We start from the raw sequence: 113847 nt of genomic DNA on the forward strand, positions 1-113847 counted from the left end.
CAACGTTGGTGACGAAGTCGAGATCGTCGGCATCCGCCCGACCTCGAAATCGACCTGCACCGGCGTGGAAATGTTCCGCAAACTGCTCGATCGCGGTGAAGCCGGCGACAACATCGGCGCCCTGCTGCGCGGCGTTGACCGTGACGGTGTTGAGCGTGGTCAGGTTCTGTGCAAACCGAAATCGGTTAACCCGCACACCCACTTCGAAGCTGAGGCCTACATCCTCACCAAAGAAGAGGGCGGCCGTCACACCCCGTTCTTCGCGAACTACCGTCCGCAGTTCTACTTCCGCACCACCGACGTCACCGGCATGGTCAAACTGCCGGAAGGCACCGAAATGGTGATGCCGGGCGACAACCTGAAGTTCGAAGTCGAACTGATTGCTCCGATCGCTATGGAAGAGAAGCTGCGCTTCGCAATCCGTGAAGGCGGCCGTACCGTTGGTGCAGGCGTCGTCGCTAAGATCATCAAGTAATCAGGCCCGGGTCTTCCCGGACTGACCGGAAAGGCCGCTCCCCGGAGCGGCCTTTTTCATTACCCCCGTCCCTCACAGGAGCCCCCATGGCCCGCCTTGTCCACTCCATGATCCGCGTCCTCGATGAGGCCCGCAGCCTCGCCTTTTATGAAACCGCCTTCGGCCTCAAAATCGCCGACCGCCTCGATTTCAAGGATTTCACTCTCGTCTATCTGAAAAATGAGACCGGCGATTTTGAGCTGGAACTCACCATCAACAAAGACCGGACCGAGCCCTATACCCACGGCGACGGCTACGGCCATCTCGCCGTCGTGGTCGATGATGTCGCGGCCGAACACGCCCGCCTCGAGGCCGCAGGGCTTGCTCCGCGCAAACTGGTGGACTTCCGCAACGGCGACACCCCGGTTGCGCATTTCTTCTTCATCGCCGATCCCGATGGCTATCAGATCGAAGTCATCGGCAAAGGCGGCCGCTTCCGCTGACGCCGCGACCCGGCTTTGGCTTTTCCCAAATACTCCCGGGCGGGGTCCGGGGAGGGCAGGCAGCCCTCCCCGGCCTCACCACGAAAAAAGCCGGCACCCATCGGGCACCGGCTTTTTCACACTCTGACACGCTCCGGCGTCAGTTGAACTTATTGTCCTGCGGGAAGCCCCGCGGTGCCATCCGCCCCGCGGTCGAGCGTTTGGCCAGCCATTCGCCCAGATCCGGCTCGTGCCGCGTCCGCCCGGCGGGATCTTTCCACTTCAGACCTTCGGAATAGGTCAGCGTCACCGCATCCGAAAGACCGCCGTCCTTATACTTCTGCAGCTTCACACCCTTGCCCCGGGCCATCTCCGGCAGCTCCGAGACCGGGAATACCAGAAGCTTGCGGTTCTCGCCCACGACCGCCAGGTGATCCCCGGTGATCGGGCGCACGAGGGCCGCTTTCACCCCGTCGCCCACCGTCAGCACAGCCTTCCCCGCCCGGGTCTGCGGCAGAGCATCCTCAGCGGTGACGACAAAGCCATCCCCCGCCGTTGAAGCCACAAGCAGCTTTTCTCCCGCCCGCCAGATCCGCACATCGACGATCTCGCAGTCATTGGGCAGATCGACCATCAGACGCAGCGGCTCACCCATGCCGCGCCCGCCGGGAAGATTGGCCCCGAGAAGCGAATAGAACCGGCCATTGTCGCCGAAAATCATAATCTTATCGGTGGTCTCAGCGTGGAAGGCAAAGCGCGGACCATCGCCGTCCTTGAACTTCTGCTCGGCCTCAAGGTTCACATGGCCCTTCAGCGCGCGCACCCAGCCCATCCGCGACAGGATCACGGTGATCGGCTCGCGGTCGATCATCGCCTCCATCGGCAGGGCCACAACCTCACCGGCCTCCGCCAACAGCGTGCGCCGCTTGCCTGCCGGGGTCTCAGAGCCAAAGAACATCGCCACCTTGCGCAGTTCCTCGGCAATCTTACGCCACTGCTTTCGCTCAGACTCCAGCATCGCCTCAAGACCGGCGCGCTCTTTCATCAGCTCATCGCGCTCGCGGCGCAGCTCCATCTCTTCGAGACGACGCAGGCTGCGCAGACGCATATTCAGGATCGCTTCGGCCTGAACTTCCGTGAGCTCGCCCTCCCCTTTCGGCGGGGGCACATAATCCTTCTCAGTCAGCGCGCGCGGATAGGTCCGGGCCCATTCCTCACGCATCAGCGCGGCGCGCGGCTCGTTGTCATAGCGGATGATATCGATCACCCGGTCGAGGTTCAGGAAGGCGATGATAAAGCCCTCAAGCACCTCAAGACGGTGATCGATCTTTTCCATCCGGTGACGCGAGCGGCGCAGCAGCACTTCGCGGCGGTGATCGAGGAAGGCGCGCAGCACCTCTTTGAGCGAGCAGACCTTAGGCGTGCGCCCGTCGATCAGCACGTTCATGTTAAGCGAGATCCGCACTTCCAGATCGGAGTTGCGGAACAGTTGCCCCATCAGCACTTCGGGATCAACTGTCCGCGCCCGAGGCTCCAGAACGATACGAACATCCTCGGTGGATTCGTCGCGCACATCGGCCAGCAACGGCACTTTCTTCAGCTGGATGACTTCGGCCAGCTTCTCGATCAGCTTCGATTTGGCGACCTGATAGGGAATTTCCGTGACCACGATCTGCCAGTTGCCCCGGCCCAAGTCTTCCTTTTCCCACTTCGCGCGCAGACGAAAACCGCCGCGCCCCGTGCGATAAGCCTCACGGATGGTCGCCGCATCTTCCACCAGAACCCCGCCCGTGGGGAAATCCGGCCCGGGAATATGCTCCACCAGCGCATCGTCGCTGAGATCCGGGTCCTGAATCATGGCCAGCGAACCCGCGATCAGCTCACCGATGTTATGGGGCGGAATATTGGTCGCCATGCCGACCGCAATTCCGCTTGCGCCATTGGCCAGCAGGTTCGGGAAGGCGGCAGGCAGCACCACCGGCTCACGCAAAGTGCCGTCATAGTTCGGGCGGAAGTCGACCGAATCTTCATCAAGCCCTTCCAGCAGCGCCTCAGCCGTCGCCGCCATCCGCGCCTCGGTGTAGCGTGCTGCTGCCGGGTTATCGCCGTCGATATTGCCGAAGTTTCCCTGGCCATCCACCAGCGGATAGCGCATGGCGAAATCCTGGGCGAGACGCGCCATGGCATCATAGATCGCGGCATCGCCATGCGGGTGATAGTTGCCCATCACATCGCCGGTGATTTTCGCCGACTTCCGGTAGCCCCCGTTTGAGCCAAGGCGCAGTTCGCGCATCGCATAAAGGATGCGGCGGTGCACCGGCTTCAGACCGTCACGCGCATCGGGCAGCGCCCGGTGCATGATGGTCGAAAGCGCATAGGTCAGATAACGCCCGCCGATGGCGCGGGTGAGGGACTCGGAGGTCAGTCCGGTTTCTTCTTCGGGTGTGCTGCTCATACCTAAGGGATGTAATCTGCCCCCCGCCTTCGGTCCAGAAGGAATTGCGCCGCAGCCGGCGGGCTACCGCTGTTAACCCGCGGTTGAAAAGTGATCCGCTTCGGAACCCTGGCCCTCAGCAGGCGGTTATCTGCCTGTTCCCCGTAAAGGGTCTTGCCATGTTACGTCTTGTTAGTCTTCTCACACTTCTCGGTGGCGGATTTGTCGCCGCAACCGCCTTTCTGGGCGACCAGCCGCCTGCGCCTGTGGCCCCGGCAACAGGCATCAGCCGCGCGGCTGAAGCCACGGTCGCATCAGCACCGGCAGAGCTGCCGCCTGCCGTTCAGCGGATCGCCGATTCGCCTGTGGATCTGCCCGGCGTCAGCTTCGCGGCAGGCCCGGTCATCCTCGACAATGTGGCCCCCAGCGAAGCCATGGTGCAGCTGGCGGCCGCGGAAACCGCGCGCCCTGCCCGCGCCGGCCTGAGCGATGGTGCCGCTTCCGGATTTCGCCAGGTGACCGCACGCAGCGCCAATGTGCGCGGCGGCCCTTCAACCCGGAACCCCGTTCTGGGCCGTCTGTCGCAGGGCGATGAGGTCACGGTGGTCGAGGATGGCGGCAATGGCTGGTTTCTGATCCGCGTCGAAGGCGATGGCCTTGAGGGCTGGATTTCAGGCAGCCTTCTTTCAAGGTAAGCCATCCCGTGAAACCAGACGGCCGGAGCGGTGATCCCGCCCCGGCCGTTCATTTTTCTTCCGCTGCCTCAGAGGTTGTCGCGCCAGCCGTTCACAATCGGATAGCGCCGGTCAAGCCAGAAGGCCCGTCCGGTCAGCCGGGTGCCGGGGGCTGACTGAAAGCGCTTCCATTCGCTGATGGCGATCAGATGCTCAATGCGTTTGACGGTCTCGCGCTCATATCCGGCGGCAACCAGTTCGGCGACCGACAACTCCCGGTCCACCAGCCCCTCAAGGATGGCGTCCAGCACCGGATAGGGCGGCAGGCTGTCTTCATCCTTCTGGTCGGCCCGCAGTTCGGCTGACGGCGGCTTGTCGATGACGCGCACAGGGATCACCTCACCCGCCGGGGCCTTCATCCAGGGGCGGTGGTTGGCATTGCGCCAGCGGCAGGTCTCAAAAACGCGGGTCTTATAAAGGTCTTTAATGGGGTTATAGCCCCCAGCCATATCGCCGTAGATGGTGCAATAGCCGACCGCCACTTCCGATTTATTCCCCGTGGTCAGCAGCATGGCGCCGAATTTATTCGACAGCCCCATGAGCAGCAGCCCCCGGATGCGGCTTTGGATGTTTTCCTCGGTCAGATCGGCCTTAGTGCCGGCAAAGAGCGGCGCAAGCGCCGCTTCAATGGCCGCACGCGGGCCGTCGATTGCCACGGTATCAAGCCGCGTGCCCAGCGCGCGGGCGACGCCTTCGGCATCCTCCAGCGAATGGGCCGAGGTATATTCCGAGGGCAGCATCACACAATCCACATTCTCAGGGCCCAGCGCATCCGCGGCAATCGCCGCGACCAGCGCCGAATCGATGCCGCCCGAAAGCCCCAGGATCGCCCGCGAAAAGCCCGACTTGCGGAAGTAATCCCCCAGACCAATGACCATGGCGCGGTAATCCGCCTCCCAGGCATCGGGCTGCGGCGCAAGGGGCCCGGGCACCGCTTCCCAGCCGTCATCGGTGCGGCGAAAATCGACGAAGCGCATCTCATCGTCAAAGGCCGCCATCTGCACCGCCAGACGCCCGCCGGGGTTCAGCACGAAAGAGCCGCCGTCATAGACCTGATCGTCCTGCCCGCCGGTCATATTCAGATAGACCAGCGGCAGACCGGATTCGACCACCCGCGAAACCATGACGATCTGCCGGACCTCCAGCTTGCCGCGCTGATAGGGCGAGCCGTTGGGGACCAGAATGATCTCTGCGCCGGTCTCGGCCAGGGTCTCGATCACATCCGGGTGCCAGGCGTCTTCGCAGATCGGCGTGCCCAGGCGGATGCCCTTGCAGACCCAGGGACCCGAGACCATGCCTGAGCGGAAAAGGCGGCGCTCATCAAAGACTTCGTCATTGGGCAGGTGATGCTTGCGGATCACCGTCTCAATACGGCCGCCCGAAAGCACATGCCAGGCGTTGTAGATCCCGCCCTCACCATCGGCCTCCGGAGCGCCGATCCCCAGCGCCGGACCATCGGCGCAATCCGCAGCCAGCTTTTGCAAAGTGGCGGCCACATCGCGCAGAAAGGCCGGGCGGCGGATCAGGTCCTGGGTCTGATAGCCGGTCAGAAACATCTCGGGCAGCATGACCAGATCGGCCCCGCCCTCACGCCCCGCAGCCCAGGCCTCACGGGCCTTCGCGGCATTGGCGGCCAGATCACCAACCCTGGGGTTGGCCTGAACCATGAGCAGGCGAAACGTATCAGCCATCGCGGGGTCCTTTATCTCAACATTCAGGGTTTTAGACGCCCCTGCTGCGCGAGGGAAGCACCAAAGGGGGGACGCTTGCGTCACCCCCTCCGCGCCATTACGCTGGCGGGTGATCTTCCGGCCTTTTGGCTCCCCTGAAGGAGAGACGTCATGCCCATCCGCGGCCTGCGCAAAGTCTTTGCCGCAAGTCTCACCCTGTCGCTGGCCGTTCTGGTCTCGGGGACCATCGGCACGGCGCAGGAAAGCGGGCTGAAGCGCTATTCTGACGGCTCTGTCTATGACGGTGAATTTGTGAACGGCCGCCCCCATGGTCAGGGAACCTACCGCCTGCCCGATGGCTATGAATATATCGGTTCCTGGGTTGAAGGGGAGATCCGCGGCGAAGGCCGGGCACGCTTTGCCAGTGGCGCGGTCTATGAGGGACAGTTTGTCGCCGGAAAGCCTGAAGGTCAGGGCCGTATCACCTTTCCCGACGGGGCCAGCTATGAGGGCAGCTTCAAAGACGGCCGCATGACCGGAGAGGGCGTGTCGCGCTATCCCGGCGGGGCTGTCTATACCGGCCCGATGGTCGCGGGTCTGGCAGAGGGGCGCGGCATCATGGAAGAGCCCTCGGGCTACCGCTATGAGGGCGACTGGCGCGAGGGGCGCCGCGAGGGTCAGGGCCGGATCACCTATCCCGATGGCTCCACCTATGAAGGTGAGGTCAAAGACGGTCGCCGCGAGGGTCAGGGCCGTCTGACCATGCCGGGCGGTCTCACCTATGAGGGCGGCTGGCGCGACGGTCAGATGGACGGCGAGGGCCGCCTGAAGCTGGCCGATGGCACCCTTTATGAGGGCCGGTTTGAAAAGGGTCGCCGCGCCGGAAAGGGCGTGCTGACGGGGCCGGACGGCACCCGCTATGAAGGCGCTTTCGCCGGCGATCTGCGCGAGGGTGAGGGCCGCGCGGAACTGGCCGGGGGCCTCGTCTATGAGGGCAGCTGGCAGGGCGGCGCGATGACCGGCAGGGGCCGTCTCACATGGCCCGATGGCACCCATTATCAGGGCGATGTGGTCAATGGGCAGCCGCAGGGCCAGGGGAAGATGGAATGGAAGAACGGCGCCAGCTATGAGGGGGACTGGCAGGCCGGGGCCATGACCGGAGAGGGCGTCTCGCTGCTGGCCGATGGCAGCCGCTATGAAGGCAGCTTCATGCAGGGACGCCGTCACGGCAAAGGCATTCTGACCGAGCCGTCGGGCTACCGTTATGAGGGCGACTGGGCCGACGGACGCCGCCACGGCACCGGCACCGCCGAATATCCCGACGGCTCTCATTACACCGGCCCGTTCCGCGAAGACCTGCGCGAGGGGCACGGCGTTCTGGGCCAGAGCGACGGCTACCGCTATGAGGGTGAGTTTACCGCCGGAGCCGCCACCGGTCGCGGCACGGCACGCTGGGCCGATGGGGCGGTCTATGAAGGCAGCTTCCGCGAGGGCCGCCCCCATGGCGAAGGCACCGCCACCTATCCCACCGGAGATCAGGTCAGCGGCACCTGGACCAACGGGCTTCTCACAGCGCCCGCCCCCTCTACCCCCGCCGAAGAGGCTCCGCCCGCCCATGCGACCGGAGAGAGCGGAGAGGCGGCGGATGCCGCAGCCCTCGCGGCAGCAGCGGCCGCGGCTGCAGGTGCGGCTTCTCTTGCGGCCAGTCCTGCGGCACCTGCGGATGCGGCCGCAGAGTGAGTCTCGACTGGCAGGGCGAAGGGATTGTCCTTGCAACCCGCCCCCACGGCGAGGGATCCGCGATCCTGACGGTGCTGACGCCGGATCTGGGGCGGCTCTCGGGGTTGATCCGCGGGGGCAGCGGCAGGCGGCTGACACCGGTGCTGCAACCGGGCAACCGGCTGCGACTGACCTGGAAGGCGCGGCTTGAGACCCAGCTTGGCACCTTCACCGCTGATCCCGTCCGCGCCCGCGCCGGCCTGATCATGGCCGACCGTCAGGCGCTGGCGGCGCTGAGCTCGGTCTGCGCACTGTTGATGGCCTGCCTGCCGGAGCGCGAACCGCACCCCGCGCTTTTTGAGGCCAGCGATGCGCTGCTGGAGGCGCTGGTCGGGGTGAAAGACTGGCCGCTGCTCTATCTGAAATGGGAGCTGGGACTGCTGGAGGAACTGGGTTTTGGCCTTGACCTCAGCCGCTGTGCGGTGACCGGGGCAAGCCAGGGTCTGGCCTTCGTCAGCCCGAAATCCGGTCGCGCCGTGACCTGGGAAGGGGCTGAGGGCTGGGCCGCAAAACTGCTGCCCCTGCCCGCCTGCCTGACCCGCAGCACCGGCATGGCCGCGAGCCCCCAGGAGATGCAGGAGGGGCTGCGCCTGACCGGCCATTTCCTCGCCCGCGCGCTTGCCCCGGATGCCGCGCATCACCGCGAGATCCCCGCTGCAAGGCAGCGCCTGCCGGAGATCTGCAGCCGACAGACCTGAGCCACCCGGCGCCAGGACGCCCCTGCGGCAGGCTTTCGGCCTTAAAAAGCAAGGAAAACGGCAGAAAAACCCTCACAGATTGTTGACTTGCCCCGCTGCATTCTTCAGGGGGGAGTTTCTCTATTCTCTAAGGACTTACTCCGCCATGCGCATTCTGACCGTTCTCGCTGCCTGTGCCGCACTCACCGCCTGCAGCGCTGTCGATAAGACCGCTGACACCGTCAACACCGGTGCTAAAACGGCCGGCACCATCGCGATCATCGGTGCAGTGGCCGCAGGCGCTGCAACCGTTGCGACCGCGGCCGTCGGCGGCTGATCGGGCCGGATCTGACACAGGGAAAGGGGCACCGGATCTCTCCGGCGCCCCTTTCTTTTACTCTGCCGGGATCGCTTCGCGTTCATCCGAGAGCGGATAGGGCAGATGGACCAGCATCTCTTTCGGGCAGACCTGCAGGAAATTCCCGCGCTCCGACGCCCAGTTCTGCAGGATCTCACCGGCCTTGCGGCTGCCGGTTTCGGCGAAGTGACGCTCAATCAGCCCCTTCAGCTGCGCTTCCCAGTGGCTGTGACCAAGGCCACAGGTCAGCAGCGTCTCTCCATTGACGTGATCTTCCGCCGTGCCTTCCGGGTCATAGAGATAGGCCATACCACCCGTCATCCCTGCCCCGAAGTTCGCCCCGATCGAGCCGAGGATCACGGCCACACCGCCGGTCATATATTCACAGCCGTTGGAGCCGCAGCCCTCAATCACCACGCTTGCCCCCGAGTTGCGCACGGCAAAACGCTCCCCCGCGCGGCCCGAGGCAAAGAGGAAGCCATCGGTTGCGCCGTAAAGCACGGTATTGCCGATGATGGTGTTCTTTGAGGCATCGAGCGGCGAGCCCATCGGCGGACGCACGGTGATGATGCCGCCCGAAAGACCCTTGCCGACGTAATCATTGGCATCGCCCTGCACTTCGATCTTCAGACCGCGCACCGCAAAGGCACCCAGCGACTGACCGGCGGAACCTGCGAGTTTCACCGTCAGGTGATCGGGTTGCAGCGAGTTGCGCATGCCGAACTTGCGCACGATATGGCTTGAGGCGCGGGTGCCGATGGTGCGCAGAGTGTTCTGCACCGCATAGGACAGCTGCATCTTCTCGCCGTCTTCGAAGAAACGCGCGCCATCGCGGATGATTTCCGCATCCAGCGTATCCGGCACCGCATTGCGCGGTTTCGAGCGGTCATAGACCACCTGACGCGAACCATCGACCGAGATCAGCAGCGGGTTCAGGTCCAGGTCATCGAGGTTCGCAGCCCCACGGCTCACCTGCATCAGGCAGTCGGCACGGCCGATCACCTCATCCAGCGAGCGTGCGCCCAGCGAGGCCAGCAGTTCACGCACTTCCTGCGCATAGAAGGTGATCAGGTTCACCACCTTATCGGCATTGCCGGTGAACTTGTTGCGCAGCTCCGGGTTCTGCGTGCAGACGCCCACCGGGCAGGTGTTCGACTGGCACTGACGCACCATGATGCAGCCCATGGCGATCAGCGCAGCGGTGCCGATGCCGAACTCTTCCGCACCCATCATCGCCGCGATGATGATGTCACGACCGGTTCGCAGCCCCCCATCCGTGCGCAGCGTCACACGCTCCCGCAGGTTGTTCATGGTCAGAACCTGATGCGCCTCGGTCAGACCCATCTCCCACGGAAGGCCCGCGTATTTGATCGAGGTGCCCGGGGATGCGCCGGTGCCACCGTTGTGACCCGACACCAGGATGACGTCAGCCTTCGCCTTGGCCACACCGGCCGCAATCGTGCCGACGCCCGAGGAGGACACCAGCTTCACCGTCACTTTGCAGCGCGGGTTGATCTGCTTCAGATCGTAGATCAGCTGGGCCAGATCTTCGATCGAGTAGATGTCGTGGTGCGGCGGCGGCGAGATCAGCGTCACGCCCTTGGTCGAGTGACGCAGACGCGCAATCAGCTCGGTCACTTTCATGCCCGGAAGCTGGCCGCCTTCACCCGGTTTCGCGCCCTGGGCGACTTTGATCTCAAGCTCTTCGCAGGCGTTGAGATATTCCGCCGTCACACCAAAACGACCTGAAGCCACCTGCTTGATCTTGGCGCAGGGGTTGTCGCCATTCGGGAAAGGATGCTGGTGCGCCGGATCTTCACCGCCCTCACCACTGTCCGATTTCGCGCCGATGCGGTTCATCGCGATGTTCAGCGTCATATGCGCTTCGGGCGACAGCGCCCCCAGCGACATGCCCGGCGTCACAAAGCGCTTGCGGATCGAGGTGATCGATTCAACCTCTTCAATCGGAACCGGCTTGCCCAGCGGCTTGATGTCGAGAAGATCGCGCAGGTGGATCGGCGGGTTCGAGCGCATGCGGGCCGAATACTGCTTCCACAGATCATAGCTCGCGCGGTCACAGGCCGCCTGCAGCATATGCATGGTCTGCGCTTCCCAGGCGTGTTTCTCGCCCGAGCGGCGGGCTTTGTAGAAGCCACCAATCGGCAGAACATTGCTGTCAGCTTTCCAGCCTTTGGCGTGGATTTCCGCCGCCTTATCCTGGATGCCGTGCAGGCCGATGCCCGAGATGCGCGAGTGCATGCCGGGGAAATATTCGGCCACCATGGCGCGCGACAGACCCACGGCCTCAAAGTTCAGACCACCGCGATAAGACGAGATCACCGAGATCCCCATCTTGGCCATGATTTTCAGAAGGCCCGCGTCAATCGCCGCGCGATAGTTGCGCATCGCCTCAACGAGCGTGCCTTCCATCAGGCCGCGCGCAATGCGGTCGCCGATGCTGTCCTGCGCCAGATAGGGGTTCACCGTGGTCGCACCACAGCCGATCAGCACCGCGAAGTAATGCGGATCGATGCATTCCGCAGACCGCACGTTGATCGAGCAGAAGGTCCGCAGGCCCTTGCGGGTCAGCCACGAATGCACGGCCGAGGTGGCGAGGATCATCGGGATGCCCGCACGATCCTCATTCTGATGCTCATCGCTCAGCACCAGCTGACCGGCACCGGAATGCACGGCGTCTTCGGCCTCATGACGGATGCGCTCAAGTGCCAGGCGCAGGCCGTCCTGATCGGCATCAGCCGGGAAGGTGCAGTCGATGTAAGCCACCTGCTCACCGAACTGCTTCACCATGGCGTCGAATTCCGCATTCGCCAGGAAGGGGCTTTCGAGCACCAGGATCTCGGTCTGCGCCGAGCTTTCATCGAGCACGTTCTTCAGGTTGCCAAAGCGCGTCTTCAGCGACATCACCCGGCCTTCCCGCAGAGAGTCGATCGGCGGGTTGGTGACCTGAGAAAAGTTCTGGCGGAAGTAATGCGAGAGCGGACGATAGACTTTTGAGAGAACCGCAGGCGGCGTGTCATCGCCCATCGAGGCAATCATCTCTTTGCCGTCTTCGGCCATCGGTGCCAGAACCTGCTCCAGCTCTTCGATGGTGTAACCGGCTGCGATCTGGCGCTTTTTCAGTTCTTCGCCTTCAAAGCGGACCGGCTCTGGCAGCGCATCAAGACCGGGCGAGAGTTCGACAATCTTGCCGACCCATTCGCCATAGGGCTGGGCTGCGGCGAGTTTGTTCTTCATCTCGGTGTCGTGGTAAAGTTTGCCCTCAGCCATATCGACGGCAATCATCTGCCCCGGGCCAAGCGCACCTTTCTCGACGACCGTGAATTCATCCACCGGCACCATGCCCGCTTCTGAGCCCGCGATCAGCAGGTTGTCCCCGGTCACCACATAGCGCATCGGGCGCAGGCCGTTGCGGTCCAGACCGCCGCAGACCCAGCGGCCATCGGTCATCGCCAGAGCGGCCGGGCCATCCCAGGGCTCAATGACCGAGTTGCAATAGGAATACATATCCGCCCAGGCCTTGGGCATATTGTCGGTCTGTTTCGACCAGGCTTCCGGCACCAGCATGGTTTTTGCCATCGGCGCCGAGCGGCCCGAGCGCACCATGGCTTCAAAGACCGCATCGAGCGCACCCGAGTCCGAGGTGCCGCCCGGAATGATCGGCTTGATGTCTTCCGCCATGTCACCGAAGGCCGAGGAGGCCATGCGGATCTCATGGCTCTTCATCCAGTTGACGTTGCCCTTCAGCGTGTTGATCTCGCCGTTATGGGCCAGCATGCGGAAGGGCTGCGCCAGCCACCACTGCGGGAAGGTGTTGGTGGAATAGCGCTGGTGATAGATCGCGAAGGCCGATTCAAAGCGCGGGTCTTCGAGGTCGGGGTAGAAGACCGCGACCTGCTCTGCCAGCATCATGCCTTTGTAGATGATCGAGCGGCACGACAGAGAGCAGAGGTAGCAGCCATAGATCCCGGCAGCGGTCACGGCTTTCTCAATCCGGCGGCGGATAATGTAAAGCTCGCGCTCAAACTGCTCCTGGTCGATGTCTTTTTCGCAGCGGATCAGGATCTGCTCGATCTCCGGGCGGGTCGCATTGGCCTTTTCGCCCAGAACCGAGACATCCACCGGCACGTGACGCCAGCCGTAGATATAATGGCCCATCCGCAGAACTTCGGTTTCCACGATGGTCCGGCAGCGCTCCTGGGCGCCGAAATCGGTGCGCGGCAGGAAGACCTGGCCCACGGCGATCAGCTTGGAGGCATCGGGCTCATGGCCGGTGCGGCGGATCACATCGTTGAAGAAGGGAACCGGGATCTGCACGTGGATGCCCGCGCCGTCGCCGGTTTTGCCATCCGCATCCACCGCGCCACGGTGCCAGATGGCCTTCAGCGCATCGATGCCCGACTGCACCACTTTGCGCGAGGGTTTGCCATCGATGGCGACCACAAGGCCCACACCGCAGGAGGAATGCTCATCATCCTCACGGTAGAGGCTGTGCTCACTCATAAAGCGGCGCTTGGCTTCCTCGGCGGCAACCCATGCCTCATCATACCTGGTCATAGCTCACTCCTCAGGGCTGGCGGCGAGCGAAGCGCGGCGGCTTCGGTCACTGGTCTTGGCGGTGCCGGGGCGACCCGGCGAAAATCTGGTTCAAAACAGCGGGCGGCGGGGCGTTACGGCAGGGCCGCCAGCTGGGCAGTGCAGTCATATTCCGGTGTGACCGAGCGAAAGCCCGCATCCCCCGGCTCATCAAAACGCACCGGCGACCGGTCGATGCGCTCGCGGCCCTCGTCGCCTTCCCAGGTGCTCGGACCCGAGAAAAACAGCCGCCAGCCGCGGTGGATAAATTCCTGACCCGATGCGGTGCCGATCAGCCGGCCCGATGGGGTCTCTTCACGAAACTCAAAGGCGGTCTCTTCCAGCTCGACACCGTCGATCACCGTCTTTTTGCCCGTCAGCCGGTCAGACCCGATATAGCGGATGGCCCCGCCCCCCGCGGCGTTTTGCGTGAAGTCATAGCTGTCCGCCCCGGTCGTGGTCAGGCCGGTGAAAGAGGCGGGGTCCGCAGGTCCGGGCACCAGACGGATATCCTCGCCGCTGGTCAGGTCGATCGACTGCAGCCATTCGGTTTCCGCATTGATCCGGCTGAGGAAGTAAGGCCCCTTCAGATCGAAATCGACGCGCCACTGATCTCCGGCCGGATCGGCTTTGCAGATATAGTGGTGCGAGACTCTGCAACCCTTGGCCTGAACGGTGAGATAGACCTCACAGCCATCGGGCGGGGTGAAAAGCCCCGAGGCCTGTGCGGGAAGTGCAACTGCAACGAGACCAAAGGAAAAGGCTGCAACAGCCCGCCAAACCCTTCTCAAACCTGCAACACCACCGCACATTTCCATCCCTCCGGTGGACCCGGTCCCGCCGGGCCGCTGGTTACTCAGCCGCGATCTGACGACCCGCGCCGAGGTAATTGACGATCGAGGCGGCCGCTTCACGTCCATCACGGATCGCCCAGACCACCAGCGAGGCCCCGCGCACGATGTCACCCACCGCAAAAACGCCCGGCAGGCTGGTCGAATGGGTGGCGAAATCCGCCTTGATGGTCCCCCAGCGGGTCACGGCCAGTTCCGGCACATTCCAGAGGGTCGGGATCTCTTCAGGCTCAAAACCAAGCGCCTGGATCACCAGATCGGCGGGCTCAATGTAGTCAGCGCCCTCGATCACTTCCGGTGCCTGACGGCCCGAAACATCCGGCGCGCCAAGGCGCATTTTCTGCACGATCACGCCTTCGACATGTTCGCCGCCGGTGAAACCCTTCGGCGCGGTCAGCCAGACGAAATCCACGCCTTCTTCTTCGGCGTTCTGCGTCTCACGCTGCGAGCCCGGCATATTGGCTTTATCGCGGCGATAGAGGCATTTCACCGAAGTCGCGCCCTGACGGATCGCGGTGCGCAGGCAGTCCATTGCGGTGTCGCCACCGCCGATGACCACAACGCGCTTGCCGGCGGCGTTCAGCTCGCCCGAGTCGAATTCCGGCACTTCGTCCCCGAAGCTCTTGCGGTTCGAGGCGGTCAGATAGTCGAGCGCTTTCACCACACCTTTGGCGCCCGAGCCCGGCGCGGTGACTTCGCGCACCTTATAGACGCCGGTGGCGATCAGAACCGCATCATGCTGGCCGCGGATCGCATCAAAAGAGATATCCTCGCCGACTTTACAGTTCAGAACAAAGGTAACGCCGCTCTGCTCAAGCTGCTCGATGCGGCGCAGAACGACCGGCTTTTCCAGCTTGAAACCCGGAATACCATACATCATCAGACCACCCGCGCGGTCATAGCGGTCGTAAACCGTGACCTGCACACCGGCGCGGCGCAGCATATCGGCGGCAGCCAGCCCCCCGGGGCCCGCGCCGATGATGCCCACGCTTTCCGCGCGCTCCACCGAAGGCCGCACCGGCTGCACCCAGCCGTTTTCCCAGGCGGTATCGGTGATATATTTCTCAACCGAGCCGATCGTCACGGTGCCATGCCCCGACTGCTCAATGACGCAGTTGCCTTCGCACAACCGGTCCTGCGGGCAGATACGGCCGCAGATCTCGGGGAAGGAGTTGGTGGCCTGGCTGACTTCATAGGCCTCCTGCAGGCGGCCCGTGGCGGTCAGGCGCAGCCAGTCGGGGATATTGTTCGACAGCGGGCAGTGCGCCTGGCAGTAGGGCACGCCGCACTGGCTGCAGCGGCTGGCCTGTTCGGTGGCTTTGGCGTCGGCATATTCACGGTAGATCTCGTAAAAATCCTGCGAGCGAGTTTCAGCTGCGCGCTTCTCGGGCATTTCTTTGCCCAGCGACACGAACTTCAGCATTTTCTCAGCAGCCATACCGGGGCCTCCTACCTAGCGCAAAAGCTGTGTAAATCAGCACATTCTTCAGTAAAAGTCAGCATGACTGACCTATTTGTACGATTTTTCAGCCTCAATGCCAGAGTGAGGCAAAATTATTTAAAAATCAGGTAACATAAACTGACCTATATTCTCTCTTCCCTCCCGAAGCCCCCAGGGGGCAGGGTGCCGGCAGCGAATCACGAGTAACCCGAGGCCCGCGCATGCCACTGATGATCCTCTGTCTGCTTGCCATTGTGCAGGGCATCACAGAATTCCTACCGATTTCTTCATCGGCCCATCTGATCCTGCTGCATGAGATCAGCGGCCAGACCCCCAACGCGCTTGCGCTTGATGTCGCGGTGCATATGGGCTCAATCGTGGCGGTGCTGATCTATCTGCGCACGGAAGTCATGCAGGTGCTGCGGGGCTGCCTGCAGTGGCTGAGCGGCAACCGTGACACCACCGACGCCCGCCTTGCCCTTTGCCTTGTGCTGGTGACGATCCCCACACTCATCATCGGCGCGATCCTGGCCGTCACCGGCCTCGTCGATCAGCTGCGCAATCCGACCGTGATCGGCGTCACGATGATCGTCTTCGGGATCTGGCTCTGGTGGGCGCATAAAACCTCGCCCGAAGAGCGCGGGATGGACGACTGGCGCCTGAGCGATGTGGCGAAAATGGGTCTGTGGCAGGCCGTGGCGCTGATCCCGGGCACCTCACGTTCGGGGATCACCATGACCACCGCACGGCTTTTGCGCTTCAAGCGCCATGCGGCGGCGAAAATCTCAATGCTGATGTCGATCCCGGTCACGCTCTCGACCGGTGGATATCTCGGCATCAAGGTGGCCAAAGACGGTATGCCCGACGGCCTCTGGGCCGATGTCGGTCTGGCCGCCCTGCTGAGCTTTATCGCGGCCTATATCTCGCTCGTGCTGATGATGAAGTTCCTGCACAGAGTCAGCTTCACGCCCTATGTGATCTACCGGATTATCCTCGGGGTGATCCTGCTCGTGGTCACGATCTGACAAAAGCCCGCCTCACGGCGGGCTTTTTCATCAGCTGAAATGCTCCAGCGTTTGCGCAAGCAGGCTGCGCCAGTCCTCAGCCGCAAAAGCATCCGCCTTGCTATGGGGCGCAAAAGAGCTGACGTAGCCGCACAGAATATGCTCCGTCACAGGCTTAACCGTGGCAGCCAGGCCCTCCTGCCCCGCTGGTTTCACCCACAAGAGACGCACCGGGCGACCAGCCTTCCCGCTCAGCAGTTGCCAAAGCGCCATTATGGCCTGCGGGTCGGGATTACGGCTCTCTTTCAAAACAAAGATCGTGCGCTCGTCACTCAGGCTCTCGTGAAAGCGCTTGTAGAAATACTTTATCTTTCCCGCTTCTGCCTCATAAAGCGGCCGGCGTTCCTCTTCAGGCAAAACGAAGGTGAGGTTTTCCCCGGCTCGGGCGGAGTGCATCCGACTGTGAAACGCAATGTCATAGACGACATCACGGACCATATCCGGCGCATGCGGAACAAGGTTTTCAAAGGCAAAAAACCCCTCAAAATCGCGCCGGATCGCGACCGTTGTGGCCTCAAGCGAGGTTGAGAGCCAGCGAAACATACCAGAGTTCCCGTTCCCGGCCGCCTCGAGAACAAAGCCCACCTCACAATTGTGACCCAGGCTTTCAAAACGCTCACTTCCTGCCAAAGGAAGAACCTTTACCACCATGTACCGCTCCCTGCCGTAGAGGCTTCGAAAACTACTAAACCAAGAACTCCGGCAGCCTGATGCTGCGACTCACCTTATGGTTGTGTAGCTGTCTATCACGGGGGGCGTTCTGTGTCAGGTTTCGCTTCGGATCAGGATGGCGCGAAAATCATTCACGTTGGTTCCGGTCGGCCCCGGCGAGAAAAGATCACCCAGCGCATCAAAGGCGCCCCAGGCATCATTGCGGCTCAGATAACTGCGGGCAGGCTGCGCCCGGGCGCGCAGCCGCGCGGCAGTCTCCCCATCTGCAAAAGCCCCGGCATTGGCCTCTGAGCCGTCGATCCCATCAGTATCGGCCGCCAGAGCTGCCAGCGGCAGCCCCTCAGACGCCGCCGCGAAGGCCAGCAGAAATTCAGTATTGCGTCCGCCGCGTCCCGCTCCGCGCAGCGTGACGGTGGTTTCCCCACCCGAGAGCAGCACCACCGGCGGCACGAAGGGCCGGTCGCGCAGGGCCACCTCCCGCGCAAGGGCGGCATGGACCTGCCCCACATCCCGCGCCTCGCCCTCCATGGCGTCTGACAGGATAACCGCCGGAACACCCAGAGCTTCCGCCTCGCGGGCCGCGGCTTCCAGAGACAGGCGTGCGGAAGCGATCACCCGCACCTCATGACGGGCAAAAACCGGATCAGACGGCTGAGGCGCGGGGTCCCCCCCGCCCCGCAGCCAGTTCGCCACGCGCGGCGGCAGATCGATCCGCCAGTCAGCCGCCAGCTGCAACGCCTCGGAGAGGCTGCCCGGATCCGGCACCGTTGGCCCCGAAGCCACCTGCGCCGGGTCATCACCGGGGACGTCAGAGACCACCAGCGAGACCACCCGGGCGGGATGCGCGGCCATGGCCAGCCGTCCGCCTTTGATGCGTGAGACCTGACGGCGCAGAGCGTTCATCACCGAAATCGGTGCACCCGAGGCCAGCAGGGCGCGGTTGAGATCTGCCTCATCCTGCAGGGTCAGCCCCTCCGGTGGCGCAGGCAGCAGCGCCGAGCCGCCGCCACAGATCAGCGCCACCACCAGATCGTCGGGCCCCAGCCCCTGCACCGCCTGCAAAAGCGCCTCTGAAGCCAGAAGACCTGCCTCATCCGGCACGGGATGCGCCGCCTCCATCACGCGGATGCGCGAGGTGGCGCAGCCATAGCCGTAGCGCGTGACCACGACGCCGCTCAGTTCCGCAGGCCAGAGCGCCTCAAAGGCCGCTGCCAGCTGCGCGGCCCCCTTACCTGCCCCGATGACCACGGTCCGTCCCTTTGGCACCTCCGGCAGATGCCCCGGAAGCACCTTTACAGGATCTGCCGCAGCAACTGCGGCGTGATAGAGACGGGCGAGAAAGTTTTTATCTTCAGACTGCATGACGGGCACCTTCCCTGCCAGGATGCGTTTTGCCAATGACTTTTCGATCGGGAGACCCTTTTTGCTCAATCGCTGGACGACGGATAGCGCAAAACTCATCCCGCTGAGTGAGGCCGCACCCCACAGCGCAGCGCTTTGGATCGATCTGTGCCGCCCCGGCCCGATCGAAGAGCAGGAGATGCAAGCTCTTCTGCCGAAGATCCCCGATCAGGGCGAGATGCGCGATCTCGAACTCTCTCACCGTTATTACCGGCTGGGTGAAGCGCTCTATATGACCCTGGTTCTGCCGGGCACCGATCACGCCGGTCAGTCCGGACAGCTGAGCCGTCCCGTCAGCTTTATCCTGACACCGGAGCGGCTGATCACCCTGCGCCATCACGATCCCGCCGCGATCCTGAACCTGCCGCTGCGCACGGACCTGCGGCTGCTGCCGGACCGGCCTGATCTGCTCTTTCTGACCTTTTGCGAAGAGATCATCGGTCAGATGGCGGATCTTCTCGAGCAGACCGGAGACGATCTGGCCATGGCCGCGCAGCAGATCTACGCTCAGGACAGCCGCACCATTCCGGCCCATCTGCATGAAGCGCTGCGCCGCATCGGACGCAAGAATGAAACCCTTGCTCAGGTGCGTGCCGCCCTGATGACACTGACCCGGGCGCTGCGGTTTTTCATGAGCGATCTTGAGGATCAGGGCGTGGTCCCGCCCGAGACCGGGCGCAGCCATGAGGCCCTGCTGCGCGATATTGATGCGCTCGATCTGCACACCGACAGCCTTGATGCCCGGCTGGGGGTGCTGACTGAGATGACCATCGGGCTGATTGGCCTTGGCGACAATAAAGTCGCCAAGGCGCAGTCTATGGTGGCCGCACTCTTCCTGCCGCCAACGCTCATCGCCTCGATCTATGGGATGAACTTTGAGCATCTGCCGGGGCTGTCGCATCCCCATGGCTTCTGGCTCTCGATCGGGGCGATGTTTCTCGCCTCGATCGGAACCTGGATCTTCTTTCGCTGGCGCGGCTGGTTCTAGACCGTGTCGAGATAAAGCTCCGTCTGCTCATCCTCGGTCAGCTCAGCCATATAATGCAGCTCCTGGCGCTTGGTCTGCACATAGTTGCGGATGAGCTCCGCCGGGAAAATCCGCGCCATCTGCGGCGAGTGCTCAAAGGCATCGATAGCTTCGGCCCAGGTGGCGGGCAGACGGCGCAGCCCTTCGATGGCATAGGCATTGCCGGTGACATGAGGGGGCGGCTCGACCCCGTCGATGATGCCATTGAGCGCACCGCCGAGGATCGCCGCCAGCATCAGATAGGGGTTCACATCCCCCCCCGCGACCCGATGCTCAATCCGCCGCGCCGCATGAGAGCCCGAGGGCACCCGCAGCGCCACGGTGCGGTTCTCATAGCCCCAGCAGATCGTCGTGGGCGCATGAGCATCAGGCACGAGGCGCGCATAGCTGTTGGCATGGGGCGCAAAGACGAGGGCCGCGTCATGCATGGCATCCAGCGAGCCTGCGATGGCGTGGCGCATCAGCGCCGTGCCTTCAGGACCGCCATTGTCAAAGACATTGCGGCCCTGCTCATCAATCAGGCTGAAATGGGTGTGCAGACCAGAGCCGGAATATTCCGCATAGGGCTTGGCCATGAAGCTGGCCGCAAAACCGTGACGCCGCGCCAGCCCCTTGACCAGAAGCTTGAAAAGCCAGGCATCATCGGCGGCGCGCAGCGCATCCTCCTGGTGCATCATATTGATTTCAAACTGCCCCAGACCGGTTTCCGAGATCGCCGTATCGGCGGGAATATCCATCGCCTCGCAGGCGTCATAGAGGTCCGTGAAGAAGGTATCAAAAGCGTCGAGCGCGCGGATCGACATGGTTTCCGCCGCCTTGCGCCTTTTGCCCGAGCGTGGTGAGGGCGGCACCTGCAGCTTGCGGCCGCTGTCGTCGATCAGGAAAAACTCAAGCTCGGTGGCAACCACCGGGGTCAGGCCGCGGGCCTTAAATCCTTCAATGACCCGGCGCAAAGCGTGGCGCGGATCGCCCTCATAGGGGCTGCCGTCTTCGCGAAACATCCAGATCGGCAGCAGGGCGGAGGGGTTTTCGAGCCAGGGCATCGGCATGAAGCCCCGCTCGGTGGGACGCAGGATCCCGTCTTCATCGCCCTGGTCGAAAACCAGCGGGCTGTCGTCGATGTCTTCGCCCCAGATGTCGAGGTTCATCACCGACATCGGAAAGCGCGTGCCGTTGCGGATCACATTTTCCGCGAAGCGCGCCGGGATGCGTTTGCCGCGGGCCTGACCGTTCAGGTCTGCCGCGGCGACGCGGATTGTCCTTACGGACGGGTGTTTACGCAGCCAATTCTCTAACTCTTTCATCGAACAATTTGCGGCCGAATGCGGAGTTTCGGCCGCACCTCCCCTGGCAAATGCCTGTTAAGCCGCCGGTTCACCGCCCCGAAAAGAGCGATGATCCCCAGAGTCGCCAGCACAAAATAGGCGGCAATAATCGGATAGGCGACAAAGGGGTTAAACGTCTGCTCCGCAAAGTAGCGGGCATAATAAAGCGCGTCACCGGACTGCTGCCAGGCCGGAAAGCCTGAGAAAAACACCAGCGCGGTGGCGTGGAACAGAAAGATGGCCTCATTGGTATAGCTCGGCCAGGCCAGCCGCAGCATGATGGGCCAGGTGATGCGCTTAAAGCGCTTCCAGCCGTGCATGCCGTAGGCATCCGCCGCCTCGACATCCCCCTTGGGAACCGAGCGCAGCGCGCCGTAGAAAATCTCAGCCGAATAGGCGGTGGTGTTCAGGATCAGCACCAGCAGCGCACCAAGCCAGGCCCGCGTCAGCCAGCGCGTCTCAACCGTCAGCTCCATAAAGCCAAGGTTCAGCGTACCGGTGAGCTTGGGCAGAAGCTGGAACAGCTCATAGGCGAAGAAGAACTGAATAAAGAGCGGCGAGCCGCGGAAGACGAAGATAAAGCCCTTCGCCAGCCCCGCCAGCCAGCCGGTTTCGCGCGACCGCGCCACAGCGACCAGAGTGGCCAGCACGAAGCCGAAGGCCACGGCCATGGCCGCGAAATAGATGTTCCACAGCATGCCCGAGCCGATCAGAACCACCTGATCGCACAGGCTGATATCTGCCCCCTTCGGCAGAAGCTGCGCCCCGAAATCCCGGCCAAGCGCGCGCAGGCCGTAATCGGTCAGGCTTTCCCAACAGCTGCGCATCAGGCACCTGCCCGGCGAAGTGCTTCGCCCGAAGCCGTGGCCTGGCCCGTCGACAGACGGCGCTGCAGACGCGAGAAGACCTTTTCACTGATTGCCGTGAGCACGAGATAGAACACCAGAAGTCCGAGGAAATACCACACGCGCCAGTCCGGATGCGCATAGGCGTAAACAGAGGTCTTTGAGCCGCCAAGCTCGCGGGCCCAATAGACGATGTCCTTAATGCCCAGCAAAAACAGCAGCGGCGTGGCCTTGATGAGGATCATCCACAGGTTCGACAGCCCCGGCAGCGCATAGACCCACATCTGCGGCAGGATCACCCGCCGGAAGGCCTGGGCGCGGTTCATGCCATAGGCTTCAGCCGTCTCAACCTGGGCTTTCGGCACGGCGGCCATGGCACCGTGAAGCGTATTGGCCGCAAAAGCGCCGAAGACCAGCGCAAAGGCCAGCAGCGCCAGGGCAAAGGAATAGGCGTCATGCACAAAGGCGGGCGCAGAAGACTGCGGGATTTTGGCGGCAGGACAGACCACGAAATCGACGCCGCGCCGGACCGGCTCAGACCAGTCAGAGCAGCGGATCTTGTGGTTCAGATATTCCAGCCCCTGATCGACCGCCAGCGGCACAAAGAGGAAAAACACCACATCCGGCACACCCCGGACCATGGAGATATAGCCCTTACCAAAGGTCCGGGTCACCGGATTGAGCGAGCGCGCCATCAGCGCCCCGCCAAAGCCGAAGAGCAGCGCCGCAGGGGCAGCCAGCGCCAGCAGCAACAGCACCGTCAGCACCGACCAATACATCATCAGATGCGTGCCGGAGGTCAGATAGCAGCTCAGCCAGACCAGCCCCTCAAGGCTTTTGGGATCCGAGCAGTATTCAAACATCTCTCACCCCCGGGGTAACAGGCAATACCCCCGCGCCCGGAGGCGGGAGGTCAACATCCGGGAGGGTGTGAGACAAAGAATACATGAGCAAAGTCCGGTCAGCCTTCGGGCGGCTGAGCGCCGCCCGAAGCAGGGGATCAGAAGGTATTGGCTTCGTCGCCAAACCATTTCTTGATGAGAACGTTCAGCGAGCCGTCAGCCTTCATGCTGTCGATCGCCTTGTCGAATTTGCCCTTCAGCTCGTCATCCGATTTGCGAAAGCCGATGCCGATGCCTTCGCCAAGCGGGATATCCTCGCCGACCCAGACCAGTTCGCCGTTGGATTCGTTCACGATCGGCACGAGGAAGTCTTTGTCCGCCAGCGCGGCGTCAGCCTCGCCGTTGCGGACCGCCGCCACGGTCTCATCGGGGGTCGCAAACTCCAGCAGGGTCGCGCCGGTGGTGGCGACATGGCTGGCCTGAATGGTGCCGGTCTGCGCGGCGATGACGCCCTTCAGATCCGCATCCGCGCTCAGCGCGGCAAAGGCCGAAGCCGAAGGCGGGAAGTAAGCTTGGCTGAAATTCAGCACGGCCTTGCGCTCTTCGGTGATCGACATGCCGGCCAGGATGGTGTCGTAGTTGCCGGCGGTCAGGTTCGGGATGATGGAGTCCCAATCCGTGCTGACCCAGGTGCAGGTCAGCTCAGCGCGTTTGCACAGCTCATCGCCAAGCTCGCGCTCAAAGCCGTCAACCTCACCTTTGTCGTTGATCATGTTGTAGGGAGGGTAGGCACCCTCCGTGCCCATGCGCACAGTCTGCTGCGCAAAAGCCGTCGTGGCCGACAGCGCCAGAACGCCGAGTGTCAGTGCAAGTTTTTTCATTCCATCCTCATAATGCTAAACCGCTTCACTCGCGAAACTCTCAGTGACCGGAGGTCGCTGACAGGAACTGCCGCAGCCGGGCTGATTTCGGCGCACCAAAAAGCTCCGCCGGGCTGCCTTCTTCTTCAATCAGACCCTGATGCAGGAAGATGACATGATCCGAGACATCGGCGGCCATCTTCATATCATGGGTCACAATAATCATCGTACGGCCCTCATCGGCGAGGGCTTTGATCACCCGGACAACTTCCTGCTCAAGCTCAGGGTCCAGCGCCGAAGTGGGTTCGTCAAACAAAATCGCTTTCGGCTCCATGCAAAGCGCGCGGGCGATGGCGGCGCGCTGCTGCTGGCCGCCCGAAAGCTGCGCGGGCCAGGCATCCGCCTTATCGGCAATGCCAACCTTGGCCAGATATTCGCGGGCCTTCCCCTCAACCTCAGCCTTGTCGCGGCCAAGCACGGTGACGGGTGCTTCCATGACGTTTTGCAAAATGGTCAGATGCGACCAGAGGTTGAACTGCTGAAACACCATCGACAGACGGGTGCGGATGTCGCGGACCTGCGACTTATCGGCCGGGTGACGCGCCATGCCCTGCCCCTTCCAGCGCACGGGCTGCCCTTCAAAGAGGATCTCGCCCTGCTGGCTGTCCTCCAGAAGGTTACAACAGCGCAGGAGCGTGGATTTCCCCGATCCCGAGGAGCCGATCAGCGAGATCACGTGACCGCGCGGTGCGACCAGATCGACGCCTTTGATCACTTCATTCGCACCATAGGCCTTATGCAGACCACGGATTTCGATCACCGGAGAAGACGTCACGATCTGTCCTGTTAGCAAATGTTTCGCCGATTAAAGGCGGGGGGCGGGCACATTGCAACGCGGTTTCCCGCGTCAACCGGTCAGAATGCCCGGAAACACGGCAGATCGCACAATTTGCCGCAGCCCCGCCACCCTAAAATGTCAGTTTTCTGCGCGCAGCGCCCTCTGCCGGGCAATACCGGAGTCGACATCGGTGACGCCCAGAAGCGACACGACCAAACGCATAAGGCGATCTTCCGAGGCGTCACGCCCGCCATCGGCGAGAGCCACAGACCAGAGGGCTTCAACCAGCGCCAGCCGCTCTTCGGGTGCCACCGCCTCTTTGAGGGCGCGGGTGAAACGCACGGTATCCGGGGCCTCTGCTTCCAGGCCCTCTGCCTCCTGACGAAGGGCGCCGGCACCGCTGCTGCTCAGACCTTCGCGGGACATCATCACGCGGTCGATCCGGGCCTTCTCCGTTTCGGCATATTCCCCGTCCGAGCGCGCAATCCGCACCAGCAGCGCGGCCAGTGCCAGAGTTGCATCTTTATGCCCGACCGGTGCAGGGGCCGGCGCAAGCAGGCGGCGCAGAAATGCAGAGACCATATCCGTCCTTTCTGAGAAAGCCGGGCAGGATCAGCCCGCCCAGCCCTCAATGATAATCAGATCGCCCGTCGAGCAGGGCTCGCGCAGCGATTTGGCATGTTGATATTCGGGGCTGTCATAGCAGGCCCGGGCGGTAGCGAGATCGGGAAACTCAATCACCACCGTGCGCGCGCGGACCTGACCTTCACGCTGCTCAAAGGGGCCGCCACGCACCAGAAATTTCGCCCCGTATTTGGTGAAAGCTTCTGCATTGGCCGCGCGATAGGCCTCATAGGCCTGCGGATCCGTCACATCGACATGGGCAACCCAATAGGCTTTGGTCATCTGCGTTTCCTCCCCGAAACCGGCGCGCTCTGCGCCTTGGCAAATCTCTCTGTGATGCGGGCCGCCTCATCGGCCAGACCCGGCGGCGGGTTCAGCACGAACATGCCCGAGCCCTCCATCCGATGCCCCTCACGCGCGGGCGGAAAGCGCACTTCATGGCGCAGCGCACCGGGGTGTGCCGCCGACAGCGCCGCCAGCATCTCAAGATGCGCGCCCCCCGTCAGCAGCGGATACCAAAGCGCAATGATGCCCTCGGGCCATTTCCGCGCGAAGCCTGCGATCAGACCCGGCAGACGGGTGTAATCCTCCTTCACCTCATAAGAGGGGTCGATCATCATCACCCCGCGCTTCGGCGACGGCGGGCAGATGCGGCTGGCCATCGAGAAGCCATCCTCGCGGTAAACCTCTGCCGCGAAATCCGCCATCACCTCTTCCAGAGCCGCATGCTCTTTGGGGTGCAGTTCCGCCAGCGCCATCCGGTCATGCTGCCCGAGCAGCAGCCCCGCAATCACCGGCGAGCCGGGATAGGCATCCCGCCCGGCCGCCTCCCGCACGATCCGCAGACAGCGCCGCCAGGGATGGTCTTCCGGGAAAGCCCGCTCCAGCTTTTGCACACCGCTGGCGGCTTCGGCGGTTTTCACCGCCTCCCGCGCATTCAGCGCATAAAGCCCGCGCCCCGAGTGCGTCTCAAGATAGCTGAGCGACTTGCCTTCCGAGACAAGCGCATCCAGAAGCCAGGCCAGAAGAGCGTGCTTCTGGACATCTGCGGCATTCCCGGCGTGATAGATATGCTGATAGGATAACATGCCACTGGCTTAGCGCCTGATGGACCGGCAAACAAGCAACGACCGGGTGAGGAAGAAGGCGATATGAGCGAGACACCAATGACGCGGATCCAGCTGGAGAACCGCCGCCGTATCATGGAGGGCGCGCTTGAGGTTTTCTCGGTTGAGGGCTTTCGCGGTGCCACGCTCGATCAGATTTCGGCAGCCTCCGGCCTCTCAAAGCCCAATCTTCTCTATTACTTCCCCTCCAAGGAAGCGATCTACACCCGGCTTCTGACCGATCTGCTGGAAAGCTGGCTGCAGCCTCTGGAGGAGATGAGCCCGGAAGGCGAGCCCCTCGACGAAGTGCTGCGCTATGTGCAGCGCAAACTCGATATGAGCCGAGATATGCCGCGTGAAAGCCGCCTCTTTGCCAATGAGATGCTGCGCGGCGCACCGCAGATCTCAGAGGTGCTGAGCGGGCGCCTGCGCGATCTGGTCGGGGCACGCGCCGCCCTTCTCAGCCACTGGATGGCAGAGGGGCGCCTGAAACAGACGCCCCCCGATCATCTCATCATCTCGATCTGGGCGCTGACCCAGCACTACGCCGATTTCGAGGTCCAGGTCCGGGCCGTCTTAGGCCCCGACCGCGACCCCTACCCGGAAGCTGCAGACTATCTCTCAGCGCTCTTTCGCAACCTTCTCGCCCCCTGATCAGAGGCTCTCCATGACCTCAGCGGTCAGGGTGTAGCTGTATTTGCGCGCCTCATGGTCATAGATCTGGCTGGCGAAGATGATCTCATCAGGCTGCAGCTCTGCCGTCAGCCGCAGGATCTCGGAGCGCACGGTGTCGCGGCTGCCGGTCGCCGAACAGGCCAGCGCCTGATTGACGCCTGCCATGATGCTCTTCGGGATCAGCTCTTCGATGTTATGCACGGGGGGCTGCATCTTTCCCGGGCGTCCCAGCCGCAGGTTGGCAAAGGTCTGCTGCATGGAGCTGCGCAGGAAGCGGGCCTCTTCATCGGTATCGGCCGCAAAAACGCCCATGCCGATCTGCACATAGGGCTGATCGAGCCACTGCGAGGGGCGGAACTGCTCCCGATAGGTCCGCACCGCCTGATGCAGGTAATCGGGCGCAAAATGGCTGGCAAAGCCATAGGGCAGCCCCAGATAGGCCGCAAGCTGCGCCCCGAAGAGCGACGAGCCAAGGATCCAGACCGGGACATGGGTCCCCTCGCCCGGCCAGGCATGCACCACGCCTTCATTGTCATCGCCTAAGTAGCCCAGCAGCTCAACAACGTCTTCCGGGAAACTGTCGGCCGCGCGCGAATAGCGCCGCAAAGCCTGAGCCGTGGCCCCGTCGGTACCCGGCGCACGGCCAAGCCCCAGATCGATGCGCCCGGGATAAAGCGTCTCCAGGGTGCCAAAAGCTTCCGCCACCTGCAAAGGCGCATGGTTGGGCAGCATGATGCCGCCCGCGCCGACCCGGATGCTCTTCGTCTGCCCGGCGACATGGCCGATCACCACCGCCGTCGCAGCAGAGGCGATCCCGGCCATATTGTGATGCTCTGCCAGCCAGAAGCGGGTGTAGCCCAGCGCCTCCGCATGCTGCGCCAGATCAACCGAGTGCTTCAGCGCCTCTGCCGGAGTGCAGTTTTCCGGCACCGGCGCGAGATCAAGAACCGAATATTTCATGACGTAACCTTATCAAGTCCGCGCCCTTTCAAAAGCGCCTCCGGCCCCGGCAGCCGCCCGCGGAAAGCCCTGTAAAGCTCATCCGCCTCCACCGAGCCCCCTTTAGAGAGAATATGCTCATAAAGCGCCGCAGCCATGCCCGGATCAAAAGCCGAGCCCGCCTCTTCAAAGGCTTCAAAGGCATCGGCATCCATGACCTCGGACCACATGTAGCTGTAATAGCCCGCGGCATAGCCGCCACCTGAGAAGACATGACCGAAATGCGGCGTCGCATGGCGCATCACGATCGACCGGGGCATCCCGATGCGTGCCAGAACCTCGGCCTGCCGCGCCATGGGGTCTGCGGGCGGCGCGCCCCGGTGGAAGTCCAGATCGACCAGGGCTGAGGCGAGATATTCCACCGTCGAGAAGCCCTGATCATAGGTCTGCGCCCCCAGCAGCCGCTCACGCAGATCCGCAGGCATCGGCGCCCCGGTCTTATAGTGGCGGGCGTGTTTCTCCAGCACTTCCGGCACCGCCAGCCAATGCTCATAAAGCTGGCTCGGCAGTTCCACAAAGTCCCGCGCCACACTGGTGCCCGAGACAGATTCATAGGTCACATCCGAGAGCATTCCGTGCAGCGCATGACCAAACTCATGGAACAGGGTGCGCGCATCATCCCAGGACAGAAGCGCCGGATTGCCTTTCACGAAGTTGCAGACATTGACGATCACCGGCGACTGCCGGCCGCCGAATTTACGCTGGTTGCGGAAAGCCGACATCCAGGCGCCGGAACGTTTAGAGCTGCGCGCGAAATAATCGCCGATAAAGACAGCAACATGCGCACCACCCTTCGTCACCTCCCAGGCGCGGGCATCGGGGTGGTAAAGCGGCACATCGAGCGGGCGGAACTCCAGCCCGAAGAGACGGTTCGCGCAGTCAAAGGCCGCGGCAATCATAGCCTCCAGCGACAGATAGGGCTTCAAAGCCGCCTCATCGAGATCATGCTCGGCCCGACGACGCTTTTCCGAGTAATAGCGCCAGTCCCATGGCTCCAGCACACCATTGTGGCCATCCGCGTGCAGCATAACCTCAAGCCGCTTCGCATCAGCCTCGGCCTGAGCCTTCGCCGGGGCCCAGACCTGCATCAGCAGCTCTTCAACGGCCTCAGGCTGCTTTGCCATTTCGGTCTCGAGCTTGAAGGCGGCGAAATCCGCATAGCCCAGAAGCTGCGCCCGCTCATGACGCAGAGCCAGAGTTTCAGCAACAATGGCCCGGTTGTCAGTCTCGCCGCCACTTTCTCCGCGCGCCATCCAGGCCCGGAAGGCCCGCTCGCGCAGATCCCGGCGCGGCGAGAACTGCAGGAACGGCACGATGAGCGAGCGAGACAGCGTCATCACAGGCCCCGGACGGCCCCGCGCCGCGCCTTCGTCCCGTGCGGCCGTGACCAGAAACTCCGGCAGCCCCTCCAGATCGGCCTCTGCCAGATCCATAAACCAGCTGCGCTCATCCGCGAGCAGATTCTGCGAAAAAGCCGTGCCAATCACAGCCAGACGACTGTTGATCTCGCGCATACGCGCGGCCTTTACAGCCGAAAGCCCCGCCCCTGCCCGCACGAGCCCGCGACGGTACAGAAGCAAAAGCCGTTCCTGATCTGCGGTCAGATCAAGGCTCCCGCGGCTTTCCCATAAAGTCTCAATTCGTGCGAAAACTTCCGGATTGAGACTGCGCTCCGAACTCCAGGCTGCAAGCTTCGGCGCCAGCTCACGCTGCAAAGCTTCCCGCGCCGGAGTAGCTTCCGCCCCTGCAAGATTATAAAATACCCCGGCAACCCGGTTCAGTTCGCCTTCGGCCAACTCAAGAGCTTCGATCGTGTTGGAAAAACTCGCCGGCTCCGGATTACCGGCAATCTCCGCCAGCCTCGCCCGCGCAGCCTCAAGTGCAGTCTCAAACGCAGGTGTAAAATCCTCGTCGCGGATCACATCGAAAGGCGGCAAAGAAAAGGGCGTGGCCCAGTCGGACAAAAGCACATTGGTCATGGCGGGTTCTCCTTCAGCGCTAAGGTAGGCGCTGGTCGCCGCACATGTAAGTCCCGGATCTGAAACGCTCCGCCTGAGGCACCCCCGGGAGGTTTTGCACCTCCCGGACCCTCCGCAGAGTATTTAAGAAAAGCCAAAGCCGGGAGACCGACTCTGGCTTTGGCTTTTTCCAAATACTCCCGGGCGGGGTCCGGGGAGGGCAGGCAGACCTCCCCGGCGCTCTCAGCCTGCGATGAACTCGCCGTTAAGACCGCGCGCGATGAGAGCGCGGGTCTCCTCAATGCCGTAAAGCGCAATGAAGCCGCCAAAGCGCGGACCTTCAGAGGCGCCAAGCAGCACTTCATAAAGGGCTTTGAACCAGTCGCGCAGGTTTTCAAAGTTGTGCTCTTTGCCGACTGCAAAGGCCATGGTCTGCAGCGCTTCGGCATCAAGACCACCTTCCCAGGCAGCGAGACGCGCGGAGAGATCCTCCATCGCCGCGCGTTCCTGATCGCTCGGAAGGCGGAACTGGCGCTTCGGCGCAACGAAGTCGTTGTAATAGCGCACAGCAAAGCCGGCTGCCTGGTCGAGCTGCGGGTTGGTTTCCGGCGAAGCCTCGGGTGCGTAGCGTCTGATGAAGCCCCAAAGGCCTTTGGCGTCCGCAGCGCCTGCCACCGAAGCGAGGTTCAGCAGCATGGCGAAGGGGACCACCATGTCCGACTGCGGAACATTGCCGCTGTGAATATGCCAGACCGGGTTGTTCACCTGGGCCTCAACGTCCTGCGTATGATAGGCTCGCAGCTGCTGATGGTATTCATCCACCGCCTTCGGAATGACCGACCAGCCCAGACGTTTTGCGGTCTTGGGCTTGAGGAACATGTAATAGCTCAGAGATTCCGTAGAGGCATAGGTCAGCCACTCATCAATCGACAGGCCGTTGCCTTTTGATTTCGAGATCTTCTCGCCGTTCTCATCGAGGAAGAGTTCATAGGTGAAATGCTCGGGCTTTTTGCCGCCGAGGATCTCGCAGATGCGGTCGTAGATCGGCGTATTGGTCGAGTGATCCTTGCCATACATTTCAAAATCGACGCCAAGTGCGGCCCAGCGGGCACCGAAGTCGGGCTTCCACTGCAGCTTCACATTGCCGCCGGTGACCGGGAGGGTCCATTCACGGCCCTCTTCGTCGTCGAAGGTAATCGTCCCGGCTTTGGCATCGACCGATTTCATCGGCACATAAAGCACACGCCCCGTCTCGGGGTGGAGCGGCAGGAAACAGGAATAGCTGGCCGCACGCTCATCGCGCAGCGACTTCAGCATGACGTCCATGATCTCGTCATACTTCTCCACGGCGCGCAGCAGCACGGCATCGAACTGCCCGGATTTGTAAAACTCAGTGGCCGAGTAAAATTCATACTCAAAGCCAAAGGTATCGAGGAAGCGGCGCAGCATCGCGTTGTTGTGGCCGCCGAAGCTGTCATATTCGCCGAAAGGATCGGGCACGGCCGAGAGCGGCTTTTGCACATTGGCCTGCAGCAGTTCCTGGTTCGGCACGTTCTCGGGCACTTTGCGCATGCCGTCCATATCGTCCGAGAAGCAGATCAGCCGCGTCGGGATATCCGAGATTGCCTCAAAGGCGCGGCGGATCATCGTGGTGCGGGCGACCTCACCGAAGGTGCCGATATGGGGCAGGCCCGAGGGACCATAGCCGGTCTCAAAGAGAACATAGCCTTTCTCCGGGGCCTTCTTCTCGTAGCGTTTGAGGATCTTGCGGGCCTCTTCAAAGGGCCAGGCTTTCGATTTCATCGCGGCGTCGCGCAGTGCAGACATCGGCGCATCCTCTCACACTCGTCACCGGACCCCGTGCCCGGCAGGCCACAGCCTCTATTGCCGCGCGGCGCTGTGGTCAATAATCTCTGCCCTGAAGTGGCTCAGGGGACGACAATATGACCACCGATACCGATCGGATGACCGCCCAGGACGCGCTGATTGCCGTGATGACCGCCGTTTCTGTCTCGGATCAGCGGATGCGCACCGCCGAGCTTGTCGCCATTGAGCGCATCGTGATTCACCTGCCGGTTTTCGCAGGCTATGATGTTGAGCGCATCAGACATGTGGCGCAGACAGTACTGGATCTTCTGACCGAAGAGGACGGGCTGGACGCGCTCTTTGGTCTGGTGCGGGGCGCGCTGCCGGAGCGTCTGTTTGAAACGGCCTATGCGCTGGCCTGCGATGTGGCGGCTGCGGACGGGACTTTGCGCGAGATTGAACTCGCCATGCTGGAAGAGATCCGAGATCAGCTGAAGCTGCATCGCCTTCTGGCCGCCGCGATCGAGACAGGTGCCAGGGCGCGTCACCAGCGCGCCTGAACAGACCCAAGCCTTCGGGGGAAGCCCCGGGAGGTTTTGCACCTCCCGGACCCGCCGCAGAGTATTTTAAAAAAGCCAAAGTAGTCCGCCGGTTGTGACGGGCGAGTTGAGGCTTTCAGAGAGGGCGTGGCCAGGTGTCGATCGCGGCAATGGCCTCAGCGGCAGTCTCGACGAAGCGGAAGAGGTGCAGATCTTCCTCTGAGATGGTTCCGGCCTCAGCCAGGGCCTGCCAGTTGATCACCCCTTCCCAGAAAGCGCGCCCGAAGAGGAGGAAGGGGATCCGTTTCATCCGGCCCGTCTGGATCAGAGTCAGTGCTTCGAACATTTCGTCGAGCGTGCCGAAACCGCCTGGAAAGACGCAGATCGCTTTGGCACGCATCAGGAAGTGCATCTTGCGGATCGCGAAATAGTGGAAGTTAAAGCACAGATCCGGCGAGACATAGCTGTTGGGCGCCTGCTCATGGGGAAGCACAATGCTGAGACCGATGGACTGACCACCTGCCTCTGAGGCACCGCGGTTGCCCGCCTCCATGACGCCCGGGCCGCCGCCTGTAACGATCACATTTTCCCGGCCATAGCTTTGCATCGAGCGCTCAGTCATCAGATACGCAAAGCGTCGGGCCTCATCGTAGTACTGCGACAATGCCGCCAGCGCCGGGGTTCGCGCCCCTTCTGTCTGTTCAGGCGCCGGGATGCGGGCGCCGCCAAAGAGTACAATGGTCGATTCAATCCCACGCTCATCCATGATCATCTGCGGCTTGAGGAGTTCAAGCTGCAGCCGCACCGGACGCAACTCCTCCCGGGTGAGAAAGTCCGTATCCGTGAAAGCCAGCCGATAGGCCGGGGCGCGCGTCTGGCTGGTCGGCGGCACCTGGTCGGCGGCGACAACGTCCTGAGCGGAATCGCGGAAGGGGTGGCTGCGGCTGTCGTCATTCATGATAATCGTCCTGATCAAATTATATGCCAGTGATGGCATAATGCCGGGATTAAACCAACATTGCGGCTCGTAATGGTTACAATGCCGTGAAGCCCGCTGAGCGATTGCACCAGGGCGTCCCGCCGCCTATAGCGAAGGCGGATGACCCTCTGACCGACAGGATAATGCGCATGTCCAACGCCGCACTTGAGACCGCCATCGAAGCCGCATGGGACGCCCGTGACACGCTGAACCCCGCCTCAAAAGGTGAAGCCCGTGACGCTATTGAAGCCACGCTTGAGGCGCTCGACAATGGTTCGCTGCGCGTGGCAGAGCGTCAGGCAGACGGCAACTGGCATGTGAACCAATGGGCCAAAAAGGCCGTGCTCCTGGGCTTCCGCATCAAAGACATGGAGCCGCTGACCGGTGGTCCGCAGGACAGCTTCTTCTGGGACAAGGTCGACACCAAGTTCAAAGGCTGGGGTGAGAACCGCTGGAAAGAAGCAGGTTTCCGCGCCGTCCCCGGTGCGATCGTGCGCCGCTCGGCCCATATCGGCAAAGGGGTGGTCCTGATGCCGTCCTTCGTGAACCTGGGCGCTTTCGTCGATGAAGGCACCATGGTCGACACCTGGGCCACCGTCGGCTCCTGCGCGCAGATCGGCAAAAACGTGCATCTTTCGGGCGGCGTCGGCATCGGCGGTGTGCTCGAGCCGATGCAGGCCGGCCCGACCATCATTGAAGACAACTGCTTCATCGGCGCGCGCTCGGAAGTGGTTGAGGGCTGCATCATCCGCGAAGGCTCGGTCCTTGGCATGGGTGTGTTCATCGGCAAATCGACCAAAATCCTTGATCGCGAAACCGGCGAAGTCTTCTACGGCGAAGTGCCCGCAGGCTCGGTGGTGGTCTCAGGCTCAATGCCCTCGAAGAACGGCGTAAATCTCTACTGCGCGGTCATCGTGAAGCGCGTCGACGCGCAGACGCGCTCGAAAACCTCGATCAACGAACTGCTGCGCGACTGATCATCCGCCCCGCCCCGGGCTTTGGCTTTTTCCAAATACTCCCGGGCGGGGTCCGGGGAGGGCAGGCAGCCCTCCCCGGCTTTGCCACAGCTGCGCGGCCTGCCGCCTTGCCGCTCCGGCCCCGTCTTGCTACATCTGCGCGCCATTCAACCCGGAGAGCCGTCATGACCACCGAAGCCAAACCGCGCCGTCCGCAGCAGGTGCATACCCTTCTGGTCGAAGTCGGCCGCAAGCCCGGCGACGGGCTGCCGAAGAACGCCACCGGCGCGGCCCTTTTGTGCTATGCCTCCGGCGTGGAAGAGGCTGAGGCCGTGCGGGAGACCGTGGCCATCCTGCAGCAGGCGGATCTCTCCGTGCTGGAAGTCACCGGCCAGGGCACCCGCGAAGAGCGCGAAGCCGGTGGCGAAAAAATCGATCCCGAAGAACTGGAACTGATGGAACGGGCCCTGGCCGAGAATTCGGTCGTGGTCGCCGTCATCACGCCCTTCTTCGACTGATCACACCGCCCTGCGGCAGCCGGTCAGATCCGCAACCGGCTGCGGCAGATGGCCCTCAGGGTCCGCGACCGCCAGCATATAGCCGCCCACTGAGAGCAGCGCCGGGCGATCCGTCACCGGCACCGCCATCAGCGCCACCCGCGAGGGTCCGCTGAACCGCCGCGCCTCAGCCATGGCCGCCGCGCTGAGGAGCCCCCCCGCAACGGAGATCTGCGCCCGCGGGCCGATCAGCAGATCACGCCCCTCTGCCCCCGGCACGCGCAGCGGCGAGAAAGCGAACCCTGCCGGCACCTCAGCAAGCTGCATTTCGGCCAGACGCAGTTCGCGCCCGGAAATATCCAGAACCGCATCCCCGGCCATCAGGGCAGCCGCAGGCACAAGCCCCCCGGGGGTCTGCAAAAAGCTGTTGCCCGCAATGGCCGCACCGCGACCGATCTGCTCAGGCCCCGGTCGCCCCGGAGAGGCCCGGCGCAGCCCGGCCGTCTGCACAAAACGGCAATCCCCCAGCGCACCGACCAGGGCCGCGCCCAGTGCCGGAGGCATCGAAAGCGCCCCCGTCCCGATCGCCACCGGCGCCAGCAGCCGCCCCGTCGCATCGCAGATCGACAGACGCCAGCGCCCCGCCGGAGCCTCATCCCCGCCACCGATGAACGAGAAGGTCAGCTCAGCGCTGCCGGGATGGCTGTAAAGCTCTGCCGCAAGAACGTGGCGCAGCACATGACCGCCCGCGCCGCGCAGACGCAGCACCACGCCGACATCCTGACCCGCAATCACCGCCGCACTCAGTGCCCGCCCCTGATGCAGCACCCGCGCATCCGCCAGCACGGTGGCCACCCGCGGGATCCCCCGCAAAGCCACACTCAGCGCGCCGGTGCGTAAAGGCTGCGTGCCTGTCACGGCCTCAGGTGCATCGCCCGTCAGAGCGATCCATGCAGTTGCCTGCATCATTAGTCTGCCCTCCCTCTGAACGGGCAGAGCCATGTCCGGCTGGTCTCGTCATGCTCTCTGCCTCACCGGCGCCTCAGGGCGCTCTCTTGCAGGCAGTCTTGCGCCACATTGCCTCTCTGTCATGCCTTCTGCGGGCCACCCCGCAAGGAATGCCGTCAGGGTTGCAGCTTTACCACAGGCCCCGGCAGGGCTATCCCGGTGCAAAGAGTCTGCCACGGGAGCCCGCCATGACCGCCGCGTCCACCGCCCTGCCCTTTGACCCCTCAGATCCCGTTGCGCTGACCCAGGCGCTCGTGCGCTGCCCGACCGTCACCCCGGCCGAGGGCGGCGCGCTGGTGCTGCTGGAACAGATCCTCTCAGAGGCAGGCTTCAGCTGCACCCGGGTGGACCGCGCGGGCGTGCCGAACCTCTTTGCGCGCTGGGGCGCGAAGGGCGATCCGAAAACCTTTGGCTTCAACGGGCACACCGATGTGGTGCCGGTCGGCAATATCGACGACTGGAGCGTCGATCCCTTCGGCGGTGAGATCAAAGACGGCAAGCTCTGGGGCCGGGGCGCCTGCGACATGAAATCGGGCGTGGCGGCCTTCGCCGCTGCCGCGATCGATTTCGTGCGCGACACGCCGCCTGAGGGCGCGGTGATCCTGACCATCACCGGCGACGAAGAGGCCGTCTCAACCGATGGCACCGTGGCGCTTCTGGACTGGATGCGCGATGAGGGCGAGCAGATGACCGACTGCATCGTCGGCGAGCCGACCTGCCCGGAAGAGATGGGCGATATGATCAAGATCGGCCGCCGCGGGGCGCTCTCGGCCTATTTCACCGCCCGCGGCACTCAGGGCCATTCGGCCTATCCGCATCTGGCGCGCAACCCGCTCAACGGCATGGCGCTGCTGATGAGCCGCCTTGCGGTGCATGAGCTGGATCAGGGCAATGAGCATTTCGGCCCCTCGACCCTTGCGATCACCACCATCGACACGGGCAATCCGGCGGCCAATGTGATCCCGGCCAGCTGCAAAGCCACGGTGAACATCCGCTTCAACACCTGCCACACCGGCGAAAGCCTGACGAAATGGCTCGAAGCCGAAGCCGCCAAAGCCGGGGCTGAGACGGGGGTGGAGATATCGGTGCAGGTCCGGATCGGCGGCGACTGCTTCCTGACGCCCCCCGGCGCGCTTTCCTCCATGGTCTCCCGCGCGGTCCAGGCCGAAACCAACCGCACGCCGGTGCTCTCGACCTCGGGCGGGACGTCGGATGCGCGCTTCATCAAAGATCACTGCCCGGTGGTGGAATTTGGCCTCGTCGGCAAGACGCTGCATAAGGTCGACGAGCACGTTGAAGTGGCGCATATCCACCAGCTGAAGGCCGTCTATACCCGCATCCTGCGTGATTATTTCGCATGAGCCTGAAGGTTGAGGTCACCACGGACCTGGAACTCTGTTTCGCGCTGCGCCGCAGGGTTTTCATCGAAGAGCAGAATGTGCCCGAAGAGGAAGAATGGGATGCGCTCGACGCCGTCGCCATCCATCTTCTGATGACGCATGAGGGCCGCCCCGTCGGCACCGCACGGCTGATCATCGACGGCGAGGCCGGCAAGATCGGCCGCGTCTGCGTGCTCAGCGACATGCGCGGCACCGGCGCGGGGGCGGCTCTGATGCGCTTTGCCATCGGGCATCTGGCGGCCCGGGGCGATCTGACGAAACTGAAGCTCTCGGCTCAGACCTATGCCATCGGCTTTTACGAAAAGCTGGGGTTTAGCGCATACGGGCCCGAATATGACGACGCAGGCATTGCGCACCGCGACATGGTGCTCAGCCTCTGACGACTGCTGCCCCGGGGAAACTGCTTGCTCCGGGGCGGCGTGGCCCTATTCTTCCGTCAACTCAGGAGGAGGGCCCGAGATGGAAATGAAAGATACCCGTGAAATTGCCGCGCCGCCCGCAGAGGTCTGGCAGGCACTTTTCAACCCCGAAGTTCTGAAAGCCTGCGTGCCCGGCTGCGAGGAACTCACCGGCTCACCCGAGGAGGGGTTTGAGGCGGTGGTGGTCCAGAAAGTCGGTCCCGTGAAAGCGAAATTCACCGGGCTGGTGAAGATGTCCGACATCGTTGAAGGGGTCAGCTGCACCCTCTCCGGCGAGGGCAAGGGCGGCGCTGCGGGTTTTGCCAAGGGCGCCGCGCGTGTGACCCTGACCCCGGCAGGCGAAGGGACGCTGCTGAGCTATGAGGTTGACGCCAATGTCGGCGGCAAGCTGGCGCAGCTTGGCAGCCGTATCATCGACAGCTTTGCCGCCAAGCTTGCGGAGGAGTTCTTCAACCGCTTCCAGGAAGCCATTGAAGGCCCTGCCGAGCCACCGCCCGAAGGCGAAGCCGGCGAGACCGCAAAAAAAGGCTGGTTCAAGCGTCTGGTCAGCTGAGCTTCTGCGGCCCGCCCAGGGCCGCAACCCGGTCATAGGCCAGACAGGTCGTCAGATGGTCATTGACCAGACCCGCTGCCTGCATGAAGGCGTAAGTGATTGTCGGCCCGCAGAATTTAAATCCTTCGCGCTTCAAAGCCTTCGACAGCGCGAGGGAGGTTTCGGTCTGCGCAGGCGCCCTGGCACCGGGTTGCAGACCGTTTTGCAGCGGCACGCCCTGCGTGAAACTCCAGATGAAGCCGGCAAAGCCGCCAGGCGCGGCCTCAAGACGCAGAAAGCTTTCTGCGGCGCGGATCGTCGCTTCGATCTTTCCGCGGTGGCGAATGATGTCGGGGTTTTGCAGCAGCTCCGCCACTTCCGCCTCTCCCCAGGTGGCAACGATCCGGGGATCAAAACCGGCAAAAGCCTTCCGAAACCCCTCGCGCCGCCGCAGAATGGTGATCCAGGACAGACCGGCCTGAAACCCCTCGAGCATCAAAAGCTCCCACAGGGTGCGGCCATCGGTGACCGGAACGCCCCATTCCTCATCGTGGTAGCGGATATAAAGCGGGTCCGTCCCGCACCAGGCACAGCGCGTCTGCATTCCAAGATCCCCTCCCGAAGCTCCCGGAAAATTAGCGCAATTAGAACAAAATGGGAAACTTAAACGGGAATTAAGCTCCCCGTGGCAGGCTGCCCGCAGATGCCCGAGAGGAGGCCCGCATGACACATCCCAAGCCCCCCCGGCCTGAGGGCTTTTCAGATCCGCTGACCTCTGCCATCACGCTGCGCGATCGTGAAGTGCTCGATATGGTCGATCAGGCCCTGAGAGAGGGGCGCACGGCCCTGGCCTTTCAGCCCGTTGTTCTTGCCCGCGACAAAGGCCGGGTGGCCTTTTATGAGGGGCTGATTCGCATCCTCGACACCTCAGGGCGCATCATCCCGGCGCGGGAATTCATCACCGCCGTTGAAACCCGCGAAACCGGCAGGCTGATCGACTGCGCGGCCCTGACCCATGGCCTGACGATCCTGCAGCGGGTCCCGGACCTGCGGCTCTCGATCAATATGTCCGCCCGCTCCATCGGTTACGGGCGTTGGATGAACACCCTGCATCAGGGGCTGAAGCAGGATGACACCCTGGCCGAGCGGCTGATTCTCGAAATCACCGAAAGCTCCGCCATGATGATGCCTGAGGTGGTAAGCGCCTTCATGGATGAGCTTCACGGCCTGGGCATCGCCTTCGCCCTGGATGATTTTGGCGCGGGCTATACCGCCTTTCGCTATTTCCGCGAGTTCTTCTTCGACATGGTGAAGATCGACGGGCAGTTCATCCGCAATGTCGCCTCCAATCCCGACAATCAGGTGCTGACGCGCGCCCTGACCTCCATCGGGCAGCATTTTGATATGCTTGTGGTGGCGGAAGCCGTCGAAAGTCAGGCCGATGCCGACTGGCTGGCAAGCCTTGGGGTCGACTGTATGCAGGGCTATCACTTCGCCGCTCCGATGCTGCAGCCTGACTGGCTGCCGCGCCCTGAGGCTCAGGCCAGGCGGGGGCGGGCGGCGGCGGGCTGACCTGCGGCCATTTGTCTTGCTCTTCCCTGTTCGGCGTCTTAGCCATAACGCACAGCACCCCGTCGCCCTGCGGCGGGGCTGAGTCCGGGCGTATTTTGCCCGACGGACCGGCAGGAGGGGGCAGGTCCCCGTCCCCGCCCCACTCAGGGAAGGAAGCCCATGACCAAAGTTGTTATTGTATCCGCAGCCCGTACCCCGGTTGGCAGCTTCAACGGCGCGTTCGCCCAGACCCCCGCGCATGACCTTGGCGCCATTGTGCTTGAGGCCATCTGTGCCCGCGCGGGCATTGACAGGGCTGAGGTCTCTGAGACCATCCTCGGCCAGGTGCTGACCGCAGGCCAGGGCCAGAACCCGGCACGCCAGGCGCATATCAAAGCGGGGCTGCCGCAGGAAAGCTCGGCCTGGTCGATTAACCAGGTCTGCGGATCGGGCCTGCGCGCCGTGGCCATTGCGGCACAGCACATCGCGCTTGGGGATGCTGAAATTGTGGCCGCCGGTGGCCAGGAAAACATGTCGCTCTCCCCCCATGTCGCGCATCTGCGCGCGGGCCAGAAGATGGGCGATCTGAATTTCATCGATTCGATGATCAAAGACGGCCTCTGGGATGCTTTCAACGGCTACCACATGGGCCAGACCGCTGAGAACGTTGCCAATAAATGGCAGATCTCCCGCGAGGAGCAGGACATCTTCGCCGTTGCCAGCCAGAACAAGGCTGAGGCCGCGCAGAAGGCCGGTAAATTCGCCGATGAGATCGTTCCGGTGACCCTGAAAACCCGCAAGGGCGAAACCGTGGTCAGCGCGGATGAATACATCCGCCACGGTGCCACCCTTGAAGCCATGTCCGGCCTGCGCCCGGCCTTTACCAAAGACGGCTCGGTGACGGCGGCAAATGCCTCCGGCATCAATGACGGCGCGGCCGCGGTTCTGCTGATGTCAGAGGCTGAGGCCGAAAAACGCGGGCTGAAGATCCTGGCGCGCATCGCCTCCTATGCGACGGCCGGTCTGGACCCGGCGATCATGGGCGTGGGCCCCGTCCATGCCAGCCGCAAAGCGCTGAGCAAAGCGGGCTGGGGCGTGCAGGATCTCGACCTTGTCGAGGCCAATGAGGCCTTTGCCGCCCAGGCCTGTGCGGTCAACAAAGAGATGGGCTGGGATCCGTCGATTGTGAACGTCAACGGGGGTGCCATTGCCATCGGCCATCCGATCGGGGCGTCGGGCGCGCGGGTTCTCAACACCCTCCTTTTCGAAATGCAGCGCCGCGATGCCAAACGCGCATTGGCCACCCTCTGCATTGGCGGCGGCATGGGCGTTGCCATGTGCCTCGAACGCTGAGGTATTTCCGCAGAGCATGTGCGCAATATAGTTGCGCGCATGATTCTTGCGTAGTAACAAAACCAAAAGACATATAATTTCTGTGAGGAGGATTCATGTCGAGAGTCGCACTGGTCACCGGTGGAACCCGCGGCATTGGCGCTGCCATTTCTAAGGCGCTGAAAGCAGCCGGTTATACCGTCGCGGCGAACTATGCCGGCAATGATGAGGCCGCCCGTGGCTTCACCGCCGACACCGGCATTCCGACCTGGAAATGGGACGTCTCGGATTATGAGGCCTCAAAGGCCGGGATCGCGGCCATCGAAGCCGAGCTCGGCCCGATTGATATCGTGGTGGCCAATGCGGGCATCACCCGCGATGCACCCTTCCACAAAATGACCCACGCGCAGTGGAAAGAAGTGGTCGACACCAACCTGAACGGCGTTTTCAACACGGTTCATCCGGTCTGGGCCGGTATGCGTGAGCGCCGCTTCGGCCGTGTTGTGGTGATCTCCTCGATCAACGGACAAAAAGGTCAGTTCGGTCAGGTAAACTATGCCGCAACCAAAGCGGGCGATCTGGGGATCGTGAAAAGCCTCGCGCAGGAAGGCGCGCGCAATGGCATCACCGCCAATGCGATCTGCCCGGGCTATATCGCCACGGAAATGGTGATGGCCATGCCCGAGAAAGCGCGCGAAAGCATCGCCGCACAGATCCCCACCGGCCGCCTGGGCGAGCCGGAGGAAATCGCGCGCTGCGTGACCTTCCTCGTGGCAGAGGACTCGGCCTTCATCAACGGCTCGACCATCACTGCAAACGGCGGCCAGTTCTTCGTTTGAAATGGAAGACCTGGTGGAGAAAGCCGGCTCGCGGGCCGGCTTTCTTTTATGCGGCGCACTTATTTTTTGCCCAATACGGCGGCAATAAAATCAATGTTGCTTAAATTCGGGCAATTCGGTCAGACTTGCCGCACAAAAATAAGACAAATGGCTGCCCCTCTCTTCGGCACATGCCAGGCTGGCCTAAGTCCAACCGGAGGAAACTGATGCTTCAACGTGCTTTGAAAGTCGCGGCGCTTGGTCTGTCGCTCTCGGGCCTGACGGCGGGTGTCGCCGCGGCGGAAACGGCGATCAACTTTGCGCTCGACTGGAAATTTGAGGGGCCTGCCGCGCCCTGGTTTGCTGCGGTCGACAATGGCCACTTCGGCGCTGAGGGGCTGAAGGTGGAAATCCAGGCGGGCCAGGGCTCGCTTGATGCGATTCCGAAGGTGGCAACCGGCGCGTTTCAGTTCGGCTTTGCCGATATGAACTCGATCGCAAAGTTTCTCGATCAAAACCCCGGCGCACCGATCACCGCGGTGATGATTGTCTATGACAAACCCGCTGCCGCCATCGTGGGCCGCAAGTCCCAGGGCATCAATGAACTGAAAGATCTTGAGGGCAAAATCCTCGGCGCGCCGCCGCCGGATGGCGCCTGGTCGCAGTTTCCGGCGCTGGCCAGTGCCAATGGTCTGGATGTCAGCAAGATCACCGTCGAGCCGGTGGGCTTCCCCACCCGTGAGCCGATGCTGGCGGAAGGCAAAGTTGATGCCGTCACCGGCTTCTCCTTCACCAGCTTCCTGAACACCCGCCGCCTCGGCGTTCCGGCCGAAGATCTGAACGTCATGCTGATGGCCGATTACGGCGTGCATTATTACGGCAACGCCGTGATCGTGAACACCGACTTCGCAAAGGCCAATGAAGCGGCGGTCACCGGATTTATCAAAGCCGCTGCAAAGGGTTGGCAGGATGCTGCCAAAGACCCGAAAAAGGCGGTGGAGGGGATGATCCCGCGCACCCCGGCCTCGGATGTTGAGCTGGAGACCGAGCGGCTGGAGCTGGCTTTGCGTGATGTGGTTGTGACCGATTACGTCAAAGCCAATGGCATGGGCGGCATTGATGCCGACCGCTATGCGAAGTCGATTGAGCAGCTCAAAGAGATCTATGAGTTCAAAAACGCGCCGACGCCTGAGCTTTACTACACAGACGCTTATCTGCCCAAAGACGGCAGCCTGAAGTTCTGATTGCACGCACACCCCGGCGGCGACTTGCCCGTGCCGGGGTGTATTCTGTCTATGGGGGGCGGTCCGACGTGGCTGATCTTGTTGAAATTAAGGGCGTAACGCATGCCTACCGGACGCCTGCAGGGGCGCTGCCGGTATTGCGTGATCTGAATATTGCGATCCCTGAGGGGAAATTCTGCGCCGTTGTGGGGCCTTCGGGCTGTGGAAAATCCACGCTGACGCGGCTGATTGCCGGGCTGATGAAGCCTGATCAGGGCGAAGTCTGGCTGCATGGCGAGCGGGTGAAAACACCGCGCAAGACCGTGGGCATGGCTTTTCAAAATCCCGTCATGCTGGAATGGCGCACGATTTTGGAAAACGTAATGCTGCCGCTGGAGATTGTGGCCCCGTCCATGCCGAAGGCGCAGCGCGAAGAGCGGGCGAGGAAGCTTCTGGCGCTGGTGGGTCTTTCCGGGTTTGAAGCCAAGCGGCCGAGCCAGCTTTCCGGCGGTATGCGCCAGCGCGCGAGCCTTTGCCGCGCCATCGTGCATAAGCCGGAAGTCCTCATCATGGATGAACCCTTCGGCGCGCTTGATGCCTTTACCCGTGAGGATCTGTGGCAATTGATGCATAAGCTGCGCGCAGAGGAGCCGTTTACCGCCCTGCTGATCACCCATGATCTGCGCGAGAGTGTCTATCTCGCCGATGAGATTATCGTGCTCTCGGACCGTCCGGCGCATGTGCAATACCGCATGCAGGTGGATTATCCGATCAACCCGCGCCCGATTTCCATGCTGTATGAGGCGAAGAGCATCGAGCGCCTGGCCATTCTGCGCGACCAGATTGAGATTGCCCAGGGCCGCAACGGGGGGGCGCATTGATGCAGGCATTTCGCAAGGCGGCTCCGCCGCTGCTGGCCCTACTGGTCATCATCGCCTTCTGGGAATGGCTGGTCTGGTTCAAAGGCTGGCCGGATTACAAAATGGCCTCGCCCTCGGATCTCTGGCCGGCGTATCAGCGCTATGGGCATCTGTTTCTGACCATGGGCTGGGACACGCTCTGGCGCACGGTGGCGGGCCTGCTGCTGGCGGTGCTCTTTGGCACCTTCCTTGGCATGATCATGGGATTTTCGCGCATCATGCGCGAGGCGCTTTACCCGATCCTGGTGGGCTTTAACGCCATCCCGAAAGCCTCTGTGGTGCCGGTCATTGCGCTGATCTTTGTGGGTCAGCATGATTTCAACACCATCCTGATCGCCTTTATGATCTCGTTTTTCCCGATTGCAGTCTCGGTCTCGATCGGGCTGTCGACGCTGGAGCCGGAATACCGCGATATTCTGCGTGCGCTCGGGGCAAGTCGGTTTACGATTTTCCGCAAGATCGCGCTGCCGAAGACTCTGCCGGAGTTCTTTGGCGCACTGAAGGTGGCGGTGACGCTGGCCTTTATCGGCACCAACCTCATGGAGATTGTGGAGCCGCATGGGCGCGGTCTGGGGGCGCTGTTTGACAGCGGTAAGATCAATGCGGATTACCCGCTGATGTTCGCGGTGCTGCTGGCGCTGGCCTTCCTGGGAATCGTGCTTTTCTACGTCGTGGTGGTGCTGGAGAAGATCTTCGCAGGCTGGGCCGATCGCGGGCAGTAAGCGCGGGGGCAGGCAAACAAAAAGCGGGGGCCACGGCCCCCGCACCCCCGTCTGAAGGGGCAGCGCCCCTTCAGGCTTCCCCGATCACAGGCTTGTTGCGCTGTAGATCGGGGTCAGGTCTTTCATCCATTCCGTATCATAGGCGCGCAGCAGGCGGTCGGCCTGGACCTCGCCTTTGGCGGCATCCGCATCGAGGATGTCGAGGAAGCGTTCTTCCGCAAGGCCGCGGGCCTGCAGGCCCTGACGCGAAAGTTTCAGCGTTTCCCGGGCGAGATCGAGCAGGCGGATGCCATCGGCTTCGCCCTGAAGCGCCTTCTCAGAAGCGGCGACCCGCAGGCCTTCGCGCGTGTCCGCAGAGAGGCCTTTGACAAGATCCCAGGCAGCATCGAGTGCGCCCTGGTCATACATCAGCCCGACCCAGAAGGCCGGAAGCGCGCTGAGATGGGCCTGAGAGCCCGCATCTGCGCCGCGCATTTCGATATATTTCTTCACCCGGGCTTCGGGGAAAACGGTGGTGAGGTGGTCAGCCCAGTCCGAGAGCGTCGGCACTTCGCCCGGCATGGCGGGGAGTTTGCCTTTCAGGAAATCCCGGAAGCTCTGGCCGCGGGCGTCGATGTAATTGCCGTCGCGGTAGACAAAATACATCGGCACATCGAGGACCCAGTCGGCATAGGCTTCAAAGCCAAAGCCCTCATCGAAGACGAAGGGCAGCATACCGGTGCGCGAATTATCAAGTCCGCGCCAGATCCGCGAACGCCAGGATTTGTGGCCGTTGGGCCTGCCGTCAAAGAAAGGCGACGAAGCAAAGAGCGCGGTTGCCACCGGCTGCAGCGCCAGCGCCACGCGCATCTTTTTGACCATATCGGCCTCTGACCCGAAGTCGAGGTTCACCTGGACGGTCGAGGTGCGATACATCATCTGGGTGCCGTGCGTGCCCACGCGCCCCATATATTCGGTCATCAGGCGGTAGCGGCCCTTGGGCATTACCGGCATTTCGTCATGCGACCACTCAGGCGCGGCCCCAAGGCTCATATAGCGGATGCCAAGGGGGCCTGCGACGGCCTCAACCTCGGTGAGGTGGTTTTGCAGCTCTGCCTCTGTCTCAACGACCGATGCGAGAGGCGCGCCGGAGAGTTCCAGCTGGCCACCGGGTTCGAGCGAGATATTCGCGCCGTCGCGGTGCAGCCCGATCAGTTCCCCCGCCTCAAGGACCGGGGTCCAGTTGAAGCGGTCGCGCAGCCCTTCGAGCACGGCTTTCACTGAGGCCTGGCCCGCGTAGGGAACGGGCTTACGGGTCGCGGTCAGCCAGCCGAATTTCTCATGCTCGGTCCCGATACGCCAGGCGTCGCGCGGTTTGGAGCCCGATTCCATCAGTTCGGCAAGTTGCTCCGGACGTTCAATCGGCCCGCCGCCGGACTGAGGAATAGACATGCAGGTCTCCGCCTTTAAACTGGTTTGGGATGAGAAGTGTCCCCTGGGCGGAGCCAAGTCAAGTCCGCCACAGGGATTAGAGACGGGGCCGGAAGGGAAGCAGAATGGCGCTTTCGGCCAGCCAGAGAACGACAATATCCTCTTCTGAGGCGAGGGCAGAGATCAGCTTTGCGCCATCAAGCCCCGGAAGTGCCGTCAGCGCGCCGAAAAGCTGTCCGGCGCCTGCGGCATCAACAGGGACGCTGAGGCGGTTTCCGGCCTCATCTGACAAAAGCCAGACCCGCTGGCCGCCCTCCGTCTTCAACCCCACGCGGCTGAGATCAGAAAGCGCCAGAAAGCCGCCGCCAGAAGGCCCGAACCAGGCAATCTGGCCCTCCAGCACCTCAACCGCGCCGGGGCCATCGGCTTCGCCGCTAAAGCGCAGCCGCTGAAAGGCATCGCGTGCCAGCACGGCGCCCAGAAGCGCCAGACCGATGCCAAAGCCCGCCAACAGCCAGCCGCCCCGTGTGCCGATCCACAACCCGCAGAGCACCAGTGCAAGCGCCGCGCCCACCCCGGACCAGCGCGACAGAAATGCCTGAGCCTCGGGGCGGATCATGGCTTACGCTCCGGTCCAGTCGCCAAGCTCAGCCTGCCAGAGGCTGAGCGCGGCGACCGCAGCCGTATCGGCCCGCAGGATGCGCGGCCCGAGCGAAACGGGGGTGACAAAGGGAAGCGCGGCCAGCTTTGCCTGTTCCGCCGGGGAGAAGCCGCCTTCCGGGCCGATCAGAATGGCCCAGGGCCCGCGCTCCAGCCCCTTAAGGCTGTGCACAGAGCCCACGCGGGCCTCATCGCACCAAAGGATGCGGCGCGACGGATCCCAGGAGGCCAGGAGTTTCGAGAGCGGCTGAAGATCAGCCACTTCCGGCACATAGGTCCCGCCGCATTGCTCGGCGGCTTCCAGGGCGTGCGCCTGCAGGCGGTCCTGACGCAGACGTTCGGAATTGGTGAAATCCGTCTGCACCGGCAGGATCCGGGCCGCGCCCATCTCGGTCGCTTTTTCGACGATGAAATCGGTGCGGGCCTTTTTGATCGGCGCAAACAGAAGCCACAGATCGGGCGGCAGCTGCACGGGGCGGGTCTGCTCAACAACGATCAGCGCGCCCCCGCGTTTGGAGGCCTGGGTGACTTCGGCCACCCATTCGCCGTCGCGGCCATTGAAGGCCAGAATGCGGTCGCCCGGCGCAAGCCGCATGACCGCGAAAAGATAATTGGCCTGATCGCGGTCGGGCGCGAGCAGTTGCCCCGGAGCGAGAGGCTGGTCTAGATGGAGGCGGACCTTGGGTGTCATGAGGACAGGTGTATGACCGGAGCCGCGAAATTGCCAGAGGCGGAAGGCCGCGTTGCCGATGCCCCCAGCGACAACTGGGTGGATCGTTATGCCCCGGCGCCCTGGCGTCCCTATCTGCGTCTTTCGCGGGCCGACCGCCCGATCGGAACCTGGCTTTTGCTGCTGCCCTGCTGGTGGGCGATTGCGCTGGCGGCTGCCGCAGGCCGACCCACTCTCTGGGATCTCTGGCTCGCGGCCGGATGTACGATCGGCGCCTTCGTGATGCGGGGGGCTGGCTGCACCTGGAACGATATTACCGACCGTAATTTCGACGGCCAGGTGGCGCGCACCCGCTCGCGTCCGATCCCTTCGGGACAGGTCAGCGTGAAACAGGCGGTGGTCTGGATGGTGGCTCAGGCTCTTCTGGGCTTTCTGGTGCTCATCACGCTGCCACCGCTGGCGATTGCGCTGGGGGTCGGCTCACTGGCACTGGTTGCGATCTATCCCTTCGCCAAGCGGTTCACCTGGTGGCCGCAGCTGTTTCTGGGCCTTGCCTTTAACTGGGGCGCATTGCTGGCCTGGGCTGCGCATGACAATTCCATCGGCTGGCCGGCGGTGCTGCTTTGGGTGGCGGGCATTTTCTGGACGCTGTTTTATGACACCATCTATGCCCATCAGGACAAAGAGGATGACGCGCTGATCGGCGTCAAATCCACCGCGCGGCTCTTTGCGGAGAACACCGGTCGCTGGCTCTTCGGGTTCCAGATTGCGGCGGTGCTGCTGCTCAGCGCCGCAGTGCTGCTGGCGCTCCTCCCGGCCGGGGCATCGGTTGCGGCCGTTGTGGTGGCGCTGGCCGGGGTCTGGCTCTTTGCCGGGCATCTCACCTGGCAGCTTTCACGGCTGGAAACGGAAAATACCGACCTTTGCCTCAGGCTCTTTAAATCCAACCGCGATGCGGGGCTGATTCTTGCGCTGTTTCTTGCCGGTGCGGCGCTGGCCGCATTGATCCCGGGTTGAGCGCCCCCTACCAAGAGGTCTTCCAAGCCGGGAACATCGGATGCAGCGCCGCAAAGTTTTACTGACCCTCGCCGCCTTTCTCTTCGCCGCCGCATTTTCGCTGGTGATGGCGACGTTTGTGGGCGGTGCTTTGGAAAGCCGCTCTGAGCGGCATTCGCAGCGCGCATTGAACAACGCAGGTTTTGACTGGGTCGAAGCCTCTGCTGACGGGCTTCTGGTCACGCTCACCGGCACCGCCCCGACGGAGGCGATGCGCTTTCGCGCCGCCAAGGTGGTCGCGGATACCGTCGGCGCCAGCCGGGTGATCGACCGGATGGAAGTGACGCCGGCCCGGGCGCTGACCGCGCCGCATTTCTCGCTGGAGCTGCTGCGCAACGACGATGGCGTTTCAATCATCGGCCTCGTGCCCGCCGCCTGGGAGGGGGAGGACTTCGTGACCGCCGCCGACGGGCTGAGCGGGCAGGAGCTGACCAATATGATCGAAACCGCCGATTTCCCCGCCCCCGAGGGCTGGGATCAGGCGATCACCTTCGGCTTTGAGGCCCTCAAGACCCTGCCGCGCTCTAAGATTTCGATCTCGGCCACCCAGGTGAAAATCACCGCCATTGCCGACAGCCCCGATCAGAAAGCCGGGTTTGAGCGGGCGCTGAACCGCGTCCGTCCCCGGGGCCTGAATATCGTCACCGAGATTTCCGCCCCCCGCCCCGTGATCACCCCCTTCACCCTGCGCTTCGTGATCGAAGAGGGCGCCGCACGTTTTGATGCCTGCGCCGCCGATTCTGAACGCGCGCGCGCCCGTATTCTGAGCGCTGCGCGTCAGGCCGGGATCGAAGGCAGCCCCGGCTGCGTGATCGGTCTTGGCACCCCTTCGCCCCGCTGGGCGGATGCGGCGGTGCAGTCCATCGCGGCCCTGGCAAAGCTGGGCGCGGGCTCAATCACCATGTCGGACGTCGACCTGACGCTGATCGCGGACAGCAGCGTGTTGCAGAGCGAATTTGACCGCGTTGTCGGTGAACTGACCACTGCGCTGCCGGATGTCTTCTCCCTGAAGGCCACCCTGACCCCGCGAGAGCAGCGCGCCGAAGGCCCGGCCCAGTTCACCGGCGTCCTGACGGCGGAGGGTAAGGTGCAACTGCGCGGGCGCCTTGCGGATGACCGGATGAAAACCGTGGTTGAAGCCTTTGCCCGTGCGCGGTTCGGGGCCGAAAACGTCTATATTGCCACCCGCCAGGAAGACACTCTGCCTCACGGATGGGGGCTGCGGGTCCTGGCCGGGCTTGCAGCGCTTTCAGAACTGAACAGTGGCGGGCTTCTGGTTGAGCCGGAGCTTGTCGCCGTGAAGGGCGAGACGGGAAACCAGGGCGCAAGGGCCGAAATCTCGCGGCTTTTGTCAAACCGCCTTGGCCAGGGGGCCGAGTTCCGGGTCGATGTCACCTATAACGAACGCCTTGACCCAACCAGGGGTCTGCCCTCAGCCCATGACTGCCTGAAGTTTGCCGAAACCATCCTCGGTGCCCGTCAGATCAAATTCGCCCCCGGCTCTAAGACGCTGGAAGGCGATTCGCTGAAAATCGTCGAAGATCTGGCCGCTGCCCTGAAAGACTGCCGCGAGGTGCAGCTTGAGATCGGCGGTCACACCGATTCCCAGGGCCGCGCCGAAAGCAATCTGGCGCTGTCGCAGGAACGCGCCGATGCGGTTTTGCAAAAACTTGCCGAGCTTGGGACCGATGTCAGCGAGATGAGCGCACGCGGCTATGGCGCGTCGCAGCCCCTGGCCGACAATGGGACCGAAGCAGGCCGCGATGCCAACCGCCGCATCGCGGTGAAGCTGCTCAATGAAATTGAGACCCGCCCCAGTCTGCGCGATCTGCTGCGTGAGATTGAACCGGAAGACGACGGCGAGGCCCTGCCCGATGCCACCACCGGCGATGAAGATGCAGAGCTGATCCCCGAGGGCGAAGAGCCGATGGGCGAGGCCGGGGATCTGGAAGTCGGCAGCGACGGCGAACTCCCCCCTACGGAAGAGGTCCCTGCCCCCGCGCCCCCGGCTGAGCCGGAAACAGAGCCAGCGACCCAGCCTGCCTCGGAGGCCGCTTCGGAAGATCCGGCGGATCCCGCCCCTGAGGCTGACAGGGAGGCTGACACGGAGACCGGTACCGGGGCCGCCCCTGAAGCCGGCACCGAAACTGCCCCTGAAGCGGTTGACGATGGCCTCTGGACGCCGCACCCTGACGTGGAAAACCTGCGCCCGCGCCCGCGCATATAAGGAGAGCCCAGATGAACCGCACCGAGCTGATTATCGGGATGGCCGTCATTCTTTTCGTCTCCTTCGCGCTGGGCTGGTTCGCCTATTGGCTGATGCAGCGCTTTACCCGCGTGCCGGGCGAAGAGACCGGAGAGCTGGAACGCCTGGCCCAGGCGCTGCATGAAGCCGAAGAAACCCGCGACGAGGCCATTCTTTATCTGCAGGAGCGCGAGGCAGAACTCGCCAACCGCATCGCTCAGACCGAAGCCGAACTGCGCGCCGCGATGGACGGGCTGCGCCAGGCCCGTCAGGAAGCGGCCTCTCTGCGCGGCGTCGCAACGCCCTGAAGGCAGAACGGGGCGGCCTCAGCCGATCGGGCCGGGGCGCTCCTCTTCCGACAAAAGCACATTGGCCTCAACCTGCCCCACCCCGGGCAGCGTCATGATGCGGCGGCGCAAAACCCGTTCAAAATCAGCAATATCCCGGGCGACCACACGCAGGCGATAATCAAAGAGCCCCAGCACATGCTGGACCACCTGAACCTCAGGAATGGCCTTCACCGCGCGCTCAAAATCTTCAATGCTGACGCGCCCCTTGGTGGCCAGCTTGACGCCCAGAAAGACCGTCACCCCAAAGCCAAGCGCCGCGCGGTCGACATCCAGCCGCCGCCCGCGGATCACACCGGCCTCTTCCAGCCGCCGGATACGCCGCCAGGCCGCGGGCTGGCTGATCCCCAGGGCTTTCCCCATCGCACCCGCCGCCGTCGTGGCGTCCCGCGCCAGCATTGCCAGCAAGGCCCGGTCGATCTCATCCAGATCCGTCATCTCTTCGCCCTTTCCCCGGCCCCGAACGCGGCGTCAGATTGGCAACGCCGTCTCATCCTTCAGCGTCGCAACCAGCATCAGCGCCTCAATATCCGAGATATGCGGCAGGCTGAGGATCCGGCTGCGATAGACTTCGGCATAATGCGCCATATCGCGGGCAATCACGTTCAGCCGCAGATCAACACGCCCCAGAAAGGTCTCGATCCGCACCACTTCCGGCACCAGCCGCGCAGCGTCGATGAACTCATCAAAAGCCCGCGGATGGGTCTTATCGAGGTTAAAGCGCAGGGACACCTCGACCTCATAGCCCATGGCGCGCCAGTCGATCACCGCACGCGGCACCCCCACGACGCCGGCCGCCCGCAGCCGGTCCAGCCTGCGCCAGCAGGTCGCCGTGGTCACCCCGGCCCGAGCCGCAAGATCGGCCGTGGTCATCTCAGGATCCGCCAGCAACTGGCGTAGAATCCTGCGGTCCGTGTCATCGATCTGAATAGTCATCTCAACAAAATATCAAAAAAAGAATAAATAATCCATCACAGCCGCAATCTTTGCGAAGTTTGCGATCACCTTTCGGGAAATGCCGTTAAATTAGCCGCAACAGACCCGGAAAGGATGCGGATATGCGCGTTTATTACGATCGCGATTGCGATGTGAACCTGATCAAAGACAAAAAAGTGGCCATCCTCGGCTACGGCTCGCAGGGCCACGCCCATGCGCTGAACCTGCGCGATTCGGGTGCAAAAAACCTCGTCGTCGCTCTGCGCGAAGGTTCGGCCTCGGCAAAGAAAGCCGAAGCAGAAGGCCTGAAAGTCATGGGCATCGCCGAAGCGGCTGCCTGGTGCGACGTCATCATGTTCACCATGCCTGACGAGCTGCAGGCTGACACCTACAAGAAATACGTCCACGACAACCTGCGCGAAGGCTCGGCAATCGCTTTCGCGCACGGCCTGAACGTGCACTTCGGCCTGATCGAGCCGAAAGCCGGCGTTGACGTCATCATGATGGCTCCGAAAGGCCCGGGCCACACCGTGCGCGGCGAATACACCAAAGGCGGCGGCGTGCCCTGCCTCGTGGCTGTTCACCAGGACGCAACCGGCAAAGCGCTGGAAATCGGTCTGTCCTACTGCTCCGCCATCGGCGGCGGCCGCTCGGGCATCATCGAGACCAACTTCCGCGAAGAATGCGAAACCGACCTCTTCGGTGAGCAGGCTGTTCTCTGCGGCGGTCTGGTTGAACTGATCCGCTGCGGCTTTGAAACCCTGGTCGAAGCCGGCTACGCTCCGGAAATGGCCTATTTCGAGTGCCTGCACGAAGTGAAACTGATCGTCGACCTGATCTATGAAGGCGGCATCGCCAACATGGACTACTCGATCTCGAACACCGCAGAATACGGCCAATATGTTACCGGCCCGCGCATTCTGAAGTACGAAGAGACCAAAGCCCGCATGAAAGAAGTCCTCACGGACATCCAGCAGGGCAAATTCGTCCGCGACTTCATGCTCGAGAACGCTGTCGGCCAGCCGACCATCAAAGCCTCGCGCCGCGCCAACGACGAGCATCTGATCGAACAGACCGGTGCGAAACTGCGCGAAATGATGCCCTGGATCTCCAAAGGCAAAATGGTCGACAAAGCCCGCAACTGATCGCGGCTTTTCAATCTGCACAGGAACCGGGCGGGGAACTCCCCGCCCGGTTTGCATTTTAAGCACAAGCCATGCAACTACTGCATATCTGACGCCCGCGACATTCTTTCATCTTTCAACCCTTTGCCCCGACGGTTACCCGGTCACCAGGCGCTTCAATTTCAAAAACTGAAGCCATAACGAAATAAAATTACCCGGTGACCAAAGTGTCTTCTCAAAGCTCTCCCGCCGGTGCCCAAAAGGCAGCGCCGCGGAAAAACTCCCCCGCTCAGGTGCTCTCAGCCTCGCTGATCGGCACCACGATCGAATTTTTCGACTTCTACGCCTATGCCACGGCAGCCGTTCTGGTCTTCCCGGTGCTCTTCTTCCCCGGAAGCGACCCGATGACCGCGCTGCTTGCAAGCTTCGCAACCTTCTCGATCGCCTTCTTCGCCCGCCCCTTCGGCGCGCTGGTCTTTGGCCACTTCGGTGACCGCGTGGGTCGCAAGGCCACCCTGGTGGCCGCACTCCTCACCATGGGCATCTCCACGATCATCATCGGCCTGCTGCCGACCTATGAACAGATCGGCGTGGCAGCCCCGCTGCTGCTGGCACTCTGCCGCTTTGGTCAGGGCTTCGGTCTGGGCGGCGAATGGGGCGGGGCAGTGCTCCTTGCCACCGAAAACGCGCCTGAGGGCAAACGCTCCTGGTATGGCATGTTCCCGCAACTCGGCGCGCCGGTGGGCCTGTTCCTGTCGTCGGGCTTCTTCTGGATCCTGCTGCACGTCATCGACGAAGAGGCTTTCCTCTCCTGGGGCTGGCGCCTGCCCTTCCTTGCCTCGATCCTGCTGATCGGCCTTGGCCTCTGGGTCCGCCTCTCCATCACAGAGACCCCGGAATTTGCGGATGCCCTGAAGAAAAAAGAGCGCGTGAAGGTCCCGGCAGCGGAAGTTTTCAGCAAATACAAGATGACCCTCTTCCTCGGCACCTTTGCCGCCCTGGTCACCTTTGTGCTCTTCTACATCTGCACCGCATGGCTTCTGTCTTATAACGTCAAAGTTGTGGGCATCCCCTTCAAAGACGCGCTTCTCGTGCAGATCTTCGGCTCGGTGATCTTCGGGATCGGCATCATCCTCGCCGGAAAAGTCGCTGACAAAACCGGCCGCTATGCCTTCCTGATCGCCGTGACCGCCGCCATCGGCCTCTTCTCCTTTGCGCTTGCGCCGCTGATGACGCCGGGCACGGATGGCGCGCTGAACATCTACCCCTTCGTCACCATCGGCATGTTCCTGATGGGCCTGACCTATGGGGTGATCGGCGCCACCCTCGCGGCCCCCTTCCCGGCCTCGGTGCGCTACACCGGCTCCTCGATGACCTTTAACTTCGCAGGCATCTTCGGCGCCTCGCTTGCCCCCTATGCCGCCACATGGCTGCAGGCGAATTACGGCATGGCGCATGTTGGCTACTACCTGCTTGCCTCTGCCGTGATCACGCTTCTCTGCGTGCTGGCTCTGGGCAAAAACAAAGTCTGATCCGCCTCACGATCAGCAAAGGGGCGGCACCTTCCGGCGCCGCCCCTTTGTCTTTGGCTTTTCTTAAATACTCAAAAAAACCCGTCCCGCAGCGCCGGCCCGGCCGCTTCAGCTCTGAAGGCTGCGCGCAATCACCATCCGCTGGATATCCGAAGTGCCCTCATAAATCTGCGTGATCCGCACATCACGCCAGATGCGCTCGACGGGAAAGTCTTTGGTATAGCCATAGCCGCCAAAGATCTGGATCGCATCCGAGCAGACCTTCTCTGCCATCTCCGAAGCAAAGAGCTTCGCCTGTGAGGCCTCGACCAGCGCGGGCGCTCCGCTGTCTTTCACCGCCGCCGCATGCAGAACCATCTGCCGCGCCACGGCGACCTGAGTGGCCATATCCGCCAGCCGGAAGGCCACCGCCTGATGGCCGATCAGCTTTTTGCCCATCGATTCGCGCTCATTGGCATAATCCACCGCTGCCTCCAGCGCCGCGCGGGCCATGCCCACCGACTGCGCCGCAATACCGATCCGGCCCCCCTCCAGATTGGCCAGCGCGATCTTATAGCCCTCACCCTCCGCACCGAGCATATTGCCTTCAGGCACCACCAGATCCTCCAGCGCGATCTGCGCGGTATCCGACAGATGCTGCCCGATCTTTCGCTCGATCGAGGCCACGCGCCATCCGGGCGTCGCCGTCTCAACGATGAAGGCCGAAATCCCCTTCTTCCCGGCATCCGGGTCAGTCACGGCAAAGACAATCGCCACATCGGCATTCTGCCCGCTCGTGATAAACTGCTTCACGCCGTTCAGCTTCCAGCCGCCCTCCACCCGCACCGCGCGACAGCGCAGCGCCGAGGCATCCGATCCGGCATGCGGCTCAGTCAGACAAAAGGCCCCCAGCCATTCCCCGCTGGCCATGCGGCGCAGATAGGTCTCTTTCTGCGCCTCGGTGCCAAAGCGCAAAATCGGCACACAGCCCACCGAATTATGCACCGACATGATGGTGGAAAGCCCGCCGGCCCCGGCCGCAATCTCTTCAATCGCCAGCGCATAGGCCACAGTATCGGTAAAAGTCCCGCCCCAGGCTTCCGGCACCAGCATGCCCATCAGCCCCAATTCCCCCATCTCACGCAGAACCTCTGCGGGGAAATGATGCGTCTCATCCCAGGCCGCCGCCTGCGGGGCCAGACGCTCCGCCGCAAACCGGCGTGCCATATCGCGGATCAGGACCTGATCTTCAGACAGCAGCATGGTCTCTCCTCCCGTTGACGCATGATGTTCCCAGAGGTAATCTCTATACTGACAAGTAAGTTTATGACGCAAGAGTATCCGAAGGGTATCACTGCGCTCTCTCAGAAGCGAGATCACCTTGCCCCCTACCGCACGCCGCAGCGCAAGCCCCTCTCCCTGGACCAGCGCCGATGAACGCGAGCGTGAACGCGCCGCCAAACGCGAAGCCGTGCTGCGCACCGCCGCAAGGTTCTTCAACGAAAAGGGCTATCACGCCACCTCGCTCGATGATGTGGCCTCGGCGCTGAATGTCACAAAGCCGACGATCTATCATTACTTCGCCAATAAGGACGAAATCCTGATGGAATGCACCCGCCGCGGGCTGAATGCCCTAGCGCAATCCATGCGGGCCACGGACCAGGACGGCTTCACCGGCGCCGAGGCGCTTGAGGCGATGATGATGGCGCATGCCTTTGAGATGATGGATGATTTCGGGATCTGCGTGGCACGCACCCAGGACCATCTTCTCGCGCCGGAAAGCCGCAGCCAGTTCCGCGCCCTCAAGCGCGAGATCGATGCCCTGATCCGCCGGACCATCGCCCGCGGCATGGCCGACGGCTCACTTCAGGTGCCCGATGTCCGCATCGCCGCCTTCACCCTTGGCCTTGCGCTCAACTCTCTGGGCAGCTGGTTCCGCCCCGATGGTCCCATGGGCCGCGAAGAGACCGCGCGGCTGACGGTGGCCACACTTCTGAACGGAATTCGCAGCCGGAAGCCGTGATTTTTCACAGACCGTCTGTTCAAGTGATTTAAAATGTCTGACAATCTCATCAGACTATCCAGAGGAGGAATCATCCGTGATTATTGACGGACAGGCGGCAATCGTGACCGGCGGCGCTTCGGGCCTTGGCGGTGCCACGGCCGCGCGGCTGGCGAAGACCGGGGCGAAAGTGACCATTTTCGACATGAATGAGACCCTCGGTGCGGCGAAAGCGGCTGAGATCGGCGGTCACTTCATCAAGCTCAACGTCACCGATGAAAGCGCTGTGGAAGCCGCGATTGCCGAAGCCGAAGGGCTGCACGGCAAAGCCCGCATCCTGGTGAACTGCGCCGGCATCGGCCCGCCTGCCAAAGTGATTGACCGCGACGGCAAAGCCATCGCGCTGAAAGAATTCACCAAAATCATCGATGTGAATCTGGTGGGCAGCTTCAATGTGCTGTCGAAATTCGCAGCCGCCGTTCATACCGCGGATCTGATCGGCGAAGAGCGCGGGGTGATCATCAACACGGCCTCCGTCGCCGCCTTTGAGGGCCAGATCGGCCAGGCCGCCTATGCAGCCTCGAAAGGTGCCATTGTCGGCATGGCGCTGCCGATCGCACGCGAATTTGCCCGCTACGGCATCCGCGTCATGACCATCGCACCGGGTCTTTTCCTCACGCCGCTGCTGGCCTCGCTGCCGCAGGACGCTCAGGACAGCCTTGGCCGTCAGGTGCCCTTCCCGGCGCGTCTGGGCAATCCGGACGAATATGCGCAGCTCGCGCAGTCAATTGTTGAGAACCCGATGCTCAACGGTGAAGTAATCCGCCTCGACGGCGCAATCCGGATGGCCCCGAAATGAGCTACAGTGCTTACTCCCCCGAACGCAGCGGCATCTCAGACCGCGCCCTGGCTCTGGCCGATCAGGTCGAAGCCTTCGTGCGCGAAACCGTTGTGCCTTACGAAAAAGACAGCCGCCGCGACGACCACGGCCCGCTCGAAGAGCTGGTCGTTGAGATGCGCGCAAAGGCCAAAGCCGCAGGTCTGATCACGCCGCATATTCCGGGCGGCACCGGCCATCTGACGCAGCGCGAAACCGCTGCCGTGCTGATCCGCTCGGGCCTCTCGCCGCTGGGGCCGGTGGCGCTGAACACCACCGCGCCGGATGAGGGCAATATGTTCCTGCTGGGCAGAGTCGCCTCGCCGGAGCTGAAAGAGCGTTTCCTGAAGCCCATGGTCGCGGGCGATGCGCGCTCGGCCTTCTTTATGACCGAACCTGCGGATGAAAACGGCGCAGGCTCTGATCCCTCAATGATGCTGACGACCTGTGTGCAGGACGGCAATCACTGGGTGATCAACGGCCGCAAGACCCTGATCACCGGTGCGAATGGCGCGAAGGTCGGAATCGTCATGGCAAAGTCGGAAGAGGGGGCCTGTATGTTCCTCGTCGACCTGCCGAACCCGGCGATCAAGATCGAGCGCGTCCTCGATACCATCGACAGCTCGATGCCGGGGGGCCATTCGGTCATTCACATCGACAATCTGCGCGTGCCCGCCGATCAGATGCTCGGCCAAAGCGGTGAGGGCTTTAAATACGCCCAGGTCCGTCTGGCCCCGGCGCGGCTGTCTCACTGCATGCGCTGGCTGGGCGGCTGTATCCGCGCCCATGAGATCGCGGTGGATTACGCCTGCCGCCGCAAGGCCTTCGGCAAGCTGCTGATTGAGCATGAGGGCGTGGGCTTCATGCTGGCCGAAAACCTGCTGGATCTGAAGCAGGCGGAGCTGATGACCTATTGGTGCGCCGATATCCTCGACAGCGGGGCGGATGGCGGCACTGAAAGCTCGATGGCCAAGGTGGCGGTTTCCGAGGCGCTGATGCGCGTGGCCGACCGCTGCGTGCAGGTCATGGGCGGTCAGGGCGTTTCGCGCGATACCATCGTGGAGACGATCTTCCGCGAAATCCGCGCCTTCCGCATCTATGACGGCCCGACTGAGGTCCACAAATGGTCCCTGTCGCGCAAGCTGCGCCGCGAGTATCTGAAAGCGCACCAGGCCTGACCTGAACCCGGTCCGGCTCCCGTCAAGGGGGCCGGAGACCACCGCCAGCGGAGGAAACACTATGGCGATTTCAACCCGTATTACCGAGATGCTCGGGATTGAGCATCCCATCGTTCAGGGTGGCATGATGTGGGTCGGCACCGCCGATATGGCGGCAGCGGTCTCCAATGCCGGGGGGCTTGGCATCATCACCGCGCTCACCCAGCCCACGCCCGACGACCTCCGCCGCGAGATTGAGCGCTGCCGCGGTCTGACCGACAAACCCTTCGGCGTGAACCTGACGGTGCTGCCATCGGTCAACCCGCCGCCCTATGCCGATTACCGCAAAGCGATCATCGACAGCGGCGTGAAGATTGTTGAAACCGCAGGCGGCCGCCCGCAGGAGCATGTTGAGGATTTCAAATCCCACGGCATCACGGTGGTGCATAAATGCACCTCGGTGCGCCATGCCGTCTCGGCGGTGAAAATGGGCGCCGATATCATCTCGATCGACGGCTTTGAATGCGCGGGCCACCCGGGCGAAGACGATGTGCCGGGCCTTGTGCTGATCCCGGCAGCGGCCGATCAGATCAAAGTGCCGATGCTGGCTTCGGGCGGCTTTGGCGACGGGCGCGGTCTGGTGGCAGCCCTCGCGCTTGGCGCGGAGGGCATCAATATGGGCACGCGCTTTTGCGTGACCAAAGAGGCACCGATCCACGACAATATCAAAAACCTGCTGATCTCGAATACCGAGCGCGACACCGCGCTGATCTTCCGCGGCTTTAAGAACACCGGTCGTGTGACGAAAAACTCAGTGGCTGAGAAGGTGCTGGAGATCAGCGCCCGCCCGGATGTTGAGTTCAAAGATATCCAGCCGCTGGTGTCGGGCGCAAAGGGCCGTCAGGCGCTGACCACCGGGGATGTGGATGCCGGTCTGGTCTGGGGCGGTCAGGTCCAGGGCCTGATCCATGACATCCCCAGCTGCCAGGAGCTGATCTCGCGCATCATCGCCGAAGCCGAAGAGATCATCCAGGGCCGCCTCGCCCGCTTTGCGCGCGGCTGATCACACAAAGCGCCGGCCGCCGAGATAGCGTTGCAGCACCTCGGGCGGATCGGCCAGAAAGCGGCCCGTCTCCTCCGGGGGGCGGGCCATGCCTTCCGCCACCAGCACCGTCTGCGGACAAAGCCGCAGCGCGTCCTGCGGATCATGGGTCACCATCAGCAGGGTGATCCCGGTGGCCGCGCAAAGCTCTGCCACCAGATCGAGCATCTGTTCTTTCAGCGCCGGGCCAAGCGCCGCGAAGGGCTCATCCAGCAGCAGCAGGGGCCGCGCGCGCAAGAGAACCCGCGCCAGCGCCACCCGCGACTGCTCTCCGCCCGAAAGCTGCGCGGGACGGCGCGGGCCAAAGCCTGCCAGCCCCACCCGCGCCAGCGCCTCTGAGATGCTTTCGCGGTCCGTTGCCGTGAGCCGCAGGTCAGGCGAAATCCCCAGGCCAAGGTTTTCCGTCACGGTTAAATGCGGGAAAAGATTGCCGTCCTGAAACAGCATCGAGAGCGGCCGCGCCCCCGGGGCCAGCCCGCCGATATCGCGTCCCTCCCAAAGGATGCGGCCCGATGCGGGGGCATAAAACCCCGCGATGGCGGAAAGGAGCGAGGATTTCCCCGCGCCGGACGGGCCGATCACCGCCACCCGCGCCCCCGCCGCAATGGAGAAATCGGCGCTCAGGCGAAAGTCATCCTGCACCAGCGTCAAAGCCTCAAGCCGCAGCATTGCGTCGCCCCCAGAAATCAAAAAGTGCAAAAAGCCCGAAAGATAGCAGCACCAGCAGCAGCGCCGCCGCTTCGGCCTGGGCACTGCGGTAGGCACCCATCAGGCTCCAGACCTGCAAGGGCAGGGTCAGGCTCTGGTCGCTGGCGAACAGCGTGATGACTCCCAGATCGCCCATCGACAAAGCCGCCGCCACCCCAAGCGCCATGCCAAAGGGTCTGCGCAGTCGCGGCATCAGCGCGAAGCGCAGCCGCGCCAGCCCCCGCATGCCAAGGTTGTCGGCCAACCGCCCCTGCCCGGCCTCTGCCGCGGCCCAGGCGGGCATCAGCAGCCTCAGTCCAAAAGGCAGTGACATCAGCACATTGACCAGGACCGTGATCGGCAGCGAGAGCGACGATGGCGCCACAAAGGGGTTCAGGATCAGAAAAAGCCCCGCCCCCAGCGCCAGAGAGGAAGTCGCCATCGGCGCCATGGCCGCCAGTTCCACCCCGCGCCGCCCGGCCACCGCCGCAGGCGTCAGGGCCAGCAGGCAGAGCCCGCAGAGAACCGCCGCCGCCAGCGCCATCAGCACAGAGGTCAGCGCCGCCTGCCAGACCACCCCGGGCAGGCTGAAAAGCCCCGGCAGGCCGCGCAGCACCACCACACTGAGCGGCGCGGCCAGAAAAGCCGCCGCCAGCACCAGCGCCAGCCCGTCCGCCCCGCGCCGCCAGCCCCCCGGCTGCGGCAGGCGCTGCGCCCGGTCCAGCCCGCCCCCGAGCGGCATGCGCGCCTGCCCCCCGGCCAGCAGAACCGCCAGCGCACAAAGGCCAAACTGCACCAGCGCCAGCGCCGCCGCCCGTGGCAGATCAAAATCAAAGCGCACCGCCTGATAGATCGCCAGCTCCAGCGTGGTGGCCTTCGGCCCGCCCCCAAGGATCAGCACCAGTGCAAAGCTGCTGAGACAAACCAGAAACACCGCCAGCAGCGCCCCCGGCACCACCTGACGCAGCATCGGCAGTTCCAGATGGCGAAAGAGCGCCCGCGGACCAAGCCCCAGGCTTTCCGCCAGCCGCACCTGCTCCTGCGGGATGGCCTGCCAGCCGTGCAGCAGCATCCGCACCGCCAGCGGCATATTCAGAAAGACATGGCCCAGCAACACGCCGCTTAAGCCATAGATCTGCACGCCCGGCAGGCCAAAGGCCGCAAGCCCCTGATTCAAAAGCCCGTTGCGGCCAAAGACCCCCAACAGACCCAGCGCCGCAACCAGCACCGGCAGCAGAAAGGGCGCCCCCATGGCCGCGATCAGCAGCCCCCGCCCCGCAAAGCGCCGCCGCGCCAGCGCCCGCGCCACCGGCAGCGCCAGCGCTACCGAGAGCAGCGCTGAAAGCACCGCCTGGGTCAGCGAAAAGCGCACCGCGCTCCAGTCAGCCGATGATAACACCGGCCGCCCCGACTGCAGCGCCAGCGCCAGCCCCGCGCCGCCCAGCAGGAGCGCGATGACAATGGCCAGCGCCCGCCCGGGCAGGTTCAGACTTATTTTGACAGCGCGCTGCGCCATTCATCCACCGCATCAGACCGTATCGCTGCCGCTTCATCCGCGCTGAACAGTAGGGATTTTTCCGGCTTCATCAGGGTCTCAAACCCGGCAGGCAGCCCCTCTGCGGGGATTTTGGCGGGATACATCCAGTTGGTCTCAGGGATTGCCGCCTGGAACTCGCTGCTCAGCAGAAATGCCATGAACTGCTGCGCAAGCCCGGGCTCACGGGCAGATTTCAGCATGCCCGCCACTTCGATCTGCATGTAATGGCCTTCGGCGAACTCCGCCGCCGCCTTGCTGTCGTCTTTCTCAGCGATCAGGTGATAGGCGGGCGAGGTGGAATAGGACAGCACCATATCCGCCTCTCCCTTCAGGAAGAGATCATAGGCCTCTGACCAGCCGGGGGTCACGGTCAGAATATTATCCGACAGCCCCTCCCAGATCTCTGCCGCCCGCGCGCCGTAGGCGGCCTTCACCCACATCACCAGCCCCAGACCAGGCGTCGAGGAACGCGGGTCCTGGATCACCACTTTCAGATCCGAAGCAGCAAGCTCTTCGAAAGAGGCCGGCGGGCCGGGCAGGCGGGTTTTGTCATAGTTAAAGGCAAACCAGCCCCAGTCGAAGGGCAGAAACAGCGGGTCTTCAAAAGGCACCGGCAGATCGGGGGCGGCGGCCTGCCCATGGGGCACAAAAAGCCCGGTTGCGGCGGCCTGGGCCGTCAGTGCGGTATCAAGCCCCAGAACCACATCAGCTTCTGAGCGCGCGCCTTCCAGCCGCAGGCGTGCCAGAACAGCCGCGCCGTCGCCGCCGGGCAGAAAGCGCAGATCACAGCCGCACTGCGCCTCAAAGGCTTTCTCGACAATGGGCCCCGGCCCCCAGTCCGCCGCGAAACTGTCATAGGTCAGCACGGTCAACACCGGCTTTTGCGCCAGCGCCGCACCGGCGGTCAGGGTGAGAAGTGAAGCTGCACAGATAAGGGCTTTCATCCTTGCCTCCTTGTGACAGCGGAGAAAGCAGCGCCGGCAGGCCCGATGCACCTTCCCTCCGCCGGTATGAGCCGGTTCAGGTTCAACGGGTTCGCAACTGCATCTCAGCCAGGACCAGCCTGACACCCCGAGGTACAGACAGCATAGCGGATGACCAGACGGTGACAAGATGCCGCTGCCCCCGTCAGGCCAGGGCCGGATGAAGGCTGTCGCTTTTGGGAAAGACAGATCAACGCCCTCGCAGAGCCCCCGGGCAAAGGGGAGATCAGGAGCAAGGTTCTGCCCGCCACCGCTGCCGCCTGAGCGCAGGGCCCATCAACGCCCCCCGTCAGCAGGTCGATATTGGCTGAGGGGCGGGCGGCTATGGCACTCCTGCCCGCATCTGAGATGCTGCTACGCGGGTGCAGGTATAGCTGCGCCCTGATGACATCCGGAAGGCGATCAAAGGGATGGCAGACTGCCCGGGCCTTCAGGGGGCCGGGCGTGACCCCACTCCCTCAGTCAGGGGCCTGACCGATTGCCCCGCGCGGCGTATCCCTTGTTTAAAAATCGCGCGGTCGCCCTTGAAGGCGAATGCCTTTCACAGAGCCTGTTCGGGTGGGTGCCCCCCGGGGCGGGATTCAGGTTTTCACTGTGAGGCGGGGCGGCAGAGGCCAAAGTCCAGAGGGAGAGTTCGTTCATTCCCTCTCTGGCGACACGGTGACAGCACGGGCCGAAAAAGGGCCGCAGCCTTTCGCCAGAGCCCTGGCTTGGGGCTAACACATCATAGAGACAGAGCGTTCCGCATAACGCTCTCTGGCAGAGGGAAATGACAAGGGGCGCGGGGAACGCCGGCGGCCGGAAAGTGTCACACGATCTCTCGGCAAAGGCCGTAACAGGCGGCGGGAGTGTGCCGCATGTCACGCCGCTGCCTCAGGACGCAGGCAAAATCGCAGTTGATTGGCCCCCCTGACCCGGTCGAAACGGATGTCTGAGGCAAGGGCCCGGATCATGTGCCATCCGAAGCCCCCCTCCGGCAGACCATCCAGACCGGCAGGCTGTGCAGGCAGGTCAGGCAGACGCCCCTCAGGCAGGCGGCCATCGGGCAGCGGGCGGCCCTTGTCGGTGACAAGACACATCACCCCCCGGTCGAGCGGCAGCACCGAAAGTTCAATGTCACCGCCCTGCCCCTCATAGCCATGCTCGACAATATTGTTCAGCACCTCAGCCAGCACGATCTCCAGCGCGACGCGAAGATCTTCGTGCAGCGCGACCCCGGCAATCGCGCCGGGCAGTTCCTGCAGAGTGCGGCGCACCTCAAAGGGATCGGCCGCGATGACGCGGCGCAGGCCCTGAAATTCCTGAACGGGATCACCGGCCATCGTCCCCCCCTGCCTGCGGCACCTCAGCGTGAATGGTGAAGACCTGATCCATGCGGGTCAGGCGAAACACCTTTTCGACCGTGGGGGTCAGAGCGGCGAGTTCAAGACGCCGCTCAGGTCCGGCGAGTTTCATGACCGCCACCACCGCCCCGAGACCGCTGCTGTCGAGGAAATCCACCCGCGACATGTCCAGAACAATCCGCTCGGACGGCTTTTGAAAAATCTCACGCATCCGCTCTTTAAAATGGATGGCGACAGCGGCGTCGACGCGGTCTTCGCAGACCCGCGCCACCATGGTTCCGCCCGTTTCTTCACAGCTGATCTGCATATGATTCCCCTGCCCTCTCAGGAGATACTGTGGCAAATGCTTCTTAACAGAGAGTAACCACGCCCCCCCGGCGATACTCTCTTTGCAGGCCTTCCCCTTCACGCGCCCCCCGCCTATTCTGGCGGCGATCGTGAGGGAGATGCTGATGACCGCTGTTTTTGTTCAGTTCCGCTGCCAGCCAGGTAAGACCTATGAGGTGGCCAGCGCCATCTGGGACCGCGAGGTCGTCTCGGAGCTTTACTCGACCTCCGGGGAATATGACCTGATCGCAAAGGTTTACATTCCAGAGGGCGAAGATGTGGGGCATTTCCTGTCCCGCGCGCTCTTTGACATTCCGGGGATCGTGCGCACGCTGACCACGATGACCTTCAAGGCTTTCTGAGATGAGCCGCAGCGCGATTGTGACCGGCGCCTCTGACGGGATCGGAGCCGCCGTCGCGCAACGCCTGCTGAGCGAGGGCTGGCAGGTGGCCCTTCTGGCGCGGCGCGGGGAGAGGCTGGCGGAAGTGGCGGGCGGCCGGGCCGGGGCGCTGCCGCTGGTCTGCGATGTAACGGATGCCGAACAGGTGAAGGCCGCTTTCCGCGAGACGGTGGCGCAGTTCGGGCGGCTGGATTTTCTGTTCAACAATGCCGGGATTTTCACCCCGGCCGGCTTGATTGATGAGATCGACCCGGACGACTGGCTGCGCTCGGTAGCGGTCAATCAGACGGGGATGTTTTACTGCGCCCGCGAGGCCTTTTCGATCATGCGCCGTCAGGTGCCGATGGGCGGGCGGATTCTGAACAATGGCTCGGTGGCGGCGCAGTCGCCGCGCTGGGGCTCGGTCTGTTATACCACGACCAAACATGCCGTGACGGGGCTGACGAAACAGCTGTCGCTTGACGGGCGGGAGTTTCGCATCGCTGTGGGGCAGATTGATATCGGCAATGCGCGCACGGAGTTGCTGAAGGCCCATGTTGAGCGGATGAAAGCGGCGGATCCGGCGGCGGAAGAAACGCCGATGATGGAGCTGTCGACCGTGGCCGCGACCGTGGCGCATCTCGCCGCCCTGCCGGCGGAAGCCAATGCGCAATGGACCACGCTGATGGCGACCACCATGCCCCTCATCGGCCGGGGCTGAGGCGGCGCGGGGGGGCAGATTGAGTATTTAAGAAAAGCCAAAGGGCCGCCCGGGAAAACATCTCAGGCGGCCCTTTGCTGTCAGGGGTTTTGGACCTCAGGGGCGGGGGGCGCTTTTGCGAAAGCGCCAGATCAGGCAGACGGCGGTGAGCGAGAGGCCGATCACGAGGCCGAGCCAGATACCCGGGCCGCCCAGGCCGGCTTTAAAGGCCAGAAGATAGCTGGCCGGAATGCCGATGCCCCAATAGGTGATGGCGGCGATATACATCGGCACCCTTGTGTCCTGGATCCCGCGCAAAAGACCCAATGAGACGGCCTGTGCGGCATCAGCCACCTGGAAGAGGGCCGACATCATCAGCAGGACCGAGCCATAGGCGATGATTTCAGCCGCGCGGGGATTGGCCTCATCGAGAAAGAGGCCAATGAGCAGTTCGGGGAAAATCAGGAAAGCCGCGATGATGAACAGACCGATGCTCTGGCTGACCGCCAGGGCGGTCCAGGCGCCGTCGCGCAGCGCCCGGGCATCGCCTGCCCCCTGGGCCAGGCCGACTCGCACCGTGGCTGCATTGGCAAGGCCCACGTGGATCATGAAGGTGAGCGAGGTGATCTCCAGCGCGATACCATGGGCGGCAAGCTCAACCGTGCCGATCCAGCCCATCATCAGGGCCGCGGCATTGAAAAGCCCCCCCTCCATCAGAGAGGTGAAACCGATGGGCCAGCCAAGCCGGAACACCTGGCTGAGCGCGCCGGGATCGGCCCGCCAGAAGCGCTGAAAGAGTTTGAAGTGGCGGATCTTCGAGTGGAAGCCCGCCCAGAGGGCGATCGCAAGGAAGCTGAGGCTTTGCACCGTAACGGAGGAAAGCGCGGCGCCCTGGATGCCCAGCTCCGGCAGTCCGTAGTTGCCGAAGATGAAGAGCCAGTTCAGCCCGGCGTTCACAAAGGCCGCCGCCACCGTAACCCAGAGCACGATCTGCGCGCGCCCCTGGGCCGCGAGAAAGCTTTTCATGACCATGACCAGCAGCGCAGGGGCCATGCCCAGGCCCGTCACCCGCATGAAGGCCTGGGCGTTCTGCGCCACCTCATGTTTCTGACCGAGCAGCATCAGGATCTCATAGGAGAACCAGAAGACCGGGTAGATCAGCACCGAAAAGCCGATGGAGAGCCACATGCCCATCCGGGTGGCGCGGCGCACCTGTGTTTCATCCCCCCGGCCGAGCGCCTCTGCGGCAAGCGGCATGACGGCGGCGGCAAAGCCCGCGCCGAGCAGGAACATGATGAAGAAGGTCGAGGCCCCCAGCACCCCGCCCGCCAGAGCCTCGACGCTGTACCAGCCGAGCATGACGGTATTGGTGACATGCAGGATCACCTGAGCCACGTGGCTGCCGATCAGTGGCAGCGCAAGAATCAAAAGCGCGCGGACATGCGCAGGAAAGGACATGCGGGGGGTCATGGAAGCCATCCGGAGGGTCGCCGCAACGGCAGCAACAAAGGGTCAGCCATAGCTGCGATCGGGCGATTCCTCAAGCTGTCGGCCCCCTGCGTCGCTTTGCACAGGGCAGGATGCGGGAAATCGCATGTCTCCCCCCGTTATTGACTTGCGATCCTGCCGCCCATGCCTATAACGCCGATCAATTTGCCGCCTGAAACGCCAGAGGATCCCATGCCGAAAAGAACCGATATCAAGTCCATTATGATCATCGGGGCAGGGCCCATTGTTATCGGCCAGGCCTGCGAATTTGACTATTCGGGCGCTCAGGCCTGTAAGGCGCTGCGCGAAGAGGGCTACCGGGTCATCCTGGTGAACTCGAACCCCGCGACCATTATGACCGACCCAGGCCTCGCGGATGCGACCTATATTGAGCCGATCACCCCGGAAGTCGTCGCCAAGATCATCGAGATCGAGCGCCCCGATGCGCTGCTGCCGACCATGGGCGGCCAGACCGGCCTGAACACCTCGCTCGCACTGGCCGATATGGGCGTGCTGGAGAAGTTCAACGTCCAGCTGATCGGCGCCAAGCGCGAAGCCATTGAGATGGCGGAAGACCGTAAACTCTTCCGCGAAGCCATGGACCGTCTGGGCATTGAGAACCCCAAAGCGACCATCGTTGCCGCGCCGAAGCTGCCCAATGGCAAATATGACATCAACGCCGGCATCGCTCAGGCGATGAAGGATCTTGAGCACATCGGTCTGCCCGCGATCATCCGTCCCGCCTTCACCCTCGGCGGCACCGGCGGCGGCGTGGCTTACAACCGCGATGACTATGAAGCCATCGTGCGTTCGGGCCTTGAGGCCTCGCCCATGGCGCAGGTTCTGGTCGATGAATCGCTGCTGGGCTGGAAAGAATATGAGATGGAGGTTGTCCGCGATAAAAAAGACAACGCCATCATCGTCTGCGCGATCGAGAACATCGATCCGATGGGTGTGCACACCGGTGACAGTATCACCGTGGCCCCTGCCCTGACGCTGACCGACAAAGAATATCAGATCATGCGCAACGGCTCGATCGCCGTTCTGCGCGAGATCGGTGTGGAAACCGGCGGCTCGAACGTGCAATGGGCGATCAACCCGAAAGACGGCCGTATGGTCGTCATCGAGATGAACCCGCGGGTGTCGCGCTCCTCGGCGCTGGCCTCGAAAGCCACCGGCTTCCCGATTGCAAAGATCGCGGCGAAACTGGCGGTCGGCTATACGCTCGATGAGCTCGACAACGACATCACCAAGGTGACCCCGGCCTCCTTTGAGCCGACCATCGACTATGTCGTCACCAAGATCCCGCGCTTTGCTTTTGAGAAATTCCCGGGCTCGCAGCCGAACCTGACCACCGCGATGAAATCGGTGGGTGAGGTTATGGCCATCGGCCGGACCATCCACGAATCGCTGCAAAAAGCGCTCGCTTCGCTGGAAACCGGTCTCTCGGGCTTTGACGAGATCGAGATCCCGGGCGCACCGGATCGTGCCGCCATCTCAAAGGCGCTGTCGGAAGCCACCCCGGACCGTCTGCGTGTGATCGCTCAGGCGATGCGCGAAGGCTTCAGCAATGACGACATTCAGGCGATCACCTCGTTTGATCCCTGGTTCCTGTCGCGCATCCGCGAAATCATCGATGCGGAAGCAGATGTCCGTAAGAACGGCCTGCCGGTCACCGAAGACGGTCTGCGCAAACTGAAAATGATGGGCTTCACCGACAAGCGTCTGGCCACGCTGACCGGTCGTGACGAAGCGCAGGTCCGCCGCGCGCGCCGCAACCTTGGCGTCAAAGCGGTCTTCAAGCGCATCGACACCTGCGGTGCCGAGTTTGAAGCCCAGACCCCCTATATGTATTCGACCTATGAAGCCCCGGCGATGGGCGAGGTGGAATGCGAAGCGCGTCCCTCGGATGCGAAAAAGGTGGTCATTCTCGGCGGCGGCCCGAACCGGATCGGTCAGGGCATCGAGTTCGATTACTGCTGCGTCCATGCCTGCTATGCGCTGACCGCGCAGGGCTATGAGACCATCATGATCAACTGCAACCCCGAGACCGTGTCGACCGACTATGACACCTCGGACCGTCTGTATTTCGAGCCGCTGACCCTTGAGCATGTGCTGGAAATCCTGCGCGTTGAGCAGGAGAACGGCACCCTTCACGGCGTGATCGTGCAGTTCGGTGGCCAAACGCCGCTGAAACTGGCGAATGCGCTGGAAGAAGAGGGGATCCCGATCCTCGGCACCACCCCGGATGCCATCGATCTGGCCGAAGACCGTGGCCGCTTCCAGCAGCTGCTGAACGACCTGGGACTGAAGCAGCCGGTCAACGGCATCGCCTCGTCGGGCGAGGAAGCCTTTGAGATCGCGCAGCGCGTCGGCTATCCGCTGGTGATCCGTCCCTCCTTCGTTCTGGGCGGCCGCGCGATGGAAATCGTGCGCGATGACGCACAGCTCAAGCGCTATATCACCACCGCCGTTCAGGTCTCGGGCGACAGCCCGGTGCTTCTGGACAGCTATCTCTCGGGTGCCATCGAAGTCGACGTCGACGCGCTTTGCGACGGCAAAGACGTCCATGTTGCCGGCATCATGGAGCATATCGAGGAAGCGGGCGTCCACTCGGGCGACTCGGCCTGCTGCCTGCCGCCCCACTCGCTCTCGGATGAGATCGTTGAGGAACTGAAGCGTCAGACCGTGGCGATGGCCAAAGCGCTGAACGTGGTCGGCCTGATGAACGTGCAGTTCGCGATCAAAGACGACGTGATCTTTGTTCTGGAAGTGAACCCGCGTGCTTCGCGCACCGTGCCCTTCGTTGCAAAAGCCACCGATTCGGCGATTGCTTCGATCGCAGCCCGTCTTATGGCCGGCGAGCCGCTGTCGAACTTCCCGCTGCGCGCGCCCTATGCCGCAGACGTGGGCCCTGACAGCCCGCTGCCGCTGGCGGATCCGATGACCCTCGCAGATCCGAAAACCCCCTGGTATTCGGTCAAAGAAGCTGTGCTGCCCTTCGCCCGCTTCCCCGGCGTTGACCCGCTCCTCGGGCCGGAAATGCGCTCGACCGGCGAAGTCATGGGCTGGGACCGCAACTTCGCGCTGGCCTTCCTGAAGGCGCAGATGGGCGCAGGCGTCACCCTGCCCGAAAGCGGCCGCGTGTTCCTGTCGGTCAAAGACATGGACAAATCCGCCGCTCTCGCAGAGGCCGCCCGTGACCTCATCGCTCTGGGCTTTGAGCTGACCGCAACCCGCGGCACCGCCAAATGGCTTGAAGCCGAAGGCATCGCCGCCACCGCGATCAACAAGGTCTATGAAGGTCGCCCGAACATCGTGGACGCGCTGAAGAACGGCGAGATTGCCATGGTGATGAACACCACCGAAGGCACCCAATCGATTTCGGACAGCCGTGACATCCGCCGCTCGGCACTGATGGACAAGATCCCCTACTTCACCACCGCTGCCGCCTCCATCGCGATTGTGGCCGCGCTGAAGGCCCGCGGAGAGGGCTACGGGGTCCGCACCCTGCAGGGCTGATCGCTCCATCTCCTGACACTCTGAAAGCCGGGCAGCCACGCTGCCCGGCTTTTTCATATTCCCCACCCGAGCCTCGCGAACAGGCCCCGCGTGGCCAGAGAGATTGCCCCGACATCACAAGCTGCGCTGAGGGCAGCCCCCTGGGGGAGGATCAGTGCATCTCAGGCCGGAGTCTCCTGTCAAAAAGTACCGGCGCGCGAGGCATCACAGGTTGGTTTTAAGCCCCAACTTAAGCGGTTTGGATGCTGAGCACGGTTTGTCAGGAAACAGTTCAAGGTATGACCCCACACGTTTATTATGATCTATTTATGATCATAATGATCACAATATAATGCTCAGAATTTTGCGGTCAGATTAAACGGCAAGATCGCTTTTAGCTCGCCGATCTCCTTGAAATAGATGGCGCAGCAGCACCCGAGCACAGCTCCATCAAGACAGAAGCCCGAAGTTGTAGTGAGGAATTTAGGGCTGGCTTGGGTCGCGCTCGCTTAAAGTATTCCGGCACGTCCGGCCCTGATCTCTGCCCGACAAAAAATCTTTCAAAGCAACACCTTAGCCGCGCTTTTCACGCAATTGCCTGCCCCGCTGCCCGGATCACAAACTGCCAGCCCCGGAACATCTGGAGCCCCCTCTGCTCGACGCGGGATGCTGTGGTTCCTGAGCCAAAAATCAGGCTAAGCCGCTGAAGGTTTTGGATTTTCAGCCAAAAGCGACCGAAGCAATCAGCGTGTCAGACTCAATCGACCATAGGCCGCCGATTGGTGGAGCGAAGCCACGCCTGAAGACCAGCCCGGCTGCTCGCGCCATTCCCTTTCAGACATCGCATCTCTCACATTCTGCCAAAGAATGCGGGATGTGAGAGTCGGTCGGGCATCACAGACCAGCAACACAAACTGAAGCAGGCATTTCCCGGCAGCGCAGGGACGACGCTTAAGACACCCGCCTTTCAAGCCGAGCAGGACCTGCAAAGTCTGGCTCCCATCGCCTTTCATGCTCGATGGCTTCAGATCCTGGTCAGAGCGCCGACTTGTCCCATGACCCTATGACTATCCGACAGACACCCCGAACGAGGTGCCTGCCGTCAGCGTTCCAGCCTTAAACGAACAGAACGATAATCTGCCTCGCTTCCTGTTGAGAGCAATCGCGCCGGCCCTTTGGCGCGGAAAGGAAGGCTGCCCCATTCACTCCAGCCCAATCGCCCGTTCGAGGTTTGAAGAAAAGTACAATTTTTTACAATACAAGTAGCATTCTTAATATGCATAGTTTGCATATAAAACTAATTCGACCTAATAAAATGCTCTGCCCGCTCAAAGTGTCTGCCAAAAAGCTTTTGCTCTCCCCCTGCCCCACCTCCGCGGCTCTCACCTCTTTGCCGCCCCGAACGGAGAGCTTCTTTCTCATCCCGGAACGGACCAGAGATCTCCCTCTCTGCGAACACACCTGAGGCGGGGCGTTTGAAAACCGGGAAGCCTGAAATCAGGAACCTCCCGGCGCGCATCGCGTCTTCTGAGGGAAAGGGCAAAGACCCGTGCCGTCGCCTCATCACGGGCAATCGCGTCTCACATCGGGCTCACGCGATTTTTTGGCTGCAGGACTTGCCAAAGCCCCCTTACTCAGGCCAGGTGCCGCCGGATTTCAGGAATATCGAACGATGAGCCTTCTCGCCCAAAGCCTTCCCTTTGCCCCGACAGCCCTGCGGCGCAGCGCGCTGCTGACGGGCCTTGCCCTGCTGCTCGCAGGCTGCGCTGAGCTGAGCTCGTCCTCGGCCCCGCGTCTCAACAAAGAAGGCGCTGCCGCCTGGAGCAGCTATGCGGTCACGCCGCAGAACATCGCCGCCGTGCGCGCCCGCGCATTGGATACGGTCAACAACACCCGCAGCTCGGCCGGGCTGGGCCCCGTTTCGCTCGATGACTCGCTGAACCGCGCGGCCGAGCGTCACTCAGCCTCGATGTCGCGGCAAAAGCGGGCCTGGGCCTTCGGGGAAGACGGCTCCTCGCCGATCCACCGCGCGGCGCAGGCCGGGTTCCAGGGCAGCTTCCTTGGTGAAATGGTCTCTGAGACCTATCAAAGCGAGGTTCAGGCCATCGCAACCTGGGCAGCCAAGCCGGAACTGCGCGCGATTCTGCTGGATCCGCGCGCGACCCGTATCGGGCTCGGGGCCTTCCAGGATCCTGACATGAAACTCTGGTGGACCCTCAATGTGGGCCAGTAAAACGGAGCAAAAGATGCCAGAAAGCTTCAACCGCCGCCGCCTTTTGGGCTTTGGCGCCTTTGCGGCTGCGGGCCTTGCCGCCCCCGGTCTGCTGCGTGCGCAGGTGACCATGGTGCAGCCGTCGCAGGGCCATCACCACAACGTGGCCGGCTTCAGCGCGCAACGCTGGCAGGACCATTTCCAACACCTGCGCAAAGGCGCGATCCTGTGCGATCTGACCTCGCGGGTGCTGCACTTCTGGTCCGAGGATGAGCAGACCTATCTGGTCTATCCCTCCTCGGTGCCGCGCGACGAAGAACATACGCAGCGCGGCTATACCGAGATCGTGCTGAAGCGCCGCAATCCGACCTGGATCCCCACCCCGACCATGCGCGCCGCAGACCCGACGCTGCCGGAGAGCATTCCGCCGGGCCCGGACAATCCGATGGGCAGCCGGGCGCTGAACCTTGGCTGGCAGTATTACCGCATCCACGGCATCGACAATCTCGATAAGATCGGGCGTCCAGCCTCCTCCGGCTGTGTCGGTCTGTTCAACCCGAATGTGGAAGAACTCTTTGAACTGGTTCAGGTCGGCACTCAGGTGCGCTTCCTTTGATCCTTTCGTGCCGGTGGCTAAAGCCAGCCACCGGCACGAAAACTGACCTCTCTCTCCCGGCCGATGATCAGATGATCATGCAGCACCAGCCCAAGCGCCCGGGCGGCCTCTTCGATCTTTAAGGTCATGGTAATATCAGCATCCGAGGGCGTGGGATCGCCGGAGGGATGATTATGCACCAGGATAAAGGCGCTGGCATCCAGTTCGAGAGCGCGTTTTACCACCTCCCGCGGGTAAACCGGCACGTGATCCACGGTGCCACGGGCCTGTTCTTCATCGGCAATCAACACGTTTTTCCGGTCGAGATAAAGCACGCGAAACTGCTCAACACTGCTGTGCGCCATGGCGGTGTGGCAGTAGTCTAAGAGGGCCTCCCACCCCGACAGAACCGGCCGGTTCAGCACCCGCGCCCGCATCATCCGCGCGGCTGCTGCCTCTGTCACCTTCAGATGACAGGCCACGGCCTCTCCCACGCCGTCCAGGGCCAGAAGACGCGGCAGGGGCGCGGCAAGGACCGCGTTGAAATCGCCGAATGTCTTGAGAAGCTTATGCGCAAGCGGTTTGACATCGCCGCGCGGCAGGGCAGCGAAAAGCACCATTTCCAGCAGCTCATAATCCGGCAATGCTGCAGCCCCGCCCTGGAGAAAGCGGCTCCGCAACCGCTTGCGGTGGTCGCGGATATAAGACGGCACCACCCCGGCAGGCAGGGCCACCGGATCAGCCTCGGCATCAAAGAAGCGCTGTGTCAGATCGGAAAAACCCCGGCTCATGGACAGAGCCTGGCAGTTCTGAGTTAATTTCCTCTTAAAGCCCTGCGCCATCAAAAGCCGAAAAAGCAAAGGGCGCCCGAAGGCGCCCCGCTTGTCAGCTTTTCTTGTCCCAGAAGCTCTTCACCTTGGAAAAGAAGCTGTTGCCTTCGGGATTGTTATCCTCGGCAAGGCGCTCAAACTCTTCCAGAAGCTCGCGCTGACGGGCCGACAGATTCACCGGGGTCTCAACCGCCAGTTCAATCATCATATCGCCGCTGCCACCACCGCGCAGCGCGGGCATCCCCTTGCCACGCAGGCGCATCTGCTTGCCGGTCTGGCTGCCCGCAGGCACTTTGACCCGCGCTTTGCCGCCGTCGATCGTGGGCACCTCAACCTCACCGCCAAGCGCGGCGGTGGTGATCGAGACCGGCACGCGGCAGTAAAGGTTCACGCCGTCCCGCTGGAAGATCTGGTGATCGCGGACCTCGATGAAGATATAGAGATCGCCCGTCGGGCCGCCGCGCATCCCGGCCTCGCCCTCGCCGGTCAGGCGAATGCGGGTCCCGGTCTCAACCCCGGCAGGGATATTGACCGACAGATTGCGCTCTTTTTCGACGCGCCCCGCACCGCCACAGGCGCGGCAGGGATTTTTGATCGTCTGGCCAGCGCCGGAACAGGTCGGGCAGGTGCGCTCAACAGTGAAAAAGCCCTGCTGCGCACGGACTTTGCCCATGCCCTGACAGGTGGGGCAGGTCACCGGCTCAGACCCGTTTTCGCCACCCGAACCATGACAGACGTCACAGTTCACCGCCGTCGGCACGTTGATCGTCTTCTGGACGCCGTTAAAGGCTTCTTCCAGCGTTACGCGCAGGTTGTAGCGCAGATCCGATCCGCGCCGCGCCCGATTGCGACCACCGCCGCCGCCGCCACGGCCGCCCATGAAATCGCCGAAGAGATCTTCAAAGACATCCGAGAAGGCAGAGGAGAAATCACCGCCGCCGCCGCCAAAGCCACCGCGGCCCCCGCCCATGCCCCCTTCAAAAGCAGCATGACCAAAGCGGTCATAGGCCGCCTTTTTCTGCTCATCCTTCAGGGTCTCATAGGCCTCATTGACCTCTTTGAACTGCGCCTCGGCATCCGCATTGTCGCGGTTGCGGTCGGGGTGCAGCTCTTTCGCTTTGGTGCGATAGGCCTTTTTGATTTCTTCTGCCGAGGCGCCCCTGGCGATGCCAAGCACCTCATAGAAGTCACGTTTTGCCATTCCGTTCCCCGTATCGAGTCAAAGACAAAGGGCGGTCCTTCTTCAGGACCGCCCCCGCTTCGCTCTGTGCTGTCAGCGACGCTTGCGGTCTTCGCCGAGATCTTCGAAATCGGCGTCAACGATGTCATCATCGCTGTCACGACCACGTGCGGGGCCTTCGTCGTCGCCATCCGCATCGCCCTGGCCATCAGCCTGAGCTTTGTAGATCGCTTCGCCGAGCTTCATGGCAGCCTCGGTCAGGTTCTGGATCGCCGATTTGATCTTGCCGGCATCGTCTTTCGCCAGAGCCTCTTCCAGCGGGCCCATGGCCAGCTCGATGGCTTCGACGGTCGACGGATCCACCTTGTCCGAATGCTCTTTCAGCGACTTTTTGGTCGAGTCGAGCAGGCTTTCGCCCTGGTTTTTCGCTTCAACCAGCTCTTTACGGGCCTTATCGGCTTCGGCGTTGGCTTCTGCATCGCGGATCATCTGTTCGATGTCTGCATCCGACAGACCACCCGAGGCCTGGATGGTGATGCGCTGCTCTTTGCCGGTGCCTTTGTCCTTCGCCGAGACCGAGACGATGCCGTTGGCGTCGATGTCAAAGGTCACTTCGATCTGCGGCATGCCGCGCGGAGCCGGCGGGATCTGCTCAAGGTTGAACTGACCCAGCATCTTGTTGTCCGCAGCCATTTCGCGCTCACCCTGGAACACGCGGATGGTCACGGCATTCTGGTTGTCTTCTGCGGTCGAGAACACCTGCGATTTTTTGGTCGGGATCGTGGTGTTACGGTCGATCAGACGGGTGAAGACACCGCCCAGCGTCTCAATGCCCAGCGAGAGCGGGGTCACGTCGAGCAGAACCACGTCTTTCACGTCGCCCTGCAGAACGCCGGCCTGGATGGCTGCGCCCATGGCCACGACTTCATCCGGGTTCACGCCCTTGTTCGGCTCTTTGCCGAAGAATTCGGTGACAGCCTGGATGACTTTCGGCATGCGGGTCTGACCGCCGACCAGAACGACCTCATCGATGTCGCCTTTCGACAGGCCGGCATCTTTCAGCGCTGCGATGCAGGGCTTGAGCGACGCTTTGACCAGATCGTCGACCAGCGATTCCAGTTTCGCACGGGTCAGCTTCACCATCAGGTGCAGCGGCTGGCCGGTGTTTTTGTCCATCGAGATGAACGGCTGGTTGATCTCGGTCTGCTGCGAGGACGACAGCTCGATTTTGGCTTTCTCAGCGGCTTCTTTCAGACGCTGCAGAGCCATTTTGTCGAGGGTCAGGTCAACGCCATGCTCTTTTTTGAACTCGCCTGCCAGGTAGGAGACGATGCGCATGTCGAAGTCTTCGCCACCGAGGAAGGTGTCGCCGTTGGTCGATTTCACTTCGAACAGGCCATCATCGATCTCGAGAATGGTGATGTCGAAGGTACCGCCGCCAAGGTCATAGACCGCGATGGTTTTGCTGTCTTTTTTGTCGAGGCCATAGGCCAGCGCAGCCGCAGTCGGCTCGTTGATGATGCGCAGTACTTCCAGACCGGCGATTTTGCCGGCGTCTTTGGTAGCCTGACGCTGAGCATCGTTGAAGTAGGCCGGAACGGTGATGACAGCCTGCGTGACGGTCTCGCCGAGATAGGACTCAGCGGTTTCTTTCATCTTCTGCAGGATGACGGCCGAGACCTGCGCGGGGGAATATTTCTCACCGCGGGCTTCAACCCATGCGTCACCATTGCCACCGTCAACGATGGCGTAGGGCATGTTTTTCTTATCTTTTTCCAGTGCCGGATCATTGGCGCGACGGCCGATCAGACGTTTCACTGCAAAGATGGTATTGGTCGGGTTGGTGACGGCCTGGCGCTTTGCAGGCTGACCGACGAGACGCTCGCTCTCGGTGAAGGCAACGATCGACGGCGTGGTACGCGCGCCTTCCGAATTCTCGATCACACGGGGCTGCGAACCGTCCATGATGGCGACGCAGCTGTTGGTCGTGCCGAGGTCGATACCGATGACTTTGGCCATATTGCTTCCTCTTCAGGCGATATGCAGGAACCGGACCCTCACATGTGGCATCCGGCGCCGATCCCAGATTACAGGTCCGGAGTGATCCGGGCCCCTTACGTTCGGGTATATATGGGGGGGCTTATCGCCCTGCAAGTGTCACGCCGCTGTGATTTTGCAACGATCCCGCTACGCCAGGCCAAAGCCCGCCATCTGCCTGATTTATTTACCTGCACCCCAGCTCAGCGAGGCATGGCGACGGGTGTAAAACTCCAGCATCAGACCCAGCATCAGGCAGCAAAGCGTTACAATGACCGGATAGCTGAGGCTGGTGTAGCGCGGCTCATAGTTCAAAAAGATCGCGCCCCGCGCCTGGTCGATGCAGTGAAACAGCGGGTTCCAGTCGAAAAGCCCGATCATGCTTCCGGGCAACATATTGACCACAAACATCTTTCCCGAGGCGATCATATTCACCCGCTGATAGACGGTTGAAATCATCATCACACCCGAGGGCCACCAGGGCTTCGCCGCCAGCAGCACCATGCCGATCGTCGCCCCCGATCCCCAGGCCAGAAGAAAAATGCCTAAAGTTTTCGCTGGATTGTGAATGGTGATCTGCTGAACCGCAGCGTGATAGACCCAAAGCACAATCGCCGCCGATAAAACCTGCAGGTAAAGCGACGACAGCGCCGCCGCCATGATCGAGATCACGGTATTCATCGGTGCATGTTTCATCATGGGAGAGGTCGGCCCCTCTGCCCCGGAAACCGCCCCCACCGCCTTGGTATGGGTCAGGAACATAAAAACGCCCGACATCACATAGAGCAGAAAATCACCCCGGATCGCCAGGCGGCGCATGTTTAAAAGCTCAAACATGATGTAGAAAACGCCCACCAGCAGCACGGTCTGAAAGACGTTGAGCAAAAGCCCCACCATGGCATTGCCATGAGATTTGCGCACATTGCGCACCGTCGCGTGATAAATCCGCTCCAGCAGCGAGATCGCGCTGCCAAGGCGCCCGGTTTTTCTGCTCTCTGCCGCTTTAAACATGTACCGTCCGCATACTTGCCCCGATCGCGCGCCAGCCCCTAATGTAGACTGCGATTGCGGCATCACGAAGACATTTGCGCGTGAGAGAGGATTTCCATGACCCTGACAACCGCAGAGCGCCAGGCCCTTGTGACGACCATGCGCCGCCTTGCCCTTCAGGCGGGTGAGGCCATTCTTGAGGTCTATCACTCCGGCGACAGCGGCACCCGCCTGAAGGCGGATGAAAGCCCCGTCACTCTGGCCGATGAGGCCGCAGACCGGCTGATCTCGGCAGGTCTCAGGGCAGAGTTTCCGCAGCTGACGCTGATCACCGAAGAACAGGCCGAAAGCCATGCGCTGCAGGCTTCGACCTTCCTCATCGTTGATCCCCTTGATGGCACGAAGGAATTTGTGCAGCGTCGCGGCGATTTCACCGTCAATATCGCCTATGTCGAAGAGGGTGTGCCGCTTCTTGGCGTGGTCTATGCCCCGGCAAAAGAGCGGCTTTTCTATACACCTGCTGAGGGCGGCGCGGTGGAAGAGGAAGCCCCCTTCGGTGCCACAGCCGGCCGCATCAAGCCGCTGCGGGTGGCAGAGCCTGATCTGAATGCGCTGCGCGTCGTCGCGTCAAAATCGCACCGCGACCAGGCGACGGATGATTACATCGCGCTTTATCCGACCGGCGATCTGAAAAGCGCAGGCTCCAGCCTGAAGTTCTGCCTTGTCGCCTGCGGCGAGGCCGATCTCTATCCCCGCTGCGGGCGGACCATGGAATGGGACACCGCTGCCGGCGATGCGATTTTGCGCGCGGCGGGCGGGGTCATGGTCCACATGGAGGATCTGCGCCCCTTCACCTATGGCAAAGCCGGCTGGGAAAACGGCTTCTTTATCGCCGCTGCGCCACAGGTCCCGCTGAAGGCGCGGTAATCAGCGGAAGATTGCAACCCTGGGTTTGCGCGCAAACAAATCCGTTGCGAGAAGATTTGCACTGATCTACGCCGGAGCGGTCCTGCCCGGACCGGCTCCAGCCCCGACGGACATGAATTCAGAACCGACCCGGGGCTTCACGCCTTTCCGCAGACTCATTTTTAAGGATTCCCCAGATGCAAAAGAAGGTAACGAAGGCCGTCTTTCCGGTTGCAGGCCTCGGCACACGCTTTCTTCCCGCTACCAAATCGATCCCGAAAGAGATCATGACGCTGGTCGACCGCCCGCTGATCCAATACGCCATCGACGAGGCGCGGGCCGCAGGCATCCGGGAGTTCATCTTTGTGACCTCGCGCGGAAAATCCGCGCTTGAGGATTACTTCGATCACAACCCCGAACTGGAAACCGCGCTGAAGTCCAAGGGTAAGACCGAACTCCTGGCAGAGCTGCAGCACACCAATATGGATTCGGGCGCCATCGCCTATGTCCGTCAGAACAGCCCGCGCGGCCTTGGTCATGCCGTCTGGTGCGCGCGCCGCATGATCGGCGATGAGCCTTTCGCCGTGCTGCTGCCCGATGACGTGATCGCCGCAGAAAAGCCCTGCCTTGCGCAGATGGTGGAAGCCTATGCCGAAACCGGCGGCAATATGGTTGCGGCCATGGAAGTGCCGGAAGACAAAGCCTCGTCCTATGGTGTTCTCGATATCGGTGAGACCATGGGCCGTGTGGTCCGTGCCAAAGGCATGGTCGAAAAGCCCGCCAAAGGCACCGCGCCCTCGAACCTCGCTGTGATCGGCCGCTACATTCTGACGCCGGAAGTGCTCAAGCATCTCGACAAAGCAGAGGTCGGCACCGGTGGAGAGATCCAGCTGACCGATGCCATCGCCAAAGAAACCGCCAAAAACCAGGTCTTCGGCCTGCGCTTTGAGGGCGAGCGTTACGACTGCGGCTCAAAATCGGGCTTCCTCCAGGCGACCGTGGCCTTCGGCCTGAAGCGCCCGGATCTGCGCGACGAACTGCACGAGTTCCTCACCTCGCTTGATCTGTCGAAATAAGCCATGACAGGCCGCCGGATCCTGCCCCCTGCGGGTCGGTCCGGGGGCCTGCCCTCAGTCAGCCCTGCCGTTGCCCTGCGCCTGCGCGGGCGGCGGCAGTATCTGATCCTGCGCGGCCAGCGTCGCCGCCTGCGCGATCTGACCGCCCTGGCCGATCGCACCGGCGCCATTGCGCGCGGCGCGATCCTGCTCTTTGCCACTCTGCGCAATGAAGAAAACCGCCTGCCCTGGTTTCTCGAGCATTACCGCCGCCTCGGCGTCGCGCATTTCCTGATCGTCGCCAACAACTGCACCGATGGCTCCGAGGCCCTGCTGAAAGACCAGCCCGATGTCTCGCTCTGGCGGACCACGGCCTCTTATAAGGCCTCGCGCTTTGGCATGGACTGGATGAACGGCCTGCTGGCGCGCTATGGCCATGGCCATTGGTGCCTGACCGTCGATGCCGATGAGCTGCTGATCTATCCGCATTGGGAAAGCCGCCCCCTGCCCGCGCTGACCGACTGGCTCGACGATCATGCGATCCCCGCGCTTGGCACGATGATGCTCGATCTTTACCCCAGGGGGCCCCTGGGGGCTGAGCCTTCCGCACCCGGACAGGACCCGCTGGAGACAATCCCCTGGTTTGACAGCGGCAATTACACCCGGCGGCGTCAGAAAAATCTGGGCAATCTCTGGATCCAGGGCGGTCCGAGAGCGCGGGCGTTTTTCAGCACTGACCCGCGCCGTGCGCCGACGCTTGGCAAGGTGCCGCTGGTGCGCTGGCACTGGCGCTATGCCTATGTCAGCTCCACCCATACCCTGCTGCCCCGCCGGCTGAACGACCGCGCCGAGACGGAGGGCGGGGAAGACCTCTGCGGCCTGCTGCTGCATACGAAGTTTCTCAGCACCATTGTCGAAAAATCACGCGAAGAAGCGACAAGAGGAGAGCATTTTGAGAACTCTTCCCTCTATAACGAGTATTACGCCGCGCTCAGCGCGGCACCGCAGCTTTGGACAGAGCAGTCAAAGCGGTATCAGGGCTGGCGCGGGCTTGAAGCCCTTGGCCTGATGTCGCGTGGCGGCTGGCTCTGAGACAGGCCGGGAGAGGGTAACAGGGGGGCGGACAGCGTTTGGGGCTTTGGCAGTCATATCGTCTGCGCTGGAAGCGGCGGCGCTGGCTCTGGCGGGCAAGGCAGCGCGGGCGCGAACTGCGCAGCCTGCGCGACAGAACTGCCTCCATCCGTCCCGGGCAGATCCTGCTGTTTTGCTGCCTGCGCAATGAACTGGTGCGGCTGCCGTGGTTTCTGGACTATTACCGCAACCTGGGCGTCAGCCAGTTTCTGATCGTCGACAACGGCTCAGAGGACGGCTCAGCCGACTACCTCTGCGCCCAGGAGGATGTCTCGCTCTGGCACACCACCGCCTCTTATCGCGGGGCACATTATGGCGTGGACTGGATCAACGATCTGCTGCGCCGCTATGGCACCGGGCATTGGTGCCTGACCGTCGATCCCGACGAATTTCTGGTCTATCCCTTCAGCGACAGCCGCCCGCTGAAGGCGCTGACCGACTGGCTTGAGGCTTCGGGCACCCGCGCTTTTCCGGCGATGTTGCTGGATATGTATCCCAAAGGGCCGATCACCGCGCAGCCCTACCGCGCCGGAACGGACCCGCTGGCGATTGCCTGCTGGTTTGACAGCGGCAATTACACCTTCCGCCGCAACCCCGATCTGGGCAATCTCTGGATCCAGGGCGGCCCGCGCAGCCGGGCGTTCTTTGCCGACAATCCCGCCAAAGCCCCGGCGCTGAACAAGATGCCCCTGGTCCGCTGGCGGCGCGGTTATGCCTATATCAGCTCCACCCATATGATGCTGCCACGCGGGCTGAATCTCACCTATGACCGCTCAGGCGGAGAGATCATCTCAGGCTGCCTGCTGCATCCGAAGTTTCTCGACACCCTCACCACCAAGGCCGAAGAAGAGACACAGAGAGGCCAGCATTTCGCCGCAGGGGCCGAGTATCGCGCTTATCTGGAGGGGCTGCGCGCGCAGCCAGATCTCTGGACCCGCTGGTCAGAGCATTACATCAACTGGCGCCAGCTTGAGATCCTCGGGCTGATGTCGAAAGGCAACTGGACGTGAGCGCATGACGGTCGGCTATATCATGCTCTGCCACACCGCCCTGCACCGCGCCGCGCAGGTGGCCACGCATTGGGCGGAGAGCGGCTCTCCGGTGGTCATCCACCTCGACGCCAGAGTGCGCGGGACCCAGGCAGAGCGGCTGAGGAGCGATCTGGCCGCGCAGAAGAAGATCCTGTTTTCACCGCGTCACGCCTGCGAATGGGGGATGTGGGGGATGGTGGCCGCCACCCTTGATGCCGCCCGCCTGCTGCTGGAGCGCTTTCCCGAGGTGCGCCACATCTGCCTCGTCTCGGGGGCCTGCCTGCCGCTCCGGCCGCCGCAGGAATTTGCCGCCTGGCTTGCGGGTCAGCCCGATACCGATTTCATCGAATCCGTCACCACCGCAGATGTCAGCTGGACCATGGGCGGCCTTGATGCCGAGCGTTTTACCCTGCGCTTTCCCTTCTCCTGGCGCCGCCACCGCAGGCTTTTTGACGGCTATGTGCGGCTGCAGCGCCGACTGCGCATGCGCCGTCATATCCCCGAAGGCATGGTCCCCCACCTGGGCAGCCAATGGTGGTGCCTCACCCGCGAGACGCTTTCCGCCATCCTCAATGATCCGCGACGGGCGGAATTTGACCGCTATTTCTCGCGGGTCTGGATCCCGGATGAGAGCTATTTTCAAAGCCTTGTGCGTCTTCACGCCCGACGGGTGGAGAGCCGCTCTCTGACGCTGTCGAAATTCGATCATCAGGGCAAGCCGCATGTCTTTTACGACGATCACCTGCAGCTTCTGCGCCGCTCCGACTGTTTCATCGCGCGCAAAATCTGGCCCCAGGCCAACCGCCTCTACCGCGAATTTCTGAAGCCCGAGGCCGAGACCGCCCCGCGCGCAGAGCCGAACCCCGGCAAAATTGACCGGCTGTTCTCCCGCGCCGCTGAACGCCGCCTGCGGGGACGGCCGGGGCTTTACATGCAAAGCCGCTTTCCCGCGCCGGGCCGCGAAGGGGCGCTGACCGCTCAGCCCTATACGGTTTTTGTGGGCTATGACGATGTGTTTGAAGGCTTTGAAAGCTGGCTTTCCAAATCCTTAGGCGCCCGTGTCCACGGCCATCTTTTCGCCGCTGAGCGGGTGGAATTTGCCGGAGGAGCCACGATCTGGAACGGCTGTCTGACCGACAGCGCCAGCCTGCGCGATTATGATCCGCAGATGTTTCTGACCTCGCTGATCTGGAATTCACGCGGCGAGCGGCAGACGTTTCAGTTCGGCCCCCGCGACAGCCAGGACATTCTGCCCTTCCTGGCCCGCGACCCGCATGCGCGGATCTCAATGATCTCCGGTGCCTGGGCGGTGCGGCTTTTCCGTGAGGGCGGCAGCTTTGAGGACCAGCGCCGCGAAGCCGCGCGGTTGCAGAAAATTGAGACCGCGATGATCGACCGGCTGCGCGCCGCGCAGATGCCCGGCCGCATTGATATCCGCCCCCTAGCAGAGTTTCTGGAAGACCCCTTTGAGCCGCTGGAAGCCCTGCTGGGCGAGCTGCGCCCCGGCCCTCTGCGCGCCATGACAGAGCCGCCCCGTCTGGGGGATATGGCGGGCTTCGGCCGCTTCGTGCAGAACCTGCGCAATCAGGGCATGAAGCCCGTTCTGCTCGGCGACATTCCCCTTGATGAACCTGTCGTGCCCGGGCGTCGTGCCGCCCGCAACCGCCTGACCGGAGAAAACGGATCATGAGCCGCCCCTTTGACCGCTTCATCCTGCTGGCCGATATGCGCACCGGCTCTAACTTTCTGGAAGCCAATCTCAACGCCCTGCCCGGCGTGACCTGCCATGGTGAGGCGTTCAACCCGGTCTTTATCGCGCGCAAAGATCACGAAAGCTACCTCGGCATCACCCTGGAGGCGCGCACCCGCGATCCCCACGCCCTGCTGCGCGCCATGGAGGCTGCGACCGAAGGCCTTGCAGGCTTTCGCTTTTTTCACGACCACGACCCGCGCATCCTGGACACCGCCCTTGCAGATCCGCGCTGCGCCAAGATCGTTCTGACCCGCAATCCGCTCGAAAGCTATGTCTCGCTGCAGATCGCGCGCGCCACGGGACAGTGGAAACTCGGCGATGCGCGGCGGCGGCGCGAGGCCAGGGCCCGCTTTGACGGCGCGGAATTTGAGGATCATGTCACCCGCCTCCAAGCCTTTCAGCTGCAGATCCATCGCGCTTTGCAGACCTCGGGCCAGACCGCCTTCTGGATTGATTACGAAGACATCGGCGAGTTGTCGGTCATTCAGGGTCTTGCGGCCTTCCTCGGCGTTCCAGCCCCTGAGGCGCTGGACGACAGCGTTAAAAAGCAAAACCCCGAAAGCCTGGACTCGCTGATTGAGAACCCCGAAGACCTGAGTGAGGGGCTGGCGCGGCTTGACCGCTTCAACCTCTCCCGCACGCCGAATTTTGAGCCGCGTCGCGGCCCGCAGGTGCCTTCTTTCATGGCCGCGCGTGATCTGCCGCTTCTTTTCATGCCGATCCGCTCCGGCCCGGTTGACGAGGTGCGGCACTGGCTCTCAGAGATCGGCGGCGGGCTGATCGAGGGCTTTGACCGCCGCTCTCTGCGGGCTTGGATCAAAGAGCAGCAGGCCCCGCGCAGCTTTACCGTGCTGCGCCACCCGCTGCTCCGGGCGGTGACGGCATTTGAAAAACGCATCCTGCGCGGCCCCAGGTCCGAGACCCGCCAGATCCTGCGCAAAAACTGGAAACTGCTGCTGCCCGATGATCCGGCAGAGGCTACGGCAGAGGAGCTTTCCGCCGCTTTCGCCACCTTCCTGCGGTTTCTGAAGGGCAATCTGGCCGGTCAGACGCCGTTGAAGATCGACCCGGCCTGGGCCAGCCAGGCAGCGGTGATTGAGGGGTTTTCCGGCTTTCTGCCTCCCGGTCACCTCTGGCGTGAAGAGGATCTGGGAGAGGCACTGCCGCTGATGGCGAAACTCTGCGGTAAAGCCGCTCCGCCGCCGCCTCTGGCCCTGCCCCAATTGCCCTGCTGGCTGCAACAGGCACATGAAGCCGCCGTGCGTGACGCCTATGCCCGAGACTATGCGGCCTTCGGCTTCGGCGATCTCATCAGGTAAACTGCTCTGAGATCAGCCGCTCTTCGAGGCCGTGACCGGGATCGAAAAGGATGCGGTGCTGCACATCGGGCTCTGAGCGGATTTCCACCGCCAGCACATCGCGCACCGAGCGGCCATCGGCATCGGCCATCACCGGGCGCTTTTCGCCTTCCAGCACTTCAAAGCGCACGGTGGCGGTTTTGGGCAAAAGCGCGCCGCGCCAGCGGCGCGGCCGGAAGGCCGCCACCGCCGTCAGCGCCAGAACGTCTGATCCGATGGGCAGAATGGGCCCATGGGCGGAATAGTTATAGGCCGTCGATCCGGCGGGCGTGCAAAGGATCGCCCCGTCGCAGACCAGTTCCGGCATCCGCTCCCGTCCGTCCACAAGGATGCGCAGCTTGGCAGCCTGAGGTCCGGCACGCAGCAGCGAGACCTCATTGATCGCAAGCTTTTCAACCTCACCGCCGTTCAGGGTAAAAGCTTTCATCCGCAAAGGGTTGATCAGCTCTTCCTCGGCGGCATCAAGCCGCGCCATCAGGTCCGGTTCGCCATAGGCATTCATCAGAAAGCCGATGGTGCCGCAGTTCATGCCGTAAACCGGCAGGCCCAGCTTTTGCGTGCCATGAAGCGTGTCGAGCATGAAACCGTCACCGCCAAGCGCCACGATGACTGAGGCCGCTTCGGGCGCGCATTGCCCGTATCTGGCCGTCAGCGCCGCCAGTGCCTCCTGAGCCTGGGGCGCGCGTGATGCCAGAAAGGCGATGGAGCGGGGCGATTCCCCGGAACGCGACGACACGAAACAGACCCTCCGGCAGCGCAGCCGCCCCATGTTGCGCAATGCCCCCCCGGACGCAAGCAATCTTGCCGTGAACCGGCCAATTTTGACAGATTCGCGCAGAGGGTCGGTTTCCCGGCTTTTCCCCGCGCCCTTTGCAGGATAAGGGGTCGCCATCCGCTCAAAGCCCAGAGGAAAGCAGATGACCGCGTCGCACCTTGAAAACGGATTTTTCACCCAGGACCTCGCTGATCGCGACCCGGAGCTGTTCGGCGCCGTCACGAAAGAGCTCGGCCGTCAGCGCGAAGAGATCGAACTGATCGCGTCGGAAAACATCGTCTCGCTGGCCGTTCTGCAGGCCCAGGGGTCGGTTCTGACCAACAAATACGCCGAAGGCTATCCGGGCAAGCGCTACTACGGCGGCTGCCAGTTCGTTGATATCGCTGAGACCCTGGCGATCGAGCGTGCGAAAGAGCTCTTCGGTGCGAAATTCGCCAACGTGCAGCCGAACTCGGGCAGCCAGATGAACCAGGCTGTCTTCCTGGCGCTGCTTCAGCCGGGTGACACCTTCATGGGCCTCGATCTGAACTCGGGCGGTCACCTGACCCATGGCTCGCCGGTGAATATGTCGGGCAAATGGTTCAACGTCGTCTCCTACGGCGTGCGTCAGCAGGACCAGCTGCTGGATATGGAAGAGATCCGTCAAAAGGCGCTGGAATCGCGCCCGAAACTGATCCTCGCCGGCGGCACTGCCTACTCGCGTGAGTGGGACTGGGCAGCCTTCCGTGCGATCGCCGATGAAGTCGGTGCCTATCTGCACGTTGATATGGCGCATATCGCGGGTCTGGTGGCGGGCGGCGTTCACGCTTCGCCGGTGCCGCATGCCCATGTGGTTACCACCACGACCCATAAATCGCTGCGCGGCCCGCGCGGCGGGATGATCCTGACCAACGACGAAGACATCGCCAAGAAGATCAACTCGGCCGTCTTCCCGGGTCTTCAGGGCGGCCCGCTGATGCATGTCATCGCCGCCAAAGCCGTGGCTTTCGGTGAAGCACTGCAGCCGGAGTTCAAGCAATATGCTGCTCAGGTAAAAGCAAACGCCGCTGCCATGGCGGATGAGCTGATGAAGGGTGGCATTGATATCGTCTCGGGCGGCACCGACAACCACCTCTGCCTTGCTGACCTGCGCCCGAAAAAGGTGACCGGTAAAGCGGCAGAAGCGGCTCTGGGCCGGGCGCATATCACCTGCAACAAAAACGGCGTGCCGTTTGACCCGGAAAAGCCGTTTGTCACCTCGGGCATCCGTCTGGGCGCTCCGGCAGGCACCACCCGTGGCTTTGGCGAGGCTGAGTTCCGCCAGATCGCCCGCTGGATCGTGGAAGTGGTCGATGGTCTGGCCGCCAATGGCGAGGCTGGCAACGCGGAGGTTGAAGAGCGCGTGAAGGCGGAAGTCAAAGCGCTCTGCGCCCGCTTCCCGATGTATCCGACCCTCTGATTTTCGGATCCTGAAATTGAAAAGGCGGCCTTCCGGGGCCGCCTTTTTTCTTGGAAGGGGGGGAGAGGCGCGGGGGCTGCCGCCCCCGCCCCCCGCTCCAGGGGGAGGTTCCCTCCCCCTGGAAACCCCCGAGGGTGGCTGCCGCGCGCCGGCTCAGAACGGGCCGCGCAACGTCCAGATCGCAAGAAAAACGCCGCCGAGAACCAGCAACATCAGCGCCACGGTTCCTGCGAAATTCAGTGCCGCAGAGATCAGGCGTTCTTTTGAGCCCAGCGGGCGAAGATGGCTCATGCAGATCTCATAGGCGGCTTCTGCCCGGGTCTGATTAACCATCATAATCCCTTTGGGATGTCGGGCGAGCCCCTCGAAGGAGGCCAGCTCCCGGGCCGCACGGCGCACCTTGCGCGGCAGTCTGCGGCCCGCTTTGCGCACCAGAACCGCGAGTGACGGCCCGCGCACCCTCAGGCGGCTTTCGAGAAGATCGGCCACCCGTGCCGCCATCTGCAATACATCCGCCATAAGCACCCCCGATCGCATCCACACCGCTGCAAAGGGTAGCGGGGGGCGGGCGGACACTCAAGCCACTCGACCCCGCCGGATGCGCCCGTTACTCTGCCGGACTGTCAGCGCGGCATGCCCTGCCCGCCGCCTCTGAGTCCTCCCCAAGCCCCTGGCGAATGCCGCCGAAGAAGGTGCCCCATGTCTGAGCCGCAGACCGTCTATCTCGCCGATTACCGTCCTTATCCCTTTGACTTAGGCGAAGTTGCCCTGACCTTCCGGCTTGCGCCCTCGGCCACGCGGGTGATCTCGCGCTTCACGCTGACCCCGAAGGGACCGGCGGAAGATCTGGTGCTCTTCGGCGATCATCTGCAGCTGATCCGCGCGACGCTGAACGGCAACCCCGTCACCGCGCGGCCAGAGGGCGGCGTTTTGCGCATTCCCGCTGCCGATCTGCCCGAAGGCCCCCTCACCTGGGAGGCAGAGGTTGAGATTGATCCCGCCGCCAATACCGCCCTTGAGGGGCTTTATATGTCGAACGGCATGTATTGCACCCAATGCGAGGCGGAGGGGTTTCGCCGCATCACCTATTACCCCGACCGGCCCGATGTCATGACCACCTTCCGGGTGCGGATTGAAAGCGATCTGCCGGTGCTTTTGTCCAACGGCAATCAGGTGGCGTCCGGCCCCGGGTTTGCGGAATGGCATGACCCCTGGCCCAAGCCCGCCTATCTCTTTGCGCTGGTGGCGGGCGATCTGCGCGCGCGCCCGGGGCAGTTTACCACACTCTCGGGCCGCGATGTGGCGCTGAACATCTGGGTGCGCCCGGGTGATGAGGACCGCTGCGACTGGGCGCTGACCTCGCTGAAAGCCTCAACGAAATGGGATGAGGAGGTTTACGGGCGCGAATATGACCTCGATATTTTCAACATCGTCGCCGTGGACGATTTCAACATGGGCGCGATGGAGAATAAGGGGCTGAATATCTTCAACTCCCGCGCGGTTCTGGCACGGCCCGACACCGCGACGGATGCCGATTTTCAGCGCATTGAGGCAATCATTGCGCATGAATATTTCCACAACTGGACCGGCAACCGCATCACCTGCCGCGACTGGTTCCAGCTTTGCCTGAAAGAGGGGCTGACGGTCTTTCGCGACCAGCAGTTCACCGCCGATCTGCGCGGCGCGGCCGTCAAACGCATTGAGGATGCGCTGACCCTGCGCGACCGGCAGTTCCGCGAGGACAGCGGCCCCCTCGCGCATCCGGTGCGCCCCTCAAGCTTTGTGGAGATCAACAATTTCTACACCGCCACGGTCTACGAAAAGGGTGCAGAGCTGATCGGCATGCTGAAGCGCCTTGTGGGTGATGAGGGCTACCGCAAAGCGCTGGATCTTTATTTCACCCGCCACGACGGTCAGGCCTGCACCATTGAGGACTGGCTGAAGGTCTTCGAAGAGGCCACCGGCCGCGATCTGAGCCAGTTCGCCCGCTGGTATTCCCAGGCCGGAACCCCGCGTGTTGAGGTGACGGAAGACTGGGACGACAGCGGCACCTTCACCCTGACCCTGCGCCAGAGCCAGCCGGAAACCCCGGACGGCGTGACGAAACTTCCGCTCCATATCCCGGTGGTGGTGGGGCTTCTCAACCCCAATGGCGATGAAGTGCTGCCCTCGGTCACGCTGGAACTGACGCAAGCCGAACAAAGCTTCCGCTTTGACAATCTCACCTCCCGCCCCGTGGCTTCGGTGCTGCGCGACTTCTCGGCCCCCGTGATCCTCAGCCACGCCCAAAGCGACGCCACCCGCGCCTTTCTGCTGGCCCATGACACCGACCCCTTCAATCGATGGGAGGCGGGCCGCACCCTGGCCCGCGCGGTCCTTGCCCGGCTGATCACCGAAGGCACGCCCCCCGGCGCCGACTGGCTGGAGGCCATGGCAGCGCTTCTGCGCGACGACAGCCTCGACCCGGCCTTCCGGGCGCTTTGCCTGCGCCTGCCGGGAGAAGATGATATGGCCGCAACCCTCGCGGACAGCGGTCACGTGCCCGACCCGGACCGCATCCACCGCGCGAGGCGGCAGCTTCAGACCAGCCTCGCGCAGCATCTGGCCCCGCAGATCCCGGCCCTGATGACAGCCATGACACCGCAGGGCCCTTACAGCCCCGACCCGGTCTCCGCCGGCCAGCGCAGCCTGAAGAACACGCTGCTCGCGCTGCAAAGCCGGCTCGACGGTGGCCGCGCGGCACAGGCGGCTTTCGCGGCAGCCGATAATATGACCGACCTGACCGCCGCACTCGCCTACCTCATCGAGGCGGGGACCGCCGGGGGGGCGTTGAAAACCTTTGAGGCGCGCTACCGCGATGACCGGCTGGTGCTCGACAAGTGGTTCATGGCTCAGGTGGTTTACGCCAGCCCCGAAACAGCAGCTCAGGTGGCGGATGCCCTGACCGCGCATCCGAAGTTTGATCTCAAAAACCCCAACCGCTTCCGGGCGGTCTTTGGGGTGCTGAGCGCAAATCACGCGGGCTTTCACCGGGCAGATGGCACGGGCTATCGCCTGCTTGCCGACTGGCTTTTGCGCCTTGATGCGCTGAACCCACAGACCGCCGCCCGGATGTCGACAGCCTTTGAAACCTGGCGCCGCTATGACGCCGACCGCCAAGCCCTGATCCGTCAGGAACTCACTCGTCTGCAACAGGCCCCGAACCTCAGCCGCGATCTCGGAGAGATGGTCACCCGCATGCTCGGCTGATCCGTAAAAACAAAACCGGCAGCCCCTCAGACCTGCCGGTTGTCATCCTGTCCCGGAGGCGACCTCGGGGGTTTTCAGGGGGAGGGAACCTCCCCCTGAAGCGGGGGGCGGGGGCGGCAGCCCCCGCGCGCCCTCACATCTCGTTCAGACGGTCCAGACGCGCGCGCACCGACAGCCCATGCGCCTGCAGCGATTCCGCCTGCGCCAGCCGCTCAGCTGAGGGACCAATCGCCGCCAGCGCCGCCGGAGTCATCTTCGCCATGGTGGTGCGCTTGACGAAATCCAGAACCGACAGCCCCGACGAAAACCGCGCCGAGCGCGCCGTCGGCAGCACATGGTTCGGCCCGCCGATGTAATCGCCGATGGCCTCCGGCGTCCAGGCACCAAGGAAAATCGCCCCTGCATGGGTGATCTCTCCCGCCAGCGCCTCCGGATCGGCCACACAAAGCTCCAGATGCTCCGGCGCCACACGGTTCGACAGCGCCGCCGCCTCTGCAAGATCCTTCGTCACGATCACCGCGCCATAATCGCGCCAGCTGGCCCCCGCGATCTCTGCCCGCTCCAGCGTCGGGATCAGCCGCTCCACCGCTGCCGTAACCTCTGCGGCAAAGCCCGCATCATCGGTCACCAGGATCGACTGCGCCACCTCATCATGCTCCGCCTGGCTCAGCAGATCAAGGGCAAGCCATTCGGGATCATTGTCACGGTCCGCAATCACCAGAATCTCCGACGGCCCCGCGATCATATCGATGCCCACCTTGCCAAAGACCCGCCGCTTCGCCGCCGCCACAAAGGCATTGCCCGGTCCGGTGATCTTATCCACCGGACGAATGGTATCGGTGCCGTAAGCCAGGGCCGCCACCGCCTGCGCGCCGCCGATGCGGTAGATCTCATCCACACCCGCGATTTCACAGGCAAGGATGACCAGCGGATTAACCACGCCGCCCGGGGTCGGACAGACCACCACCAGCCGCTCAACCCCCGCCACCTTCGCCGGGATCGCATTCATCAGAACGGACGACGGATAGGCCGCCTTACCGCCCGGCACGTAAAGCCCCGCGGCCGAAACCGGCGTCCAGCGCCAGCCGAGCGTCGCGCCCGCCGCATCCGTCCAGGAGGCATCTTCGGGCATCTGCCGCGCATGATAGGCCCGGATCCGCTCGGCTGCCAGTTCCAGCGCCGCGCGATCCTCAGGGGTGACCAGCGCCACCGCCGCCTCAATCTCCGCCCGCGAAAAGGCCAGCGTCTCCGGCGTCAGCTCCAGACGGTCAAATTTCGACGTCAGCTCAATCACCGCCGCGTCGCCGCGCTCGCGCACATCAGCGATGATCGCGGCCACCGCCGCATCCACATCCGGCGCATCCTCGCGCTTCATCGAGAGCAGATGCTCAAAGCGCGCGGCGAAATCCGGGTCGGTCGTGGTCAGATGTTGCGGCATGCGAAGGCCCCCTTTGTGGCATGGCGCGGTGGTAACGCCCCCCGCCGCCCCGCGCAAGCCGCCGCCGCCGCTCAGGGGGCCTTCGCGCTTTGCGCCCGCGACAGCTGCACCGCCAGAATGCCCGCAGCGATCACCACGACCCCCACCACATCCCAGATCCCCAGCGTCTCACCCAGCAAAACCCAGGCGATCAGCACCCCGAAGAAGGGGTTCAGGAAGTGGAAGGTCGCGGCCTTCACCGCCCCGATGCGCTGCACCAGCAAAAACCAGATCCAGGTCGCCAGCAGCCCCGGCGCATAAACGGTGTAGAGAAACGCCCAGAGCAGCCGCCAGGACCAGTCCACCACCCAGGTCTCGGTGACACCCGCCACCAGACCCACGGCTGCCGCCCCGACCAGCATCTGCAAAGAGACAATTACGAAAAGACTGTTCCCGGCCCCTGCCGCCCCGCGCATCGAAAGCGTCGCCCCCGTCAGCGCCAGAGCCCCGAAACAGACCAGCATCAGCCCGAAGGGATCAACACCACCCTGAATGCGCGCCCCCATGATCAGCGCCACGCCAAAGATCCCGGCAATCAGACCGCCCGCCGCCAGCCCGCTCAGCCGCTCGCCGTAAAAGGCCCAGCCCGCCAGCGCCACCAGCAGCGGCATGGCCGAGGCCACAATCGCCGCGACCGAGGCCCCGGTGATCTTCATCGCCACAAAATTCAGCCCCAGATAAAGCGCGTTCTGCAAAAGTCCGAAGACCAGCACCGTGCGCCACTGCCCCCGCGTCAGCCGGAAGCTCTGCCCAAGGCAGCGCGCAATCAGCACCCCGGTCAGCCCCGCCAGCAGAAACCGCAGCGCCAGAGCCGTCAGCGGCGGCGCCGCCTGCACGATCATCGTCGCCGAGGTGAAGGCCGAGGACCACATCACCGCAAAGGCGATCCCCATGGCCAGCGCTTTCAGATCCATCTCCCCCCCCAGCCGCAACCGGTCAGCCATGAAAAAAGGGCCGCCCGCAGGCGACCCTAAAGCTTCACTCAGCCACCGCAAGGGGGCTTGAAGGCTCAGCCGTTGACGCTGTCTTTCAGCGCTTTTGCAACGGTGATCTTCACCTGTTTGTCAGCCGCTTTGGTGACCATCTCGCCGGTCGCCGGGTTACGGACCTGACGCTCGGGACGCTCTTTGCAGGCAACTTTGCCGATGCCCGGCAGGGTCACAGTGCCGCCGGCAGCGACTTCGCGTGCCACGACTTCTGCCACTGCATCGAGAGCAGCAGCAGCAACTTTGCGGTCCGAACCCATTGCTTCTGCCAGAGCAGCCACCAGCTGGGTCTTGGTCATCGGTTTCGCGGTCATACTCGAGTCCTTTCTGCCCCGGCCTGGCCGGGTTAAACCTCATTGTCCCATGGGCGCGGGACATCCGAACGCCTGAACAACTTTTGTCGCCTCAATTCAAGTCCGAAAGCCACGAAAATTTGCTCCCGCGCGGAAATCCGCAGTTTTTGCCGCAGGAAAACCCCTTCAGAGGAAGGCGGTTTCCTCAAAACTGCGCAGTTTGCGGCTGTGAATGCGCTCCGGCGGCATGGCGCGCAGAAGTTCCATCGCCCGCAATCCGATGTCGAGATGCCGCCCCACCTGGGCGCGATAAAAGTCACTCGCCATGCCCGGCAGCTTCAATTCACCATGCAAAGGCTTGTCCGAGACACAAAGCAGCGTGCCGTAAGGCACCCGAAAGCGATAGCCATTGGCCGCAATCGTGGCGCTTTCCATATCCAGCGCAATCGCCCGCGCCTGAGAGAGCCGCGCCACCGGCCCCGACTGGTCGCGCAGCTCCCAATTGCGATTGTCGATCGTGGCCACGGTCCCGGTGCGCAAAATGCGTTTCAGCTCATAACCCTCAAGCTGGGTCACCTCTGCCAGGGCCTGCTGCAAAGCGATCTGGATCTCCGCCAGAGCCGGGATCGGCACCCAGACCGGCAGATCTTCATCGAGCACATGATCCTCGCGCAGATAGGCATGGGCGAGAACAAAATCCCCCAGCCGCTGCGAATTCCTCAACCCCGCGCAATGCCCCACCATCAGCCAGGCATGGGGCCGCAGCACCGCAATATGATCCGTCGCCGTCTTGGCATTCGACGGACCCACCCCGATGTTCACCAGCGTAATCCCGTTGCCATCCGCCCGCTTCAGATGCCAGGCCGGCATCTGCGGCAGCCGCGCCAGCCCCGGCATCTCGCCGTCCGGCGTGGTGATCACCTGATTGCCCGGGCCCACAAAGGCGGTATAGCCCGACCCGCTCTGCCCCAGCAGCTCCCGCGCCCGGGCCTCGAATTCATCGACATAGAACTGATAATTCGTAAACAGCACATAATTCTGAAAATGCTCAGGCAGCGTGGCGGTGTAATGGCTCAGCCGCGCCAGCGAATAATCAATCCGCTGCGCCGTAAACGCCGCCAGCGGCCGCGAGCCATCCGCATTGAACAGCCGGTCGCCATTGACGATGTCATCATTGGTGGTCGAAAGATCCGGCACATCAAAGACATCGCGCAGCACAAAGCTCAACACCCCCTCCTGGGGCACGACCTGCGGCCCGCCGCTCTCCAGCGCAAAATGCAAAGGGATCGGCGTCTGCGACAGCGCAATCTCCACACTGACCCCGTGATGCTTCATCAACAGCTCAATCTGCTCGGTCAGATAGCGCCGGTAAAGATCGGGCCGCGTGACGGTGGTCGCATAAACCCCCGGGGCCGAGACATGGCCGAAAGACAAACGACTGTCGACCGGCTCAAACCCCGTCACCTCCAGCCGGATTTCAGGATAAAAGGCCCGCACCCGCCCCTCGGGCAGCGCGCCCCCCAGCGCCCGCGCGAAACCTTCGCGCAACACCGTCACTGAGGCCGCATAAAGCCGCTCCAGCTCCGCCACCGCTGCCGCCGCATCGTCAAACCGCATCACCCGCTCCCTGACTGCCGCCGGGCACTTTGGCTTTTTCCAAATACTCCCGGGCGGGGTCCGGGGAGGGCAGGCAGCCCTCCCCGGCGCTTTCCACGCAACCCAAAGCTCAGCCGCGATTCATCCGGTTGGCCACCAGATCATCCACCACCGCCGGATCCGCCAGCGTCGAGGTATCCCCCAGGCTGCCATGGTCATTCTCCGCAATCTTGCGCAGAATCCGCCGCATGATCTTGCCCGAGCGCGTTTTCGGCAGACCCGGCGCCCATTGAATCAGATCTGGCCTGGCAATCGGGCCGATCTCCTGACGCACAAAAGCCTCAAGCTCACGGCGCAGCTCTTCCGTCGGCTCCACCCCGTTCATCAGCGTCACATAGGCATAGATGCCCTGGCCCTTGATTTCATGGGGATAGCCCACCACTGCAGCCTCAGCGACCTTCTCATGGGCCACAAGCGCAGACTCAACTTCCGCCGTCCCCATCCGGTGGCCCGAGACGTTGATCACATCATCGACCCGGCCGGTGATCCAGTAATAGCCATCCGCATCCCGCCGGCAGCCGTCGCCGGTGAAGTAATAGCCCTTATACTGGCTGAAATAGGCCTCCTCAAAGCGCGCATGATCGCCCCAGAGCGTGCGCATCTGCCCGGGCCAGCTGTCTTTGATGCAAAGAACGCCCTCTGCCTCCGTGGCGCTCTGCACCTCTGCGGTCGAGGGATCAAGGATCTCCGGCTGCACCCCGAAGAAGGGCTTTGTGGCCGATCCGGGCTTTGCGGCAATCGCCCCCGGCAGCGGCGTGATCAGATGGCCGCCGGTCTCCGTCTGCCAGAAGGTATCCACAATGGGCCGCGTGCCCTTGCCGACATGGGTGTGATACCAGTTCCAGGCCTCAGGGTTGATCGGCTCGCCCACCGTACCCAGAAGCTTCAGCGAAGAGAGATCATATTTCTCAACCCACTCCGGACCCAGCCCCATGAGCGAGCGGATCGCCGTCGGCGCGGTATAGAACTGATTGACCTTATGCTTTTCACAGACCGCCCAGAAGCGCCCGGCATCGGGCCAGGTCGGCACGCCTTCAAACATCAGCGTGGTCGCGCCATTGGCGAGCGGCCCGTAAACGATATAGCTGTGCCCGGTCACCCAGCCCACATCGGCGGTGCACCAGAAGATATCCCCGTCATGATAGTCAAAGGTCATCTGATGGGTCATTGAGGCATAGACCAGATAGCCGCCCGAGGTATGCACCACCCCCTTCGGCTTGCCCGTCGAGCCCGAGGTGTAAAGGATGAAAAGCGGATCTTCCGCCCCCACCTCGACATAGGCGCAATAGGGCTTTGCCGCCGCCATCTCGGCCTTCACGTCGATGTCGCGGCCCTGAACCCAGGAGATCTGATCGCCGGTGTGCTTCACCACCATGCATTTCACATCATCGCGGCAATCCAGCAGCGCCTTATCGGCATTGCTCTTCAGCGGGGTCTTCTTACCGCCGCGCGGCGCGTAATCGGCGGTGATCAGCATCTTCGCGCCGCAGTCATTGATACGGCTCGCAAGACTGTCGGGCGAGAACCCCGCAAAGACCACCGAATGCACCGCCCCGATGCGCGCACAGGCCAGCATCGCATAGGCCGCCTCCGGGATCATCGGCAGATAGATCACCACCCGGTCGCCTTTGCTCACGCCATTGGCCTTCAGCACATTGGCCATGCGCGAGACCTGCTCGAGCAGCTCGGTATAGCTGATATGCTTTGCCTCTGCCTGCGGGTCATCCGGCTCCCAGATGATCGCCGTCTGGCTGCCGCGGGTGGCGACATGGCGGTCGATGCAATTGGCGGCCACATTCAGCGTGCCATCGCCAAACCAGCGGATCGAGACGGCTCCGGGGGCGAAGCTGGTGTCCTTCACTTCGGTATAATCACGGATCCAGTCGAGCCTTTGCCCTTCGCGGCGCCAATAGGCCACCGGGTCCTGCACCGACTTCGCATAGTCGCGGGCATAGCTCTCTGCCGTCACATGTGCATTGGCGGCAAAACCTGCGTCAGGCGCGTAAACGGCGCCCTGCTGCTGTTCAGTCATCGGGTCCTCCTTATCCCGGTCTTCCGGGCCGGACAGGCGCACTTTTTGAAAAAGCCCCCGTCAACACCTGTCCTGCCGCTGGCTGAGCCTAAACCAGAAATGATCCGGGTTGTAAGCCCGCAGCTGCGCCGCTCTGCGGGTTCTTCCGCTGCGTAAAATTACGATGAATTTCAGTCCACTACACCCGATCCGACCGGGGATTTTCCCGTTCCGGCATAAGAAGACCTTCTCTGCCGCCGCGCTGATCGGGCGATGATTCGCCCTCAACCCGCTTGTCAGCCCCGGAACCGGCGGCGAAACTGCCGCCCCCTGTCTCTCCTCTTTGAAGTGGTCCCGAGCATGACCCCCGATCCGATCCGCCCCTCTGACCCGCAGGCCCGTGCGCTGGCGTTGCAGCTGATGGCCGGGGCCCGTTTTGCGGCCCTCGCGGTTACCGAGGCCGGGACCGGCCTGCCGTTTTGCAGCCGGATCGCGCTGGCGCAGGACCGCGACGGGGTGATGCTGGGCTTCGTCTCCGGCCTTGCGCAACATGTATAACCACCCCTTGCGCAAGAGGGTATTTTGGATCTTTTTGGCGCGTTGTCGGGTGCTGACATGTATCCGGCCTTTGATGCGGCCATCTCATGCCGCGGGCCACTATGGTGTTCGCAGATCAGGTCCAAATCAAAGCCGCGTGCTCGAGTGGCACGTGTTGCACAACTGGTTCTCCTGATCCTGTCTCACGACCGTTTCGCCAAAGGTCTCCTTGCCCTCTTTCGCTCCGACGTTCTCGCGACCCTGACGGACTATGCCGCCATGGCCGGAGCCTTGTAGACGCCACCGTGGGCCATCAGGGCCCATACGATCCGCGCCATTTTGTTTGCCAGTGCGACCCGCACCAGCATAGTTGGCTTACGGCCGAGCATGTCGCTCAGCCATGTTCCGTGCTTTGCGCCAGCATGCACATTCCGTTTGATGATCACGCTGTTGGCGCCGATGATCAGCAATCGTCGCAGTGACCTTTCACCCATCTTCGTTGTGGCGCCCAAGCGTTGTTTGCCGCCCGTTGAGTGTTGTCGTGGCACGAGGCCTAACCATGCCGCAAAATCGCGGCCTTTGCGGAACGTCTCGGCTGCTGGCGCCAGTGTCACAAAGGCTGTGGCGATCAGCGGCCCGATGCCAGGGATCGTCATCAGTCGCCTGGCCAGTTCATCTTCTTTGGCACGGTGCGCGATCTCTGCATCAAGCTTGGTGATCTCTGCCTCCAGATGGCGCAGTGAGATGATCAAGGCCTGCAAGGGTGCCATTGCTTCAGAAGGTAGACCGCAAGTCGGATCCTCAACGATACTGATCAGCTTCGAGACGTTGGATGTGCCTTGGGGCACGACCTGCCCAAACTCCGTAAGATGGCCACGGAACGCATTGATCAGCTGGGTGCGCTGACGGATCAGCACTTCACGGACTCGAAAGACCATGGTTGACCCTTGTGTCCGTTCGCTCTTCACCGGCACGAAGCGCATCGTCGGCCTTTGAGCAGCTTCACAGATTGCCTCTGCATCGGCGGCATCGTTTTTTTGCCGCTTCACGAAGGGCTTTACATAAGCCGGCGGGATCAGCCGAACCTCATGGCCTAACTTGCCTATCTCACGTCCCCAAAAATGAGCGCCGCCACAGGCTTCCATAGCGACAACACAAGGTGCCAGCGCCGATAAGAACGTCAGAACCTGATCGCGCCGCAGCTTCTTACGCAGAACAGCCTTTCCAGACTGATCTGCTCCGTGAAGCTGGAACACATTCTTTGCCAGATCCAGACCGATTGTTGTAATCTCCGACATGACCGCCTCCCAAATGGATTATGACGATCCCACCATGTTGGAGTGGACGGCCCCTGAACGGCATCGAAACGTGCCAAAGTGAGTCGTTGAGGAACTCAAACGAAGGGGTCGTCCGTGGATCAGATTATCCGTATTGGCATGGATACTTCAAAGCACGTCTTTCAGCTGCATGGCGTGAATGCCGCCGAACAACCGGTTCTTCGCAAGAAGATGCGCCGCAAGGAGATGGTGGATTTCTTTGCAAAATGCCCGCCAACCGTCGTTGCGATTGAGGCCTGTGGTGCTTCGCATCACTGGGCGCGGTTGCTGAGGGAACTCGGTCATGAGGTCAAGCTAATCGCGCCGCAGCTCGTAAAGCCCTACGTCAAGCGTGGCAAGAATGATGCGGCCGATGCTGAAGCGCTGTGCGAAGCGATGAGCCGTCCGACGATGCGGTTCGTTGCGGTGAAGAGCGCCGAGCAACAAGCGGCACTAATGCTGGTGGGCATGCGCGAGCGTGCTGTCGCCGCCAGGACGCAGCTTGCCAATACGATCCGTGGCTATGCGGCCGAGTTCGGACTAACCGCGGCCAAAGGTGTGTCTCATATCCCGCTCCTTTTGGAACGCATCATGGTTGATGAAAGCGTTCCTGCCTTGGCGCGCGATCTGTTTGTGTCATTGGCGGATGAATTTGCGCAGCTGAAGGAACGCTTGAAAGAGATAGAGGCGAATCTGTTGGCTTGGTATCGCAGCAACGAATGTTGTCGCCGCCTCGCAACGATCCCCGGTGTCGGGCCAATCGGTGCGATCTTGCTGGTGATGAAAGCGCCGGCACCGGAGCAGTTTGTATCGGGAAGGCAGTTTGCCGCTTGGATGGGCCTGACGCCCAGAGATCACTCGACAGCCGGCAAGGTCAGGCACGGTGTCATTACGCGAGCCGGCGACGAGACCTTGCGCAAGACATTGGTCGTGGGCGCGACTTCGCTGCTTCGACAGGTGAGAGCAGGCAAAGGCAGGAATGCCTCGCCCTGGCTCATCGAGCTGCTCAAGCGCAAACCGCCGAAGCTCGTGGCCGTGGCGCTGGCCAACAAGATCGCCAGGATCGCCTGGAAAATGATGATGGCAGGCGGGACGTATAAAAACAATGCTGCGCCACCGGCTATGGCCTGCGCGGCATAACGAGATTGGCCAGTCACGGTGAGCAGGAAAAAGGCGCTACCGTGCTGAGCTGATGCGTGAACTTGCAAGAAATCTGAAGATGGTGTGATCGATCGATCCAAGACGTAGGACACTCCGTATGTGCCAATGGCCCGATGTGGCCGTCACCGTGTTTGGAACCAACGTCGCGGAATCCATCTTGGCCAGCGTTCATGTGCGAGCGCACCAACAGGCCGGACATATGAACGCAAGCGATCCGATCAAAATCATCAAGGAGTTCTTGTAGGGAGGGGGCCCTCCACATATGGCACATCGATGCCGTCGGGGGGCGGTTACATCATCACACCCGTGCCTTGCGCGACACCCCCGCCTGCTGCCTGCTGATCGGAGAGCCGGGTGCGCAGGGCGATCCACTGACCCATCCGCGCCTCTCGCTGCAGGCCCGCGCGGTTTTTCCCGATGACGGGCATGAGGCGCGGCTCGGGCTCTGGCTCAAAGCCCATCCGAAAGCCCGGATCTATGCCGGGCTTCCCGATTTCCGCTTTCTGCGCTTTGAACCGGTCGCGGGCTTTCTGAACGGCGGATTTGGCCGCGCCTTTCGCTTCACCCCGGAAGAGCTTCGCCCTTAAGTCGGGCTGTCTGCGCGCAGCGTGACCCAGGTGGCGCCCTTACAGCTCACCGGCCAGCGCAGATTGACCGAGGCCTGATCCCCGCCCTGCAGGTTCTGCGTCGCGGGCATCTCATAGCGCGTGACCGCCCCTTGGGTGATCGCACCATCGGCGACCACCGCCGAGACCACCCGCGCCCGCCCGCCAAAGGGCAAAAGCCCCAGTGAGTTTACGGTCCAGACCGGGGCTTCGGCATTTTGCACATGGCGCAGCGTCAGCGGGTTCTGAAAGGCGGTGGTCACGCCGTTGAAGTTATTGCCATGCACGGTGAGATTGCGAAACCGGCTGTAATCCAGATCCGACCAGGTGGTATCGACCTTTTCCACCCGCGCAATCGCGCCGTTCAGCGTGCGAAAGGTGTTTCCGGTGATTGAGATCCCGTGCAGATAGTGCCCCGCCCCGCGCGGCGTCACCACCAGCCAGCAAAAGGCACTGACGACGTTATTGGCGGTAAAGATATTGCCGGTCACCGTCAGCCCGCCAAAGCTGAACTGCGAGGCGAAATCGGGATCGGGCTCCCGCTCATTGGTCATTTCGATAAAGGAGTTATCAATGTAATTCCCGGTAATCAGGGTTTTGACATTGATCCCCGTCAGCACCAGGCCCGCCGAGCGGACGCCGGGGGCCTCACTGTCGCCCTGGAACCAGTGGTTGCCGACGAAAAGATGCCCCGTGCCATGCAATACGCCGAAATGGCGAAAGCGCACCGCGCGGTTGTCGCGGATCTTCACGTCATTGGCGTTGATGTTAAAGGCAACGGTGCTGCGGTCCTGAACCTTCAGCGCCTGCTCATCTGAGAGGAACTGGCATTCATCCACCATCATCCCCTGACAGCCCGTCCCGATTGAGGTGATGGCGCGGTTGCGCGGACGGTTGAACACGCAGCCCTGAAAGCGCGTGGTGATCCCCGAAGGCGGCAGCATCACCGCGCTGGCGTGACCGCCGCAGAGAAACTCCAGATCCGCCATCTCAAAGCGGTCCAGCCGCCCGAAGCCCGAGAAATCCAGCATATAGCGAAAGCGCGTGAAGCCATAGGTGCGGGTGCCGCCCTGCGAGCCGGGTGGCAGACTTAACTCAAGCGTGCCGGCAGCGACGTTTTTCGACCGCACATAGGTTTCGCGCGCGACGCCCGTACCGGTCACCAGCGAGCCGATCTCGATATTGGCGATATTGGTCACACCTGAGAGCGTATAGGGCGCAGAGGTCGAATAGCTCGCCTGAGAGGTGACGCTGCCCGGCGTCCAGGCCTCTCCCGCCACAGCGGAGAGCTGGCCGTTGTCGAGCACCCGGCGCTGCGCATAGCTTGCCCCCTGAAGCCCCGCGTTTTCCGCCACGAAAAGCGGCGCCGTCAGGCTGACGCTGCGGCCCTTCAGGTCAAAAGAGACATGATCGCTGAAATGGAAAATGGCCTGAAGCCCGCGCCGCAGCCCTTCTTCTTCGCTGCCAAAGGCGGCCGTATAGGCGTCGATATCAAAGTTGCGCGTCAGGGCCAGGCGATGCTCTGACGCCATGGCAACCCGCCCCTCAAAGCGCACCGGAGAGGCGAGCGAAAGGTTGCCGCCCAGCGCATAGACCCCTTCCGGGATCAACAGCACACGGCCCTCCGCCAGCGCCGCCGCATCCGCCGCCTGAAAGGCCGCCAGATCATTGGTGCTGCCGTCCCCCTTCGCGCCGTAATCCATCACATCCGTCAGCGGCAGCATCTGACGGTGAAAGACGGAGGTCACATCCTCCACCACCAGATTTTCCACCCGCAGCGTCGCGCCATTGGCGCCGGTAAATTCGATCCCGAGATGCGCCCCCGTGGGCGCCGTGCCCCAGGCCAGATCCACCCCCGGCCTTGCCCCTGAGCCAAGGATCGCGCTGACCGTCACCACCGCGCCGTAGCTGCTGAGGAGCCGGGCGGGCCCCGCCTGCACCAGCCCGCTGAGCGCGCCTGCCGCCCCCAGCGGCAGGCAGGAGACGCGCACTGAGGGCATCGATCCCGAGAGCACCTTCACCCGCGCCGTCACGCGCAGATACATCCCCGTGCGAAAGGGCGTGACCCCCATATAGCGCAGCCGCTGGGTGCCGGTGGTCTTCACCAATTCAATACAATGACCGAAATCGGCATCCCCGCTGACCAGCGCCGCATTGGAGGCCCCCGCATAGCTCGCCGATCCCGCCGTGCCATCCCCCGACGACCAGACCGATAGCCCCGCCGCAAAAGCCGCCGGCATCAGTGAAAGCCCGTGCGTTACTGCCATATTCATCTTCAGTCCCCCGCCAGATATCTCTGTGATCCGCCCTGCCGCCTGACTGCCCCCGGGGCTGCGGCACCTTGGCCCATGAGGCCCGGGAAAGTTTAATTCCACTTCACAGTTGCGGACGCTGCGCCCCCGGGCTTGCAAGAGGGGAACCGCTCGGGCATCACAGAGGGCGAGAAGCCCGGAATGCGTCATGACCCGTATCTGCCACATCGAGATCGATGAAAGCGGCCTTGCCGCCCCCACCGCCGCCATTGAGCAGGAGCGGCGGGTTGCCATTTTCGATCTGCTTGAAGACAACAGCTTCACCCTGCCCGCGCGTGAAGGCCGCGAGGTGCCGCCCGGCCCCTACCGCCTTGGCCTTGCGATCCGCGAGGGGCGGCTGGTCTTTGCACTGGCCTCGGAAGAGGGGCAGAAAATCGGGGAATTTCACCTCTCGCTCGGGCCGTTCCGGCAGGTGGTGAAAGACTATTTCCAGATCTGCGAAAGCTATTTCGACGCCGTAAAGCGCCTGCCGCCGAGCCAGATTGAAGCGATCGACATGGCGCGGCGCGGCATCCACAACGAGGGCGCGCGCACGCTTCAGGAACGCCTTGAGGGCAAGGCGGAGGTGGATATCGACACCGCCCGGCGGCTTTTCACCCTGATCTGCGTGCTGCACTGGGGGTAAGATTGGCCGAAGAGTTTCCGCAGGCGATCCTCTTCTGCTGCGATCACAACGCAGTCCGCTCGCCGATGGCGGAGGGTCTGATGAAACAGATCCACGGCCAGCGCGCCTATGTGCAATCCGCAGGCGTTGAAAATGATATGGAAATCGACGGCTTCTCCATCGCGGTCTGCCGCGAACTGGGGATTGAGCTGTCCCGCCACCGCTCGCGCTCGTTTCAGGAGATGCAGGACTGGGGCGATGATCTGGGGCAGTTTGACCTGATCGTCGCGCTCTCGCCCGCGAGCCGCGATCTGGCGCTGGATCTGACACGCCATTCGGCGGTCGAAGTCGCCTATTGGCCGGTGCCCGACCCCACAGCGACCGGCGACAGCCGCGCGCAAAAGCTGGACGCCTATCGCGCGGTGCGCGACGATATCGCCGCGCGCATCCGCGCACGCTTCGGCCCCCCGGCCTGAGCGGAGCCGCGCCTGCGCCGCGGCCGGAATCGACAGAGCCGGCGCGGCATGCGAGACTGGCTTTATGGCAGATCTGATCAGCACGTTTTTCAGCAGCTACTGGCCCCATATTCTCGCTGTTGCGGGCTTTGCGATGTCCGTTCTGGCCGGCTGTCATGCGATCCTGAACAAAAGCGACGCCCGCGCCGCGGTGGGCTGGGTCGGCGTGATTCTTCTGTCGCCGGTGCTCGGGCCGCTGATCTATCTGGCCGCCGGGATCAACCGGATCCGGCGCGATTCGCTGCGCGAGAGCCGCGAAGCCGCGGGGCTTCCCCTTCTGGCTGAGGAGCTGACCACCGCCCCCGATCACATCATCTCAGAACGCTTCGGCCGCCGTTTTCAGGCGCTCAGAACCCTGGGCGACCGGGTGACGGATCTGCCTCTCACCACCTCAAACCGCATTGAGATGCTGCGCGGCGGAGATGAGGCCTATGGCCGGATGCTGGCAGAAATTGACGCGGCAGAGCGCTCCATCCTGATGGAGAGCTATATCTTCGACCGCGACCGCATGGGGCAGCGCTTTGTTGAACGGCTGGTGGCCGCCCGGGCCCGCGGCGTTGAGGTTCGGGTGCTGATTGATGCCGTGGGGGTGCGCTACAGTCTTCCCGCCGTCATCCGCGATCTCAGACGCGCGGGCCTTCCGGCGGCGCTTTTTAACGGGCGGCTGATCGCAGGGCTCAGACTGCCCTATGCCAATCTGCGCACACACCGCAAACTGCTGATTACAGACGGAAAAACCGCCTTTATCGGCGGGTTGAACATCCGCGAGGGCTACAGCTCGGAGTTTTATGGCGAGGCCGTCTCCCGCGACACCCATTTCCGTGTCAGCGGCCCCGTGGTGGGGGAACTTCTGGCCATCGCCGCCGGGGACTGGGCCTTTGCCTCCGGTGAGCGGCTGAGCGGTGCGCCCTGGGCGCTCGGGGATGTCCGGGCCGCTGCAACAGCCCCCATGGTGATGCGCGCCGTGGCCTCGGGGCCCGACGACAGCCTCGGCAGCAGCCACCGTCTGCTCATGGGGGCCTTCAGCACCGCCCGGCGGTCGATCCGCATTCAGTCGCCCTATTTCCTGCCCGACCGCGAGTTGACGGCAGCGCTTGCGACGGCGGCTCTGCGGGGGGTGGCCATTGATATTCTGGTTCCCGGTCAGAACAATCTCGCCTTCGTCGACCGCGCCATGCGGGCGCAGTTTGACCAGCTTCTGGCGCAGGGGTGCCGGATCTGGCGCGGCACCGGGGGCTTTGATCACTCAAAACTGCTTTGTGTTGATAACACCTGGTCATTCATCGGTTCGAGCAATCTGGACCCGCGCTCTCTGCGGCTGAACTTTGAGGTGGATCTTGAGGTTTATGATGCGGCTTTTGCAGGGAAAATCGCCGCCCGCATCCAGGAGGGGCTGACCCATGCCGAGCCGGTCACTCTGGAGGGGCTGGCCGCGCGTCCCTTCCACACCAGACTGATCGACCGCACCATCTGGCTCGCCTCGCCTTACCTGTGAAGACTTGATCGCAGCGTCAGGCATCTTACCTGACAGGGACACTGAGTTGAGGATTTCCATTGCATCGATCCGATCTGCCTGCCCCCCGGCGTCCGCGGTTTCCGATCACCGGTCTGCCTGCCTCAATCCGGGCCGTGCTCCGGCCCGAAGCCGCCGTTCCGCATCCGGCGGAGGTCCCGCAGCGCGCGCTGCGGGTGGCGAGCTACAATGTGCACAAATGCATCGGCACCGATGGCCGCTTTGATCCCGACCGTATCCGAGAGGTGATCCGCGAGATCGACGCCGATATCATCGCCCTCCAGGAGGTGGACCGCCGCTTCGGAACCCGCGACGGTCTGCTGAACCTGCCTGAGCTTGAGGCACGCACCGGTCTGGTGCCCGTCCCGGTCAGCGGCATCCGCAATGCGGACGGCTGGCATGGCAACCTTTTGCTGGTGCGCAGCGGGCTGGTGCAGAATGTCGAACAGATCGCTCTGCCGGGGCTTGAGCCGCGCGGGGCCATCGTGACGGATCTGCAGTTCGACGATCACGGCCCGCTGCGGGTGATTGCCGCGCATTTCGGTCTGCTGCGCCAGTCGCGTGCGCGTCAGGTGGCGCGGCTGAGCAGCTATCTGCAGGCCACCGCCGATATGCCTGCGCTTCTGATGGGGGATCTGAACGAATGGCGCTCGGATCACGGCTCGGTGCTGCACGGGCTTCATGCGCAGATCAGCACGCTGCCGCCCGCCGTGGCCAGCTTTCCCGCCTCGCGTCCGCGGCTGCCGCTTGATCGCATCATTCCCTTCGGCCCGGGCGTACTCTCGCCAGTGAGCGCCCATGACAGCGATCTTGCAAAGGTGGCCTCGGACCATCTGCCGATCAAAGCCTGGCTCGCATTTCAGGACTGAAGTCTCAGACTTTTGACCACGTTGCAGCCCGGGCCGGGCTGTGGCTCTATGCGGTTTCGACGCAAGGGAGACCGCCATGAACCGCCAGGAAACCGAGAAACTGATCGCCCGCTACTATGCCGCTTTTAACGCAGCCGACCCTGCGGGCATGCTGGCCGTCGTCAGCGATGACATCGAGCACCGCGTCAATGAAGGCGCAACCCGCCTCGGGCGCGCGAAATTCGAGGAATTCTGCGCGCATATGGGCGTGAGCTACCGCGAAGAGCTGCGCGATATGGTGATCTTTGCCTCAGAAGACGGCAGCCGCGCTGCGGCGGAATTCACCGTCCACGGCGAATATCTCCAGACCGACCCGGGCCTGCCCGAGGCAAAGGGCCAGCGCTATATTCTGCCCGCCGGGGCCTTTTTCGATGTGAAGGACGGCCGGATCACCCGCGTGACCACCTTCTACAATCTGGCGGACTGGACCGCACAGGTTTCCGCATGATTGAGGTTCGCAGCCTCACCGGAGAGGAGCTTCTGGCGCGGCTGGATGACGTGGCACGGCTGCGCATCGAGGTGTTCCGCGCCTTCCCCTATCTCTACGACGGGGACCTCGATTATGAGCGCGGCTATATGCGGGCCTACCGCGACAGCCCGCGCGCCGTTGTGGTTGCGGCCTTTGCCGGAGATCAGGTCGTGGGGGTTGCGACAGGCACCCCCCTGACCGATCACGACGGCAAGTTCATCGAAGGCTTCCGCGCCAGCGGCTATGATCCTGAAGAGGTGTTTTACTGCGCCGAATCGGTGCTGCTGCCTGACTGGCGCGGCCATGGGCTGGGCCATAAATTCTTCGATGCCCGCGAAGCCCATGCCCGGGCGCATGGCTTTAAATACTCCGCCTTCTGCAGCGTGATCCGCCCGGGCAATCACCCGGCGCGGCCTGCGGACTATCGCCCGCTTGATGCCTTCTGGGAGAAGCGCGGCTACCGCGAACTGCCCGGCGTGATGGCAGAATTTTCCTGGAAAGACATCGGCGCTCTTGCAGAAGACGTCAAAGCCCTGCAATTCCGCATTCGCCCTCTCTGAGCGAACCGGAGCCTGCTGATGTCCCGCCCCCTCCTGCGCGCTGATCTGCCTTCTGCGCCGCCCGGTCAGGTGATCGGGCTGCTTGGCGGATCTTTTGATCCTGCACATGAGGGGCATCTGGCCATCACCCGCGCGGCCTTTCGCAGCTTCGGTCTGGACCGGATCTGGTGGCTGGTCTCGCCCGGCAACCCCCTGAAGTCCGAAGGCCCCGCCCCGATGGAGCGGCGGATTGCGGCGGCTCGGGCGCTGATCTGCGACCCGAAAGTCACCGTGACGGCGATTGAGACGGCTCTCGGCACCCGCTACACCGCCGATACGCTTGCGGGTCTGCGCCATCTCTGGCCGGGGCAGCGCTTTGTCTGGCTGATGGGCTCGGACAATCTGGCGGGCTTTCACCGCTGGGACCGCTGGCAGGAGGTCGCGGCGCATCACCCGATCGGCGTGCTCGCCCGTCCCGGCTCGCAGCTGGCGGCTTTATCCTCACCTGCGGCACGTTCCATGGCGCGGGCACGTCTGACCGGAGCGGCTGTGGCCCGTCTCGGGCGCAGCGCGGCTCCGGCATGGGCGCTGGCGGGGCTGCCGCTGAACGCCAGTTCCTCCACCGCCATCCGCAACAGCGGGGCCTGGACGCGCCAGCCCTGAACGCCGCGACAGCGCCCCATTGCAACCTCAGGTTCCAGGCCGCAGAATAACGCCCGGTCCCCCATCCCGGAGAGCTCTCCCGTGTCTGACGCCAAATCCGCAGCCGTCCTGACCCGCCGCCTGCTGATCGGAGGACTGCTTGGAAGCGCTGCGCTGGCCGCGGCCCCGGCCCTCGCCAATGCGCCCTCCCAGTCCCTGCGCCCGCGTGCGCGCGGGGCCGGATCTGCCCCCGCGGCTGCCAGCCCCGCAGCCGCGCCCCCCGTCAGTTCCGCCGCGCTGATCGAACAGGCCCGTCTGGGTGGTCAGGTCAGCTATGTCGTCCTCGATGCGCGGAGCGGCGAGGTTCTTGAGGCGCGGGCAGAGACTCAGGCGCTGCCTCCGGCCTCCGTCGCCAAGGCGGTGACGGCGCTCTTTGCGCTTGAGCGGCTGGGTGCGGGCTACCGCTTTGCCACCCGCGTTCTCGCCACCGGCCCGGTTTCGGGCGGGAGAGTTCAGGGCGATCTGATCCTCGCCGGGGGCGGCGATCCGACGCTGGATACCGACCGGCTGGCTGATCTGGCCATCGCCTTGAAAAACCGCGGCATCCGCGGCATCACCGGACGCTTCCTTCTGCAGGACAATGCCCTGCCGGGGCTGAGCCGCATTGATGCAGGCCAGCCCCTGCATGTTGGCTATAACCCGGCGATTTCGGGGCTGAACCTGAATTTCAACCGGGTCCACATGGAGTGGAAACGCGCCTCCAAAGGCTGGCAGATCGCCATGGATGCCCGTGGCGCGCGCCATATTCCGGCCGTGCGCATGGCGCGGGCCGCCATTGCAGAGCGCCAGTCCCCGATCTTCACCTTCGAAGAGCGCGACGGCACAGAGCGCTGGACCGTAGCCTCCGCCGCCCTGGGCAAAGGCGGCAGCCGCTGGCTTCCGGTCCGCCGCCCCGCCCTCTATGCCGGGGAGGTCTTTCAGACGCTCTGCGCCGCCCAGGGGATCACCCTGCCCGATCCGCGTCAGGGCAGCGGTCGCGGGACGGCTCTGGCTGAGACCCTGAGCCCCTCTCTGGTGCCGCTTTTGCGCGATATGCTGCGCCATTCGACCAATCTGACCGCAGAGGTGGTGGGGCTTACCGCATCGGGCCAGACCAGCCTGCGCGCCTCTGCCGCGATGATGAACGCCTGGGTGCGTGAGCGGCACGGCGTCGATCTTGCGCTGGTCGATCACTCCGGCCTTGGCGGCGAGAGCCGGGTCACCGCCCTCGCCATGGCGCGCCTGATGCTGCGCAACCCGCAGCTGACCGAGATCCTGCGCCCCTACCAAACGCCCGCCAAAGCCCCCGCAGACCGCGCCCCGGTGCTGGCGAAGACCGGCACGCTGAATTTCGTCTCGGGCCTTGCGGGCCATGTGCAGACCCGCCGCCCCCTGGTCTTTGCGATCTTCTCTGCCGATACCCCCCGCCGCGACGCCCTGCGCGGAGATGAACGCGAGCGCCCCCGCGGCGGCCCCGAATGGACCACCCGTGCCCGCACGATGCAGGGCCTGCTGCTGGAACGCTGGGCGGCGGTTTACGGGGCATAAGGGCGTGTGGACCGATCGATCTGACATTTATCTCAGAAGTGAAGAGAGATCCCCCGAAGAGCGGCACCTGATCCAGGCATGGCTCGGCGGACAGAGTTGCGATTTTGAACTCGTCGACAACACACCGCAGGTCAGAATCGCAGCAGCTATTCTCTTTGAGCTGCTTCAGAAAGACCTCCCGCCCCGTTCAAGATTGCATCTCTCAGGTGCCGTGATTGAAGGCGGCCTTAACCTGTGTCCCCGCACTGCAGATGTGGCGATCAGCTTCACCGCCTGCTGCTTTCAGGAGCCGGTTTTCATTTCCGGCGGCGGTGTGGGCGATCTCACTTTGCGGGGGTGCAAACTGCCTGGCCTGATCGGAGTATCAGCGCAGTTCGATGGGGACATTCAGATTACTGAAACAGAGATTGAGGGTGTACTTGATCTCACCTCCGCAAAGCTCAGCGGTTCGTTGAAGTTATCCGCCGTATCCATCAGGGAGCCAAAAGGGTCGACGCAGATTGCACGCCACCCGGACGCGCCCGCTTGTGGTGCTATCCTGAGCAATCTGCAGGCAGGGGGTGGGGTTCATCTGAACGAGGTTGCGTCCTGCGGCCCCGCGCAGATGCCTGCACTGGTCACCGGGACGAATCTGACAATCAGCAGCTGCTGCTTTCAGGCCCCACCAGATGAGTTTGCGCTTTGTCTGGATAATGTGCGGGTGGGCGATAACCTTCAGTTACTGGGATGCCGCGTCCCGCAGGGCAAAGTGTCCCTTCGGAATGCCAGCGCAGGCTGCCTGACAGATGATGAAGCATTCTGGAGCCAGTGTGCGCAGGGGTACATTATTGACGGGTTGTCCTATCCCCATATGCCCTCCGAATGCCTCAGATCAGTTCAGTATCGGATCGACTGGCTGACGAGGGGCAGCACATCCGGTGGCAGCTTCGCAAGCCAACCCTGGCGTCAGTTCGCCCATGTGCTACGCGAGAACGCCGATGATTCCGCAGCGCGTGAGATACTTATGGCACGCGAAAAGCTCTACATCAGCCATGAGCAGGAGAGCATCCGCCAGCGGACGCTTGCGGAATACTGTGAGGCATTCCGTAACGCGAACCTTGTCGCACTGACGAAGGCACTCTTCGGAACCGGTGACTATCTTCTGCGCTGGATCTGGGCCTTTTTGAAATGGTCCGTCATCGGCTTCGGATATTCTCCCCAGCGACCCTTCTGGATCTCGCTGGTCCTTGTGACTTTGGGGACGATGCTGGCGGGCTATGGCTTCGAGATGGGAGTATTTGTTCCCGCCTCCGATCAGATACTCACGTCAGAGGACTGGCTGAACGCTGTCGCCATCAACCCGATCGCTCCGACCGCCGTGTGGTCAGAATCGCCATCCGCGCTGCATTATGAAGAGTTCTCCCCGTTCCTCTTCGCCCTCGACACCTACCTGCCGGTGATGGATCTGGGTCAGGAGAAAAACTGGGTCGTCACAACCACGACAGATGAGGGGGACATGGGTCGCCATATCTGGTTCGCTTTCCAGGCAGCAGGCTGGATCGTGACATCGCTCGGGATCGCAGCGGTGGCGGGGCTGGTGCAGAAGGGGCGCAATGACTGAGGGACGGGCCTGCTCTCAAAGGGCAGGCGCTGACATAGCGCAGGGAAAGAACACCGCAGCAGGCGGCGGCGTCCCGGTTTCGATAACGAGCTTACGCCGATCCCTCAGACCGGGTCGCGCAGGACTTTCGGGACTTTGAACTCGACGTTCTCAACCGCCGTCTCGACCAGCTCGACAGTCGTATTAAAGCGCGCACGAAAGGCGTCGATCACCTCATTGATGAGCACTTCCGGGGCCGAGGCTCCGGCGGTGATGCCGACCGAAGTGATGCCCGAAAGCGCGCGCCAGTCGATATCGGCCGCGCGCTGCACCAGCTGGCTGTAAGCGCAGCCCGCCGCGCTGCCGACCTCAACCAGACGTTTTGAGTTTGAGGAATTCGGCGCACCGATCACCAGGAGCGCGTCGATCTTCGGCGCGATGGCCTTGACCGCCGCCTGACGGTTGGTGGTGGCATAGCAGATGTCTTCTTTTGCGGGCACGATCAGCGCCGGGAAACGGGCCTTCAGCGCCGCCGCCAGTTCTGCCGTGTCATCCACCGACAGGGTGGTCTGAGTGATCAGCGCGAGTTTGCCCGGATCGCGCACCTGAAGCCCAGGCACATCCTCAAGGGTTTCAACCAGAAGCACCTCACCCTCAGGCAGCTGGCCCATGGTGCCCACGGTCTCAGGATGGCCCTTATGGCCGATCATGATCATCTGCAGACCATTGGCGAAATGGCGCGCCGCCTCATTATGCACCTTGGTCACCAGCGGGCAGGTCGCATCCACGGCGATCATCTCGCGCCGCGCGGCTTCAGCGGGAACCGCTTTGGGCACGCCATGGGCGGAGAAGATCACCGGGCGGTCATCGGGGCAGTCTTCAAGCTCTTCCACAAAGACCGCGCCTTTGGCCCGCAGATCATCCACGACATATTTGTTGTGCACGATCTCATGGCGCACATAGACCGGCGCGCCCCATTTCTGCAACGCCATCTCGACGATGCGGATCGCCCGGTCCACGCCTGCGCAAAAGCCGCGCGGCGCCGCGAGATAAAGGGTCAGCGGAGGCAAAGACATGGCGGGTCCTCAGATCACAGGCTCGGCGTGAACCTAAGCCCATCGGCGGCGAAGTTAAAGGCTCAGCCGAAAAGGCCCAGCGTCAGAAGCGCCAGAGCCGCAAAGCGCAGCGTTTTTGCAAAGGTCAGAATGGCGGTCACCGCAACCAGCGGGGCGCGGGCCAGACCGGCCAGAATTACCAGAAGATCACCCCCGGGGATCCAGGCCAGAAGCAGGGTCCAAAGCCCCCATTTGCGATACCAGGCTTCCAGCTTCTCGCGCTTTTTGCCCGAGACCGGCATCCATTTATCGCCCCCCGCCGCACCGGCGGCGCGCGCCATCAGATAGGTTGCGACGGAACCGGCGGTATTGGCGATTGAGGCCACCAGCACAATCACCAGCGGCAGACCAAGTCCCGAGACCAGAAGGCCGATGAACAAAGGCTCAGAAGTAAAGGGGAGCGGCGTCGCCGCGGCGAAACTTGCCACGGCCAGACCTGCAAGGCCGGCTGCTCCCCCGACGCTCATGCGCCGCGCCCCGTTTTACGGAAAATATATGCGCGACGCGTGTGTCTCACCGGATCTCTGCCATGGGTTGCTCTGCGGCATCTTCACCCGCAGGGCGGTCAGATGCAACCCGCGGATCGCGCGGCGGACGGCCGATCACGTCACGAAGTTCATCGAGTTCGATGAAATTATCCGCCTGACGGCGCAGCTCATCGGCAATCATCGGCGGCTGGCTGCGGATGGTCGAGACCACCGAGACGCGCACACCCTGACGCTGCAGGCTTTCGATCAGCGGTTTGAAATCGCCATCGCCCGAGAAGATCACGATATGATCGACATGCGGCGCGAGTTCCATCGCATCCACAGTCAGCTCGATATCCATATTGCCCTTCACCTTCCGGCGGCCCTGGCTGTCGGTATATTCCTTTGCCGGCTTCGTCCGCATGGCGAAGCCGTTGTAGTTCAGCCAGTCCACCAGCGGGCGGATGGGGGAATACTCTTCATTTTCCAGCAGGGCGGTGTAATAAAACGCCCGCACCAGCTTTCCGCGGCGCATGAACTCCTGGCGAAGAAGCTTGTAAT

At 62.9% G+C, this 113847-nt stretch carries 104 protein-coding genes and 1 riboswitch (1 of these 105 only partly in view); of the genes, 55 read left to right on the plus strand and 49 right to left on the minus strand.

The features are described 5' to 3' along the window. Both EP867_RS06305 and EP867_RS06310 read left to right on the plus strand, forming a co-directional pair. A partial coding sequence (locus EP867_RS06305) for an EF-Tu C-terminal domain-related protein (protein WP_241656839.1) occupies nt 1-475 on the plus strand: 475 nt, incomplete at its 5' end. 86 nt (nt 476-561) lie between these two features. Further along, nucleotides 562-957 carry a VOC family protein gene (locus EP867_RS06310; protein ID WP_128487361.1) on the plus strand — a complete coding sequence of 132 codons (396 nt, stop codon included), beginning with the start codon at nt 562-564 and terminating at the stop codon, nt 955-957. Between the two features lie 139 nt (nt 958-1096). Here the strand turns inward: EP867_RS06310 and EP867_RS06315 are convergent, their stop codons facing one another. Beyond that, nucleotides 1097-3391, minus strand: a complete 2295-nt coding sequence (locus tag EP867_RS06315) for a DNA topoisomerase IV subunit A (protein ID WP_128487362.1) — start codon at nt 3389-3391, stop codon at nt 1097-1099. 158 nt (nt 3392-3549) lie between these two features. Here EP867_RS06315 and EP867_RS06320 point away from each other — a divergent pair, with 158 nt between their 5' ends. Continuing rightward, nucleotides 3550-4065 carry an SH3 domain-containing protein gene (locus EP867_RS06320; RefSeq protein ID WP_128487363.1) on the plus strand — a complete coding sequence of 172 codons (516 nt, stop codon included), beginning with the start codon at nt 3550-3552 and terminating at the stop codon, nt 4063-4065. 68 nt (nt 4066-4133) lie between these two features. On the opposite strand, the gene EP867_RS06325 is transcribed toward EP867_RS06320, so the two are convergent. Beyond that, on the minus strand, nt 4134-5795 hold the full coding sequence (locus EP867_RS06325) for an NAD+ synthase (protein WP_128487364.1): 1662 nt from the start codon (nt 5793-5795) through the stop codon (nt 4134-4136). Nucleotides 5796-5945: 150 nt separating this feature from the next. Between EP867_RS06325 and EP867_RS06330 the strand changes: the two genes are divergently transcribed. From EP867_RS06330 to EP867_RS19785, 3 genes are all read left to right on the plus strand, one after another. Then, entirely contained in the window at nt 5946-7514 is a 1569-nt protein-coding gene (locus tag EP867_RS06330; RefSeq protein WP_128487365.1) for an MORN repeat-containing protein, read from the plus strand. Beyond that, nucleotides 7511-8251: a DNA repair protein RecO gene (gene recO, locus EP867_RS06335; RefSeq protein WP_128487366.1), complete on the plus strand. Its 741-nt coding sequence runs from the start codon at nt 7511-7513 to the stop codon at nt 8249-8251. The genes EP867_RS06330 and recO overlap by 4 nt, the downstream gene beginning before the upstream one ends. Nucleotides 8252-8396: 145 nt before the next feature. Next, entirely contained in the window at nt 8397-8567 is a 171-nt protein-coding gene (locus EP867_RS19785; RefSeq protein ID WP_164888781.1) for a hypothetical protein, read from the plus strand. Between the two features lie 57 nt (nt 8568-8624). Here the strand turns inward: EP867_RS19785 and gltB are convergent, their stop codons facing one another. From gltB to EP867_RS06350, 3 genes are all read right to left on the minus strand, one after another. Continuing rightward, nucleotides 8625-13163 (minus strand): glutamate synthase large subunit, encoded by a 4539-nt coding sequence (gene gltB / locus EP867_RS06340; protein WP_128487367.1) that lies wholly within the window; start codon nt 13161-13163, stop codon nt 8625-8627. A gap of 113 nt (nt 13164-13276) precedes the next feature. Then, nucleotides 13277-13972 carry a hypothetical protein gene (locus EP867_RS06345; RefSeq protein ID WP_128487368.1) on the minus strand — a complete coding sequence of 232 codons (696 nt, stop codon included), beginning with the start codon at nt 13970-13972 and terminating at the stop codon, nt 13277-13279. 61 nt (nt 13973-14033) lie between these two features. Further along, nucleotides 14034-15470, minus strand: a complete 1437-nt coding sequence (locus tag EP867_RS06350) for an NAD(P)-dependent oxidoreductase (RefSeq protein ID WP_128487369.1) — start codon at nt 15468-15470, stop codon at nt 14034-14036. A gap of 233 nt (nt 15471-15703) precedes the next feature. Between EP867_RS06350 and EP867_RS06355 the strand changes: the two genes are divergently transcribed. Further along, a complete protein-coding gene (locus tag EP867_RS06355; protein WP_322099000.1) occupies nt 15704-16498 on the plus strand; it encodes an undecaprenyl-diphosphate phosphatase in 795 nt (264 codons plus the stop codon). A gap of 30 nt (nt 16499-16528) precedes the next feature. Here the strand turns inward: EP867_RS06355 and EP867_RS06360 are convergent, their stop codons facing one another. Both EP867_RS06360 and EP867_RS06365 read right to left on the minus strand, forming a co-directional pair. Continuing rightward, complete coding sequence (locus tag EP867_RS06360) at nt 16529-17188, minus strand: DUF1796 family putative cysteine peptidase (protein WP_128487371.1); 660 nt, start codon at nt 17186-17188, stop codon at nt 16529-16531. 114 nt (nt 17189-17302) lie between these two features. Further along, the gene (locus tag EP867_RS06365; RefSeq protein ID WP_128487372.1) at nt 17303-18571 is read right to left on the minus strand and encodes a glycerate kinase type-2 family protein; all 1269 of its coding nucleotides are present in this window, start codon (nt 18569-18571) and stop codon (nt 17303-17305) included. Nucleotides 18572-18632: 61 nt separating this feature from the next. On the opposite strand from EP867_RS06365, the gene EP867_RS06370 reads away from it, so the two are divergent. Further along, the gene (locus EP867_RS06370) at nt 18633-19598 is read left to right on the plus strand and encodes a CorA family divalent cation transporter (RefSeq protein WP_164888782.1); all 966 of its coding nucleotides are present in this window, start codon (nt 18633-18635) and stop codon (nt 19596-19598) included. Here the strand turns inward: EP867_RS06370 and EP867_RS06375 are convergent. The 8 genes from EP867_RS06375 to rlmJ form a co-directional block, all read right to left on the minus strand. Beyond that, on the minus strand, nt 19595-20941 hold the full coding sequence (locus tag EP867_RS06375) for a glutamine synthetase family protein (RefSeq protein WP_128487374.1): 1347 nt from the start codon (nt 20939-20941) through the stop codon (nt 19595-19597). The genes EP867_RS06370 and EP867_RS06375 overlap by 4 nt on opposite strands. After that, a complete protein-coding gene (locus EP867_RS06380; protein ID WP_128487375.1) occupies nt 20938-21789 on the minus strand; it encodes an ABC transporter permease in 852 nt (283 codons plus the stop codon). Before EP867_RS06380 ends, EP867_RS06375 begins: the two co-directional genes overlap by 4 nt. Beyond that, nucleotides 21789-22670 (minus strand): ABC transporter permease, encoded by an 882-nt coding sequence (locus tag EP867_RS06385; RefSeq protein WP_128487376.1) that lies wholly within the window; start codon nt 22668-22670, stop codon nt 21789-21791. Before EP867_RS06385 ends, EP867_RS06380 begins: the two co-directional genes overlap by 1 nt. 137 nt (nt 22671-22807) lie before the next feature. Continuing rightward, on the minus strand, nt 22808-23530 hold the full coding sequence (locus EP867_RS06390; protein ID WP_128487377.1) for a transporter substrate-binding domain-containing protein: 723 nt from the start codon (nt 23528-23530) through the stop codon (nt 22808-22810). 40 nt (nt 23531-23570) lie between these two features. Then, nucleotides 23571-24344, minus strand: coding sequence for an ABC transporter ATP-binding protein (locus EP867_RS06395; protein WP_380049826.1), 774 nt, complete (start codon nt 24342-24344; stop codon nt 23571-23573). Between the two features lie 141 nt (nt 24345-24485). Continuing rightward, nucleotides 24486-24929: a tellurite resistance TerB family protein gene (locus EP867_RS06400; protein ID WP_128487379.1), complete on the minus strand. Its 444-nt coding sequence runs from the start codon at nt 24927-24929 to the stop codon at nt 24486-24488. A gap of 30 nt (nt 24930-24959) precedes the next feature. After that, nucleotides 24960-25253 (minus strand): DUF1330 domain-containing protein, encoded by a 294-nt coding sequence (locus tag EP867_RS06405; RefSeq protein ID WP_128487380.1) that lies wholly within the window; start codon nt 25251-25253, stop codon nt 24960-24962. After that, complete coding sequence (rlmJ, locus tag EP867_RS06410; RefSeq protein ID WP_128487381.1) at nt 25250-26059, minus strand: 23S rRNA (adenine(2030)-N(6))-methyltransferase RlmJ; 810 nt, start codon at nt 26057-26059, stop codon at nt 25250-25252. Before rlmJ ends, EP867_RS06405 begins: the two co-directional genes overlap by 4 nt. A 63-nt stretch (nt 26060-26122) precedes the next feature. On the opposite strand from rlmJ, the gene EP867_RS06415 reads away from it, so the two are divergent. Then, nucleotides 26123-26731, plus strand: a complete 609-nt coding sequence (locus EP867_RS06415; protein ID WP_128487382.1) for a TetR family transcriptional regulator C-terminal domain-containing protein — start codon at nt 26123-26125, stop codon at nt 26729-26731. On the opposite strand, the gene EP867_RS06420 is transcribed toward EP867_RS06415, so the two are convergent. The 3 genes from EP867_RS06420 to EP867_RS06430 form a co-directional block, all read right to left on the minus strand. After that, nucleotides 26732-27712 carry an LLM class flavin-dependent oxidoreductase gene (locus EP867_RS06420; protein ID WP_128487383.1) on the minus strand — a complete coding sequence of 327 codons (981 nt, stop codon included), beginning with the start codon at nt 27710-27712 and terminating at the stop codon, nt 26732-26734. Next, the gene (locus tag EP867_RS06425) at nt 27709-29730 is read right to left on the minus strand and encodes a M3 family metallopeptidase (protein ID WP_128487384.1); all 2022 of its coding nucleotides are present in this window, start codon (nt 29728-29730) and stop codon (nt 27709-27711) included. The genes EP867_RS06420 and EP867_RS06425 overlap by 4 nt, the downstream gene beginning before the upstream one ends. Nucleotides 29731-29952: 222 nt before the next feature. Then, a complete protein-coding gene (locus tag EP867_RS06430; protein WP_128487385.1) occupies nt 29953-31536 on the minus strand; it encodes a lysine--tRNA ligase in 1584 nt (527 codons plus the stop codon). Between the two features lie 116 nt (nt 31537-31652). On the opposite strand from EP867_RS06430, the gene EP867_RS06435 reads away from it, so the two are divergent. Further along, nucleotides 31653-32075 (plus strand): tellurite resistance TerB family protein, encoded by a 423-nt coding sequence (locus EP867_RS06435; RefSeq protein WP_128487386.1) that lies wholly within the window; start codon nt 31653-31655, stop codon nt 32073-32075. A 115-nt stretch (nt 32076-32190) separates the two neighbouring features. Here the strand turns inward: EP867_RS06435 and EP867_RS06440 are convergent, their stop codons facing one another. Then, nucleotides 32191-33012, minus strand: coding sequence for an LOG family protein (locus EP867_RS06440; RefSeq protein ID WP_128487387.1), 822 nt, complete (start codon nt 33010-33012; stop codon nt 32191-32193). Nucleotides 33013-33182: 170 nt separating this feature from the next. On the opposite strand from EP867_RS06440, the gene dapD reads away from it, so the two are divergent. Continuing rightward, nucleotides 33183-34010: a 2,3,4,5-tetrahydropyridine-2,6-dicarboxylate N-succinyltransferase gene (dapD, locus tag EP867_RS06445; protein ID WP_128487388.1), complete on the plus strand. Its 828-nt coding sequence runs from the start codon at nt 33183-33185 to the stop codon at nt 34008-34010. Between the two features lie 164 nt (nt 34011-34174). Beyond that, the gene (locus EP867_RS06450) at nt 34175-34507 is read left to right on the plus strand and encodes a hypothetical protein (protein ID WP_128487389.1); all 333 of its coding nucleotides are present in this window, start codon (nt 34175-34177) and stop codon (nt 34505-34507) included. Here EP867_RS06450 and EP867_RS06455 read toward each other — a convergent pair whose 3' ends face one another. Further along, nucleotides 34508-35455, minus strand: coding sequence for a hypothetical protein (locus EP867_RS06455; protein ID WP_128487390.1), 948 nt, complete (start codon nt 35453-35455; stop codon nt 34508-34510). Between the two features lie 227 nt (nt 35456-35682). Here EP867_RS06455 and dapE point away from each other — a divergent pair, with 227 nt between their 5' ends. The 3 genes from dapE to EP867_RS06470 all read left to right on the plus strand — a co-directional run bounded on the left by dapE (nt 35683) and on the right by EP867_RS06470 (nt 37866). Beyond that, a complete protein-coding gene (gene dapE / locus EP867_RS06460) occupies nt 35683-36855 on the plus strand; it encodes a succinyl-diaminopimelate desuccinylase (protein WP_128487391.1) in 1173 nt (390 codons plus the stop codon). Then, on the plus strand, nt 36852-37274 hold the full coding sequence (locus EP867_RS06465; RefSeq protein ID WP_128487392.1) for a GNAT family N-acetyltransferase: 423 nt from the start codon (nt 36852-36854) through the stop codon (nt 37272-37274). The genes dapE and EP867_RS06465 overlap by 4 nt, the downstream gene beginning before the upstream one ends. A gap of 79 nt (nt 37275-37353) precedes the next feature. Beyond that, entirely contained in the window at nt 37354-37866 is a 513-nt protein-coding gene (locus EP867_RS06470) for a CoxG family protein (RefSeq protein ID WP_128487393.1), read from the plus strand. Here EP867_RS06470 and EP867_RS06475 read toward each other — a convergent pair. Beyond that, complete coding sequence (locus EP867_RS06475; protein ID WP_128487394.1) at nt 37859-38449, minus strand: DNA-3-methyladenine glycosylase I; 591 nt, start codon at nt 38447-38449, stop codon at nt 37859-37861. The two genes, EP867_RS06470 and EP867_RS06475, sit on opposite strands and share 8 nt — an antisense overlap. Before the next feature lie 119 nt (nt 38450-38568). Between EP867_RS06475 and EP867_RS06480 the strand changes: the two genes are divergently transcribed. The 6 genes from EP867_RS06480 (at nt 38569) to EP867_RS06505 (ending at nt 44411) form a co-directional block, all read left to right on the plus strand. After that, entirely contained in the window at nt 38569-39417 is an 849-nt protein-coding gene (locus EP867_RS06480) for an EAL domain-containing protein (protein WP_128487395.1), read from the plus strand. A gap of 159 nt (nt 39418-39576) precedes the next feature. Continuing rightward, entirely contained in the window at nt 39577-40749 is a 1173-nt protein-coding gene (locus EP867_RS06485) for an acetyl-CoA C-acetyltransferase (protein WP_128487396.1), read from the plus strand. Between the two features lie 95 nt (nt 40750-40844). Beyond that, the gene (gene phbB / locus EP867_RS06490) at nt 40845-41567 is read left to right on the plus strand and encodes an acetoacetyl-CoA reductase (protein ID WP_128487397.1); all 723 of its coding nucleotides are present in this window, start codon (nt 40845-40847) and stop codon (nt 41565-41567) included. Nucleotides 41568-41773: 206 nt separating this feature from the next. After that, entirely contained in the window at nt 41774-42790 is a 1017-nt protein-coding gene (locus EP867_RS06495; protein ID WP_128487398.1) for an ABC transporter substrate-binding protein, read from the plus strand. Nucleotides 42791-42858: 68 nt separating this feature from the next. Then, the gene (locus EP867_RS06500) at nt 42859-43650 is read left to right on the plus strand and encodes an ABC transporter ATP-binding protein (RefSeq protein ID WP_128487399.1); all 792 of its coding nucleotides are present in this window, start codon (nt 42859-42861) and stop codon (nt 43648-43650) included. Further along, nucleotides 43650-44411: an ABC transporter permease gene (locus tag EP867_RS06505; RefSeq protein ID WP_128487400.1), complete on the plus strand. Its 762-nt coding sequence runs from the start codon at nt 43650-43652 to the stop codon at nt 44409-44411. Before EP867_RS06500 ends, EP867_RS06505 begins: the two co-directional genes overlap by 1 nt. Nucleotides 44412-44495: 84 nt before the next feature. Here the strand turns inward: EP867_RS06505 and EP867_RS06510 are convergent, their stop codons facing one another. From EP867_RS06510 to EP867_RS06520, 3 genes are all read right to left on the minus strand, one after another. Further along, entirely contained in the window at nt 44496-45842 is a 1347-nt protein-coding gene (locus EP867_RS06510) for a glutamate--cysteine ligase (RefSeq protein WP_128487401.1), read from the minus strand. 76 nt (nt 45843-45918) lie between these two features. Continuing rightward, nucleotides 45919-46440 (minus strand): hypothetical protein, encoded by a 522-nt coding sequence (locus EP867_RS06515; RefSeq protein WP_128487402.1) that lies wholly within the window; start codon nt 46438-46440, stop codon nt 45919-45921. A gap of 3 nt (nt 46441-46443) precedes the next feature. After that, nucleotides 46444-47172: a 16S rRNA (uracil(1498)-N(3))-methyltransferase gene (locus tag EP867_RS06520; RefSeq protein ID WP_128487403.1), complete on the minus strand. Its 729-nt coding sequence runs from the start codon at nt 47170-47172 to the stop codon at nt 46444-46446. Between the two features lie 12 nt (nt 47173-47184). Here EP867_RS06520 and ubiA point away from each other — a divergent pair, with 12 nt between their 5' ends. Genes ubiA through EP867_RS06535 form a run of 3 tightly spaced genes read left to right on the plus strand, consistent with a single transcriptional unit; the run spans nt 47185 to nt 50760 of the window. Beyond that, the gene (gene ubiA / locus EP867_RS06525; RefSeq protein WP_128487404.1) at nt 47185-48168 is read left to right on the plus strand and encodes a 4-hydroxybenzoate octaprenyltransferase; all 984 of its coding nucleotides are present in this window, start codon (nt 47185-47187) and stop codon (nt 48166-48168) included. A gap of 40 nt (nt 48169-48208) precedes the next feature. After that, nucleotides 48209-50434 (plus strand): OmpA family protein, encoded by a 2226-nt coding sequence (locus EP867_RS06530; RefSeq protein WP_128487405.1) that lies wholly within the window; start codon nt 48209-48211, stop codon nt 50432-50434. 11 nt (nt 50435-50445) lie between these two features. Continuing rightward, nucleotides 50446-50760, plus strand: coding sequence for a hypothetical protein (locus EP867_RS06535; RefSeq protein ID WP_128487406.1), 315 nt, complete (start codon nt 50446-50448; stop codon nt 50758-50760). An 18-nt stretch (nt 50761-50778) separates the two neighbouring features. On the opposite strand, the gene EP867_RS06540 is transcribed toward EP867_RS06535, so the two are convergent. Together EP867_RS06540 and EP867_RS06545 are read right to left on the minus strand one after the other, a co-directional pair. Further along, a complete protein-coding gene (locus EP867_RS06540; protein WP_128487407.1) occupies nt 50779-51237 on the minus strand; it encodes an Lrp/AsnC family transcriptional regulator in 459 nt (152 codons plus the stop codon). Nucleotides 51238-51270: 33 nt separating this feature from the next. Continuing rightward, the gene (locus EP867_RS06545) at nt 51271-51735 is read right to left on the minus strand and encodes an Lrp/AsnC family transcriptional regulator (RefSeq protein ID WP_128487408.1); all 465 of its coding nucleotides are present in this window, start codon (nt 51733-51735) and stop codon (nt 51271-51273) included. 122 nt (nt 51736-51857) lie between these two features. On the opposite strand from EP867_RS06545, the gene ilvC reads away from it, so the two are divergent. Further along, complete coding sequence (gene ilvC / locus EP867_RS06550) at nt 51858-52880, plus strand: ketol-acid reductoisomerase (protein WP_128487409.1); 1023 nt, start codon at nt 51858-51860, stop codon at nt 52878-52880. A 197-nt stretch (nt 52881-53077) separates the two neighbouring features. Further along, nucleotides 53078-54391 (plus strand): MFS transporter, encoded by a 1314-nt coding sequence (locus tag EP867_RS06555; RefSeq protein ID WP_128487410.1) that lies wholly within the window; start codon nt 53078-53080, stop codon nt 54389-54391. 108 nt (nt 54392-54499) lie between these two features. On the opposite strand, the gene EP867_RS06560 is transcribed toward EP867_RS06555, so the two are convergent. Continuing rightward, nucleotides 54500-55633 carry an acyl-CoA dehydrogenase family protein gene (locus EP867_RS06560; protein ID WP_128487411.1) on the minus strand — a complete coding sequence of 378 codons (1134 nt, stop codon included), beginning with the start codon at nt 55631-55633 and terminating at the stop codon, nt 54500-54502. A 118-nt stretch (nt 55634-55751) separates the two neighbouring features. Between EP867_RS06560 and EP867_RS06565 the strand changes: the two genes are divergently transcribed. The 4 genes from EP867_RS06565 to EP867_RS06580 all read left to right on the plus strand — a co-directional run bounded on the left by EP867_RS06565 (nt 55752) and on the right by EP867_RS06580 (nt 59469). Further along, the gene (locus tag EP867_RS06565) at nt 55752-56393 is read left to right on the plus strand and encodes a TetR/AcrR family transcriptional regulator (protein ID WP_128487412.1); all 642 of its coding nucleotides are present in this window, start codon (nt 55752-55754) and stop codon (nt 56391-56393) included. Between the two features lie 76 nt (nt 56394-56469). Next, entirely contained in the window at nt 56470-57231 is a 762-nt protein-coding gene (locus tag EP867_RS06570) for an SDR family NAD(P)-dependent oxidoreductase (protein ID WP_128487413.1), read from the plus strand. Next, entirely contained in the window at nt 57228-58427 is a 1200-nt protein-coding gene (locus tag EP867_RS06575) for an acyl-CoA dehydrogenase family protein (RefSeq protein WP_128487414.1), read from the plus strand. The genes EP867_RS06570 and EP867_RS06575 overlap by 4 nt, the downstream gene beginning before the upstream one ends. 1 nt (nt 58428) lies before the next feature. Beyond that, nucleotides 58429-59469: an NAD(P)H-dependent flavin oxidoreductase gene (locus tag EP867_RS06580; RefSeq protein ID WP_277749356.1), complete on the plus strand. Its 1041-nt coding sequence runs from the start codon at nt 58429-58431 to the stop codon at nt 59467-59469. Here the strand turns inward: EP867_RS06580 and EP867_RS06585 are convergent, their stop codons facing one another. The 5 genes from EP867_RS06585 to EP867_RS06605 form a co-directional block, all read right to left on the minus strand. Continuing rightward, a complete protein-coding gene (locus tag EP867_RS06585; protein ID WP_128487416.1) occupies nt 59470-60177 on the minus strand; it encodes a thiamine ABC transporter ATP-binding protein in 708 nt (235 codons plus the stop codon). It lies immediately after the preceding gene. Next, complete coding sequence (locus EP867_RS06590) at nt 60164-61711, minus strand: ABC transporter permease subunit (protein ID WP_128487417.1); 1548 nt, start codon at nt 61709-61711, stop codon at nt 60164-60166. The genes EP867_RS06585 and EP867_RS06590 overlap by 14 nt, the downstream gene beginning before the upstream one ends. Next, nucleotides 61687-62676: a thiamine ABC transporter substrate binding subunit gene (gene thiB, locus EP867_RS06595; RefSeq protein ID WP_128487418.1), complete on the minus strand. Its 990-nt coding sequence runs from the start codon at nt 62674-62676 to the stop codon at nt 61687-61689. The genes EP867_RS06590 and thiB overlap by 25 nt, the downstream gene beginning before the upstream one ends. 36 nt (nt 62677-62712) lie before the next feature. Beyond that, nucleotides 62713-62816: riboswitch (TPP riboswitch) on the minus strand. 759 nt (nt 62817-63575) lie between these two features. Then, on the minus strand, nt 63576-64037 hold the full coding sequence (locus EP867_RS06600; RefSeq protein WP_128487419.1) for an ATP-binding protein: 462 nt from the start codon (nt 64035-64037) through the stop codon (nt 63576-63578). After that, nucleotides 64027-64365 (minus strand): STAS domain-containing protein, encoded by a 339-nt coding sequence (locus EP867_RS06605; protein ID WP_128487420.1) that lies wholly within the window; start codon nt 64363-64365, stop codon nt 64027-64029. The genes EP867_RS06600 and EP867_RS06605 overlap by 11 nt, the downstream gene beginning before the upstream one ends. 145 nt (nt 64366-64510) lie before the next feature. Here EP867_RS06605 and EP867_RS06610 point away from each other — a divergent pair, with 145 nt between their 5' ends. Both EP867_RS06610 and EP867_RS06615 read left to right on the plus strand, forming a co-directional pair. Continuing rightward, nucleotides 64511-64747 carry an Lrp/AsnC ligand binding domain-containing protein gene (locus EP867_RS06610; RefSeq protein WP_128487421.1) on the plus strand — a complete coding sequence of 79 codons (237 nt, stop codon included), beginning with the start codon at nt 64511-64513 and terminating at the stop codon, nt 64745-64747. Nucleotide 64748: 1 nt separating this feature from the next. Continuing rightward, nucleotides 64749-65486, plus strand: a complete 738-nt coding sequence (locus EP867_RS06615) for an SDR family oxidoreductase (RefSeq protein ID WP_128487422.1) — start codon at nt 64749-64751, stop codon at nt 65484-65486. Between the two features lie 96 nt (nt 65487-65582). Here EP867_RS06615 and EP867_RS06620 read toward each other — a convergent pair whose 3' ends face one another. Then, nucleotides 65583-66935, minus strand: a complete 1353-nt coding sequence (locus EP867_RS06620) for an MATE family efflux transporter (RefSeq protein ID WP_164888783.1) — start codon at nt 66933-66935, stop codon at nt 65583-65585. Between the two features lie 210 nt (nt 66936-67145). On the opposite strand from EP867_RS06620, the gene carB reads away from it, so the two are divergent. The 3 genes from carB (at nt 67146) to EP867_RS06635 (ending at nt 73282) form a co-directional block, all read left to right on the plus strand. Continuing rightward, nucleotides 67146-70475 carry a carbamoyl-phosphate synthase large subunit gene (gene carB, locus EP867_RS06625; RefSeq protein WP_128487423.1) on the plus strand — a complete coding sequence of 1110 codons (3330 nt, stop codon included), beginning with the start codon at nt 67146-67148 and terminating at the stop codon, nt 70473-70475. Between the two features lie 1651 nt (nt 70476-72126). Beyond that, on the plus strand, nt 72127-72687 hold the full coding sequence (locus EP867_RS06630; RefSeq protein WP_128487424.1) for a CAP domain-containing protein: 561 nt from the start codon (nt 72127-72129) through the stop codon (nt 72685-72687). A gap of 13 nt (nt 72688-72700) precedes the next feature. After that, nucleotides 72701-73282: a L,D-transpeptidase gene (locus EP867_RS06635; protein ID WP_241656840.1), complete on the plus strand. Its 582-nt coding sequence runs from the start codon at nt 72701-72703 to the stop codon at nt 73280-73282. Nucleotides 73283-73299: 17 nt separating this feature from the next. Here the strand turns inward: EP867_RS06635 and radC are convergent, their stop codons facing one another. The 4 genes from radC to EP867_RS06655 all read right to left on the minus strand — a co-directional run bounded on the left by radC (nt 73300) and on the right by EP867_RS06655 (nt 78319). Continuing rightward, entirely contained in the window at nt 73300-74052 is a 753-nt protein-coding gene (gene radC, locus EP867_RS06640) for a RadC family protein (RefSeq protein WP_128487426.1), read from the minus strand. Nucleotides 74053-74146: 94 nt separating this feature from the next. Then, complete coding sequence (gene dnaJ / locus EP867_RS06645) at nt 74147-75292, minus strand: molecular chaperone DnaJ (RefSeq protein ID WP_128487427.1); 1146 nt, start codon at nt 75290-75292, stop codon at nt 74147-74149. A 72-nt stretch (nt 75293-75364) separates the two neighbouring features. Then, on the minus strand, nt 75365-77290 hold the full coding sequence (gene dnaK, locus EP867_RS06650; RefSeq protein WP_128487428.1) for a molecular chaperone DnaK: 1926 nt from the start codon (nt 77288-77290) through the stop codon (nt 75365-75367). Nucleotides 77291-77491: 201 nt separating this feature from the next. Beyond that, the gene (locus EP867_RS06655; RefSeq protein WP_128487429.1) at nt 77492-78319 is read right to left on the minus strand and encodes an ABC transporter permease; all 828 of its coding nucleotides are present in this window, start codon (nt 78317-78319) and stop codon (nt 77492-77494) included. Between the two features lie 96 nt (nt 78320-78415). Here EP867_RS06655 and cysQ point away from each other — a divergent pair, with 96 nt between their 5' ends. The 6 genes from cysQ (at nt 78416) to EP867_RS06685 (ending at nt 85493) form a co-directional block, all read left to right on the plus strand. Further along, nucleotides 78416-79225 carry a 3'(2'),5'-bisphosphate nucleotidase CysQ gene (cysQ, locus tag EP867_RS06660; protein WP_241656841.1) on the plus strand — a complete coding sequence of 270 codons (810 nt, stop codon included), beginning with the start codon at nt 78416-78418 and terminating at the stop codon, nt 79223-79225. 176 nt (nt 79226-79401) lie between these two features. After that, nucleotides 79402-80280: a UTP--glucose-1-phosphate uridylyltransferase GalU gene (gene galU / locus EP867_RS06665; RefSeq protein ID WP_128487430.1), complete on the plus strand. Its 879-nt coding sequence runs from the start codon at nt 79402-79404 to the stop codon at nt 80278-80280. A 3-nt stretch (nt 80281-80283) separates the two neighbouring features. Then, the gene (locus tag EP867_RS06670; protein ID WP_128487431.1) at nt 80284-81351 is read left to right on the plus strand and encodes a glycosyltransferase family 2 protein; all 1068 of its coding nucleotides are present in this window, start codon (nt 80284-80286) and stop codon (nt 81349-81351) included. Nucleotides 81352-81389: 38 nt separating this feature from the next. Next, nucleotides 81390-82400 carry a glycosyltransferase family 2 protein gene (locus EP867_RS06675; protein WP_128487432.1) on the plus strand — a complete coding sequence of 337 codons (1011 nt, stop codon included), beginning with the start codon at nt 81390-81392 and terminating at the stop codon, nt 82398-82400. A 4-nt stretch (nt 82401-82404) separates the two neighbouring features. Beyond that, complete coding sequence (locus EP867_RS06680) at nt 82405-84111, plus strand: DUF5927 domain-containing protein (RefSeq protein ID WP_128487433.1); 1707 nt, start codon at nt 82405-82407, stop codon at nt 84109-84111. Then, entirely contained in the window at nt 84108-85493 is a 1386-nt protein-coding gene (locus EP867_RS06685; protein ID WP_128487434.1) for a nodulation protein NodH, read from the plus strand. The genes EP867_RS06680 and EP867_RS06685 overlap by 4 nt, the downstream gene beginning before the upstream one ends. Here EP867_RS06685 and EP867_RS06690 read toward each other — a convergent pair. Further along, nucleotides 85486-86268: an NAD kinase gene (locus tag EP867_RS06690; protein WP_241656842.1), complete on the minus strand. Its 783-nt coding sequence runs from the start codon at nt 86266-86268 to the stop codon at nt 85486-85488. The two genes, EP867_RS06685 and EP867_RS06690, sit on opposite strands and share 8 nt — an antisense overlap. Nucleotides 86269-86449: 181 nt before the next feature. On the opposite strand from EP867_RS06690, the gene glyA reads away from it, so the two are divergent. Then, nucleotides 86450-87745 carry a serine hydroxymethyltransferase gene (gene glyA / locus EP867_RS06695; protein WP_128487435.1) on the plus strand — a complete coding sequence of 432 codons (1296 nt, stop codon included), beginning with the start codon at nt 86450-86452 and terminating at the stop codon, nt 87743-87745. A 153-nt stretch (nt 87746-87898) separates the two neighbouring features. Here the strand turns inward: glyA and EP867_RS06700 are convergent, their stop codons facing one another. Then, entirely contained in the window at nt 87899-88264 is a 366-nt protein-coding gene (locus EP867_RS06700) for a hypothetical protein (protein WP_128487436.1), read from the minus strand. A 180-nt stretch (nt 88265-88444) separates the two neighbouring features. Here EP867_RS06700 and pepN point away from each other — a divergent pair, with 180 nt between their 5' ends. Continuing rightward, on the plus strand, nt 88445-90994 hold the full coding sequence (gene pepN, locus EP867_RS06705) for an aminopeptidase N (RefSeq protein WP_128487437.1): 2550 nt from the start codon (nt 88445-88447) through the stop codon (nt 90992-90994). A gap of 133 nt (nt 90995-91127) precedes the next feature. Here pepN and hisD read toward each other — a convergent pair whose 3' ends face one another. The 5 genes from hisD to acs form a co-directional block, all read right to left on the minus strand. Next, nucleotides 91128-92432 carry a histidinol dehydrogenase gene (gene hisD / locus EP867_RS06710; RefSeq protein WP_128487438.1) on the minus strand — a complete coding sequence of 435 codons (1305 nt, stop codon included), beginning with the start codon at nt 92430-92432 and terminating at the stop codon, nt 91128-91130. A gap of 71 nt (nt 92433-92503) precedes the next feature. Continuing rightward, on the minus strand, nt 92504-93385 hold the full coding sequence (locus tag EP867_RS06715) for a DMT family transporter (protein ID WP_128487609.1): 882 nt from the start codon (nt 93383-93385) through the stop codon (nt 92504-92506). Nucleotides 93386-93480: 95 nt separating this feature from the next. Continuing rightward, the gene (locus EP867_RS06720; protein ID WP_124963103.1) at nt 93481-93771 is read right to left on the minus strand and encodes an HU family DNA-binding protein; all 291 of its coding nucleotides are present in this window, start codon (nt 93769-93771) and stop codon (nt 93481-93483) included. Between the two features lie 165 nt (nt 93772-93936). Further along, on the minus strand, nt 93937-95367 hold the full coding sequence (locus tag EP867_RS06725; protein WP_128487439.1) for an AMP nucleosidase: 1431 nt from the start codon (nt 95365-95367) through the stop codon (nt 93937-93939). A gap of 109 nt (nt 95368-95476) precedes the next feature. After that, complete coding sequence (gene acs / locus EP867_RS06730; protein ID WP_128487440.1) at nt 95477-97438, minus strand: acetate--CoA ligase; 1962 nt, start codon at nt 97436-97438, stop codon at nt 95477-95479. A 339-nt stretch (nt 97439-97777) separates the two neighbouring features. Between acs and EP867_RS06735 the strand changes: the two genes are divergently transcribed. Then, nucleotides 97778-97975, plus strand: a complete 198-nt coding sequence (locus EP867_RS06735; RefSeq protein WP_128487441.1) for a hypothetical protein — start codon at nt 97778-97780, stop codon at nt 97973-97975. Nucleotides 97976-98223: 248 nt separating this feature from the next. Here EP867_RS06735 and EP867_RS06740 read toward each other — a convergent pair whose 3' ends face one another. Then, the gene (locus tag EP867_RS06740) at nt 98224-99252 is read right to left on the minus strand and encodes an IS110 family RNA-guided transposase (protein WP_128487442.1); all 1029 of its coding nucleotides are present in this window, start codon (nt 99250-99252) and stop codon (nt 98224-98226) included. Nucleotides 99253-99366: 114 nt separating this feature from the next. Between EP867_RS06740 and EP867_RS06745 the strand changes: the two genes are divergently transcribed. Beyond that, a complete protein-coding gene (locus tag EP867_RS06745; protein WP_128487443.1) occupies nt 99367-100410 on the plus strand; it encodes an IS110 family RNA-guided transposase in 1044 nt (347 codons plus the stop codon). 332 nt (nt 100411-100742) lie between these two features. Next, nucleotides 100743-101018 carry a hypothetical protein gene (locus EP867_RS06750; protein ID WP_241656843.1) on the plus strand — a complete coding sequence of 92 codons (276 nt, stop codon included), beginning with the start codon at nt 100743-100745 and terminating at the stop codon, nt 101016-101018. On the opposite strand, the gene EP867_RS06755 is transcribed toward EP867_RS06750, so the two are convergent. Next, entirely contained in the window at nt 101015-103303 is a 2289-nt protein-coding gene (locus EP867_RS06755) for a glycosyl hydrolase family 28-related protein (RefSeq protein ID WP_241656844.1), read from the minus strand. The genes EP867_RS06750 and EP867_RS06755 overlap by 4 nt on opposite strands. Before the next feature lie 193 nt (nt 103304-103496). Between EP867_RS06755 and EP867_RS06760 the strand changes: the two genes are divergently transcribed. The 9 genes from EP867_RS06760 (at nt 103497) to EP867_RS06800 (ending at nt 111725) form a co-directional block, all read left to right on the plus strand. Further along, the gene (locus tag EP867_RS06760) at nt 103497-103973 is read left to right on the plus strand and encodes a UPF0262 family protein (RefSeq protein WP_128487448.1); all 477 of its coding nucleotides are present in this window, start codon (nt 103497-103499) and stop codon (nt 103971-103973) included. 2 nt (nt 103974-103975) lie between these two features. Continuing rightward, entirely contained in the window at nt 103976-104428 is a 453-nt protein-coding gene (locus EP867_RS06765; RefSeq protein WP_128487450.1) for an arsenate-mycothiol transferase ArsC, read from the plus strand. A 64-nt stretch (nt 104429-104492) separates the two neighbouring features. Next, nucleotides 104493-105962, plus strand: a complete 1470-nt coding sequence (locus EP867_RS06770; protein ID WP_128487452.1) for a phospholipase D-like domain-containing protein — start codon at nt 104493-104495, stop codon at nt 105960-105962. A gap of 59 nt (nt 105963-106021) precedes the next feature. After that, on the plus strand, nt 106022-106849 hold the full coding sequence (locus EP867_RS06775) for an endonuclease/exonuclease/phosphatase family protein (protein WP_128487454.1): 828 nt from the start codon (nt 106022-106024) through the stop codon (nt 106847-106849). A gap of 76 nt (nt 106850-106925) precedes the next feature. Then, a complete protein-coding gene (locus EP867_RS06780; RefSeq protein ID WP_128487456.1) occupies nt 106926-107336 on the plus strand; it encodes a ketosteroid isomerase-related protein in 411 nt (136 codons plus the stop codon). Next, nucleotides 107333-107917 (plus strand): GNAT family N-acetyltransferase, encoded by a 585-nt coding sequence (locus EP867_RS06785; RefSeq protein ID WP_128487458.1) that lies wholly within the window; start codon nt 107333-107335, stop codon nt 107915-107917. The genes EP867_RS06780 and EP867_RS06785 overlap by 4 nt, the downstream gene beginning before the upstream one ends. A 33-nt stretch (nt 107918-107950) precedes the next feature. Next, nucleotides 107951-108559 carry a nicotinate-nucleotide adenylyltransferase gene (locus tag EP867_RS06790; protein ID WP_380049832.1) on the plus strand — a complete coding sequence of 203 codons (609 nt, stop codon included), beginning with the start codon at nt 107951-107953 and terminating at the stop codon, nt 108557-108559. An 81-nt stretch (nt 108560-108640) separates the two neighbouring features. Then, nucleotides 108641-110125 (plus strand): D-alanyl-D-alanine carboxypeptidase/D-alanyl-D-alanine endopeptidase, encoded by a 1485-nt coding sequence (dacB, locus tag EP867_RS06795; protein ID WP_128487462.1) that lies wholly within the window; start codon nt 108641-108643, stop codon nt 110123-110125. Nucleotides 110126-110129: 4 nt separating this feature from the next. Next, nucleotides 110130-111725, plus strand: a complete 1596-nt coding sequence (locus tag EP867_RS06800) for a hypothetical protein (RefSeq protein ID WP_128487464.1) — start codon at nt 110130-110132, stop codon at nt 111723-111725. A 104-nt stretch (nt 111726-111829) separates the two neighbouring features. On the opposite strand, the gene ispH is transcribed toward EP867_RS06800, so the two are convergent. The 3 genes from ispH to EP867_RS06815 form a co-directional block, all read right to left on the minus strand. Further along, nucleotides 111830-112780: a 4-hydroxy-3-methylbut-2-enyl diphosphate reductase gene (gene ispH, locus EP867_RS06805; RefSeq protein WP_128487466.1), complete on the minus strand. Its 951-nt coding sequence runs from the start codon at nt 112778-112780 to the stop codon at nt 111830-111832. Nucleotides 112781-112842: 62 nt separating this feature from the next. Next, the gene (locus tag EP867_RS06810; protein WP_128487468.1) at nt 112843-113286 is read right to left on the minus strand and encodes a YqaA family protein; all 444 of its coding nucleotides are present in this window, start codon (nt 113284-113286) and stop codon (nt 112843-112845) included. A 46-nt stretch (nt 113287-113332) separates the two neighbouring features. Beyond that, nucleotides 113333-113847, minus strand: the 3' portion of a protein-coding gene (locus tag EP867_RS06815; protein WP_128487470.1) for a LabA-like NYN domain-containing protein. It continues 85 nt past the right edge of the window; the window shows 515 of its 600 coding nt (coding positions 86-600); its start codon lies off the right edge, out of view — the gene reads right to left on this strand; its stop codon occupies nt 113333-113335.

The sequence above is a fragment of the Falsigemmobacter intermedius genome (assembly GCF_004054105.1).
In the GTDB taxonomy this organism is placed as follows: Bacteria; Pseudomonadota; Alphaproteobacteria; order Rhodobacterales; family Rhodobacteraceae; genus Wagnerdoeblera; species Wagnerdoeblera intermedia.

Excerpts from the sequence above, each read along its gene's own strand:
- EP867_RS06505 (WP_128487400.1), top strand. The coding sequence starts at position 43,650 with ATGCAGGCATTTCGCAAGGCGGCTCCGCCGCTGCTGGCCCTACTGGTC.
- EP867_RS06365 (WP_128487372.1), bottom strand. The coding sequence starts at position 18,571 with ATGCAGTCTGAAGATAAAAACTTTCTCGCCCGTCTCTATCACGCCGCA.
- thiB (WP_128487418.1), bottom strand. The coding sequence starts at position 62,676 with ATGAAAGCCCTTATCTGTGCAGCTTCACTTCTCACCCTGACCGCCGGT.
- EP867_RS06680 (WP_128487433.1), top strand. The coding sequence starts at position 82,405 with ATGACGGTCGGCTATATCATGCTCTGCCACACCGCCCTGCACCGCGCC.
- EP867_RS06755 (WP_241656844.1), bottom strand. The coding sequence starts at position 103,303 with ATGGCAGTAACGCACGGGCTTTCACTGATGCCGGCGGCTTTTGCGGCG.
- phbB (WP_128487397.1), top strand. The coding sequence starts at position 40,845 with ATGTCGAGAGTCGCACTGGTCACCGGTGGAACCCGCGGCATTGGCGCT.
- EP867_RS06315 (WP_128487362.1), bottom strand. The coding sequence starts at position 3,391 with ATGAGCAGCACACCCGAAGAAGAAACCGGACTGACCTCCGAGTCCCTC.
- EP867_RS06465 (WP_128487392.1), top strand. The coding sequence starts at position 36,852 with ATGAGCCTGAAGGTTGAGGTCACCACGGACCTGGAACTCTGTTTCGCG.
- EP867_RS06780 (WP_128487456.1), top strand. The coding sequence starts at position 106,926 with ATGAACCGCCAGGAAACCGAGAAACTGATCGCCCGCTACTATGCCGCT.
- EP867_RS06600 (WP_128487419.1), bottom strand. The coding sequence starts at position 64,037 with ATGGCCGGTGATCCCGTTCAGGAATTTCAGGGCCTGCGCCGCGTCATC.
- EP867_RS19785 (WP_164888781.1), top strand. The coding sequence starts at position 8,397 with ATGCGCATTCTGACCGTTCTCGCTGCCTGTGCCGCACTCACCGCCTGC.
- EP867_RS06350 (WP_128487369.1), bottom strand. The coding sequence starts at position 15,470 with ATGGCTGCTGAGAAAATGCTGAAGTTCGTGTCGCTGGGCAAAGAAATG.
- EP867_RS06700 (WP_128487436.1), bottom strand. The coding sequence starts at position 88,264 with ATGGCGGATGTATTGCAGATGGCGGCACGGGTGGCCGATCTTCTCGAA.
- EP867_RS06405 (WP_128487380.1), bottom strand. The coding sequence starts at position 25,253 with ATGACCAAAGCCTATTGGGTTGCCCATGTCGATGTGACGGATCCGCAG.
- EP867_RS06770 (WP_128487452.1), top strand. The coding sequence starts at position 104,493 with ATGGCAGATCTGATCAGCACGTTTTTCAGCAGCTACTGGCCCCATATT.
- gltB (WP_128487367.1), bottom strand. The coding sequence starts at position 13,163 with ATGACCAGGTATGATGAGGCATGGGTTGCCGCCGAGGAAGCCAAGCGC.
- EP867_RS06415 (WP_128487382.1), top strand. The coding sequence starts at position 26,123 with ATGAGCGAGACACCAATGACGCGGATCCAGCTGGAGAACCGCCGCCGT.
- EP867_RS06420 (WP_128487383.1), bottom strand. The coding sequence starts at position 27,712 with ATGAAATATTCGGTTCTTGATCTCGCGCCGGTGCCGGAAAACTGCACT.
- EP867_RS06540 (WP_128487407.1), bottom strand. The coding sequence starts at position 51,237 with ATGACGGATCTGGATGAGATCGACCGGGCCTTGCTGGCAATGCTGGCG.
- dapD (WP_128487388.1), top strand. The coding sequence starts at position 33,183 with ATGTCCAACGCCGCACTTGAGACCGCCATCGAAGCCGCATGGGACGCC.
- EP867_RS06385 (WP_128487376.1), bottom strand. The coding sequence starts at position 22,670 with ATGTTTGAATACTGCTCGGATCCCAAAAGCCTTGAGGGGCTGGTCTGG.
- ubiA (WP_128487404.1), top strand. The coding sequence starts at position 47,185 with ATGACCGGAGCCGCGAAATTGCCAGAGGCGGAAGGCCGCGTTGCCGAT.
- EP867_RS06320 (WP_128487363.1), top strand. The coding sequence starts at position 3,550 with ATGTTACGTCTTGTTAGTCTTCTCACACTTCTCGGTGGCGGATTTGTC.
- cysQ (WP_241656841.1), top strand. The coding sequence starts at position 78,416 with ATGACCCTGACAACCGCAGAGCGCCAGGCCCTTGTGACGACCATGCGC.
- EP867_RS06605 (WP_128487420.1), bottom strand. The coding sequence starts at position 64,365 with ATGCAGATCAGCTGTGAAGAAACGGGCGGAACCATGGTGGCGCGGGTC.
- EP867_RS06620 (WP_164888783.1), bottom strand. The coding sequence starts at position 66,935 with ATGACCCCCCGCATGTCCTTTCCTGCGCATGTCCGCGCGCTTTTGATT.
- dapE (WP_128487391.1), top strand. The coding sequence starts at position 35,683 with ATGACCGCCGCGTCCACCGCCCTGCCCTTTGACCCCTCAGATCCCGTT.
- EP867_RS06455 (WP_128487390.1), bottom strand. The coding sequence starts at position 35,455 with ATGATGCAGGCAACTGCATGGATCGCTCTGACGGGCGATGCACCTGAG.
- EP867_RS06425 (WP_128487384.1), bottom strand. The coding sequence starts at position 29,730 with ATGACCAATGTGCTTTTGTCCGACTGGGCCACGCCCTTTTCTTTGCCG.
- EP867_RS06485 (WP_128487396.1), top strand. The coding sequence starts at position 39,577 with ATGACCAAAGTTGTTATTGTATCCGCAGCCCGTACCCCGGTTGGCAGC.
- EP867_RS06510 (WP_128487401.1), bottom strand. The coding sequence starts at position 45,842 with ATGTCTATTCCTCAGTCCGGCGGCGGGCCGATTGAACGTCCGGAGCAA.
- EP867_RS06735 (WP_128487441.1), top strand. The coding sequence starts at position 97,778 with ATGACCCCCGATCCGATCCGCCCCTCTGACCCGCAGGCCCGTGCGCTG.
- carB (WP_128487423.1), top strand. The coding sequence starts at position 67,146 with ATGCCGAAAAGAACCGATATCAAGTCCATTATGATCATCGGGGCAGGG.
- EP867_RS06785 (WP_128487458.1), top strand. The coding sequence starts at position 107,333 with ATGATTGAGGTTCGCAGCCTCACCGGAGAGGAGCTTCTGGCGCGGCTG.
- EP867_RS06810 (WP_128487468.1), bottom strand. The coding sequence starts at position 113,286 with ATGAGCGTCGGGGGAGCAGCCGGCCTTGCAGGTCTGGCCGTGGCAAGT.
- galU (WP_128487430.1), top strand. The coding sequence starts at position 79,402 with ATGCAAAAGAAGGTAACGAAGGCCGTCTTTCCGGTTGCAGGCCTCGGC.
- pepN (WP_128487437.1), top strand. The coding sequence starts at position 88,445 with ATGTCTGAGCCGCAGACCGTCTATCTCGCCGATTACCGTCCTTATCCC.
- EP867_RS06685 (WP_128487434.1), top strand. The coding sequence starts at position 84,108 with ATGAGCCGCCCCTTTGACCGCTTCATCCTGCTGGCCGATATGCGCACC.
- EP867_RS06380 (WP_128487375.1), bottom strand. The coding sequence starts at position 21,789 with ATGCGCAGCTGTTGGGAAAGCCTGACCGATTACGGCCTGCGCGCGCTT.
- dnaJ (WP_128487427.1), bottom strand. The coding sequence starts at position 75,292 with ATGGCAAAACGTGACTTCTATGAGGTGCTTGGCATCGCCAGGGGCGCC.
- EP867_RS06610 (WP_128487421.1), top strand. The coding sequence starts at position 64,511 with ATGACCGCTGTTTTTGTTCAGTTCCGCTGCCAGCCAGGTAAGACCTAT.
- EP867_RS06390 (WP_128487377.1), bottom strand. The coding sequence starts at position 23,530 with ATGAAAAAACTTGCACTGACACTCGGCGTTCTGGCGCTGTCGGCCACG.
- EP867_RS06715 (WP_128487609.1), bottom strand. The coding sequence starts at position 93,385 with ATGGATCTGAAAGCGCTGGCCATGGGGATCGCCTTTGCGGTGATGTGG.
- EP867_RS06480 (WP_128487395.1), top strand. The coding sequence starts at position 38,569 with ATGACACATCCCAAGCCCCCCCGGCCTGAGGGCTTTTCAGATCCGCTG.
- acs (WP_128487440.1), bottom strand. The coding sequence starts at position 97,438 with ATGACTGAACAGCAGCAGGGCGCCGTTTACGCGCCTGACGCAGGTTTT.
- EP867_RS06575 (WP_128487414.1), top strand. The coding sequence starts at position 57,228 with ATGAGCTACAGTGCTTACTCCCCCGAACGCAGCGGCATCTCAGACCGC.
- EP867_RS06760 (WP_128487448.1), top strand. The coding sequence starts at position 103,497 with ATGACCCGTATCTGCCACATCGAGATCGATGAAAGCGGCCTTGCCGCC.
- EP867_RS06630 (WP_128487424.1), top strand. The coding sequence starts at position 72,127 with ATGAGCCTTCTCGCCCAAAGCCTTCCCTTTGCCCCGACAGCCCTGCGG.
- EP867_RS06450 (WP_128487389.1), top strand. The coding sequence starts at position 34,175 with ATGACCACCGAAGCCAAACCGCGCCGTCCGCAGCAGGTGCATACCCTT.
- EP867_RS06585 (WP_128487416.1), bottom strand. The coding sequence starts at position 60,177 with ATGCTGCGGCTTGAGGCTTTGACGCTGGTGCAGGATGACTTTCGCCTG.
- EP867_RS06655 (WP_128487429.1), bottom strand. The coding sequence starts at position 78,319 with ATGTTTAAAGCGGCAGAGAGCAGAAAAACCGGGCGCCTTGGCAGCGCG.
- EP867_RS06520 (WP_128487403.1), bottom strand. The coding sequence starts at position 47,172 with ATGACACCCAAGGTCCGCCTCCATCTAGACCAGCCTCTCGCTCCGGGG.
- EP867_RS06430 (WP_128487385.1), bottom strand. The coding sequence starts at position 31,536 with ATGTCTGCACTGCGCGACGCCGCGATGAAATCGAAAGCCTGGCCCTTT.
- EP867_RS06475 (WP_128487394.1), bottom strand. The coding sequence starts at position 38,449 with ATGCAGACGCGCTGTGCCTGGTGCGGGACGGACCCGCTTTATATCCGC.
- EP867_RS06470 (WP_128487393.1), top strand. The coding sequence starts at position 37,354 with ATGGAAATGAAAGATACCCGTGAAATTGCCGCGCCGCCCGCAGAGGTC.
- radC (WP_128487426.1), bottom strand. The coding sequence starts at position 74,052 with ATGAGCCGGGGTTTTTCCGATCTGACACAGCGCTTCTTTGATGCCGAG.
- EP867_RS06535 (WP_128487406.1), top strand. The coding sequence starts at position 50,446 with ATGAACCGCACCGAGCTGATTATCGGGATGGCCGTCATTCTTTTCGTC.
- EP867_RS06310 (WP_128487361.1), top strand. The coding sequence starts at position 562 with ATGGCCCGCCTTGTCCACTCCATGATCCGCGTCCTCGATGAGGCCCGC.
- EP867_RS06495 (WP_128487398.1), top strand. The coding sequence starts at position 41,774 with ATGCTTCAACGTGCTTTGAAAGTCGCGGCGCTTGGTCTGTCGCTCTCG.
- hisD (WP_128487438.1), bottom strand. The coding sequence starts at position 92,432 with ATGCCGCAACATCTGACCACGACCGACCCGGATTTCGCCGCGCGCTTT.
- EP867_RS06515 (WP_128487402.1), bottom strand. The coding sequence starts at position 46,440 with ATGATCCGCCCCGAGGCTCAGGCATTTCTGTCGCGCTGGTCCGGGGTG.
- EP867_RS06375 (WP_128487374.1), bottom strand. The coding sequence starts at position 20,941 with ATGAAAGAGTTAGAGAATTGGCTGCGTAAACACCCGTCCGTAAGGACA.
- EP867_RS06635 (WP_241656840.1), top strand. The coding sequence starts at position 72,701 with ATGCCAGAAAGCTTCAACCGCCGCCGCCTTTTGGGCTTTGGCGCCTTT.
- glyA (WP_128487435.1), top strand. The coding sequence starts at position 86,450 with ATGACCGCGTCGCACCTTGAAAACGGATTTTTCACCCAGGACCTCGCT.
- EP867_RS06545 (WP_128487408.1), bottom strand. The coding sequence starts at position 51,735 with ATGACTATTCAGATCGATGACACGGACCGCAGGATTCTACGCCAGTTG.
- rlmJ (WP_128487381.1), bottom strand. The coding sequence starts at position 26,059 with ATGTTATCCTATCAGCATATCTATCACGCCGGGAATGCCGCAGATGTC.
- EP867_RS06725 (WP_128487439.1), bottom strand. The coding sequence starts at position 95,367 with ATGCGGTTTGACGATGCGGCGGCAGCGGTGGCGGAGCTGGAGCGGCTT.
- EP867_RS06530 (WP_128487405.1), top strand. The coding sequence starts at position 48,209 with ATGCAGCGCCGCAAAGTTTTACTGACCCTCGCCGCCTTTCTCTTCGCC.
- EP867_RS06435 (WP_128487386.1), top strand. The coding sequence starts at position 31,653 with ATGACCACCGATACCGATCGGATGACCGCCCAGGACGCGCTGATTGCC.
- EP867_RS06590 (WP_128487417.1), bottom strand. The coding sequence starts at position 61,711 with ATGGCGCAGCGCGCTGTCAAAATAAGTCTGAACCTGCCCGGGCGGGCG.
- dnaK (WP_128487428.1), bottom strand. The coding sequence starts at position 77,290 with ATGGCCAAAGTCATCGGTATCGACCTCGGCACGACCAACAGCTGCGTC.
- EP867_RS06440 (WP_128487387.1), bottom strand. The coding sequence starts at position 33,012 with ATGAATGACGACAGCCGCAGCCACCCCTTCCGCGATTCCGCTCAGGAC.
- EP867_RS06560 (WP_128487411.1), bottom strand. The coding sequence starts at position 55,633 with ATGCTGCTGTCTGAAGATCAGGTCCTGATCCGCGATATGGCACGCCGG.
- EP867_RS06740 (WP_128487442.1), bottom strand. The coding sequence starts at position 99,252 with ATGTCGGAGATTACAACAATCGGTCTGGATCTGGCAAAGAATGTGTTC.
- EP867_RS06400 (WP_128487379.1), bottom strand. The coding sequence starts at position 24,929 with ATGGTCTCTGCATTTCTGCGCCGCCTGCTTGCGCCGGCCCCTGCACCG.
- EP867_RS06720 (WP_124963103.1), bottom strand. The coding sequence starts at position 93,771 with ATGACCGCGAAACCGATGACCAAGACCCAGCTGGTGGCTGCTCTGGCA.
- EP867_RS06670 (WP_128487431.1), top strand. The coding sequence starts at position 80,284 with ATGACAGGCCGCCGGATCCTGCCCCCTGCGGGTCGGTCCGGGGGCCTG.
- EP867_RS06330 (WP_128487365.1), top strand. The coding sequence starts at position 5,946 with ATGCCCATCCGCGGCCTGCGCAAAGTCTTTGCCGCAAGTCTCACCCTG.
- EP867_RS06360 (WP_128487371.1), bottom strand. The coding sequence starts at position 17,188 with ATGGTGGTAAAGGTTCTTCCTTTGGCAGGAAGTGAGCGTTTTGAAAGC.
- EP867_RS06355 (WP_322099000.1), top strand. The coding sequence starts at position 15,704 with ATGATCCTCTGTCTGCTTGCCATTGTGCAGGGCATCACAGAATTCCTA.
- EP867_RS06325 (WP_128487364.1), bottom strand. The coding sequence starts at position 5,795 with ATGGCTGATACGTTTCGCCTGCTCATGGTTCAGGCCAACCCCAGGGTT.
- ilvC (WP_128487409.1), top strand. The coding sequence starts at position 51,858 with ATGCGCGTTTATTACGATCGCGATTGCGATGTGAACCTGATCAAAGAC.
- ispH (WP_128487466.1), bottom strand. The coding sequence starts at position 112,780 with ATGTCTTTGCCTCCGCTGACCCTTTATCTCGCGGCGCCGCGCGGCTTT.
- EP867_RS06615 (WP_128487422.1), top strand. The coding sequence starts at position 64,749 with ATGAGCCGCAGCGCGATTGTGACCGGCGCCTCTGACGGGATCGGAGCC.